Raw genomic sequence first — 113,409 nt, forward strand, 5'->3', positions numbered from 1 at the left:
GCGCGGCGTGACGCTGGCGCAATTCGCCACGGCGTGGGTGCTGGCGCACCGGGCCGTGTCGTCGGTGATCGCGGGGCCGCGCACGCTGGAGCAGTGGCAGGCCTACGCGCCTGCGGTCGAGTTCAAGGTGACGCCGCAGGACGAGGCGCTGGTCGACTCCCTGGTGGCGCCGGGCCACCCGTCGACCCCCGGCTACTCCGACCCGCAGTACCCGATCCCCGGACGCACCCTGTAGCGCAACCGGGCGGGGCGTTGCGATTCCCGACAGCCTGTTACGCCCGCCTCCTACACGCCCGATGGGCGGCCGCCGCCTACTCTCGCGCTACGAAAGCGCCGGATGGCGCGTGGGAGACGAGGAATGCAGGACGCTCAGCTCAGGCCGCGATCAGCCGAACGCTTCGGGCTGGCGCTGCCCATCACGATGGAGGGCGAGGAGTGCTCCACGCACGACATCAGCGCCACCGGCGTGCTGCTGGAGTCGCCGGCGGCGCCGCCGCTGGGCGCCCAGGTCTCCCTGATGCTGCAGTACCGCGCAGGCGGCCGTGATTTCAGCCTCGGCTGCACCGGCGAGGTGGTGCGGGTGGAACGCCACGGCGAGAACTTCAACATCGCGGTGCGGCTGGCCGAACCCCTGTTCCAGGACGCGGTGCCGCAGGAAGGCGGCACCGGCTGACGCCGGCGCCGCGGGAAAAGGGCAGGAACGCGCCGCGCGCGCGAGGAGAACGAGGATGGCGATGGTGGAACCCAGGGTGGTGGTGCCGCTGCGGCGGCGCCAGGAAAAACGCGGCGCGGAGCGCTTCGAGATGGAGATGCCGCTGTCGGTGGGCAACGGCGAGGGCGGCGTCACCCGCGACCTGAGCGTCAGCGGCCTGTCATTCACCTCCCGCCAGCCCTACGTGGTGGGCGAGGCGATCGACGTCACCGTGGAATACCTGTTGGATGGCCACAACTTCCCGTTGCGCTGCCGCGCCACGGTGGTGCGCTGCGACCCCTGCGCGGGCGGTTTCACCATCGGCGCCCGCCTGAACACCGCCTTCGTCGAGTAGCTCGGCTTCCCTCCGGGCCCGGGCGCGGGAATAATGCGTCCATGGGCCTGCTCAACAAGATCTTCCGGCCGGAACCCAAGGGTGGCGACACCGCTTCGGTTCCGCCGTCGGCCACGCGCTTCCAGGTCACCGACAGTGGCACCGAGGACGAGAAGGCCGAGGCGCGCCAGGCCGTGCGCCGCGAGCTGGTCCAGGTCACGCTGCGCGAAACCATGCGGCGCCACGCCGTACCGTCCGACTGGATGGAAGTGCGCATGCTCCCGGTCGTCACCAGCAAGGGCAAGAGCGGCATGCACGTGCAGCTGGTGGTCAAGCAGGGGCAGGGCAGCCTGCTGGGCTACATCCCGGCCTTCCAGAGCGGCTTCATGGCCGAGATCGAGAAGTTCGAGCCGCGCGCCTGGGATTGGCTGTTCAGCATCTCCTGGCAGTTCGCCGCCATCACCGCCAGCAACGGCGGCGAAGAGGCGGCGGGGTCCTGGCAGGCCGCCAGCCCCGTCACGGCGCCGGCGCCCGCCAGGCCGGAGCGGCAGGTCGAGGACGACGATGTCGCGCAGGACCTCAAGGCCCTGTTCGCCATCCGCGACGCCGCGATGAAGCCGCGAGCGGACGACACGCCGCCGGACTTCGAGCCGACCCGGCCGTTCAACAACTCCCAGGGCGGCGCGGGGCGCTAGACGCGCCGGCCGCTCACAGGAACTCCACCCGCTCGGCGATCAGCACGTCGTTCGCGACGCGCGAACCGGTCACCCGCACCCGCCGCCCGTTGCGCAGGTCGGCCGCCGTGCCGTCCTCGAACACCACGCCCGTGCCGCCGGCATCGATGTCCTGGCCCTGGATCCTGAACTCCGACGCCGAGCGGAACGAGCTGATGTTGCCGCGGGCGCTGTAGTCGTTGTCGCCGGAGCCGCTGCCGGAATTGCTGCCCGAGCCGCCGCCGTTTCCGTTGCCGTTCCCATTGCTGTTCCCGTTGCCGTTCCCCGGTTGGGGCTCGGGCGCGACGGGTTCGGGTTCGGGCGCATCGCGCAGCTTCAGCCGGGTGGCGGCCAGCACGCCGCCGGCCCAGGCGCCGGCCACTTCGACCCGCGCGCCGACGCCCAGGGTCGACAGGCGACCGGTCACCCGCGCCTTCGACGCATCGACCGCCACGCCGTCGACCTGCATGGCCGCCAGGCTGGTGTAGCGCGTGACCAGGCCTTCCACCGAGATCCGTTCGCCATCGGTCGGCCGCAGCGGGTACCAGGGCTCCACCTCGGCGCGCGACAGCGGGTCGGCGATCGCGTTGCCGCGGATGCGCACCAGCTGGCCTTCGAGCTGGTCCAGCCGCAGGCCTGCGGCCTCCAGCAGCGCCGCGATGATGCCGATGCGGCGTCCGCCGATCTGCAGGATCGCCTCGCCGATGTCCACGAATTGCACCGAGCCTGAGAGCACCGGCGTTCCCTCCGCCGCGAGCCGTTCGATGCGGGAGGCGCGCAGGCCGGGTCCGGATTCCGGCAGGCCGTAGACCTGCACCGGATCGCCCGGCTGCAGATCGTGCAGGGCCATCAGCCCGCCGGCGAAGACCGTGGTCGCGTCGATGTAGATCGGTGTGTTCCACACCTTCATGATGCCCAGGCCCGCGTCCACCCATTCGACCGTTCCGCGCACGTCGGCGGACGAGAAGACGGTGTTGGCCACGCCCGTCAGCAGGTCGTCGCTGACCAGGCCGCGCACCTGCACGGTCATGCCCAGCTTGAGGGTGTCCGCATCGACCAGCGTGAGCGCGGCGCGGTCGGTGTCGAAGTGCACGCCGTTGACCAGGATGCTGCCGAAGCCGGTGATCGATCCCACGGCCGCCGACGTGATGCCGGTGCCGCCCGATCCCACGCCCTCGCCCGAGATCCCGGTGCCGCCCGAGCCGATGCTGGCGACGTCGCCGAAATCGCCGCCGCCGCCACCGCCCCCGCCGCAACCGGCAACGACGACAGCCGCCGGCACGGCGGCGATGAGGGTGCGGCGCTTCATTGCTGCGCCTCCCTCTCCTCGTGGAAGAGATAGACACCCACGCGCAACCTGCGCGCGCCCTGGGCTCCGCTGCGCGTGATGGCCTCGCTCAGCTGGCTCACCAGCTCGCGGTGCAGCGTCGACCAGCGCTGGCGCATCAGCTGGTGCACCGCCTCGCAGTCGGCCTCGCTCAGGCCTTCGGCGAAGACCGCGCGCTCCAGCAGCAGCGGCGCTTCGCCCAGGGCGTTGGAGACTGCCGCCGCCGCGTGGTCACGCAGGTTGTCGCCGAGGAAGGCGAGGGTGCTCTGGAGGTCCGCCGTGGGCACGAAGCCTTCGGCCGTGAGTTCCACGTGCGTGGGGTCGACCTTGGAGCACATGCCCAGGCGCGTCAGCTCGTCGAGCACCGCGCGATGGTGCACGTCGCCGCGGCTGGCCTCGCGCGCCACGTCCTCGAACGAAGTGCCTTCGGCGCCGGCGGCGATCGGCAACCGCAGGAGTGCCGGGTCCTGGCTGGCCAGCTGCAGCCAGCGCGTGAACGTCTTGGCCGCCGCGGACAACTCGGTGTGCGGCAGCGGATCGGCGGGCCGGCGCACGCGTGCGGTCACGTCCTTGCGATTGAGGCCGGTCGTCACCGCCAGCTGGCTGATGTTCGGTGCCGCGACGCCCTGGCGTTGCCACAGGCGAGTCGCTTCCTCCAGCAGGAGGTCCCGCAGCATGCTTTCCAGGTGCGGGTGTTTCAGGCCCATCCCGAGGGCGAGCCGCACCAGCGGGCGCATGACGCGCGCGCAGGCGGCTTGGGCCCAGGTCAATCGGTCCTGCATCGTGTTCCGTTTCGCGTTTGCACCATTGTTCCGGGATGCGCAGGCGCCGTGAGCGTTTTTCCCATGCCGGTGACCCCGACGGGCCATCGAATAGTCCGAATGGGCCACGTGCCGCCGGGAACAGCCGAGCCAGGATTCAGGCGGATGGGTAGTCATGCAGTACCTCGTAGCCGCGCGCAGGCACGCTGCGCACGAGCACATAGCCCCGGTCCACCGGCCAGAGCGGCGACGGCGAGGGCGGATCGGCAGGGGGCTTCGCACCGGACGCGCGGCGAGCCAGCGTGATGTGCGGCCGGAACGGACGCGATTCCACCGGCCACTCCAGTGCGCGCAGCGCCTGCGCCAGCGCGGCATGCAGGCGTTGCAGCGGTGGCGGCGCCTGGAGCTCCAGCACCGCGAGGCCGCCGTGCCAGCAGGTGGCGCGGGCCGTCTCCAGTTCGAGGAAGTGAGGCTCGCAGGGGACGGTGAGCGCGGCGCGCAACTGCTCCACGCGGGCCTGCGGCACCTGGCCGAGGAAGTGCAGCGTGACATGGAGGCGCTCCGCGGCGACGAGGGCCGCGTGCTGTGGCCACAGCACGCGCGCCTGGATCGCCTGCAGGGCTTGCCGCACGCGCTCGGGCGGCCAGAGCGCCAGGAACAGGCGGACGCTGGGCGGCTTGCGGCTTTTCGCCGAAGTAAAGGCCGCCACGGATGAGTCCACAAGCTGAGCTCCCATTGGTAGAGTTCGCTCCTTCATGCCAGCCGAGCACGTTCCGAACCCCGATGCGGCCTGACCTGCCCCAGGACCTGCGGCGGTTCATCCTCACCAGCATCCCGTCGGTGCCTTACCTCGAGGCGGTTCTGCTGCTGCGCGCCGAACCGCAGCGCAGGTGGGGTCCGGCCGACGCGGCCCGGCGCCTGTACCTGCCCGAGCAGCGCACCGCCGAGCTGCTGGCCGAGCTGGTCAGCGCCGGGGTCGCCCGCACGGAGCCGGAGGGCGCCTGCTACGGTCCCACCGAAGAGCTGGCCGCGATCCTCGACCGCCTGGCCGCGCACTACGCCATCGACCTCGTGGGCGTCAGTGACCTCATCCATTCGCGCGTCGACAAGAAAGCGCAGCAGTTCGCGGACGCGTTCCGAATCCGAAAGGACACCTGAGATGGCCGCCGTCGTGTATTTCCTGTGCGCCCTCACCAGCCTCACCTGCTTCGTGCTGCTGTTCCGCGCCTGGCGCAGCAGCCGCGTGCGCCTGCTGTTCTGGAGCGCGCTGTGCTTTGCCGGCATGACGATCAACAACACGCTGCTGGTGCTGGACAAGGTGGTGTACCCGACCGAGGTCGACCTGAGCACCTGGCGCCTGGCGATGGCGTTGGTGGCGGTGGGGCTGCTCGTTTTCGGGCTGGTGTGGGAGGAGGAATAGCACATGAACCAGATGCTCATGGGAGGGATCGTCGTTGCATCCTTTGTCGCGGGGCTGTTCTTCTTCCGCTTCTGGCGCAGCACGCGGGACACGTTCTTCCTGTACTTCGCGCTGTCGTTCTGGATCGAGGCGGCCAACCGCATCGCGCTGGGCCTGACGGTGGCCAGCGAACTCGAGCCGGTCTTCTATCTCGTGCGCGTGATCGCCTATGGCTTGATCGTGGTGGCCATCCTCCAGAAGAACCGCAAGCGTTCCTGACGCTCAGAACTTGGGAATCCGCAGCGTCTTGCTGATCATCAGGCTGCCCGACAGCACGAACAGCAGTGCCATCGGGTGCAGCGTCCAGGGGCCCAGGGCCACCGCCCCGCCGTACAGCGCATCACCGATGCGGTCCTGCCAGGCGGCGAAGGCCAGCACGCCGGTGAGCAGCACGCTGGTCGGGATCGGCGTGCCCTCGAAATAGGCCACCTTGCCGGTGCCGGCCGCCAGGTTTTCGGCGGTGACGTTGAAGCGCGCCAGCCGGCTCACGCCGCAGCAGACGAAATAGATCAAGGCGGCGGCGTCCCAGCCGCCCTGCATCCCGGCGGCAAAGCCCAGCGCCGCCGGCGCCACGCCGAAGGAGATCACGTCGGAAAGCGAATCGAGCTCGCGGCCGAGGGCCGAATGCTGGTGCCGCGCGCGGGCGATGCGGCCATCCAGCACGTCGAAGGCGAAGGCCGCCGGGGCGAGGGCGGCGGAGTACATGAAATGCACCATGTCGCCGGAGGCCAGGTACAGCATCGCCAGGAACACGGCGCCCACGCCGCAGGCCGCGTTGCCCAGGGTGAAGAAGTCCGCGAGATGGAACTCTCGCAGCATCGAGAAATGGCGGGGGGCGGTCTGTTGCATGGCGGGGGCCCGGAGGATGTGCTGCATCTTGGGCCCGGCCATGGGAAAGCCCGGTCGTCCCCGGGCCCCGCGCGCTGTCGGCTGTGTCCGACGAGCCGCGGCTCTTCGGTTTACTGGCGGATCTTGCCGGCGCCGCTGATGATGGACAGCTCGACGAAGCGCGAACCGGTGCGCACGCCCGGCTTGAAGCCGACCATGTAGCCGCCCAGGTCGAAGCGCTCCATGCCTTCCAGCGCGGTGACGATGCCTTCGCGCGTGGGCCGCGCGCCCTGGCGGCGCACCGCCTCCACGATCACCTTGCCGGTGATGAAGCCTTCCATCATCGCGTAGCTGACCGGCACCTCCAGGTTGGCCGTCTTGGCCGTCGTCAGGTCGACGAACTCCTTGGCGATGCGGCTGGAGATCTTGTACGGGCTGGGCGTCACCTGCGCGATGGCCACGCCCTGCATCTGCTCCTCCGACAGGCGCTTGGACAGCTGCTCGATGTCGGCGCCGGAGTGCGCGAAGAGCTGGGCGCCGCCGCCGGAGCCGCGGTACTGCTCGATGAAGCCGGCCGCCGCCGCGCCGGTGGCCACCAGCAGGATGGCCTGGGGCTTGCTCTTCAGGAACGCGTCGACCGCCGGCGTGACGGACGCGGTGCCGGCCGCGTACGAGGCCTTGGATGCGATCCTGGCCTTGGCCTTGGTGGCGGCTTCCTCGGCGGCCGCGATCAGCGCCGGCGCGCCGGGGCCGTCTTCGTACAGCAGGCCCAGCTGGGTGATGCCGATGGTGGCCAGGTGTTCGGTGAGCTTGTTCAGCTCGTCGCGCAAACCAGCGCGCACGTTGTACATCCAGGGCGAGTCCGGCCGGATCTCCGCGGTGCGGTAGCCCACCAGCGGGATGCGGTCCTTCTCCAGCAGGCCCGACTGCACCAGGTCGCCGACGTTGCGGCTGCCGAAGTAGCCGGCCAGCACCATGGGCTTGTTCTCCGCCAGCAGCTGGCGGGTGGCCGCGAGCGTGTCCTCGGGCCGGCCGCCGTCGTCCTTGCGCACCAGGCTGAATGTGTGGCCGTTGACGCCGCCGGCCTTGTTGACGCTGTCGAAGACCAGCTGCATGCCGGTGGCGTAGGCGCGGCCCTGGCTGGCCTCCATGCCCGACATCGGTCCGACCTGGCCGACGACGACCTGGGCGGCGTGGGCGAGGGGGGTGGCCAGGGCAAGGGCCGTGGCGAGGGCGGGCAGGGTTCTCATCGTTCTCTCCATCGGTGACAGCGGACGCCACCATACCAAAGCTCAACAATTGAACATCGTGGAAAGTTCGTGGGTCACCAAGTTGGTGCGGATTTTGTCGCAACGGTGTCCAATCAGGCCCCATGACGCGCACCGCCATCCTGTCGGCACCCCGATCCCCCGCGCACGCCGTCGAATCGCCCTATGCCTGGATGCGCCTGGCGCTGTCGCTGCTGCTGATGACGATCGGCGGCTCCGGCATGTACGCGGTGGCCGTCGTGCTGCCGGCGATCCAGTCGGAGTTCGCCGTCGACCGCGGCGCGGCCTCGCTGCCCTACACGGCCACCATGATCGGCTTCGGTCTGGGTGGCGTGCTGATGGGGCGGCTGGCCGACCGCTTCGGCGTGATGGTGCCGGTGGCCCTGGGCGGCGCGGCGCTGGGCGCGGGTTTCATCGGCGCGGGGATGGCGCCGGACCTCTGGTCGTTCGGCCTGGTGCAGGGCCTGCTGATCGGCCTGCTGGGCACTTCGGCCACCTTCGCGCCGCTGGTGTCGGACACCTCGCAGTGGTTCGACCGTCGGCGCGGAACGGCGCTGGCCATCTGCATGAGCGGCAACTACGTGGCCGGCGCGCTGTGGCCGCCGGTGATGCAGCACTTCATCGACGCGGTGGGCTGGCGCCAGACCTACGTGGGCATCGGCGTGTTCTGCCTGGCCACCATCCTGCCGCTCGCCTGGTTCCTGCGGCCCCGGCCCCCCGTGCTCGCCGCGACGCCCGGGGCAGGCGCGGCAACGGGCATCACGCGCGACACCAGCCGGCCGATGGGCCTGAGCCCCGCGGCCGCCCAGGCCCTGCTGTGCGTGGCCGGCGTGGCCTGCTGCGTGGCCATGTCGATGCCGCAGGTGCACATCGTGGCGTACTGCTCGGACCTGGGCTTCGGCGCGGCGCGCGGCGCCGAGATGCTGGCGCTGATGCTGGGGCTGGGCATCGTGAGCCGGCTGGTCTCGGGCTGGATCTCCGACCGCATCGGCGGGCTGCGCACGCTGCTGCTCGGGTCCATCCTGCAGGGCGTGGCGCTGCTGATGTTCCTGCCCTCCGAGGGGCTGGTGTCGCTGTACCTGGTGTCGGCCATGTTCGGCCTGTTCCAGGGCGGCATCGTCCCGGCCTACGCGCTCATCGTGCGCGAGCACTTCTCGCCGGCCGAGGCCGGTGCGCGCGTGGGCACCGTGCTGATGGCCACGCTGTTCGGCATGGCGCTGGGCGGCTGGATGTCGGGCGCGGTGTTCGACCTCACGGGGTCCTACCGCGCGGCCTTCCTCAACGGCATCGCCTGGAACGCGCTCAACCTGGCGATCGTGCTGTACCTGCTCTACCGGGTGAGGTCCAGCTCCAGCAGCACGGGCTGATGGTCCGAGGCCTGCACCTGCAGGTCGACCTCCAGCCGGCGCACGCGGGGCGCGAGGTCCTCCGACACGAAGCAGAAATCGAAGGCGGACGACCGGTGGTGCCACTGCGCATGGTCGTACAGGCCGACGGTCTTGGCGTGCGGCTGGTTGGGGTGGGCGCAGGTCCACGCGTCCACCCAGCGCGGCGCGCCGCCCAGCGGCGCCTGCAGCCTGGCGATCTGCGGGTCCGAAGCATCGCAGTTGAAGTCCCCCGTGAGCACCGCCCGCGGGCCGCGCGGTCGCGGCTCGAAGGGACCGTCTTGCTTGCCCGGCCGCCCGGGGTGGGGATGCGCCGCCGCCTCCTCCTGCAGGTGGCGCAAGGCGTCCACCTGCGCCGCGCGCTGCAGGGCGGAGTAGTACTCCAGGTGGGTCGTCATGAGGCGCAGCGGGCCGCCGGGCGCGTCGACCACGACCTCCAGCGCCATCCTCGGCATGCTGTGGTGCTGCGGGTCGGGCGGGCCGGGCAGGCGGTGCCGCAGCACCTGCAGCGGCGGCTGCCGGCAAAGGACCATGTTGCCGAAGCGCTGGCGACCCAGCCCCGGCGTCCAGCGCTCCACGGCCACGCCGTCGACCGCATGGAAGTCCGGCAGCAGCCGGGCCAGCTCGGCGAACTGGTCGACGCCCGCGGGCAGGCCTTGCAGGCCGGGATAGTTGTCCGCGATCTCCTGCAGGCACAGGACGTCAAAAGGCGCCCAGCGCCTGGCAACGTCGACGATGCGGGCCAGGTCCACTCGGCCGTCGACGCCGCGGCCCCACTGGACGTTCCAGGTGATCACGATCATGGGCAGTTCCCCCGTGCGGCCAGTGTAGGCAGGCGCGGGTGACCGGAAGCGGGCCGCCCGCAAGGATGGGTTGCTATAGTGCCCCGCCCATGTCCGATGCCTTCGATCCGCACCGCCGCCAGCTGCTGAAAGCCGCTGCCGCCGCGGCCGGCATGCTGGGCCTGCCCGGCTGCGCCGGCAGCCAGGGGCGCTGGCGCTCCGACCCCTTCACGCTGGGCGTGGCCAGCGGCTCGCCGGCGGCCGACTCAGTGGTGCTCTGGACCCGCCTGTTCCCCGGGTCGGGCGAGCTGCCCGAAGGTGGCCAGGCTGCGGTGCCGGTGCGCTGGGAAATGGCGCACGACCAGGGCTTCGCCCGCATCGCACAGCGCGGCGAGACGCTGGCGCTGCCGCAGCTGGCCCACAGCGTGCATGTCGAAGCCGCCGGCCTGGAGCCGGACCGCTGGTACTTCTACCGTTTCCACGCCGGCGACGCGACCAGCCCCATCGGCCGCACCCGCACCTTGCCGGCAGCCGATTCGCAGCCTTCGCGCCTTCGCCTGTCGTACGCGTCCTGCCAGCGCTGGGAGCACGGCCATTACGCGGCCTGGCGCCACATGCGCGAGGAGCAGCTCGACCTGGTCATGTTCCTGGGCGACTACATCTACGAGTACCCCAACGCCACGGCGGCGGTGCGAAGCTTCCCCACGCTGGGCTGGGTGCAGACGCTGTCCGAGTACCGCGAGCGCCACGCGCTGCACCGCGGCGACGCCGACCTTCAGGCCATGCATGCGCAATGCCCCTGGCTGCTGACCTGGGACGACCACGAGGTCCAGAACGACTACGCCGGTACGGTGCAGGGCGATCCCTACCCCTGGGGCATGAACGCGTCGGTCGATTTCGCGGCGCGCCGGGCCGCGGCCTACCAGGCCTACTACGAGCACATGCCGGTGCGCGCGGCCGAGTTCGGCCGCGCCATCGCGCAGGGCGGCGCCGCGGCCGGGTTGCGCCTGCATTCGCGCTACCGCTGGGGCCGCCTTGCGGACGTGCTGCTGCTGGATACGCGGCAGTACCGCGACCCGCAGGTGTGCACGCCGCGCGCGCCGCGGCCGGCCGGCCTGGTGGCGCCGTCCACCTGCGCCGCGTGGACGGACCCGCGCCGCAGCCTGCTGGGCACGGCGCAGGAGCAGTGGCTGGACGGCATGCTGGCCGAGGCGGGCAGCGGCTGGACGGTGATGGGCCAGCAGACGCTGTTCGGCCGCCGCGACAACCAGCCCGGCCCCGGCGAACTGCTGTGGAACGACGGCTGGGACGGCTACGGCCCCGCTCGCACGCGCCTGACCGGGTCGCTGCGCCGGCATGCGGTGCGCAACCCGGTGATGCTGGGCGGCGACGTGCACGAGAACTGGGTGGGCCACATCAAGGCCGACTACACGCAACCCGACAGCCAAGCCTTGGGCGTGGAGTTCTGCGGCACCAGCATCACCTCGCAGTCGGGGGCGCCGGAGCTGGTGCCGGCCCGGCTGGCCGAGAACCCGCACTTCGTCTTCGCCGACGGCCGCCAGCGCGGCTACGGCGTCACCGAGTTCACCCCGGGCCGCCTGACCACCACGTTGCGCGTGCTGGACGACGCGCGGCGGGCCGATGCCAGCGTCGCCACCCAGGCGCGCTTCACCGTCGAGGACGGCCGCCCGCGGCTGGAACGGGCCTGATGCGCACCCTGCTGCGGCAGGTGGGCGTGCTGTGGCTGCTGTTCATGGCCGCGCTGCCGCTGCAGGCGGGCGAGGTGCGGCTGTCGCCGGCGCCCAGCTTCAATCTCGCGCGTGCGCTGGAGTACCTGGAGGATCCGGACGGGCGACTCGGGCTGGAGGACGTGCTGCAGCCGCGGCACCAGGAGCGCTTCCGGCGCGTGGCGCCGTTCGGACCCGGCGCCAACTTCGGTTTCTCCCGTTCTGCTTACTGGCTCAAGGTCACCCTGGAGGCGCCGCAGGGCGTGCCCACCCGCTGGCTGCTGGAGGTCGCGTACCCGCCCCTGGACCACGTCGAGGTGTTCGCGCCGGCCGCCCCGTCCGGCTGGTCGCGGCAGGTGGGCGGTGACGCCCTGCCGTTCGCCGGCCGGGCGATCTCGCACCGCAACCATGTCTTTCCCGTGGAGCTGGCGCCGGGCGGCAAGACCACCCTGTACCTGCGGCTGCAGTCGAACAGCACCCTGTCGGCCCCGGTTCACCTGTGGCAGCCGGCCGCGTTGTGGGAACAGGACCAGTTCGCCTACACCGCGCTCAGCCTGTACTTCGGCCTGATGCTGGGCCTGATGTTCTACAACCTGCTGCTGTTCGCCTCGGTGCGTGAGATCGGCTACCTGCTCTACGCGGCCTTCGTCGCCACCATGGGCCTGGCGCAGGCTGCGCTCAACGGCTTCGGCCCGCAGTTCCTGTGGCCGCAGTGGACCGCCTTCAATACCGTGTCCGTGGCGGCCGGCCTGACGATGACGGCGATCTTCGGCCTGATGTTCGCGCGCAACTTCCTGGCCAGCGCGGCCCGCACGCCGCGGCTGGACAAGCTGCTGCTGGCGCAGATGGCCGGATGGGGCGTGGCCCTGGTGGCCGCGCTGCTCGTGCACTACCACGTCGCCGCCTACATGATCGCGGGGCTGGCGGTGTTGAGCGCGGTCACCCTGGCGACCATCGGATATACCAGCATCCGCCGCGGCCATCCGGGCGCGCGCTGGTTCTTCACTGCCTGGACGCTGCTGCTGCTTGGCGTAGTCACCCTGTCGCTGCACAACATGGGCGTGCTGCCGTCCAACGCGCTCACCGCCAATTCGCTGCTGATCGGCTCGGCCCTGGAGATGGTGCTGCTGTCGTTCGCTCTGGGCGACCGCATCAACGTGGCCCGGCGCTTCAAGGAGCAGGCCCAGGCCCGCATCGCCGCCGAGCAGGCGATGGTGGAGGCGCTCAGCCAGTCGCAGGCGCGGCTGCGCGCGACCATGTCCGAGCGCGAGGCGATCCTCAACAACGCGGTGGTGGGCATCGTGCTGTCGATCAACCGCCGGCACGAGTGGGTCAACGAGAAGTTCGCCCAGATGCTGGGCTACCCGCCGCGTGTGCTGATCGGCCAGTCGTCCATGTACATCCACGCCGACGAAGCCAGCTGGCTGCGCTTCGGCGAGGAGGCGCGCGCGGCGCTCATCGCCACCAACGGCTACACCTGCGAGCGGCAGCTCAAGCGCCGCGACGGCGGGCTGTTCTGGGTCGAGATGGGCGGCAGCTGCGTGCGGCCGCACGACCCGGACTCGGGCGTGATCTGGACCTTCCTGGACATCACCGGCCGCAAGAAGTCCGAGGCCGAGATCCGCGAGGCGCTGGACCAGCAGCGCGCGCTCAACGAGCTGCGCACCCGCTTCGTCGCCATGACCAGCCACGAGTTCCGCACGCCGCTGGCCGCCATCCTCTCGGCCGAGGAAGTGCTGCGCCACTACGGCGACCGGCTGCCGCAGGCCGAGCGCATGGAGACGCTGGACAGCATCGCCGCCGGCGTGCAGCGCATGTCCCGGATGATGGACAGGGTGCTGCTGCTGGGCCGCGCGGACGCCGGCATGCTGGACTTCGTGCCGGGCCAGGTCGACCTGCCGGCGCTGTGCCGCCAAGTGGTCGAGGAGGCCCGCGCCCAGCATCCGGGTTCACGCTGCCAGGTGGTGGCGCGCTGGGGGCCGGGGGTGGGCAAGGGCCTCTTCGACGAGAAGCTGCTGCGCCACATCTTCGGCAACCTGCTGTCCAACGCGGTGAAGTATTCGCCCGGCGGCGGCGACGTGGGGTTCCATGTGCGCCGCGAGCCGGGCGAGATGGTGTTCGAGGTGGTGGACCACGGCATCGGGATCCCGCCGGACGAGGTGCCGCACCTGTTCGGCTCGTTCCACCGGGCCAGCAACGTCGGGCAGATCCAGGGCACCGGGCTGGGCCTGGCGATCGTCAAGAACGCGGTGGAGATGCACGGCGGCCGCATCGAAGTGGCCAGCCAAATGGGAAAGGGCAGCCGCTTCACGGTGCGGCTGCCCTTCCAGGTGGAGACGGTGGCGGCGTAGGCGCCACCCGGGAACGTCACCTCGACGTTCCCGCCGCCGAGGCGGTCAGTGCGCGGTGGCGTGCAGGGGGCGCAGGTCCATCGGGCCGAAGAGCGGCAGGTCCATGCCGGCGTGCCGGGAGCGGTACTCGGCCCAGGCCGTCAGCGCCAGCATGCCGATGAAGCCGCCGGCGACCATCACCGGGTAGGCGCCCAGGATCTCGGTCAGCGTGAACTTCCAGTTGAGCGGACGGGCGATGCCCAGCATGGCGGCGTAGAACCAGGACACGCCCGAGACCGCACCGGTGAACAGCGCGACCAGGCGGCGGCGGAACGAAAGGTCCAGCAGCGAACCGGTCTTCTTCAGCCAGGGCAGCACGAACTGCTGGAGCGCCAGGCCGTTGATGGTCAGCAGGACCACCATGGCGATCTTGGACTGCAGCTTCGGGTTGGCCAGGGTGCCGGCGCCCTTGAGGTAGACGTCCAGCGCGACCAGGGCGACGCCGGTGATCCAGAGAACGATCAGAGAGCGCGACACCACGGTGTGCAGGCTCTTGAAGTGCGACGGGTCGGTCCGCTCGTCGCTGGCCCGCAGTAGTTTGCGGACCATGTCGAGATCACCCATGAATACAGTGCCGATGGCAACGCAGCAGGCGATCAGGTGGAGGTAAACAATACCCATCCGAATGAAATCGGTTTCCATGTCGTCAATTCCTCTACAGATTGATGGCAGTTCCCTGACCATTGAGAGTTGCCAGCGAGGGCAATCGGTCAAGACTGAAACGGGTGCTTGCGTCCCGAGAGATGGACTGTGAGGGAAAACGGGCGAAGTAGAACGTTCAGTTGCAACTCGCTGTAGCGCTGAGGTTCGCCGTGACACGGCCGAGCATGCGGTTTACGGTTGAGCAGGATGTCACCGCATATGGTCGGTTGCGGCCGAGCGAAAAACCGGCGGCGTGGATGTTCGCCGACGAACATTGAAACATCCCGAAACTAATCCGGGGCCTTTTCAGGCCGTCGGAGGGGGCCTACGAGCTCATCGGAAGGCGATGACGCGCTCATCGGCAGCCGCTGACGCGACCCCCGGGCGAGCGCCTACAGGCTCATCACTTCCAGCAGACGGTCGAGCCCACCTTCGTTGATGGCGACCATCGCCTGTTCGCGGACCTTGGGCTTGGCTCGGTAGGCCACCGAGAGGCCGGCCTCGCCCATCATGGGCAGGTCATTGGCGCCGTCGCCCACCGCGATGGCCTGCTTCGGCGAGATGCCCAGTTGCGCGCAGGTCTCCAGCAGCATCTTGCGTTTCTCCGCGCCGTCGCAGATGTCGCCCCAGGGCTGGTCGACCAGGCGGCCCGTGAGCTGGCCGCAGTTGGGGCCGGACTCGATCTCCAGCACGTTGGAGCGCGTGAAGTCGATGCCCAGGCGGTCGCGCACGCGGTCGGCGAAGAAGGTGAAGCCGCCCGAGACCAGCAGCGTCTTCAGGCCCGCGGCCCGGCAGGCTTCCACCAGCGCCTGCGCACCGGGATTGAGCTGCAGGCGCGAGGTGTAGACCAGCTCCATGTCGGCCACCGTCACCCCGCGCAGGAGCGCGACGCGGCGGCGAAGGCTTTCCTTGAAGTCGGCGATCTCGCCGCGCATCGTGGCCTCGGTGATGGCCGCCACTTCGTCCTTCAGTCCCACCGCGTCCGCGATCTCGTCCACGCACTCGATGTTGATCAGCGTGGAATCCATGTCGAAGGCGATCAGCCCGAAGTCCTTCAGGCGCAGGGGCGGGGCGAAGCCCTGGACCTGCAGGCCGGGCGCGAAATCTTGGTGCGGCATGGCCAGGATTGTCTCACCGGCCTCGAGCGGTTCACGGCTCCGGCGCCCCCGTGAACCGGCGCACAAGCGGCCCCAGCATGTCCAGCGGCAGCGGGAAGACGATGGTGGAGTTCTTGTCCGCGGCGATCACCGTCAGCGTCTCCAGGTAGCGCAGTTGCAGCGCCTGCGGCTGGCGCGCCAGCACCTCGGCGGCCTCGGCCAGCTTGTGCGAGGCCTGCAGCTCGCCCTCGGCGTGGATCACCTTGGCGCGGCGTTCGCGCTCGGCCTCGGCCTGCCGGGCGATGGCGCGGACCATGGTGTCGTTCAGGTCCACGTGCTTGATCTCCACGTTGGTGACCTTGATGCCCCAGGTGTCGGTCTGCGCGTCCAGGATCTTCTGTACGTCCAGGTTGAGGCGCTCGCGCTCGGACAACAGGTCGTCCAGGTCGTGCTTGCCCAGCACCGCCCGCAGCGTGGTCTGCGCCAGCTGGCTGGTGGCCACCAGGAAGTGCTCGACCTGGATGATCGCGCGGGCCGGGTCCACCACCCGGAAGTACAGGACGGCGCTGACCTTCACCGACACGTTGTCGCGGGTGATCACGTCCTGGCTGGCGATGTCCATCACCACCACGCGCAGGTCCACCCGCACCAGCTGCTGGATGCCCGGGATCAGGATCACCAGGCCCGGCCCCTTGACCTTCCAGAAGCGCCCGAGCTGGAACACCACGCCCCGCTCGTACTCGCGCAGGATGCGCAGGGCGGCGGCGAAGAACACCGCCAGCAGGAGGACCACGACGCCGAAGCCGATGCCAGCCACCATCTCGTTCTCCTCGACGTGAGGGCCCGTTCAGGCCGCAACCACTTCCAGCACGCCGTCGTGCAGGCTGCTCACCCGCACCCGGTCCCCCGCGCGCAGCTGCGCCGGGCCGTGCACCTTCCAGTGCTCGCCCTGCACCAGGGCCCAGCCCTGGCCGCCCGAGAATTCCAGCAGCTCGCCGCCGGCGCCCACCAGGGTCTGCGCCCCGGTCACCACCGGCCGCCGCTGCGACCGCGCCGCCATGCCGGCCACCAGCAGGACGAAGGCGGCGGTGACCAGCGCCAGCCCGCCGATCAGCGGCAGCGGGATGCCCAAGCCCGGCGCGTCGCTGTCGATCAGCATCACGCAGCCGAACGCGAAGGCCGCGATGCCGCCGAACCCCAGCACGCCGAAACTCGGCAGGAAGGCCTCGGCCACCAGGAAGGCGATGCCCAGCAGGATGAGCGCCAGGCCCGCGTAGTTGACCGGCAGCATCTGCAGCGCGAACAGCGCCAGCACCAGGCAGATCCCGCCGATCACCCCGGGTGCCACCATGCCCGGATTGCCGAACTCGAACAGCAGCCCGTACACGCCGACCATCAGCAGCAGCAGGGCCAGGCTGGGGTTGGTGATCACCGACAGCAGGTGGCTGCGCCAGTCCTCGTCGAAGGCCACCAGCGGCGCGTCGCGGGTCTGCAGCCGCCGCACGCCGGCGGCCAGCTGCAGCTCGCGGCCGTCCAGCTGCCGCAGCAGGTCGGGCAGGTCGGTGGCGACCAGGTCCACCACCTTGAGCTTGAGCGCCTCCGGTGCCGACAGGCTCACGGCTTCGCGCACCGCCTTCTCGCCCCATTCGGCATTGCGCCCGCGCAGCTGCGCCAGGCTGCGGATGTAGGCGGCGGCGTCCGAGATGCGCTTGGCCGCCAGCACATCGCCCACACCGGTTGCCGGCGAGCTGGCGCCCGACGCCGGCCGGGCCGCAGGCGCGGGGTTGTCCGGCGGTGGCGCGCCGGGCATGCCGATGGCGACCGGGGTGGCGGCGCCCAGGGTGCTGGCCGGCGTCATCGCCGCGACGTGGCTGGCGTACAGCAGGAAGGTGCCGGCGCTGGCGGCGCGGGCGCCGCCCGGCGCGACGAAGGTGGCGACCGGCAGCGGCGAGGACAGGATGTCCTTGATCATCCCGCGCATCGCGCCTTCCAGGCCGCCGGGCGTGTCGATCCGCAGCACCAGCAACTGGGCCTGTTCGCGCGTGGCCCGCTCGAGGCCGCGCCGCAGGTAGTCGGCGCTGGCCGGCCCGATCGCGCCATCGAGCTGCAGCACCACGATGGGCGCCGGGGCAGCGCTGTCCGCCAGGGCCCAGGGCGCGGCGAGCCACAGGGCCAGGAGGCAGAGCAGGCGGAGGGCGCGGCTCATGCGACCAGTCTAGGTCGGCGCTGGCGCGCGTCAACGCGATCGCTGGCTCGGCCGTGCGTGGCACGGCCGAGCTGCAAGCCTAGGCCGGCTCCGCCACTTTCGGTTGCCCCAGCGAACGCAGCACGTCGCGCACCATCTGCGCGCGATCCTTGGGTTCCTTGAGCTCGCGCTCGATGCGCAGCTTCTCGTTGCCGGCCAGCTTGATGTGGCGGTTCTTCTGCACCAGCTCGATGATGCGCAGCGAATCCACCGGCGGGTTGGGCCGGAAAGTGATGTGGGTGACGCCCGGCGCGGCATCGACCTTGACCACGCCGTAGGGCCGCGCCAGCACGCGCAGGCGATGCACGTCCACCAGCGTCTGCCCCTGCGGCGGCAGCCTGCCGAAGCGGTCGACCAGCTCCTCCAGCAGCGAGTCGATCTGGTCGGTGCTTTTGGCGGTCGCCAGCTTCTTGTAGAACGAAAGCCGCAGGTGCACGTCGCCGCAGTAGTCGTCCGGCAGCAGGGCGGGCGAATGCAGGTTGATCTCGGTGGTGACCTGCAGGGGCGCCAGCAGGTCGGGCTCCTTGCCCGCCTTGAGCGACTTCACCGCCTCGGACAGCATCTCGTTGTACAGCTGGAAGCCCACCTCCAGCATGTTGCCGCTCTGGTTCTCGCCCAGCACCTCGCCGGCGCCGCGGATCTCCAGGTCGTGCATCGCCAGGTAGAAGCCCGAGCCCAGTTCCTCCATCTGCTGGATCGCGTCCAGCCGCTGGGACGCCTGCTTGGTCAGGCTCTCGATGTCCGGGACCATCAGGTACGCATAGGCCTGGTGGTGGCTGCGGCCCACGCGCCCGCGCAGCTGGTGCAGCTGCGCCAGGCCGAACTTGTCGGCGCGGCTCATGACGATGGTGTTGGCCGTCGGCACGTCGATGCCGGTCTCGATGATGGTGGAGCACAGCAGCACGTTGTAGCGCTGGGCCACGAAGTCGCGCATCACGCGCTCCAGGTCGCGCTCGGGCATCTGGCCGTGCGCCACCGCGATGCGCGCCTCGGGCAGCAGCTGCTCCAGCCGCTCGCGGCGGTTCTCGATGGTGTCCACCTCGTTGTGCAGGAAGTAGACCTGCCCGCCGCGCTTCAACTCGCGCAGCACGGCCTCGCGGATGACGCCGTTGCCTTCGTTGCGCACGAAGGTCTTGATCGCCAGCCGGCGTTGCGGCGCGGTGGCGATGACGGACAGGTCGCGCAGGCCTTCCAGCGCCATGCCCAGCGTGCGCGGGATCGGCGTGGCCGTGAGCGTGAGCACGTCCACCTCGGCGCGCATCGCCTTCATCGCCTCCTTGTGGCGCACGCCGAAGCGGTGCTCCTCGTCGATGATGAGCAGGCCCAGGTTCTTGAACTTGATGGTGTTGGACAGCAGCTTGTGGGTGCCCACCACGATGTCCACGCTGCCGTCCGCCAGGCCCTTGGCGGCGGCCGTGATCTCCTTGCCCGAGCGGAACCGGCTCATCTCCGCCACCTTCACCGGCCACTTGGAGAAGCGGTCCACCAGCGTCTGGTAGTGCTGCTCGGCCAGCAGCGTGGTGGGCGCGAGGAAGGCCACCTGCTTGCCGCCGGTGACGGCGATGAACGCGGCGCGCAGCGCCACCTCGGTCTTGCCGAAGCCCACGTCGCCGCACACCAGCCGGTCCATCGGCTGGGGCGAGACCATGTCCTGGATCACCGCGTGGATGGCGGCGTTCTGGTCGGCCGTCTCCTGGAAACCGAAGTCGTTGGCGAACACCTCGTAGTCCTGCGCCGAGAAGCGGAAGGCGTGGCCCTCGCGCGCGGCGCGGCGGGCGTAGATGTTCAGCAGCTCGGCGGCGGTGTCGCGCACCTGTTCGGCGGCCTTGCGCTTGGCCTTCTCCCACTGGCCGGAGCCCAGCTTGTGCAGCGGCGCCTCGTCGGCCGACACACCGGTGTAGCGGCTGATCTGGTGCAGCTGGCTGACCGGCACGTAGAGCGTGGCCTTGTCGGCGTATTCCAGGTGCAGGAACTCGGTGCTGCCCTGGCCCAGGTCCATGTTGACCAGGCCCCTGTAGCGGCCGATGCCGTGCTGCGTGTGCACGACCGGGTCGCCCACGTTCAGCTCCGACAGGTCCTTGATCAGGGCTTCGACGTCGCTGACCTGCTCCTGCTTCTTGCGCCGGCGCGCGGTGGGCCCGGTGGCGAAGAGCTCGGTCTCGGTGACGAAGTCGATCGCCTCTTCGGCCCAGCGGAAGCCCTCGGTGAGGGCGGCGGTGGCGATGCCCAGCTTCTCGTCGCTGGCCTGGAACTCCTGCAGCGAATCGAAGGCCGGTGGCGCCAGGTGGCTGGCGCGGAAGAAGTCCAGCAGGCTTTCGCGCCGGCCGGCGCTCTCGGCCAGCAGCAGCACGCGGCCCGTGGAGGCGGACAGGTGCTGCTTGAGGCGGGCCAGCGGCTCCTCGGCGCCGCGAACCACGGACAGCTCGGGCAACTTCTCGAACTCGGCCCAGTCGGACTCCTCGGTGCGCGTGCGCAGCGCAAGCTGCGCGTGCTCGTTGGCGCGCGCATAGAACTGCTCGATGGTGAGGAACAGCGCCTCGGGCGGCAGGATGGGCCGCTCGGGGTCGCCCTGCAGCAGCCGGTGGCGGTCCCTGGTGTCCTGCCAGAAGCGCTGGAAGGCCGGCTCCAGCTCGCCATGCAGCACCAGCGCGGCCTGGGGACCCAGGTAGTCGAACACCGTGGCCGTGTCGTCGAAGAAGAGGGGCAGGTAGTACTCGATGCCGGCCGTGGCCACGCCGTTGCCCATGTCCTTGTAGATGCGGCTCTTGGTCGGGTCGCCCTCCAGCAGCTCGCGCCAGCGGCTGCGGAACTTGGCCCGGGCCTCGTCGTCCATCGGGAACTCACGCCCGGGCAGCAGGCGCACCTCGGGCACGGGGTACAGGCTTCGCTGGCTGTCCGGGTCGAACGTGCGGATGGAGTCGATCTCGTCGTCGAACAGGTCGACCCGGTAGGGCACCAGCGAGCCCATGGGGAAGAGGTCGATCAGGCCGCCGCGCACCGCGTACTCGCCGGGGCTCACGACCTGGGTGACGTGGTTGTAGCCGGCCAGCGTGAGCTGGGCCTTGAGCTTCGATTCCTGCAGCTTCTGCTGGACCGCGAAGTGGAACGTGTAGCCGGCCAGGAAGGCGGGCGGCGCCACGCGGTACAGCGCCGTGGTGGCCGGCACGATCACCACGTCGGCTTCGCCCTGCGAGATGCGCCACAGCGTGGCCAGGCGCTCGCTGATCAGGTCCTGGTGCGGCGAGAAGGTGTCGTAGGGCAGCGTCTCCCAGTCGGGGAAGAGGCAGCAGCGCAGGTCGGGCGCGAAGAAGGCCAGTTCGTCGATCAGGCGCTGCGCGTCGGTCGCGCCGGCCGTGACGATGGCGGTCGGATGGCCCGCGGCCTTGCCGCGCTCGGCCAGGCGGGCGAGCAGCAGGGCGTCCGCCGAGCCGGGCGGGCGGGGCAGCGCGAACCGCTTGCCGGGTGTGAGCTTGGGCAGGTCCATTTGTTTTTCGTGCAGCAAATGCAAACACCCCTCACGGCGCAGGTGAGGGGTGACGGGCCGATTCTAGAATGCCCCTCATCTTGGCCGTTGCCCCTCCACCGAATGTCCACGTGCGGTATCACGCCCTGATCCCGTCGGCGGGCACCGGCACGCGTGCGGGCACGGCGGGCCCCAAGCAGTACGAAAAGCTGGCGGGGCGGCTGCTGGTCCAGCACACGCTGGAGGCCTTCACCCGGTTGGGGCGCATCGCTTCGGTGCTGGTGGTGGTGGCGCCCGGCGACGAGCGCATGCCCACGGGGCCCGGCTGGCGCGTGAGCGCGTGCGGCGGGGCCACCCGCGCCGCCTCGGTGGCCAACGGCCTGGCCGAGCTGAAGGCCCAGGGCGCCGGCGACGACGACTGGGTGCTGGTGCACGACGCGGCCCGCTGCCTCGTCACCCCCGGACAGATCGACCGGCTGATCGACGCCTGCGGAGCCGATGCGGTCGGCGGCCTGCTCGCGCAGCCGCTGGCCGACACGCTCAAGCAGGAGGAGGGCGGCCGGGTGGCGCAGACGCTGCCGCGCGAGCGCAAGTGGCTGGCGCAGACGCCCCAGATGTTCCGCCTGGCGCTGCTGCAACGCGCGCTGGCGCAAGCGGGCGATGCGGTGACCGACGAGGCGTCGGCCATCGAGGCGATCGGCCTCAAGCCCCTGCTGGTGGCGGGCAGCGCGCAGAACTTCAAGGTGACCTGGCCGGAGGATTTCGCCCTGGCCGAGGCGGTGATCAGGAGCAGGACGAGATGACGGGAATGCGGATCGGCGAGGGTTGGGATGTGCATGCGCTGGTGCCGGGGCGGCCGCTGGTGATCGGCGGCGTGGTGGTGCCTTTCGACCGCGGGCTGCTGGGGCACTCGGACGCCGACGTGCTGCTGCACGCGATCACGGACGCGATCCTAGGGGCGGCGGGGCTGGGCGACATCGGCCGGCATTTCCCGGACACCGACGTTCGCTTCAAGGGCGCCGATTCGATGCTGCTGCTGACCGAGGCCGCCCAGCGCGCCGCGGCCGCGGGCTGGGCGATCGCCAACGTGGACAGCACGGTGGTGGCGCAGGCCCCCAAGCTGTCGCCGCACATCGAGGCCATGCGCGAGCGCATCGCCAAGGGGCTGGGCGTGCCGACCGCGCAGGTGAACGTGAAGGCCAAGACGGCGGAGAAGCTGGGACCGGTGGGACAGGGCCAGAGCATCGAGGCCCGGGCGGTGGTGCTGTTGACCGGAACTGGATCCCCACGTACGCCTTAGCTCCTCACGCGGGGATGACGGCGAGGACGCGCCCCGCCGTCAGCTGACTTCTTCGGTCTTCGGGCTGGCGGCCGGCGCCTCGCCGCTGCTCAGGGGCGAGCGCGGACGCTGCAGCTTGATGTGCGCGGCCAGGCCGCCCGAGGTGGTGTTGGCCAGCGCGAAGATGCCGCCCATGCGCTGCACCGTCTTGTCGACGATCGCCAGGCCCAGGCCGGCGCCGGTGGCGGCGGTTCGAGCCGCGTCTCCCCGGAAGAACGGCTTGATCAGGTTGGGCAGCGCCTCGGGCGCCACGCCCATGCCGTGGTCGCGCACCTTGAGCAGCACCCATTCGTTGCGCTGCTTGGCGGCGATGTCCACCACGGCGATGCCCGTCTCGGGCGTCTTGCCGTAGCGGCGTGCGTTCTCCAGCAGGTTGGAGACCACGCGCGCCAGTTCGACCTCGTCGGCCAGCACGTAGAGCTGCCGGGGCACGTCGGTGTTGATCCGCATGTCGCCGTGGTCCTGCACCGCATAGACGCAGGCCTCGATGACGTCACGCAGGTTGACCGGCCGCAGCTCGGCGTGGTCGGGGCGTGCGTAGTCGAGGAACTTGTCGATGATGGCGTCGAGCTGGTCGATGTCCGAGGCCATGTGTTCGCGGGCCTCGCGATCGGCCACGCTCATCTCCGTTTCCAGCCGCAGGCGCGCCAGGGGCGTGCGCAGGTCGTGCGAGATGCCGGCCAGCATCACGGCGCGGTCCTGCTCGATCTTGGCCAGCTGCTGCGCCATGCGGTTGAAGCCGATGTTCACCTCGCGGATCTCGCTGGTGACGGCCTTCTCGTCCAGGCGACTGGCATCGAAGTCGCCATCGCGAACGCGGCTGGCGGCGAACGACAGCTGCTTGAGCGGCCGGTTGATCAGGCGCGCGATCAGCGCGGCGCCGGCCAGCGACAGGCCGGCCGCCGTGATCAGCCAGATGAGCCAGGTGCGGCCGCCCACCCGGGTGAAGCGATTGCGGTCCATCAGGAGCCAGTATGAATCCGCATCGATCTTGAAGCCGACCCAGAAGCCTTTTTCTGCGTTGACCGCGGAGGCCAGCACGGTGCCGGGGCCCAGCCTTGTGACCAGCTCTTCCGACACACGCTCATCCAGGGAGGCGGAGTCGAACACGACGTAAACGTCGGTAGGCTTGCTCGGAAGGATTCGCACACCTTCCTGCTCGGCCAGCGTCTTGATGAGGGAGACGCGCGCGATGGCGTCGGAGTAACGAAGCGCCGCGCGGCTGAGGTTGACCAGCGAGGCGATCTGCTGGGCCGTCTGCACCGCGCGCGGCTCGAACTCGAGCGCGCGGAAGGTCTGCAGCCAGGCGACGATGGAGCCGATCAGCAGCAGGGAAAGCAGGAAGAAGGTGCGCCAGAAGAGCGACAGCCCGACCCGGGGGCGCATCTCCAGCGGCGCGGGAGCTGTTTCCAGCGGCGCCGGGCCCGTGACATTCATGCTGGTCGCAACGCCTCGAATCACCTGTCCCCTCTAGGAATGCATCGCCCCGGACTCGGCCGGGGCGGGTGAGAGGGTTGGATCAGCCCGCGCCGTCCGGCACGAACACATAGCCCACACCCCACACGGTCTGAATATAACGTGGGGCCGAAGGATCGAGCTCGACCAGTTTGCGAAGACGCGACACCTGCACGTCCAGGCTGCGGTCGAAGGGCTCGAACTCGCGGCCGCGCGCCAGCTGAGCCAGCTTCTCGCGCGACAGCGGCTGGCGCGGGTGCCGCACCAGCGCCTTGAGCATGGCGAATTCGCCCGTGGTCAGCGGCAGCTCGTCACCGTTCTTGCGCAGCGTGCGGGCGCCCAGGTCGAAGGCGAAGGGGCCGAACGTGACCACCTCGTTCTCGCTGGAGGGCGCGCCGGGTGCTTCCTGGGCCGGGCGGCGGCGCAGCACGGCGTGGACGCGGGCCAGCAGCTCGCGCGGGTTGAAGGGCTTGCCCAGGTAGTCGTCGGCGCCGACTTCCAGGCCCACGATGCGGTCCACGTCCTCGCCCTTGGCGGTGAGCATGATGATCGGGGTGCGATCATTGGCGGCACGCAGTCGGCGGCAGATGGACAGGCCGTCCTCGCCGGGCATCATCAGGTCGAGCACGATCAGGTCGGCCGTTTCGCGCAACATCAACCGGTTGAGCGCCTTGCCGTCTTCGGCCAGGATGACCTCGAAGCCTTCCTGGGTGAGATAGCGCCTGAGCAGGTCGCGGATCCGGGCGTCATCGTCGACGACCAGGATCTTGTCGGTCCGGGCAGCGGCTTGTGTCATGATGCTCCAAAACGTATTTGTAACAGAGCCGATTCTGAGGGCCTCGCCCAGCGAAAAACGGGGTTCGCCGCCGACACTGACACACTGTTACACAAGTTGCGGCAAGTGGGACTGCTTCACTTTCCAGCCGTGAACTTTCCTTCCCCTGCTACGTTGAAGTCGAGATGAACTTCCCTCTTTTCCCCCACAAGACGTATCGAATGCTCATTGCGGCAACCATTGTTGCCGCCGCCGTCCCTCTGCAGGCGCAGACGCTGCCGGTGCCCGAGAACGTGGTCCAGCTCACGGCCAGCGCGACCGTGGAAGTGCCCCAGGACTTGCTTTCCTTCGTCATGACGGTCACGCGCGAGGGCAACGACCCCGCCCTCATCCAGACCCAGCTCAAGGCGGCGCTCGACCAGGCGCTGGCCGACGCGCGCAAGGCCGCCAAGCCCGGCGAGCTGGACGTGCGCACCGGCAACTTCAGCGTCGGCCCGCGCTACGGCCGGGAAGGGCGCATCACCGGCTGGGTCGGCACGGCCGAGCTGCTGCTGGAGGGCACCGACTTCACCCGCGTGAGCCAGGCGGCCGGCCGCGTGCCCAACATGACGGTGGCCGGCGCCTCGTTCCGCCTCAGCCGCGACAAGCGCGAGCAGGCCGAGCGCGAGGCCCAGTCGCAGGCCGTGGCGCGCTTTCGCACCCGCGCCGGCGAACTCGCCAAGGGCTTCGGCTTCAACGGCTACAGCCTGCGCGAGGTGTCGGTGCACGCGCAGGAGCCGGGCGTCCCGCCGCGGCCGCGCATGATGGCGATGGAGGCCAAGGCTGCCTCGGCCGATGCGCCCATGCCGGTCGAGGCCGGCAAGGCGGCCGTGATGGTTAACGTGTCGGGTTCCGTACAGCTTCGCTAGCCTGCGTCCGACAGGCCGGCGCCGCCGCCGGCCGCGACACTCGGCGACCATGCTGGCCGAGGTCACCGATGCAACCGTGAGCCCCGACGCGTCGAGCGCCGGGCCCGAACTGTTCGTCCTGATCAACCCCGGCTCCGGCGACACCGACGCGCAGGAGCGGCGCGCCGTCATCGCTCGCGTGTTCGGCGAAGCCGGCCGGCGCTTCCGCTTCGTCGAACTCGAAGGGCCCTGGGACCTGGCCAAGGCCAGCGAGGCCGCCTGTTCGCTGGCGCACCCGGATGGCGGCATCGTCGTGGCCGTGGGCGGCGACGGCACCCTCAACACCGTGGCACAGGCCGCATGGAAACGCGGCTGCGTGCTGGGCGTGCTGCCCCAGGGCACCTTCAACCTGTTCGGCCGGGAATGGGGCATCGCGCAGGACCTGGAGACCGCGGCGCGCGTGCTGCTCGACGCCCAGCCCCAGCCGGTGCAGGTGGGCCAGATCAACGACCGCATCTTCCTGGTCAATGCCAGCCTGGGCCTGTACCCGCAGCTGCTGCAGGACCGCGAGGCCTTCAAGAAGCAGCTGGGCCGCCACCGCTGGGTGGCCGCGCTGGCCGGGCTGACGACCATCTTGCAGTGGCGCTCGCAGCTGGCGCTGGAGATCGAGATGGATGGCCAGCGCACGCTGCTCAAGACGCCCACGCTGTTCGTGGGCAACAACCGGCTGCAGCTGGAGCGGGTGGGCATGGAGCCGCACGTCGCATCGCGGGTGGGCGAGGGCTGCCTGGCCGCCCTGATCGTCAAGCCGATCAGCACCTGGACCATGGTGTGGCTGATGCTGCGCGGCGCGTTCGGCCGGCTGGGCGACGCGGACGAGGTGCGCAGCTTCGCCTTCCGCACGGTCACCGTGCGTGCATTGCGCCGTCGGCGCATGAAGGTCGCGGCGGACGGCGAGGTGGGCGTGATGACGCCGCCGCTCATGTTCAAGGTGGCGGACCGGCCGCTGCTGCTCATGGTTCCGCGTCCGGAAGATCGGGCGCCGGTCGAATGAGCCTGCTGCTGCACATTTCCGATCCCCATTTCGGCACCGAGATGCCGCCGGTGGTCGAGGCCTTGCGACAGGTCGCGCGCGATCTGCGGCCCGACGTGGTGGTGCTGAGCGGCGACATCACGCAGCGCGCCCGCACGGCGCAGTTCGCCGTCGCCCGGCAGTTCTGCGATTCGCTGCACGTGCCCCATGTGCTGACCCTGCCCGGCAACCACGACATCCCGCTCTACAACCTGTGGGCGCGGGTGTTCAATCCCTACGGCGGCTACCGCGCGGCCTTCGGCGACGAACTCGAACCCGAGCTGGACCTCGATGACCTGCTCGTGCTGTGCGTCAACACGACCCGGCCCTCGCGCCACAAGGACGGCGAAGTCTCGAAGGCGCAGATCGAGCGGGTGGCCCGGCGCCTCGAGGGCGCGCGGCGCGAGCAGCTGCGCATCGTGGTCACCCACCAGCCGGCGTGCGTGATGCGCGAGGAAGACGAGAAGGATCGCCTGCATGGCGGCCACCGGGCCGTGCAGGCCTGGTCCAAGGCCGGGGCCGATCTGGTGCTGGGCGGCCACATCCACCTGCCGTACCTGAGCGACCTTTGCGCCCGCGTGAAGGGCACGCAGCGCACCATGTTCTGCCTGCAGGCGGGCACGGCGGTGTCGCACCGGGTGCGCTTCGGCACGCCGAACTCGATCAACGTGCTGAGGTGGTCAGCGCCGGCGGCGGAGCTGCCGCGCGAATGCACGGCGCAGCGCTGGGACTACGACCTGGCCGACCAGCGCTTCGAGCTCACGCACAACCACGACCTGAAGCTCGCGGAGTGAAGTTCGGGTAGCGCTACTGCGCGGCCCAGCCGCCATCCATGTTCCACGCCACGCCGCGAACGTTGTTGGCGGCGGGCGAGCAGAGGAACACCGCAAGTTCACCCAGCTCTTCCGGCGTGGTGAACTGCATCGAGGGCTCCTTCTCGCCCAGCAGGCGCTTGGTCGCTTCCTCGTTGGTCCAGCCGTTGGCCGCCGCCTTGGCGTCCACCTGCTTTTGCACCAGGGGCGTGAGCACCCAGCCCGGGCAGATCGCGTTGCAGGTGACGCCGGTGGTGGCCGTCTCCAGCGCGACCACCTTGGTCATGCCCACGATGCCGTGCTTGGCCGCGACGTAGGCGACCTTGTCGGACGAGGCCACCAGGCCGTGCACCGACGCGATGTTGATGATGCGGCCCCAGTTGGCCGCCTTCATCGCCGGCAGCGCCAGCCGCGAGGCGTGGAATGCGCTGGACAGGTTGATGGCGATCACCGCGTCCCAGCGCTCGGGCGGGAAGTCCTCCACCTTGGCCACGTGCTGGATGCCGGCGTTGTTGACCAGGATGTCGACGCGGCCGAACTGGCCGGCCGCGTACTTCATCATGTCCTCGATCTCGGCCGGCTTGCTCATGTCGGCGCCGTGGTAGCCCACCTTCACGCCCAGCTTCGCGACCTCGGCCTTGGGGCCTTCGACGTCGCCGAAACCGTTGAGCACGATGTTGGCGCCCTGTTTCGCGAGCGCCTTGGCGATGCCGAGGCCGATGCCGCTGGTCGAGCCCGTGACGAGGGCGGTCTTGCCGGTGAGCATGGAACTGTCTCCGTATTCGGTTGGTACGATCTGGCGCATGCGCCGGGTCCCCGTCCGGGGACGCGCGGAAGTATCGGACATTTGCCCCATGGTCACCCCTAAGCTGAACTACGTACCCTGTGCCGACGCTGACGGCGGCCACCGCATGGCGTACTGGAGCTGGGGCGACGACGAGGCGGCGCGCGTGGTCATCTGCGTGCACGGGCTGTCGCGACAGGGGCGCGATTTCGACGTGCTGTCGCAGCGGCTCATCGAGCGCAGCCGCGATCCCGTCCGCGTGGTCTGTCCCGACGTGGTGGGCCGCGGGCGCAGCGAGTGGCTGAAGAACCCGCAGGGCTACCAGCTGCCCACCTACGCCGGCGACATGCTGGCGCTGCTGGCCCAGCTCCAGGCGCAGGCGCCCATCGCCGATCTCTCGTGGTTCGGCACCAGCATGGGCGGCCTGATCGGCATGGGCATCGCGGGCTCGCCCAAGCTGCCCCTGCCCACGCCGATCCGCCGGCTGGTGCTCAACGACGTCGGGCCCGCGGTGCAGTGGGCGGCGATCCAGCGCATCAGCGGCTACCTGGGGCAGACCGGCCGCTTCGAGGACCTGCAGCAGGCGGCCGACGCCATGTGGAAGATTTCCACCTCCTTCGGCCCGCACACGCCGCAGCAGTGGCTGGCGCTGTCCGAGGCCATGGTCAAGCCGCTGGACGGCGGCGGTCTCACGCTGCACTACGACCCGGCCATCTCGGTGCCGGTCAAGGCCATGACCGAGGCCCAGGCCGCCGAGAGCGAAGCGGCGCTGTGGACCCTCTACGACGCGATCACGGCGCGCACGCTCATCACCCGGGGCGCGCAGTCCGACCTGCTGTCGCGCGAGACGGCGCTGCGCATGATGCAGCGCGGCCCGCGCGCCGAGCTGATGGAGTTCGAGGGCGTCGGCCACGCGCCGACCTTCGTCGCGCCGGAACAGGTCGAGGCCGCCGTCAGCTTCCTCCTGCGGCCATGAAGCGCCAGATGGCCGAACCCGCGCAGGGCGGCCCGGTCCCCGAGCTGATCGCGGTGACCGAGCAGGCCCTGCCGTACCAGACCGACGCGCTGGCGCGGGCCCGTGCTTTCGCCGAGCCCTTCATCGCGTCGGAGACGCTGGACACGGGCGAGAACACGCTCGAGCACGCCGATGCCGTGGCCGCCATCCTGAAATCCATGGGCGGCTCCGAGGCGATGCAGGCCGCCAGCTACCTGGTCTATGCGTCCACGCACCTGAACAAGCCGCACGAGGTCATCGCCAAGGCCTTCGGCGAAAGCTATGCCGCGCTGGCGCTGGAGACCACGGCCCTGGTGCGCGTGCAGCGCCAGGCGAGGGCGGCCGACGAGGCCCCGCGGCCGCTGGACGACACCAAGGCCCAGACCGAGAACGTGCGCAAGATGCTGCTGGCGTTCTCGCGCGACCTTCGCGTGGTGATGCTGCGGCTGGCCTCGCGCCTGCAGACGCTGCGCTGGCACGCCGCCCGCAAGGTCCCGGCGCCGCCCAGCGTGGCCCGCGAGTCGCTCAACGTGTTCGCGCCGCTGGCCAACCGCCTGGGCATCTGGCAGGTCAAGTGGGAGATGGAGGACCTGGCCTTCCGCTTCCTGGAGCCCGAGACCTACAAGCAGGTCGCGCGCCTGCTGGACGAGAAGCGGGTGGAGCGCGAGGCCTTCGTCGAGCAGTTGCGCCAGCGCCTGCAGGCCGAGCTGAAGGCCCAGGGCATCCGCGCGCAGGTGCAGGGCCGCCCCAAGCACATCTACAGCATCGTCAAGAAGATGCGCGGCAAGGCGCTGGACTTCGCCAAGGTGTTCGACGTGCGGGCGCTGCGCGTGATCGTGCCCGAGGTGCGCGACTGCTACGAAGCGCTGTCGTGGGTGCACGAGCAGTTCGAGCCGATCGCTTCGGAGTTCGACGACTACATCGCCCGGCCCAAGCCGAACGGCTACCAGTCGCTGCACACCGTGGTGCGGGACGAGGCCGACCGGCCGATCGAGATCCAGATCCGCACGCAGAAGATGCACGAGCACGCCGAGCACGGCGTGGCCGCGCACTGGGCCTACAAGGAGGCGGGCAGCAAGGGCTACTCGGGCGTGTCGGCCGCGGGCGAGTACGACGCCAAGATCGCCGTGCTTCGCCAGCTGCTCGCGTGGGAACGCGACCTGGCCGGCGCGAGCAAGGGGCTGTTCGAGGACAGCATCTACGTGCTGACCCCGAATGCCGCCATCGTGGAACTGCCGCAGGGCGCCACGCCGGTGGACTTCGCCTACACGGTGCACACCAGCCTGGGCCACCGCTGCCGCGGTGCGCGCGTCGATGGGGCCATGGTGCCGTTGAACACGCCGCTGCAGAACGGCCAGACCGTCGAGATCGTGGCCACCAAGGAGGGCGGGCCTTCGCGCGACTGGCTCAACGCCGACCTCGGCTTCCTGGCCAGCCACCGCGCCAAGGCCAAGGTGCGCGCCTGGTTCAACGAGCAGGTGCGCCACGAGACCATCGCCCGCGGTCGCGAGTCGGTGGAAAAGCTGCTGCAGCGCGAAGGCCGCACGTCGCTGAACCACGGCGACCTGGCCACGCAGCTGGGGTTCAAGACGCCCGACGACCTGTTCTTCGTGGTCGGCAAGGACGAGTTTTCGCTGCGCAACATCGAGACGCTGCTGCATCCGCCCGAGGCGCCGCTGCCGCAGGACGAGTACCTGCTGCTGAAGAAGGCGCGCCCCTCCGGCCGCTCGGCCAAGGGCGGCGTGCTGGTCGTGGGCGTCGATTCGCTGATGACGCAGCTGGCGCGCTGCTGCAAGCCGGCGCCGCCGGACGAGATCGCCGGATTCGTCACGCGCGGCAAGGGCGTGAGCATCCACCGCACCGACTGCAGCAACTTCCGCGAGATGGCCGCGCGCAACGGCGAGCGGGTGATCGAGGTGGAGTGGGGCCGGCCCAAGGCCGACGGCGGGGCGGTCTACCCGGTGGACGTCGCCGTCGAGGCGGCCGACCGCCAGGGGCTGCTGCGCGACATCTCCGAAGTGTTCGCCAAGGAGAAGATGAACGTGATCGGCGTGCAGACGCAGTCGGTGCGCGGCACGGCCTGGATGACTTTCACGGTGGAGATCGCCGATTCGGCGCGGCTCGGGCGCGTACTCGGCCTGGTGCGTGAGGTGTCGGGTGTGCGGCTCGCGCGCCGGCGCTGAAGGAGGCGCCTGATCGCTCTGCTACAATCTTGCCTCTCGAACGACATTCAGGCGCGTAGCTCAGCTGGTTAGAGCACCACCTTGACATGGTGGGGGTCGTTGGTTCGAGTCCAATCGCGCCTACCAATTTCCGTCCGCTGTAGCCAACCGTAGGGTAAACCTGCGGCGCTTCGCGCAGGCGGCCTTCCTAGAATCTTTTGCACCGCCGCATGAGCGTCTGCCGACGCGGCCGCGAAAGAACCCCAGGAGCTCCCCCTCGTGCAAAGCAAGAAAGCAGTCGCCTCTTCCACGCAGCCTGCGCAACCCGTGCAGCGCGTGATCAAGAAGTACCCGAACCGGCGGCTGTACGACACCGACACCTCGACCTACATCACGCTGGCCGAGGTCAAGCAGCTGGTGATGGACACCGAGTCGTTCACGGTGCGCGACGCCAAGACCAACGAGGACCTGACCCGCAGCATCCTGCTGCAGATCATCCTGGAGGAAGAGGCGGGCGGCGCCCCGATGTTCAGCGAGGCCGCGCTGGCCAACATCATCCGTTTCTACGGACACGCGGCGCAGGGCTTCATGGGCACCTACCTCGAGAAGAACGTGCAGGCGTTCAGCGACATCCAGGCCAAGCTGGCCGAGCAGTCCAAGCACCTCACGCCCGAGATGTGGGCCCAGTTCATGAACATGCAGAACCCGCTGATGCAGGGGATGATGGGCAGCTACGTCGAACAGTCCAAGACCATGTTCGACAAGATGCAGGAGCAGATGCAAAAGCAGACCGAGCAGATGCTCGGGGCCTTCATGGGCAAGCGCTGAGCGCGGGCCCATCGGTTTGCACCAAGGCCGGGCTTTCCGGCCTTTTCTCTTTTTCGGGCCGCCCCGCGGCCGGCAAATCGTCCCTTTGGGACAATACGAACCATGAGTGATTCCACTGTCGCCGAGGCCGCCCCGAAGGTGGGCTTCGTCAGCCTCGGCTGCCCCAAGGCGCTGACCGATTCCGAGCTGATCCTGACCCAGCTGTCCGCGGAAGGCTATCGCACGTCCAAGACCTTCGAGGGCGCGGACCTGGTGATCGTCAACACCTGCGGCTTCATCGACGACGCCGTCAAGGAAAGCCTGGACACCATCGGCGAGGCCCTGGCCGAGAACGGCAAGGTGATCGTCACCGGCTGCCTGGGCGCGCGCTCGGGCGAGGGCGGCGGCAACATGGTGCGCGAGATTCATCCTTCGGTGCTCGCCGTCACCGGCCCGCACGCCACGCAGGAGGTGATGGACGCGGTCCACACCCACCTGCCCAAGCCGCACGATCCCTTCGTGGACCTGGTGCCGGCGGCCGGCATCAAGCTCACGCCCCGGCACTACGCCTACCTGAAGATCAGCGAGGGCTGCAACCACCGCTGCACCTTCTGCATCATCCCCTCGATGCGCGGCGACCTGGTGAGCCGGCCGGTGGGCGACGTGCTCAAGGAGGCGCGGGCGCTGTTCGAGAGCGGCGTGAAGGAGCTGCTGGTGGTCAGCCAGGACACGTCGGCCTACGGCGTGGACACGAAGTACCGCACCGGCTTCTTCGACGGCCGTCCGGTCAAGACCCGCATGCTGGAGCTGGTGCAGGCGCTGGGCGAACTCGCGCAGCCGCACGGCGCCTGGGTGCGGCTGCACTACGTCTATCCCTATCCCTCGGTCGACGAGGTGATCCCGCTGATGGCCACGGGCGCGGTGCTGCCGTACCTGGACGTGCCGTTCCAGCACAGCCACCCCGACGTGCTGCGCCGGATGAAGCGTCCGGCCAGCGGCGAACGCAACCTGGAGCGGCTGCAGAAATGGCGCGAGGCCTGCCCCGAGCTGGTGGTGCGCAGCACCTTCATCGCGGGCTTCCCGGGCGAGACGGAAGAGGAGTTCCAGCACCTGCTGGACTTCGTGCGCGAGGCGCAGATCGACCGGGCCGGCTGCTTCGCCTACAGCCCGGTGGAGGGCGCGGCCGCCAACGAGTTGCCCGGCATGCTGCCGGCGCAGGTTCGCGAGGAGCGCCGGGCCCGCTTCATGGCGGTGGCCGAGGAGGTCTCGGCCCAGCGCCTGCAGCGGCGCGTCGGCGCCACGATGCAGGTGCTGGTGGATTCCGCGCCCGGGCTCGGACGCAAGGGCGGCGTGGGCCGCAGCTACGCGGACGCCCCGGAGATCGACGGCACGGTTCGGCTGCTGCCCCCCGAGAAGCTGAGCAAGCAGCTGAAGGTGGGCGAGTTCACCCGCGCGCGCATCGTGGCCACCGAAGGCCACGACCTGGTCGGGCTTCCGGTCTGAACCGGATGCCCAAACGAATAAAGCCGGCTTGCGCCGGCTTTATGATTTGTCTTGGTGCCCAGGAAGGGACTCGAACCCCCACGATGTTACTCGCTAGTACCTGAAACTAGTGCGTCTACCAATTCCGCCACCTGGGCATTTCAGGAAAGAAAAGGATTCTATATCAAAAACATCGGACCTCAACACGTGAGCGGCCTCCTCGATGAAGTCGAGGGAGTGATCCAGGGGCATCGCGACGGTCACGGCTACGTCGTGCGCGACGACGGCGAAACCGACATCTACCTTCCCCCCAACGAGATGCGCGCGGTGCTGCACAAGGACCGCGTGCGCGCACGCATCGTGCGCCACGACCGCAAGGGCCGGCCCGAAGGCCGCGTGGTCGAGATCGTGGAGCGCCCGCCCCAGCCGATCATCGGCCGGCTGCTGCACGAGAGCGGCGTCTGGCTGGTCGCGCCGGAGGACAAGCGCTACGGGCAGGACGTCCTGATCCCCAAGGGCGCCACCGGCACGGCCAAGCCGGGCCAGGTGGTGGTGGTGGAGCTCACCGAGCCGCCCAGCCTCTATGGCCAGCCGGTCGGCCGGGTCAAGGAAGTGCTGGGCGAGATCGACGACCCCGGCATGGAGATCGAGATCGCGGTGCGCAAGTACGGCGTGCCGCACGAGTTCTCCGAGCCCTGCATCGCGCAGGCGCGGGTGCTGGCGGACAAGGTCCAGCCCAAGGACCGCAAGCACCGCGTGGACCTCACCGACATCCCGCTGGTCACCATCGACGGCGAGGACGCGCGCGACTTCGACGATGCCGTCTACTGCGAGCCGGCCAAGGTCGGCCGCGGCAAGGGCTGGCGCCTGCTGGTCGCCATCGCCGACGTCAGCCACTACGTGGAGACCGGCGCGGCGATCGACGTCGACGCCTACGACCGCGCGACCAGCGTGTACTTCCCGCGGCGGGTGATCCCCATGCTGCCGGAGAAGCTGTCCAACGGGCTGTGCTCGCTCAATCCCGAGGTGGATCGCCTGTGCATGGTCTGCGACATGCTGATCGCGGCCACCGGCGAGATCCAGGCCTACCAGTTCTACCCGGCCGTGATGTGGAGCCATGCCCGCTTCACCTACACCGAGGTGGCGGCCATCCTGGGCAACACGCGCGGTCCGGAGGCGCAGCGGCGCAAGGAGCGGGTGGGCGACCTGATGAACCTGCACGACGCGTACCGGGCGCTGCTCAAGTCGCGCCAGGCGCGCGGCGCGGTGGACTTCGAGACCACCGAGACGCAGATCGTCTGCGACGAGAACGGCCGCATCGAGAAGATCGTGCCGCGCACGCGCAACGAGGCGCACCGCCTGATCGAGGAGTCCATGCTGGCCGCCAACGTGTGCGCCGCCGACTTCATCCAGAGCGGCAAGCACCCGGGCCTGTACCGGGTGCACGAAGGCCCGACGCCGGAGAAGAAGGAGATCCTGCGCAACTACCTCAAGGCCATGGGCGTGGGGCTGTCGATCAGCGACGAGCCCATGCCCGGCGAGTTCCAGAAGATCGCCGAGGCCACCAAGGACCGCCCGGACGCGCAGCAGATCCACACCATGCTGCTGCGCTCCATGCAGCAGGCCATCTACACGCCGATCAACAGCGGCCACTTCGGCCTGGCCTACGACGCCTACACGCACTTCACCAGCCCGATCCGGCGCTACCCGGACCTGCTGGTGCACCGCGTGATCAAGGCCATCCTGGCCAGCGGCCACTACACGCTGCCCACGCTGCCCACGCCGGGCGAGGCGCACGAGAAGCTGGCGCGCCGCCTGGCCAGCCGGGTCGCGCCGCCCAGCCACAAGCTGAAGAAGGTGGCGCCCCCCACCAAGGAGACGCAGGCCTGGGAAGCCGCTGGCCTGCACTGCAGCGCCAACGAGCGCCGGGCCGACGAGGCCAGCCGCGACGTCGAGGCCTGGCTCAAGTGCAAGTACATGCGCGAGCACCTGGGCGAGGAATACGGCGGCGTGGTCAGCGCGGCCACCACCTTCGGCATCTTCGTCACGCTGGACGCGCTCTATGTCGAGGGCCTGGTGCACATCACCGAGCTCGGCGGCGAATACTTCAAGTTCGACGAGGCGCGCCAGGAACTGCGCGGCGAGCGCACCGGCATCCGCTACGCCATCGGCTCGCGCGTGCGGGTGCAGGTCAGCCGGGTCGACCTGGACGGCCGCAAGATCGACTTCCGCCTGGTGCGCGAAGGCGAGGAACTCGAGTCGCGCGCGATGCGCGACAAGGGCGCCTCGTCCGGTCCGTCCGGCAAGGCCGCCGGCAAGCGCGCCGCGGCCCGCAGCAAGACGGCCAAGGCCGGCGAGCACTCGCCGATCCAGAACCTGAAGGCGGCCGTCAAGAAGGCCGCCGCTTCCGCCAAGAGCAAGGGCCGCAAAGGGCGGCGCTGAGGAGACCGCATGGACAGCAAGACCCAACCCGGCCGCGTGGCCATCGTCACCGGCGCCGGCAGCGGCATCGGCAAGGCCGCCGCACTCGCCCTGCTGGCCGACGGCTGGCGCGTGGCGCTGGCCGGCCGCCGGCAGGACGCGCTGGCCGCGGTCAGGGAGCAGTCGGGGGCCGGCGAGCGAGCGCTCGCGGTGCCCACCGACGTCACCGACCCGGCGTCGGTGGCGGCCCTGTTCGAGGGCGTCGTGAAGGCCTGGGGTCGCGTGGACCTGCTGTTCAACAACGCGGGGGTCGGCGCGCAAGGCGTGCCGCTGGACGAACTGCCGCTGGACGCCTGGAAGAGGGTGGTCGACACCAACCTGAACGGGATGTTCTACACCATCCAGCAGGCCTTCCGCGTGATGAAGGCGCAGTCGCCGCGCGGCGGCCGCATCATCAACAACGGCTCGATCTCGGCCCATGCGCCGCGGCCCAACTCCATCGCCTACACGGCGACCAAGCACGCGGTCACCGGCCTGACCAAGGCGGCGTCGCTCGACGGCCGCAAGCACGACATCGCGGTGGGCCAGATCGACATCGGCAACGCGCACACCGAAATGGCGGCGCGCATGGCCAACGGCGTTCCGCAGGCCAATGGCGAGATCGCGCCCGAGCCGCTGATGGACGTGGCCGTGGTCGGCCAGTCGGTGCTCTACATGGCCAACCTGCCGCTGGAGGCCAACGTGCTGTTCCACACGGTGATGGCCACCAAGATGCCTTTCGTCGGGCGCGGCTGATCAGAGTGCGCGGGCCAGTGCGCCGGCGGTGAGCGCGGGACCTGCGGGCCAGCGGTCGGCGACCGCTCCGTGGCGCCAGGCGGCCGCTGCGGCGGCATTGGCCGGGGCCGCTCCGGCCGCCATCAGCGCGGCGATGAATCCCGCAAGGACGTCGCCCGTGCCGGCGGTGGCGAGGCGGGCATTGCCGGTCGGATTGATCCGCGGCAGGCGCATCCCTTCTCCGGGCAGGCTCGACCCATCCCCGTCATTCCCGCGGAGGCGGGAATCCAGTCCCGGCGCCGCGATCACCGACCCGGATCCCTTGAGCAGCACCGCGCAGCCGTAGCGCGCCGCCAGCGTCGTCGCGCTGCGGATCCGGTCGGCCTGCACCTCGCCCGTCGTGCAACCAAGCAGTCGCCCGGCCTCCAGCGGATGCGGCGTCATCACCGTCGCCTGGCCGCGCTCGGTCCTGCGCAACAGTGCGTGTTGCAGCGCAGGCTCGGCGGCGATCGCGTTCAGCGCATCCGCATCCAGCACCAGCGACTTCGCGCGGCGCAGCACGTCGGGCAGCACGCCGGCCACGTCGGCGCCGCCGCCGCACCCGCAGGCCACGGCCATCGTCTCCAGGGGCAGCCCGGCGGCTTGCCGCACCATCAGTTCGGGCTGGCCCGGCACCAGCGCGCCGGCCAAAGGCGCGAGCGGGCACAGGTACACGCGACCGGCACCGGCCTGCAAGGCGGCGGAGGCCGCGAGGACCGCGGCGCCCACCATGCCGGCTGCGCCCCCCACCACCGCCACATCGCCATAGCTGCCCTTGTGGCTGGCATGGAGCCGCGCCGCAGGAGGTGGTGGTCCCGCGAGCCAGGCCGATGCCCGTTCGTCCTGCGCGGCCAGCGCCAGGTCGTCGAACCACACCTGCCCGCACCGATCGCGCCCGAACGCCGTGAACAGCCCCGGCTTGAGCGTGAGAAGGCTGAGCGTGTGCGTGGCGCGGACCGACTCGCCCGTGCCGGTGTCCGCCGAGAGGCCGCTGGGCACGTCGACCGCGAGGACGGTGCCGGGGCCGGCATTGATCGCATGCACCACGGCGGCGAGCTCGCCCTCCAGGGCCCGGGCGTTGCCGATGCCGAGCAGCGCGTCGATGCACAGGTCCCAGTCGCGTGGCGGCTGCTCGGCGCGCGCCAAGCCGGCCGCCTGGCACCTGGCCCAGGAAGCCGCCGCATCGGGCGGAAGCCGGGCCGGGTCGCCCGACAAGGTCAGCACCACCGGCTTGCCCCATCGGTGCAGGTGCACGGCGGCCTCCAGCCCGTCGCCGCCGTTGTTGCCGGGGCCGCAGGCGATCCAGGCCGTCTTCGCGTGGGGCGCAATGGCCAGCGCGAGCCGCGCCGTGGCCAGGCCGGCCCGCTGCATCAGCGTGTGGAAGGGCAGGGCGGCCGCGGCCTCGCGCTCGAGCGCGCGCGTGGTCGCGACGTCGAAGAGGGGCCAGGGGCGGTCCGCGGTGACCTGGAGCATGGCGCGGATTGTGCGCCGCGCCTGCGCCGGCTCAGCCGGCCAGGCGCTCGATGCCCAGGCCTTCGATGTCCAGCAGCGGGTCGTGGCCGGACATCAGGTCGGCCACCACGCGGGCGCTGCCGCAGGCCAGGGCCCAGCCGCTGGAGCCGTGCCCCAGGTTGAGCCACACGCCCGGGATGCCGGAGGCGCCCAGCACCGGCGGGCCGTCGGGCAGCATGGGCCGCGCGCCCTTCCACTCCTGCACGGCCGCGCCCTTGTTGGAGAGTTGCGCGGCCCCCGGGAACCAGTCGTGCAGCACCTTGTAGAGCGTCTGCAGCGCGGCCGGGTTGCGGCGCTTGAGGGTGCCGCCGATCTCGGCGCTGCCCGCCACGCGCACGCGCTGGCCCAGGCGCGTGATCGCGACCTTGTAGCGCTCGTCCATCAGCGCGCTGCGCGGCGCGTTGAGGGCCTCGCGCAGCGGCGCGCTGATCGAGTAACCGTAGACCGGGGCCATCGGCACCTGCAGGCCGAGCGGCCGCAGCAGCGCCACCGACTCCAGGCCGCCGCACACGACCACGGCCTGGAACTGCAGCGCGACCGGCGGGTCCTCGCCCTGCTGCACGGTCAGCCGGGCCGGCGAGGCCCGGTCCAGCGGCAGCACGTTGGTGTTGAAGTTGAACCGGGCCCCCGCCGTCTTGGCGGCGTCCTTGAGCAGCAGGGCGAACTGGCGGCAGTTGCCGGCCTCGTCCTCGGGCAGGTGGATCGCGCCGAGGAAGGGCGTGTCGGGATTGAGCGCCGGCTCGACCTGCCGCGTGGTCGCGGCGTCGATCTCGTGGAAGCTCACCCCGGCTTCGCGCAGCACCTGCAGGCCCGGCTGCACCATGCGCTGGTCCTTCTCGGAGCGCAGCAGCACCAGGTAGCCGGGGCTGCGGTCGTAGTCCAGCTGCAGCGAGTCGACCAGCCAGTGCAGGCGTTCGCGGCTGTAGAAGGCCAGACGCTGCAGCCGCGCGCGGTTGGCCATGTAGGCGTCGAGCTTGCAGGCGCGCCACCACTGCACCATCCAGCCGAGCTCGGCGGCCGACAGCGGCAGGGTGAGCTTGACCGGGGCGTGGCGGCTGAACAGGTAGCGCAGCACCTTGGCCGGCATCCCCGGCGCGGCCCAGGGCGTGACGTAGCCCGGCGCCACTACGCCGGCGTTGGCGAAGCTGGTCTCCTCGGCCACGGCGCCGCGGCGTTCGAAGACGGTGACCTGGTGCCCGTCGGCGGCCAGTTCGTACGCGGTGGTGACGCCGACGATGCCGGCGCCGATGACGGCGACTTTCAAGCGGATGCGCTCCCTGCCTTCGGCACGTCAGGAGCGCCGGCCGGCGGCCAGCGCGGCCTCGACCGCCAGGCCGGCGTCGAGCACCGCGTCGTCGTGCATCGCGCCGTGCCACAGCATCAGCCCGACGGGCAGGCTGCCCGGCGCCTGGCAGGGCAGGGACAGGGCGCAGCCGTCGAGCATGTTCACCACGCTGGTGTTGCGCAGCAGCAGGCCATTGACCCGGAAGAAGGCCTCGTCGCGTTCGGCGCCGGGCGCCACCTCCGCCACCGGCGGGGCGACGATCGGCACGGTGGGCGAGAGCACGGCGTCGAAGCCGGCCAGCGCGGCTTCGACTCGGGCGACCCAATCGACCCGCGCGCGCACCAGGTCCAGGTACTCCCAGGCCTTCATGTTCGCGCCGCGCTCGATTCGGGTGCGCACGCGTGGGTCGTAGCCGGCGCCGGCGCGATCCAGCAGCGGCCGGTGCCAGGAGTAGCTCTCGGCGGCGGTGAAGCCGCCGGTCGACTGGATGGAGCCGAGGTCGCGGATGTCTTCCAGCGCGATCTCCTCGATGCGCGCGCCGGCGTCGCGCAGCGTGCGCAGCGCGGCCTCGAACGCCTGCGCCACCGGCAGGTCGAGGCCGTCGAGCATCTGGGTGCGGGCCACGGCGAAGCGGCGCGCCGACAGGGGCCGGTGCTCCAGCGCCACGGCGCGGGCGGCCAGCACCTCGTGCGCCAGCACCGCATCGCGCACCGATCGCGTCATCGCGCACACCGTGTCCAGCGTCGTGGACAGCGGCAGCGCGCCGTCGAGCGGCGCCAGGCGGGCGGTGTTCTTGAAGCCGACGATGCCGCACAGGGCGGCGGGGATGCGGATGGAGCCGCCGGTGTCCGAGCCCAGGCCGATGAAGGCGGCGCCGGTGGCCACCGACACGGCCGCGCCCGACGACGACCCGCCCGGGATGCGCGGCGTGGCCGCGTCGGCCGGGTTCACCGGCGTGCCGTGGTGCGGGTTCACGCCCACGCCCGAGAAGGCGAACTCGGTCATGTTGGTGCGGCCGACCAGGCTGGCGCCGGCCGCCCGCAGGCGCGCGACCGCCGCGCTGTCGGCCGCGGCCGGCGGCGCATCGGCCAGCACCACGGAACCCGCGGCGGTGACCTGGCCCTGCACGTCGAACAGGTCCTTGACCGAGACCGGCAGGCCGGCCAGCGGCAGGCCCGCGGCGGCCGCCGAGCCGGCCACGCGGGCCTCGTGCGGCAGCGTGCGAAGGAACGCCTTGTCGCAGGCGGGAGACTGGGCGATGGCGAGCGCGCGGCGGAACTCTTCTGCGGCGTCGGTGCGGCCGAGCCCGAGCTGCTCCCGGGTGGCGATGAGGTCCTGCATGAGGGGAATGGCGTCGAGGGCCTGTGTTAGAATCTTGCGGTTTTGCTGGGTGGCGGCGCACGGTGCGCCACCGCAGGACAGCGAAACAAATCCCGAATCCGTCCCAACCAGGTGTCGCGAGGGCTACTCAAGGCCCGGCGATTGCGGGCCGGATTCTAGACCCAACCTAGGAAGAATTCCCCATGGCAGTCTCCATGCGCGAAATGCTGGAAGCCGGCGTCCATTTCGGACACCAGACCCGCTTCTGGAACCCCAAGATGGCCCCGTTCATCTTCGGCCATCGCAACAAGATCCACATCATCAACCTGGAAAAGTCGCTTCCGATGTTCCAGGACGCGACCAAGTTCGTGAAGCAGCTGACCGCCAACCGCGGCACCGTGCTGATGGTGGGCACCAAGCGCCAGGCCCGCGACATCGTCGCCACCGAGGCCCGCCGCGCCGGCGTGCCCTTCGTCGACCAGCGCTGGCTGGGCGGCATGCTGACCAACTTCAAGACGGTCAAGACCTCCATCAAGCGCCTGAAGGACATGAAGGCCCAGCAGGAAGGCGGCCTGGAGGCGATGAGCAAGAAGGAACAGCTGATGTTCCAGCGCGAGATGGAAAAGCTCGAGAAGGACATCGGCGGCATCCAGGACATGAACGGCCTGCCCGACGCCATCTTCGTGATCGACGTGGGCTTCCACAAGATCGCCGTGTCCGAGGCCAAGAAGCTCGGCATCCCGCTGGTGGGCGTGGTCGACTCCAACCACTCGCCCGAGGGCATCGACTACGTGATCCCCGGCAACGATGACTCGGCCAAGGCCGTCGCGCTGTACGCCCGCGGCATCGCCGACGCGGTGCTGGAAGGCCGCAACAGCGCCACCACCGACGTGGTGCGCGCCGTCTCCGAAGGCAGCGACGAATTCGTCGAAGTCCAGGAAGGCGCCGGCGCCTGATCGCGCGACCCCCGCTTCAAGGAAGGGGCTCTAGGGCCCCTTTTTACCGTCCGAATCACTGAAAGGATCGAAATGGCAGCTATCACTGCAAGCATGGTCGCCGAACTGCGCGCCAAGACCGACGCCCCGATGATGGAGTGCAAGAAGGCGCTCACCGAGGCCGAGGGCAACCTGGACAAGGCCGAGGAGATCCTGCGCGTCAAGCTGGGCAACAAGGCCGGCAAGGCCGCCGCCCGCATCACCGCCGAAGGCGTGGTGGCCGCGAGCATCCAGGGCACCACGGGCGCGCTGCTCGAGGTCAACTGCGAGACCGACTTCGTCACCAAGAACGAGAGCTTCCTGGCCCTGGCCAAGGCGGCGGCCGACCTGGTCGCCAAGGGCAACCCGGCCGACGTGGCCGCGCTGGGCGCGCTGCCCTACAGCCAGGACGGCTTCGGCCCCACGCTGGAAGACGTGCGCAAGGGCCTGATCGGCAAGATCGGCGAGAACATGAGCTTCCGCCGCTTCAAGCGCTTCTCCGGCGACACCAAGCTGGCCTCGTACCTGCACGGCACCCGCATCGGCGTGGTCGTCGAGTACCAGGGCGACGACGCGGCCGCCAAGGACGTGGCCATGCACATCGCCGCCATGAAGCCGGTGGCGCTGGCCAGCAGCGACGTGCCGGCCGAGCTCATCGAGAAGGAGCGCAACGTCGCCACGGCCAAGGCCGCGGAAGACCGCAAGGTCGCCGAGGCCGCCGGCAAGCCGGTGCAGTCGGACGAGATCGTGAACAAGCGCATCGAAGGCGGCGTGCAGAAGTACCTCAAGGAGGTCTCGCTGTTCAACCAGCCGTTCGTCAAGAACGACAAGCAGACCGTGGAGCAGATGCTCAAGGCCGCCAACACCACGGTGAAGGGCTTCACCCTGTACGTGGTGGGCGAGGGCATCGAGAAGAAGGTCGACGACTTCGCCGCCGAGGTCGCCGCCCAGGTCGCCGCCGCCAAGGGCGCCTGACCCCCGCCGGGCCCGCGGCACCCGCCGCGCGGCCCGCGCCGCTAAACTCGTCCACCACCGAACCCGGAGCCTCGTCCAATGCCTGCTTCCCCCGCGCACAAGCGCATCCTGCTCAAGCTGTCCGGAGAGGCGCTGATGGGGGACGACCCGTTCGGCATCAACCGCTCGACCATCGTGCGGATGGTGGAAGAGGTGGCCGACGTGGTGCACAGCGGCGTGCAGCTGGCCGTGGTCATCGGTGGCGGCAACATCTTCCGCGGCGTGGCCGGCGGCTCGGTCGGCATGGACCGGGCGACGGCCGACTACATGGGCATGCTGGCCACGGTGATGAACGCGCTGGCGCTGGCCGACACCATGAACAAGCAGGGCCTGGTGGCCCGGGTGATGTCGGCCATCGCCATCGAGCAGGTGGTCGAGCCCTACGTGCGGCCCAAGGCGCTGCAGTACCTCGAGGAAGGCAAGGTGGTGATCTTCGCCGCCGGCACCGGCAACCCCTTCTTCACCACGGACACTGCGGCCGCCCTGCGCGGCGCCGAGATCGGCGCGGAGATGGTGCTCAAGGCCACCAAGGTGGACGGCGTCTATTCGGCCGACCCCAAGAAGGACCCCTCGGCCACCCGCTACAGCAAGATCACGTTCGACGAGGCGATGGCGAAGAACCTGGGCATCATGGATGCCACGGCCTTCGCGCTGTGCCGCGACCAGAAGCTGCCGATCAAGGTCTTCTCCATCGTCAAGCACGGCGCCCTCAAGCGCGTGGTGATGGGCGAGGACGAAGGCACGCTGGTGTACGCCTGAGAGATTTGGAGAGGAAGGAGACCCCATGGCCACGATCGCCGAGATCAGGAAATCCACCGAGGGCCGGATGGACCAGTCCATCGCCGCCTTCAAGCACAACCTGACCAAGATTCGCACGGGTCGCGCCAACCCCGGCCTGCTGGACACGGTGCATGTCGACTACTACGGCTCGTCGGTGCCGATCAGCCAGGTCGCCAACGTGTCCCTGCTGGACTCGCGCACGATCAGCGTGCAGCCCTGGGAAAAGGGCATGGGCCCCAAGATCGAGAAGGCCATCCGCGAGAGCGACCTGGGCCTCAATCCCGCCTCCATGGGCGACCTGATCCGCGTGCCGATGCCCCCCATGAGCGAGGAGCGCCGCAAGGAGATGACCAAGCTGGTGCGCCACGAGGGCGAGAGCGCCAAGATCGCCGTGCGCAACATGCGCCGCGACGGCAACGAGGCGGTCAAGAAGCTGGTCAAGGACAAGCTCGCCTCCGAGGACGAGCAGAAGCGCGCCGAGTCGGACATCCAGAAGGTGACCGACCGGCACATCGCCGAGATCGACAAGATGGTCGAGGCCAAGGAACAGGAGATCATGGCCGTCTGAGCGCCCCGCGCCCGACGTCCGTCCTCCCACCAAGGCCAAAGTGACCGTACCCCACCATATCGCGATCGTCATGGACGGCAACGGGCGCTGGGCGACCCGTCGCTACCTGCCCCGCGTCGCCGGCCACAAGAAGGGCGTCGACGCGCTGCGGGCGTGCGTGCGCCATTGCGGCGAACGCGGCGTCAAGGTCCTCACCGTTTTCGCGTTCTCGTCCGAGAACTGGAACCGCCCGCCCGAGGAAGTCTCCGGCCTGATGGAGCTGCTGGCCGTGGCGCTCTCGCGCGAGGTGCCCCACCTCAAGGCCGAAGGCGTCCGCATCCACTTCGTGGGCGACCGCTCGGCGCTGTCCGAGAAGGTGCGCAACGGCCTGGCCCAGGCCGAGGCCGCCACCGCTTCCAACACCCGGCTGGTCTTCAACGTCTGCTTCAACTACGGCGGGCGCTGGGACATCGCCCAGGCCGCCGCCCGCCTGGCCGCCCGCGGCGAGGCCATCACCGAGCAGTCGCTGGACGAGGCCATGGCGCTGGCCCACGTGCCCGATCCCGACCTGCTGATCCGCACCGGCGGCGAGCAGCGCATCAGCAACTTCCTGCTCTGGCAGGCGGCCTACTCCGAGCTGTACTTCAGCGACAAGCTCTGGCCCGAGTTCGACGATGCGGCGCTGGATGCGGCCATCGCCGACTACGCGCGCCGCGAGCGCCGCTTCGGCCGAACCTCCCAGCAGGTCCAGGAACCGGTGGCCAAGAAGGCTGCCTGAGCCCATGCTCAAGCAGCGAATCATCACGGCCGTCGTCCTGCTGGCCATCCTGCTGCCGGCGCTCTTCTGGCCTTCGCCCTGGCCCTTCGCGGCCATCACCCTGGTGCTGATCGCCGCCGCGGCCTGGGAGTTCGGACGCCTCAACGGCTGCAGCGAGGCCGCGGCCGTGTCGCTGGGCGTGCTCTGCGTGGCCCTCTGCGCCGCGGCCTGGGGCGCCGGCTGGCTGGAGCGCCCGCTGCCGCTGCTGTGGATAGCGGCCGGCGGCGCCTGGGTGCTGGCCGGCGCCGTGCTGCTGCGCGGCTCGGTCGCGGGCTGGCCGCGCATCCCGCGCGGCGTGCGCCTGGCCGGCGGCCTGCTGGCCTTGTGGCTGGCCTGGATCGCCGTCGCGCAGGCGCGCGTGGCGGGCATCAACTTCCTGATGTCCGTGCTGCTGCTGGTGTGGGTGGCGGACATCGCCGCGTATTTCGCGGGCCGCACCTTCGGTCTGAAATTCACCCGCCAGAAGCTGGCGCCCTCCATCAGCCCCGGCAAGAGCTGGGAAGGCGTGTGGGGCGGCATGCTGGGCGTGCTGGTCCTGGCCTTCGCCTGGGTCGCGGCCGACACCCACTGGCGCGCCGAGGTGCCCAGCCTCTACACGCGGCTGGCGGGCACCGGCTGGTGGCTGGTCGTGCTGGGGGCCATCTTCCTGGCCGCGATGAGCGTGGTGGGCGACCTGGCCGAATCGCTGGTCAAGCGCAGCGCCGGCGCCAAGGATTCCAGCGGCCTGCTGCCGGGCCACGGTGGCGTGCTCGACCGGGTCGACGCCTTGCTGCCCACGCTGCCGCTGGCGATGATGCTGGCAACCCTGTCTTCCCGATGATCCGCCAGCGCGTCGCCATCCTCGGCTCCACCGGTTCGGTGGGCGCCAACACCCTGGACGTCCTCGCGCGCCATCCCGGGCGCTACGAGGTGACGGTCCTCTGCGCCGGCTCGCGCGTCGAGCCGCTGCTGGCGCAGTGCGCGCGCTGGAAGCCCCGCTATGCCGTGATGGCCGACGAGGCCGCCGCGCGCCAACTGGCCGGGCGCATCGAGGCCGAGCGCCTGCCGGTCAAGGTTCTGGCCGGCGATGCGGCCCTCGAAGACCTGGTCGTGAGCGAGCACGTCGACACGGTCATGGCCGCCATCGTCGGCGCGGCCGGCCTGGCGTCCTGCCTGGCGGCGGCGCGCGCGGGCAAGCGGCTGCTACTGGCCAACAAGGAAGCCCTGGTGGTCGGCGGCGAGCTGTTCATGGCGGCCGTCCGGCAGGGTGGGGCGACCCTGCTGCCGATCGACAGCGAGCACTCGGCCATCTTCCAGTCCCTGCCCGAGGACCCGGCGTCGTGGGACCAGCGGGTCGACAAGATCATCCTCACCGCGTCGGGCGGGCCGTTCCGCACGCGCGCGCCGGCGAGCCTGCGCGACGTCACGCCCGAGCAGGCCTGCGCCCACCCCAACTGGGTGATGGGGCGCAAGATCTCGGTGGATTCGGCGACCATGATGAACAAGGCGCTGGAGGTGATCGAGGCGCGCTACCTGTTCGGCCTGCCGCCGCAGCGGCTGGAGGTGGTCATCCATCCGCAGAGCGTGATCCACTCCATGGTGCAGTACCGGGACCATTCGGTGGTCGCCCAGCTGGGCACGCCCGACATGCGCGTGCCCATCGCCGTCGGCCTGGCCTGGCCCGAGCGCATCGCCTCGGGCGCCGAGCCGCTGGACTTCACCTCGCTGGCCGACATGACGTTCGAATCGCTCGACCGCCACGGCCACCGCGAGCGCTTCCCCGGGCTGGCATTGGCCTGGGAGTCGCTGCAGGCGCCGGCCGGCACCACCGCCGTGCTGAACGCCGCCAACGAGGAGGCCGTGGCCGCCTTCCTGGACCGCCGCATCCGCTTCGACCAGATCCATTCGGTCAACCTTGCAACTTTGGAGCGCGTCGTGCCCTCCAAACCCCAGGCGCTGGCGGACCTGCTGGCGCTGGACGAGCGCAGCCGGCAGGCTGCGCGCGCCTACATCGCCGCCAGCGGCTGAGCCGGGAGAACCATGCTGACCACCCTCGTCGCCTTCCTCGTCGCTCTGGGCCTGCTCGTGGCCGTGCATGAATGGGGGCACTACCGGGTGGCCGTGGCCTGCGGCGTCAAGGTGCTGCGCTTCTCGGTCGGCTTCGGCAAGACGCTGTACCGCTGGAAGCCGCGCCGCCAGCGCCCCGGCCAGGACACCGAATTCGTCATCGCCGCCTTCCCGCTGGGCGGCTACGTGAAGATGCTGGACGAGCGCGAGGGGCCGGTCGCGCCCGAAGAGCGCCACCTGGCCTTCAACACCCAGCCGCTGCGCTCGCGGGCGCTGATCGTCGCGGCCGGTCCGGCGGCCAACCTGCTGCTGGCGGTGCTTCTCTACGCCGGCGTCAACTGGTGGGGCGTGCAGGAGCCGCGCCCGGTGCTGGCGTCGCCGGTCGCGGGCTCGCTCGCCCAGCAGGCCGGGCTGCGCGGCGGCGAAACCGTCACGACGGCCGGCTTCGAGGGCCAGGAGCAGGCCCCGGTGCGGTCGTTCGAGGAAGTGCGGTGGATGCTCACGCGCGGCGCGCTCGACGCGATGGACCTGCGCCTGACGGTCACCGACGGCCGCCAGCAGCGCGAGGTGCTGCTGCCCCTGAGCCGGATCGAATCGCCCGACGCCGATGCGCAGCTGTTCCGCCGCATCGGCCTCCTGGGCCCGCTCACCCAGCCGGTGCTGGGCGAGGTGGTCGAGGGCGGCGCCGCCCAGCGCGCGGGCCTGCGCAAGGACGACCGCGTGCTGCGCGTGGGCGGGGTCGACGTGGTCGACGGCCAGCAGCTGCGCGAATGGATCCGGGCCCAGGTGCGCAACGGCCAGGCGGTGGCTTCCCCCTGGCGCGTGGAACGCGAAGGCCGCGTGATCGAAATCGAAGTGCGGCCCGACGTGGCGCAGGACGGCAGCGGCGCCATCGGTCGCATAGGCGCCTACGTCGGCGCGCCGCCGCAGATGGTGGAGGTGCGCTACGGCCCGATCGATGGCCTGTGGCGCGGCGCGGTCAAGACCTGGGAGGTGTCGCTGCTCACGGTGCGCATGCTCGGTCGCATGGTCATCGGCGAGGCGTCGCTGAAGAACCTGAGCGGCCCGCTCACCATCGCCGACTACGCCGGCAAGTCCGCCAGCATGGGGCTGCTGCAGTACGTGGTGTTCCTGGCGATGATCAGCGTGAGCCTGGGCGTGCTGAACCTGCTTCCTCTGCCTGTCTTGGACGGAGGTCACCTGATGTATTATCTTTGGGAGGCGGTCACGGGGCGAAGCGTCCCGGACGCGTGGTTGGAGAGGCTGCAGCGGGGCGGGGTGGCGGTGCTTCTGGTGATGATGACCATCGCACTGTTCAACGACGTCACGCGTCTCTTCGGTTGATACAACAACACGGCTCGCAGCGGCCAGCCCCGATGACGGCGGGGCCACCCAGGACTCGATGAAGAACCATTTCAAGCGCATTCGCGCGCGCACCGTCTCGGGCATGGTGGCCGCCGCGTTTGCGGTCAATGCGTGGGCGGTCGATCCGTTCACGGTCCGCGACATCCGGGTCGAAGGCCTGCAGCGTGTCGAGCCCGGCACCGTCTTCGCCTCGCTGCCGTTCCGCGTCGGCGACCAGTACAACGACGAGAAGGGCTCGGCCGCGATCCGCGCGCTGTTCGGCCTGGGCCTGTTCAAGGACGTGCGCCTGGAGGTCGCGGGCGACGTGCTGGTGGTCATCGTCGAGGAAAGGCCCACCGTGGCCGCCGTCGACTTCGCCGGCACCCGCGAGTTCGACAAGGAAGCCCTGACCAAGGCGCTGCGCGAGATCGGGCTGACCGAGGGCCGGCCCTACGACCAGGCCCTGGCCGACCGCGCCGAGCAGGAGCTGCGCCGCCAGTACATCAACCGCAGCCTCTACGGCGCCGAGGTGGTCACCACCGTCACGCCGATCGAGCGCAACCGCGTCAACCTGACCTTCACCGTCACCGAAGGCGAGCCGGCCCGCATCCGCGACATCCGCATCGTGGGCAACCGCAGCTTCAGCGAAGGCACGCTCAAGGGCCTGTTCGACCTGGACACGGGCGGCTGGCTGTCCTGGTACACCAAGTCCGACCGCTACTCGCGCGCCAAGCTCAACGCCGACCTGGAGACGCTGCGGTCCTACTACCTCAGCCGCGGCTTCCTGGAGTTCACGATCGACTCCACCCAGGTCGCGATCTCGCCGAACAAGCAGGACATCAGCATCACGGTGAACGTCACCGAGGGCGAGCGCTTCGTCGTCAGCGGCGTCAAGCTCGAGGGCAATTACCTCGGCAAGGAAGAAGAGTTCAAGAGCCTGGTGCGCATCCGCGCCGGCGAGCCCTACAACGCCGACCAGGTGGCCGAGACGACCAAGGCCTTCACCGACTACTTCGGCAGCTTCGGCTACGCCTTCGCCAACGTCGAGGCCCGCCCCGACATCGACCGCACCCGCAACCTGGTGTCCTTCACGATCGCGGCCGAGCCTTCGCGCCGCGCCTACGTGCGCCGGGTCAACATCGCGGGCAACAACCGCACCCGCGACGAAGTCGTCCGCCGCGAGTTCCGCCAGTTCGAATCGAGCTGGTACGACGGCGACAAGATCAAGCTCTCGCGCGACCGCATCGACCGCCTGGGGTACTTCCGCGACGTCAACATCGAGACCGTCGACGTGCCCGGCGCGCCCGACCAGGTCGACCTGAACGTCGCCGTGGTCGAGAAGCCCACCGGCAGCCTGCAGCTGTCGGCCGGCTTCTCCAGCGCCGAGCGCCTGGGCCTGGGCTTCTCCATCAAGCAGGAGAACGCTTTCGGCACCGGCCAGTACCTCAGCGCCGAGCTGAACACCAGCAAGTACAACCGCAGCCTGGCGCTGACCTCGGTGGACCCGTACTTCACCCAGGACGGCATCTCCCGCGCGGTGGACGTCTACTACCGCAACTCGCGTCCGTACGAGGAGCAGGGCGGCAACTACTCGCTGGCAACGACCGGCGCTTCGCTGCGCTTCGGCATCCCCTTCAGCGAGTTCGACACCGTCTACTTCGGCGCCGGCCTGGAGCGCACCGAGGTGCGCCCCGGCACCAACATCCCGGCCGCCTACCTCGCGTATGCCAACGAGGCCGGCTTCACCAGCGTCAACGTCCCCTTCACCATCGGCTGGACGCGCGACGACCGCGACAGCGCCATCGCACCCACCAGCGGCCGGCTGCAGCGCCTGGGCGCCGAGGCGAGCATGCTGGGCGACGGCCGCTACGTGCGGGCCAACTACCAGTACCAGCACTACGTTCCGCTGAACAAGCAGTTCACCATCGCCTTCAACGGCGAGCTGGGCCTGGGCAAGCCGCTGGGCGGGCGCCTGTTCCCGGTGTTCAAGAACTTCTATTCCGGCGGCCTGGGCTCGGTGCGCGGCTTCGAGCAGGGCACGCTGGGCCCGCGCGACGTCACCGGCGCCAGCATCGGCGGCACGCGCAAGATCACGCTCAATGGCGAGCTGTTCACGCCGTTCCCCGGCGCCGGCAACGACCGCTCGCTGCGCCTTTTCGGTTTCGTCGACGTCGGCAACGTCTACGGCGAGAACGAGAAGGTGGATTTCGGCCAGCTGCGCGCTTCCACCGGCGTCGGCGTGTCCTGGCTGTCCCCCATCGGCCCGCTGCGGCTGGCGATCGCCCAACCGGTGCGCAAGTTCGCTGGCGATAGAATCCAGCGACTCCAATTCCAGATCGGAACCGCTTTCTGATGAAGTATCTGAGCCTTCGCCTTCCCTCGCTGTGGGCCCTGGTCGGCGCCCTGGCGCTCGCCGCCGCTCCTGCGATGGCGCAGGAATTCCGCGTGGGCTTCGTCAGCCTCGATCGCATCCTGCGCGAGGCCGGCGCGGCCAAGACCGCCCAGGCCAAGCTGGAGCAGGAGTTCTCGCGTCGCGAGAAGGAACTCAATGACCTGGGTGCCTCGCTCAAGACGCAGTCCGAGCGCTACGAGCGCGAGGCGCCCACGCTGTCCGAGAGCCAGCGCCAGCAGCGCCAGAAGGCGCTGATCGACCAGGACCGCGAATTCCAGCGCAAGCGCCGCGAGATCCAGGAAGACATGACGTCGCGCAAGAACGAGGAACTGCAGCAGGTCCTCGAGCGGGCCAACCGCGTCGTGCGCCAGGTCGCCGAGCAGGAGAAGTACGACCTGATCCTGCAGGAAGCGGTCTACATCAACCCCAAGCACGACATCACCGAGAAGGTGATCAAGGCGCTCAACAACGCCCGGTGAGGCCCTCGTGCAGCTCCGCCTGGGCGACATCGTGGACTCGCTCGGCGGGCAACTGCATGGCGAGCGGGAAGCGGCGATCGACGGCCTGGCGCCGCTCGAATCCGCCGGCCCCGGACAGCTCAGCTTCCTGAGCAACCCCAAGTACCAGTCGCAGCTGGCCGCCACCCGGGCCGGCTGCGTCATCGTCGGCCCCGCCATGCGCGATGCGGCGCTGGCCCGCGGCGCGGCCATCGTCGCCGACGATCCCTACCTTTATTTCGCGCGCGTCACCCAGCTGTGGAAGGCGCGCAGGGCGCCCGCCGCCGGACCGGCCGTGCATCCGAGCGCGGTGGTGGACCCGCAGGCCGTGGTCGATCCCTCCGCCCGCATCGGACCGCTTTGCGTGGTGGAGCGCGGCGCGCGCATCGGCGCCGGCACCGTGCTCACCTCGCGCGTCAGCGTGGGCGAGGACTGCGTGCTGGGCGAGCGCTGCCTGGTGCATCCGGGCGTGGTGATCGGCGCCGACGGCTTCGGCTTCGCGCCGCGCCAGGGCGAGTGGGAAAAGATCGAGCAGCTGGGCGCCGTGCGCATCGGCAACGACGTGGAGATCGGCGCCAACACCTGCATCGACCGCGGGGCGCTGGCCGACACGGTGATCGAGGACGGCGTGAAGCTCGACAACCTGATCCAGGTCGGCCACAACGTGCGCATCGGCCGGCACACGGCCATCGCGGGCTGCGCGGGCATCGCCGGCAGCGCCACCATCGGCGCCCACTGCACCATCGGCGGCAGCGCCGGCATCCTGGGCCACCTCACCATCGCCGACCACGTTCACATCTCGTCGTTCTCGCTGGTGACGCGTTCCCTCCTCAAGCCCGGCCATTACACGGGCGTGTTCCCCATCGACGAAAATGCCGCCTGGGAGAAGAACGCCGCCTCGCTCAAGCAGTTGCATTCGCTGCGCGACCGTGTTCGCGCACTAGAGAAAAAATGACCACGTTAGACATCCACCAGATCCTCAAGCAGCTGCCGCACCGCTACCCCATCCTGCTGGTGGACCGGGTGCTCGACCTCGAACTGGGCAAGAGCATCCGGGCGATCAAGAACGTCACGATCAACGAGCCGTTCTTCACCGGCCACTTCCCGCACCGCCCGGTGATGCCGGGCGTGCTGATGCTGGAGGCGATGGCCCAGGCGGCGGCGCTGCTGTCGTTCGCCACGCAGGGCGTGACGCCGGACGACAAGACGGTCTACTACTTCGCCGGCATCGACGCGGCCCGCTTCAAGCGGCCGGTGGAACCGGGCGACCAACTGGTGATGGACGTGACGCTCGAGCGGGCCAAGGCCGGCATCTACAAGTTCAAGGGCATCACCCGCGTCGGCGAAGAGATCGCCTGCGAGGCCGAGCTGATGTGCACCATGAGGAAGGTGGGCTGAAGGTGGCCATCCACCCGACCGCCGTCGTCGACCCCAAGGCCGAGATCGACAGCACGGCCAGCATCGGGCCGTACTCGGTGATCGGGCCGGACGTGAGGATCGGGGCGCGCACGACGGTCGGGGCGCACACGGTCATCGAGGGCCGCACCACCATCGGCCAGGACAACCGGATCTTCCATTTCGCCGCGCTGGGCGGCATCCCGCAGGACAAGAAGTACGCGGGCGAGCCCTGCGAGCTGGTCATCGGCGACCGCAACACCATCCGCGAGTTCAGCAGCTTCCACATCGGCTCGCCCGGTGGCGGCGGCGTCACCCGGGTGGGCAACGACAACTGGCTGATGGCCTACGTGCACCTGGCGCACGACTGCGTGGTGGGCAACCACACCATCTTCGCCAACAACTCCCAGCTGGCCGGCCACGTCGAGGTGGGCGACTGGGTCATCCTGGGCGGCTTCACGGTCGTGCACCAGTTCGTGCGGATCGGCGCGCATGGCATGACCGCCATGTGCTCGCTGCTGTTCGCCGACCAGCCGCCCTTCGTGATGAGCCAGGGCCAGCCCGCGCAGGCACGGTCGATGAACTTCGAGGGCCTGCGCCGGCGCGGCTTCTCGCCCGAGCGCATCTCGGCCGTCAAGGCCATGCACAAGGCGCTGTACCGCGACGGACTCACGCTCGAGGCGGCGCGCGCGCGCATCGAGCAGCTGGCCGCCGCCACCCCGCAGGCGCAGCCGGACGTGCGCCTGATGTCCGACTTCCTGGCCGGCGTGTCGCCGCAGCGCGGCATCGTGCGATGACCGGTCCCGGCCGGGCCGAACCGGTCTGGATCCCCGACCACGCGCGGGACGACCCCACCCACCCCCCGGGCGCCAGCCCCAGGATCGCGATGGTCGCGGGCGAAGCCTCGGGCGATCTCCTGGCCGGCCTGCTGCTGGGCGGGCTGCGGCGCCGCTGGCCGGCCCTGCAGGCCGTGGGCATCGGCGGCCCGCGGATGCAGGCCCAGGGGTTCCAGGCCTGGTGGCCGCACGAGAAGCTGGCCGTGCGCGGCTATGTCGAGGTGCTGCGCCACTACCGCGAGATCGTGGGCATCCGCCGCCAGCTCAAGGACCGCCTGCTGCGCGAGCCGCCCCGGCTGTTCGTCGGCGTGGACGCGCCCGACTTCAACCTCGACCTGGAGGCGGACCTGCGCGCCGCCGGCCTCAAGACCGTCCACTTCGTCTGCCCGTCGATCTGGGCCTGGCGCCCCGAGCGCATCGCCAGGATCCGCTCCGCCTGCGACCACGTGCTGTGCATCTTCCCGTTCGAGCCGCAGCTGCTGGCCCGCAACGGCGTGCGCGCCACCTACGTCGGGCATCCGCTCGCGGGCGTGATCCCGCTGCAGCCCGACCGCGCGGCCGCGCGCCAGGCGCTGGGCCTGCCCGAGCAGGGCGAGGTGCTGGCGATCCTGCCGGGCAGCCGCGCGTCCGAGGTCCAGTACCTGGCGCGGCCGTTCTTCGATGCCGCGGTGCTGCTGCAGCGGTCCCGGCCGGGCCTGCGCTTCGTGGTGCCGGCGCTGCCCAGCCTGCGCCGCGCGATCGAAACCGCCGCGCACCGCGCCGGCCTGCGCGACGGTCTGCACATCGTCGATGGCCAGTCGCACGAAGTGCTCGCGGCCTGCGACCTGACGCTGATCGCCAGCGGCACGGCCACGCTCGAGGCGGCCCTCTTCAAGCGGCCGATGGTGATCGCCTACCGGATGAACGCGATCAGCTGGCAGATCATGCGCAGGAAGCAGCTGCAGCCCTGGGTCGGCCTGCCCAACATCCTCGCCGAGGACTTTGTAGTGCCCGAGTTGCTGCAGCACGACGCGAACCCCCGCGCCCTCGCGCGCGCCGTCTTGGAATGGCTCGAGGCTCCTGCCAGAATGGCGGCCGTTCAGGAAAAGTTCACCGTGCTGCACCACCAGCTGCGGCGCGATACGGCAACGTTGGCCACCGATGCGATTGAAAAAGTTATCCAAGGGTGAACAAGCCCGACTGGCGTGGGACCCGGTGGGCCTGCAGGCCGGCGTCGACGAGGCGGGCCGCGGGCCGCTGGCCGGCCCGGTGGTCGCCGCCGCCGTCATCCTCGACGACGCCAAGCGCATCCGGGGCCTGGCCGACTCCAAGGAGCTCACGCCCCTGCAGCGCGACCGCCTCTACGACCAGATCATGGACCGGGCGCTGTGCTGCTCGGTGGCGCAGGCCAGCGTCGGGGAGATCGACACGCTCAACATCTACCACGCGACGATGCTGGCGATGAAGCGCGCGGTCGAGGGCCTGCGCCTGAAGCCGGCCCGGGTGCTGGTCGACGGCAACGCGCTGCCGCGCATCGACGTGCTGGCCGAGGCCATCGTCGGTGGCGACGCCAAGATCAGGTCGATCTCCGCGGCCTCCATCCTGGCCAAGGTGCACCGCGACCGCCTGCTCACCACGCTGCACGAGGAATTCCCGCAGTACGGCTTCGCCTCGCACAAGGGCTACAGCACGCCCGAGCACCTGCAGGCCCTGCGCGTGCACGGCGCCTGCCCCCACCACCGCCGCTTCTTCAGCCCGGTGGCCGCCACGTTCACGGTCACCGAGGGCGGCGGCGTCGCCGCCGCGGTGCAGTGAGCGAGGCCGAACCCGCGGTCATCCGCTCGGCGTCCAACGCGCAGTTCAAGGCCTTGCGCCTGCTGGCCCACGACAGCACGGCCTGGCGCAAGCAGGGCCGCATATGGCTCGAAGGCGACCACCTCTGCCGCGCGGCGCTCGCGCGCGGCGTCCAGCCCGAATCCGCCGTGTACGCCGAGTGCTGCCCGGCCGACCAGCGCCTGCCCGCGCCCAGGTCCCTGGTGCTCGCCGATCCGCTGTTCGCGGCGGTCAGCGCACTGGAGTCGCCCGCCCGCATGGCGTTCGTCATCGCCTTGCCGGCCGCTCCGGCGCTCGATCCGCAGGCGTCCACCGTGGTGCTGGACCGCCTGCAGGACGCCGGCAACGTGGGCTCCGTCCTGCGCAGCGCCGCGGCCTTCGGCTTTCGCCAGGTGGTGGCGCTCAAGGGCACGGCCGCGCTGTGGTCGCCCAAGGTGCTGCGCGCTGGCATGGGGGCGCACTTCGGTTTGACGCTGTTCGATGCCGCCGAAGCCGACGTGCTGGACCAGCTGGCCGTGCCGCTGCTCGTTACCAGCTCGCATGGCGGCGAGGCCCTGGGACGGGCGCGCCTGCCCTGGCCGTGTGCCTGGGTCCTGGGCCACGAAGGGCAGGGCGTCTCGCCTGAAATGGAGGCGCGGGCCGACCTGAAAGTGCGCATCGAGCAGCCCGGCGGCGAGGAGTCGCTCAACGTCGCGGCGGCGGCGGCGATCTGCCTGCACGCCAGCGCGGCCGCACGCCCGGACTGACAGCCTCACGCAAGAGCCGGGCGCTGCCGGCGGGCTATAATCAAGGGCTTTCCCGCAAACCCGTACGCCTAGCGCCGCCGAAGCTCCTCCCCTGAACAAAAGCAACACCGGAAGTGCCGCTTCCGGCTGTGTTTTGGGCGTACCGCACCTCACGGAGACCCCAGTGCTTTTGTCCCAGCAGCGAGCCCTTCCCCCCGCCCTCCTGGCGCTCGCAGACGGCACGGTCTTTCCTGGCACCTCGATCGGCGCTTCCGGCGCCACCACCGGCGAAGTCGTCTTCAACACGGCCATCACCGGGTACCAGGAAATCCTCACCGACCCCAGCTACGCGCGCCAGATCGTCACCCTGACGTACCCGCACATCGGCAACTACGGCGTCAACGAAGAAGACGTCGAAGCGTCGAAGGTCCATGCCGCCGGCCTGATCATCCGCGACCTGCCGCTGATCGCGTCCAACTTCCGCACCAGCCTCACGCTGGCGGATTACCTCAAGCGCGAGAACACGGTCGGCATCGCCGACATCGACACGCGCAAGCTCACTCGCATCCTGCGGACCAAGGGCGCGCAGAACGGCTGCATCCTGGCGCTCAAGCCCGGCGAGGAGATCACCCCCGAGCTGGTGGATCGCGCCGTGGCCGAGGCCCGCAAGGCGCCGGCCATGAACGGCCTGGACCTGGCCAAGGAAGTCTCCTCCGACAAGTCCTACCCCTGGGACCAGACCGAGTGGCAGCTGGGCAGCGGCTACGGCCGCCTCGACCAGCCGAAGTACCACGTGGTCGCCTTCGACTACGGCGTGAAGAAGAACATCCTTCGCATGCTGGCCGAGCGCGGCTGCAAGGTCACCGTGGTCCCGGCCAAGACGCCGGCGGCCGAAGTGAGGAAGCTCAAGCCCGATGGCGTTTTCCTCTCCAACGGCCCCGGCGACCCGGAGCCCTGCGACTACGCCATCGCCGCCACGCGCGAGCTGGTCGAGGACGGCTATCCCACCTTCGGCATCTGCCTGGGCCACCAGATCCTGGCGCTGGCCTCGGGGGCCAAGACCTTCAAGATGAAGTTCGGCCACCACGGCGCCAACCACCCGGTCAAGGACCTGGACAACGGCCGCGTCTCCATCACCAGCCAGAACCACGGCTTCGCGGTGGACGAGAAGACGCTGCCCGCCAACCTGCGGCCCACCCACGTGTCGCTGTTCGACGGCACGCTCCAGGGCCTGGCCCGCACCGACAAGCCCGCGTTCTGCTTCCAGGGCCACCCGGAAGCCTCGCCCGGCCCCCACGACATCGGCTACCTGTTCGACAAGTTCACGGGGTTGATGGACGAGAAGAAGAGGGACTAGGGGCTGGGGGCTAGGGACTAGGGATGGAGATTCGAAGCTACAAGGACCTGATCGTCTGGCAGCGGGCGATGGATCTCACGTATCGCCTTTACCGGTTCTCCTCCCTGCTTCCTGCCGATGAGCGATTCGGACTGACCTCTCAGTTGCGCCGGGCAGCGGTATCCGTGCCTGCGAACATTGCCGAAGGCCGCCAGCGGACCACAACCAAGGATTTTTTGCGTTTTTTGTCGATTGCAGCGGGCTCACTCGCCGAACTCGAAACTCTGATCGAGTTGGCGGGCCGCTTGTACCAACATCAATCTGCCCAGGTCGACGAACTGGCTCGGGAGGCCGATGAGGTGGGAAAGATGCTCCGGTCGCTCCAGCAGCGCCTGGAAGCAAAGCTCCCTAGCCCCTAGCCCCCAGCCCCTAGTCCCTCAAAACAAATGCCCAAGCGCACAGACATCAAGAGCATCCTGATCATCGGGGCCGGCCCCATCATCATCGGCCAGGCCTGCGAGTTCGACTACTCCGGCGTGCAGGCCTGCAAGGCGTTGCGGGAGGAGGGCTACAAGGTCATCCTGATCAACAGCAACCCCGCGACGATCATGACCGACCCGGCCACGGCCGACGTCACCTACATCGAGCCGATCACCTGGCAGACGGTCGAGAAGATCATCGCCAAGGAAAAGCCCGACGCCATCCTGCCCACCATGGGCGGCCAGACCGCGCTCAACTGCGCGCTGGACCTCTGGCACAACGGCGTGCTGGACAAGCACGGCGTCGAGCTGATCGGCGCCACGCCGCACGCCATCGACAAGGCGGAAGACCGCCAGAAGTTCAAGGAGGCGATGACCAAGATCGGCCTCGGTTCGGCGCGCTCGGGCATCGCCCACTCGATGGACGAGGCCTGGGAGGTGCAAAAGCGCGTGGGCTTCCCCACCGTCATCCGCCCCAGCTTCACGCTGGGCGGCACCGGCGGCGGCATCGCCTACAACCCCGAGGAATTCGAGGTCATCTGCAAGCGCGGCCTGGAGGCCTCGCCCACCAACGAACTGCTGATCGAGGAATCGCTGGTCGGGTGGAAGGAGTACGAGATGGAAGTGGTCCGCGACAAGGCGGACAACTGCATCATCGTCTGCTCCATCGAGAACCTGGACCCGATGGGCGTGCACACCGGCGACTCGATCACGGTCGCTCCGGCCCAGACGCTGACCGACAAGGAATACCAGATCATGCGCAACGCCTCGCTGGCGGTGCTGCGCGAGATCGGCGTGGACACGGGCGGCTCCAACGTGCAGTTCTCGATCAACCCCGAGGACGGGCGGATGATCGTGATCGAGATGAACCCGCGCGTGTCGCGCTCCTCGGCGCTCGCGTCCAAGGCCACGGGCTTCCCGATCGCCAAGGTGGCGGCCAAGCTGGCGGTGGGCTACACGCTGGACGAGCTGCGCAACGAGATCACCGGCGGCGCCACCCCGGCCAGCTTCGAGCCCTCGATCGACTACGTCGTCACCAAGATCCCGCGCTTCGCGTTCGAGAAGTTCCCGCAGGCCGATTCGCGCCTGACCACCCAGATGAAGTCGGTGGGCGAAGTGATGGCCATGGGCCGCACCTTCCAGGAATCGTTCCAGAAGGCCCTGCGTGGCCTGGAGGTCGGCGTCGACGGCATGAACGAGAAGACCCAGGACCGCGAGGTGCTGGAGCGTGAGCTGGGCGAGCCCGGCCCCGAGCGCATCTGGTACGTGGGCGACGCCTTCGCCTCCGGCTGGAGCGTGGACGAGGTCTATGCCCTGACCAAGATCGACAAGTGGTTCCTGGTGCAGATCGAGGAGATCGTGAAGATCGAGCTCGAGCTGGACCGCATCGCGGCCCAGAAGGCCGACCAGGCCCTGGCCTCGCTGGACGAGCGCCAGCTGCGCCTGCTCAAGCGCAAGGGCTTTTCCGACCGGCGCCTGGCCAAGCTGCTCAAGACCACCGACAAGGCGGTGCGCGAGCGCCGCAAGGCGCTGAACGTGCGCCCGGTCTACAAGCGGGTGGACACCTGCGCGGCCGAGTTCGCCACCAACACCGCCTACATGTACTCGACCTACGAGGACGAGTGCGAGGCGCAGCCCACCGACAAGAAGAAGATCATGGTGCTGGGCGGCGGGCCCAACCGCATCGGCCAGGGCATCGAGTTCGACTACTGCTGCGTGCACGCCGCGCTCGCCCTGCGCGAGGACGGCTACGAGACCATCATGGTCAACTGCAACCCGGAGACCGTGTCGACCGACTACGACACCTCCGACCGCCTGTACTTCGAGCCGCTCACGCTCGAGGACGTGCTGGAGATCGTCGACAAGGAAAAGCCCACCGGCGTGATCGTGCAGTACGGCGGGCAGACGCCGCTCAAGCTCGCCCTGGGCCTGGAGGCGGAAGGCGTGCCGATCATCGGCACCAGCCCGGACATGATCGATGCCGCCGAGGACCGCGAGCGCTTCCAGAAGCTGCTGCACGAACTCGGCCTGCGCCAGCCGCCCAACGCCACCGCCCGCACCGAGCCCGAGGCGCTGGAAAAGGCCGCCGCCCTGGGCTACCCGCTGGTCGTTCGCCCCAGCTACGTGCTGGGCGGCCGCGCGATGGAGATCGTGCACGAGCAGCGCGACCTGGAGCGCTACATGCGCGAGGCGGTGAAGGTCTCCAACGACTCGCCGGTGCTGCTGGACCGCTTCCTGAACGACGCCGTCGAATGCGACGTCGACTGCATCGCCGACAGCGCCGGCGGCGTCTTCATCGGCGGCGTGATGGAGCACATCGAGCAGGCCGGCGTGCACTCGGGCGACTCGGCCTGCTCGCTGCCGCCGTACTCGCTGTCCAAGGCGACGATCGACGAGCTCAAGCGCCAGACCGCCGCCATGGCCAAGGCGCTGAACGTGGTCGGCCTGATGAACGTGCAGTTCGCCATCCAGGAGAAGGACGGCCAGGACGTGATCTTCGTGCTGGAGGTCAACCCGCGCGCCTCGCGCACCGTGCCCTACGTCAGCAAGGCCACCGGCATCCAGCTGGCCAAGGTGGCGGCACGCTGCATGGTCGGCCAGTCACTGGAAGAGCAGGGCATCCGCGACGAGGTGACGCCGCCTTACTTCAGCGTCAAGGAAGCCGTGTTCCCCTTCGTCAAGTTCCCGGGCGTGGACACCATCCTGGGCCCGGAGATGAAGTCCACGGGCGAGGTGATGGGCGTGGGCAAGACCTTCGGCGAGGCCTTCGTCAAGAGCCAGCTGGGCGCCGGCACCAAGCTGCCGCGCCCCACCGATGCGGTGAAGAAAGTGTTCCTGACAGTGAAGAACAGCGACAAGCCGCGCGCGGTCGACGTCGCGCGCCAGCTGGCGGGCCAGGGCTTCGAGCTGATCGCCACCAAGGGCACGGCCGCGGCCATCTCGGCCGCCGGCATCGCCTGCGAGACCGTCAACAAGGTCACCGAGGGCCGCCCGCACGTGGTGGACATGCTCAAGAACAACGAGATCTGCATGGTGATCAACACGGTCGAGGAGCGCCGCAACGCGATCGCCGACTCGCGCGCCATCCGCACCTCGTCGCTGCTGGCCCGCGTCACCACCTTCACCACCATCGCCGGCGCCGAAGCCGCGGTGGAGGGCATGAAGTACGTGGACGACCTGGACGTGTACTCGCTGCAGGAACTGCACGCACGGCTGGCCTAGGCGCCGGGCCGGCCTTGGCGCCGGCCCTGATTCGGTATCATCACGCCCACGAAACACCGCCGGCCGGCAACGTCCGGCGGTTTTCATTTGACAGACCAAATACAGGTAGACGAGACATGGCGACCATCCCCATCACCAAACGCGGCGCGGAGAAACTCAAGGCCGAGCTGCACGAACTCAAGACCAAGCAGCGGCCCTGGGTGATCAACGCCATCGCCGAGGCCCGGGCCCAGGGCGACCTGTCGGAGAACGCCGAGTACGACGCCGCCAAGGACCGCCAGGGCTTCATCGAGGGCCGCATCCGCGAGCTCGAGAGCAAGCTCGCGGCCGCGCAGATCATCGACCCCACCGCGCTGGACGCGGGCGGCAAGGTGGTGTTCGGCGCCACGGTCGAGCTGGAGGAAGAGGAGTCCGGCGACAAGGTCAAGTACCAGATCGTCGGCGAGGACGAGGCCGACCTGAAGGAAGGCCTGGTCAACATCTCCAGCCCGATCGCCCGCGCGCTGATCGGCAAGGAGGAGGGCGACACCGCCGAAGTGCAGGCGCCCGCCGGCATCAAGCGCTACGAGATCGTCGCGGTCGACTACGTCTGAGCGAGCCGATGGCCTGGCGCGAGCGGGTGGCGGTGCTGGCGGCCGCCCTGTGGTGGGGCAGCCTGAGCGCCATCGGCTTCCTGGCCGTGCCGCTGCTTTTCGCGAACCTGCCCACGCCCGCGCTGGCCGGCCAGACCGCCGCCCGGCTGTTCACCGCCCAGAGCTGGGTGGGGCTGGGCTGTGGCGTGCTGCTCCTGCTGGCGTCGCACCGCAGGGGCGAATCGGCCCGGATGGGCGGCTCGGGTGGGGCGCTCGCCTTCGTCCTGGCCGGGATGCTGTTGGCGCTGCTGGGAGAGTTCGCGGTGGCGCCGCGGATCATGGCGCGCGAGAACCTGCGCCTGTGGCACTCGGTCGGCAGCGGGATGTGCCTGCTGCAGTGGGGGTGTGCGCTGGTGGTGCTGCTGAAAGCCACTCGCCGCACGTAAGTTCTTGCTCCTTCCCCCTCTGGGGGAAGGTCGGGATGGGGGCGCACCGGCAGCTCACCAGTGCCCGGCGCGCCCCCACCCCAGCCCTCCCCCGGAGGGGGAGGGAGCAAGTCAGTCCAGCCGCCCCTTCTTCACCGACTTCTGCTTGGGCTTGGCGCGCTTCACCTTGCCGCCGGGCGTCAGCCGCTGGTTGCCCAGCACGCGCAGCGTCTTCACCTCGGGCCGTTGCCCGCCGCGCTTGCTGTACTTGAGCACCTTGAAGTCGCGCGGACCGGGCTTGCGGTCTTCGTCGACCGCCTTTTCCTTCTCGGCCTTGGGCCGCCACAGCACCAGCAATTTGCCGATGTGCTGGATGGGCGCGGCGTTCAGCCGGTCGGCCAGCTGCTGGTAGATCTCCTCGCGCTGGGCGCGGTCGTCGCCGAGCACGCGGACCTTGATCAGGCCGTGGGCGTCCAGGGCGGCTTCGGTTTCCCGCACGATGGCCGGCGTCAGCCCGTCGTTGCCGATCATCACCACGGGGTCGAGGTGGTGGGCTTCGGCGCGGTGCGCCTTGCGTTCGGCGATGGTCAATTGGAGAGCGGGCATGGGGCGATTATCCCCGCGGCGACAATGGACCCCAATGAAGGTGAAAACAAAGAGCCGCAAGGTCAACAAGGCCTGGCTGAACGACCACGTCAACGACCCCTACGTGAAGCTGGCGGCCCGGGAGGGCTACCGCGCCCGCGCGGCGTACAAGCTCAAGGAGATCGACGAGCAGCTCGGCCTGATCCGCCCCGGTTCGCTGGTGGTCGACCTGGGATCCACGCCCGGCGCCTGGAGCCAGTACGTGCGCCGCAAGCTGTCGCCCGGCGGTGCGGCCGTGGGCCAGCTGGACGGCGTCATCGTGGCGCTGGACCTCCTGCCGATGGACCCGGTCGAGGGCGTCACTTTCCTGCAGGGCGACTTCCGGGAGCCCGAGGTCGTGGCCCGGCTGGAGGAGGCCGTGGGCGGCCGCAAGGTCGATACCGTGGTCTCGGACATGGCGCCCAACCTGTCGGGCATCGAGTCGGCCGACGCGGCCCGCATCAGCCACCTGGTCGAGCTGGCCGTGGACTTCGCCCAGGCCCACCTCAAGCCCGAGGGGGCGCTGGTGGCCAAGGTGTTCCACGGCAGCGGCTACAGCCAGCTGGTCAAGCTCTTCAAGGAGAACTTCCGGGTAGTCAAGCCGCTCAAGCCCAAGGCCTCCCGCGACAAGTCGTCCGAGACCTTCCTGGTCGGGATCGGCCTCAAGAAACCGGCCTGAACGAGGCCTTCTCCCGCCTGCGGACGGCACTTCGGCCGGCTACCGGCTGTCACCGTTTTGCCTATGGTGTCCTTTGGCACTTTGCATCGTCGCGCTTGTTGAAACCTCTAGAATGGGCCGCATCTGCCTGGCGTGCCGCCCAGGCTCGCTTCCCCGGAGTTCGATTTGAACAATCAGTGGTTCTCGAAAATTGCCGTCTGGCTCGTCATCGCGCTCGTGCTTTTCACGGTGTTCAAGCAATTCGACACCCGTGGCGCCGCCGGCGCCAGCGTGATGGGCTATTCGGACTTCCTGGAGGAAGTGCGGGCCAAGCGCATCAAGAACGCCGTCATCCAGGAAGGCCAGGGCGGCACCGAGATCGTCGCCATCACCACCGATGACCGCAAGATCCGCTCCACGGCCACCTACCTCGACCGCGGCCTGGTCGGCGACCTCATCAACAACGGCGTCAAGTTCGACGTCAAGCCGCGCGAGGAAAGCTCGCTGCTGATGACGCTGCTGGTCAGCTGGGGCCCCATGCTCCTGCTCATCGGCGTGTGGATCTACTTCATGCGCCAGATGCAGGGCGGCGGCAAGGGCGGCGCATTCTCCTTCGGCAAGAGCAAGGCTCGCATGCTGGACGAGAACAACAACCAGGTCACGTTCGCGGACGTTGCCGGCTGTGACGAAGCGAAAGAAGAGGTCAAGGAAGTCGTCGACTTCCTGAAGGACCCGCAGAAGTTCCAGAAGCTGGGCGGGCGCATCCCGCGCGGCCTGCTGCTGGTCGGGCCCCCCGGCACCGGCAAGACGCTGCTGGCCAAGGGCATCGCCGGCGAGGCCAAGGTGCCGTTCTTCTCCATCTCCGGCTCCGACTTCGTCGAGATGTTCGTCGGCGTGGGCGCGGCCCGCGTGCGCGACATGTTCGAGAACGCCAAGAAGAACGCCCCCTGCATCATCTTCATCGACGAGATCGACGCGGTCGGCCGCCAGCGCGGCGCCGGCCTGGGCGGCGGCAACGACGAGCGCGAGCAGACCTTGAACCAGATGCTGGTCGAGATGGACGGCTTCGAGACCAACCTGGGCGTGATCGTCATCGCGGCCACCAACCGCCCCGACATCCTGGACGCCGCCCTGCTGCGCCCGGGCCGCTTCGACCGCCAGGTGTACGTGCAGCTGCCCGACATCCGGGGCCGCGAGCAGATCCTCAACGTGCACATGCGCAAGATCCCGATCGGCCAGGACGTCCGGGCCGAGATCATCGCGCGCGGCACCCCGGGCATGTCGGGCGCCGACCTGGCCAACCTGTGCAACGAGGCCGCCCTGATGGCCGCGCGCCGCAACGCCCGCGTGGTCGAGATGCAGGACTTCGAGAAGGCCAAGGACAAGATCCTGATGGGCCCGGAGCGCAAGAGCATGGTCATGCCCGAGGAAGAGCGCCGCAACACGGCCTACCACGAGTCCGGCCACGCGCTCATCGGCAAGCTGCTGCCCAAGTGCGACCCGGTCCACAAGGTCACCATCATCCCGCGCGGCCGCGCGCTGGGCGTGACGATGAGCCTGCCCTCGCAGGACCGCTACAGCTACGACCGCGAGTACATGCTGCACCAGATCAGCATGCTGTTCGGCGGCCGCATCGCGGAAGAGGTGTTCATGAACCAGATGACCACCGGGGCTTCCAACGACTTCGAGCGGGCCACGCACCTGGCGCGCGACATGGTGATGCGCTACGGCATGTCAGACGCGCTGGGCCCGATGGTCTACGCCGAGAACGAGGGCGAGGTGTTCCTGGGCCGCTCGGTCACCAAGACCACCAACATCTCCGAGCAGACCATGCAGAAGGTCGACGGCGAGGTGCGCCGCATCATCGACGAGCAGTACGCCCTGGCGCGCAAGCTCATCGAGGACAACCGGGACAAGATGCACGCCATGGCCAAGGCCCTGCTGGAGTGGGAAACCATCGACTCCGAGCAGCTGGACGACATCATGGCCGGCAAGGATCCGCGTCCGCCCAAGGACTTCACGCCCCGCTCGCCGTCCTCCGGCGGCGGCTCCGGCGGCAGCGCCGTGGGCGCCGACAACCCCGCTCCGACGGCGGCCTGAGGGCGCTCGCACGGCTTCGCGCAGGGACTAGGGGCTGGGGGCTAGGGGCTAGGGAAACCTGGCCCTTTGTCTTTCTGTCCATCCCCAGCCCCCAGCCCCCAGCCCCCAGCCCCTAGCCCCTGAGCCAAAATCCCCCAATGCACTGGCAGACCGCCCGGTACCGCATCGACCTCGCGCAGCCGCGGGTGATGGGCATCGTCAACGTCACGCCCGATTCGTTCTCCGACGGCGGCCGCTGGGACAACACCGGCGCGGCGCTCGCGCATTGCGAGCAGCTGCTGGCCGAAGGCGCGGACCTGCTGGACATCGGGGGCGAATCCACCCGGCCCGGCATCGCGCCGGTGACGCTGGAGGAAGAGCTCGCCCGCGTGCTGCCGGTGGTGCGCGAGGCGGTGCGCCTGGACGTGCCGGTCTCCGTCGACACCTACAAGCCGCAGGTGATGCGCGAGGTGCTGGACGCTGGCGCGGACATCGTCAACGACGTCTGGGCGCTGCGCCAGCCCGGCGCCGCCGACGTGGTGGCACGTCACCCCACCTGCGGCGTCTGCCTGATGCACATGCACGGCGAGCCGCAGACCATGCAGCGCTCGCCCATGGCCGGCGATGCCGTGCCGCAGGTGCTCGCGTTCCTGCAGGAGCACACGCGGTCGCTGCTGGCGCTGGGCGTCGCGGCCGACCGCATCGCCTGGGACCCGGGCATCGGCTTCGGCAAGTCGCCCGAGCAGAACTTCGCGCTCCTGGCCCGCCAGGAGGAGTTGCTGGCCGACGGCCATCCGCTGCTGGTGGGCTGGTCGCGCAAGTCCTCGCTGGGACAGGTCACGGGCCTGGGCGTGGACGAGCGGGCCGTGCCCAGCGTGGCGGCCGCGTTGCTGGCCGTGGAGCGCGGCGCGACCATCGTGCGCGTCCACGACGTCAAGGAAACGGTGGCGGCCCTGAAGGTCCGGGCCGCCGCGATCAGGATGAATCCGAGGCAAGGAAGCCCCACACCATGAGCAGAAAACATTTCGGCACCGACGGCATCCGGGGCACGGTCGGGCAGGCGCCCATCACCCCCGACTTCGTGCTGCGCCTGGCGCACGCCGTGGGCCGGGTGCTCAAGCGCACCGAAGAGCGCCCCACCGTGCTGATCGGCAAGGACACGCGCATCTCCGGCTACATGCTGGAGAGCGCGCTGGAGTCGGGCTTCAACTCCGCCGGCGCCGACGTGGTGCTGCTCGGCCCGCTGCCCACGCCGGGCGTGGCCTACCTCACCCGCGCGCAGCGCGCCAGCCTGGGCGTGGTGATCAGCGCCAGCCACAACCCGTTCGCCGACAACGGCATCAAGTTCTTCAGCGCCCAGGGCACCAAGCTGTCCGACGCCTGGGAGCGCGACGTCGAGGCCGCGCTGGAGGAGCCGCCGGTCTGGGCCGACTCCGCCAGCCTGGGCAAGGCGCGCCGGCTCGACGACGCGGCCGGCCGCTACATCGAGTTCTGCAAGAGCACGTTCTCCAACGACCTCACGCTCAAGGGCCTGAACATCGTGGTCGATGCGGCCAACGGCGCGGCCTACCACATCGCTCCCAAGGTGTTCCACGAGCTGGGCGCCGAGGTGCACTGCATCGGCTGCTCGCCGGACGGCCTGAACATCAACCGCGAGTGCGGTGCCACGCACCCCGACGCGCTGGTGCAGACCGTGCGCGAGCGCCGCGCCGACTTCGGCATCGCGCTGGACGGCGACGCCGACCGCCTGCAGGTGGTGGACGGCGCCGGGCGCCTGTACAACGGCGACGAGCTGCTGTACCTGATGGTGATGGACCGCCTGGCCAACGGCGAGCGCGTGCCCGGCGCGGTCGGCACGCTGATGACCAACATGGCCGTGGAAGTGGCCCTGCGCGCGCGCGACGTGGAGTTCGTGCGGGCCAAGGTCGGCGACCGCTACGTGCTGGAGGAGCTGGATAAGCGCGGCTGGCTGCTGGGCGGCGAAGGCTCGGGCCACCTGCTGGCGCTGGACAAGCACACCACCGGCGACGGCCTGATCAGCGCCCTGCAGGTGCTCAAGGCCTGCGCCCGCAGCGGCAAGAAGCTGGACCGCCTGCTCGAGGGCGTGAAGCTCTATCCGCAGACCCTCATCAATGTGCGCCTGGCCCCCGGCCAGGACTGGAAGCAAAGCCGCCAGCTGCCCCAGGCGCAGGAAGCGCTGGAAAAGCGCCTGGACGGCCGCGGCCGCATCCTGATCCGACCCAGCGGCACCGAGCCTGTGGTGCGCGTGATGGTCGAAGCCCAGGACGAGACGCTGGCCCGCCAGGGCGCGCAGGACCTCGCCCAGGCCCTCCAGGCGGGGTGATGGCCCCGGCGCGGGTCGAGGCGGTCCACCGCAGCAGCGTCCACGGCTTCAGCAAGCACGCGGAGGACGCCATCGCGCTGGTGGCCGGCCTCGGCGTGGAGGGTGATGCGCACGCCGGCGCCACGGTCAAGCACCGCTCGCGCGTGCGCCGCGACCCGACCCAGCCCAACCTGCGCCAGGTGCACCTGATGCACGCCGAGCTGTTCGAGGAGCTGATGGCCGCGGGCTTTCCCGTCTGGCCGGGCGAGCTGGGCGAGAACGTCACGACCCGCGGGCTCGACCTGCTGGGGCTGTCCACCGGCACGCGGCTGCGGCTCGGCACGCAGGCGCTGGTCGAAGTGACGGGCCTGCGCAATCCCTGTTCGCAACTGGACAAGTTCCAGCCGGGCCTGATGCAGGCGGTGCTGGAACGGCGCGACGACGGCACGCTGGTGCGCAAGGCCGGCGTGATGGCCGTGGTCGTGCAGGGCGGCGAGGTTCGCCCCGGCGACGCGATCGAGGTGCTACCGCCCGAAGGCGCGCACCGGCCGCTGGAGCCGGTCTAGCGCCTGGCCGCGCTGGCCGTGCCGCGCCACGAGGCCCGGCTGCGCGCGCGGCTCTTCCATGGCTTCCTGGTGCCCGCGCGGCCGGCGCCCTCGGCGCGCCCGATTGTCACGACAATGTCATCCAGGCCGTGAACACTCGTCACGATCCCGTCACACGTGCCCACCGATGACAGGCAAGGCCTCGCTCGATAGCGAGATCCCGTTCCTCGACCGCGACCACAGCATCCTCTCCTTCAACGAGCGGGTGCTCGACTGGGCGCGGCGCCCCGACGTGCCGCTGCTGGAGCGGCTGCGCTACCTTTGCATCGTCTCGTCCAACCTGGATGAGTTCTTCGAGGTGCGGATGGCGCCGCACCTCACGGCGCTGGGCAACGGCGGTGCCAAGGGCCCGTCCACGGCCGAGAGCTTCCAGGCGCTCTCCGCCGCGGTGCACCGGCTGGTGGCGCAGCAGTACGCGCTCTTCAACGACGCGCTCACGCCCGCGTTCGAGGCCGAGAACCTCGCCATCGTCTCGCACGGCGACCGCAACCCGGCGCAGCGGCGCTGGGTCGACGAGTACTTCGAGCGCGAAGTCAAGCCGCTGCTGATCCCGGTCGGGCTGGACCCGGCCCACCCGTTCCCGCAGGTGGCCAACAAGTCGCTCAACTTCATCGTGCGGCTGGGCGGCGCCGACGCCTTCGGCCGCGAGAACGAGATCGCCATCGTCAAGGTGCCGCGCGTGCTGCCGCGCGTGATCCGCATGCCGGCCCGGGTGGCGGGCAGGAAGGCGCTGTTCGTCTCGCTTTCCAGCGTGATCCGCGCGCACCTGCAGGACCTGTTCCCCGGCCGCGAGGTGGGGCAGTTCTCGCAGTTCCGCGTGACCCGCCACTCCGACCTGGCGGTGGACGAGGACGAGGTGCGCAACCTGCGCACCGCCCTGCGCCTGGGGCTGCAGCACCGTCACTACGGCCAGGCGGTGCGGCTGGAGGTGTCGTCGGGCTGCTCGGAGTTCCTGGCGAACTTCCTGCTGCAGCAGTTCGGCCTGCCGGCGGGCGCGCTGTACCGCGTGCCGGGGCCGGTGAACCTGGTGCGCTTCCAGCAGCTGATCGACCTGGTCGATGCGCCGCACCTGCTGTTCCCTCCGTACCACCCGAGCTTTCCCCTGGGCCTGGTGCCAGGGCAGTCGGTGTTCGAGCAGCTGCGCCAGCGCGACATGCTAATCCACCAGCCCTTCGAGAGCTTCGATGGCGTGCTGGCCTTCCTGCGCGAGGCGGTGCACGACCCGGCGGTGCTGGCCATCAAGCAGACCATCTACCGCACCGGCTCGGACCCGGTGCTGATGGACCTGCTGCGCGAGGCGGTGCGCCAGGGCAAGGAGGTCACCGCGGTCGTCGAACTCAAGGCCCGTTTCGACGAGGAGACCAACATCAACTGGGCCGAGCAGCTGGAGTCGGTGGGCGCCCAGGTGGTGTACGGCGTGGTGGGGCTCAAGACCCACGCCAAGATGCTGCTGGTGACACGTCGCGAGGGGCGCCAGCTGGTGCGCTATGCCCACCTCTCCACCGGCAACTACAACCCGCGCACGGCGCGGCTCTACACCGACCTGAGCCAGCTCACCTCCAACCCACAGCTGACCGCCGACGTGGACGCGATCTTCGTGCACCTGGCCAGCCAGACCCGGCTGCCGCGGCTGAACCAGGCGCTGATGGCGCCGTTCCACCTGCACCGGCGGATGATCGAGAAGATCGACGTGCTGGGCGAGGCGGCGGCGCGCGGCCTGGAGGCGCGCATCGTGCTGAAGATGAATTCGCTCACCGACGAGCCGCTGATGCTGGCGCTGGTGCGGGCGGCGCGGCGCGGCGCCAGGGTCGACCTGATCGTACGCGGCGCCTGCCTGCTGCCGGCCGGCCTGCCGGGGGCCGCCGAGAACATCCGGGTGCGGTCCATCATCGGGCGCTTCCTCGAGCATTCGCGCGTGTTCTATTTCCGCGCCGGCGCCGAGGAGGAGCTCTACCTGTCCAGCGCCGACTGGATGAACCGCAACATGCTCCGGCGCATCGAACTGGCCTGGCCGGTCCTCGATCCGGCGCTGCGCCAGCGGGTGATCGACGAGTGCCTGGTCGCCTACTTGCATGACGACCGCGACGCCTGGGACCTGATGGCAGACGGGACCTACCGCCGCGTCAAGGGCGCCGGGGAGCCCCGGGGCCACGGGGCCCAGGCGGCGCTGATGGCGCGCCACGGCGCGCGCGACCGAGTATCGGAGGAACTGCTGTGGACCTGATCCTGTGGCGGCATGCCGAAGCCGAGGAGGCCCGCGAGGGCCAGGACGACCTGGACCGGGCGCTCACCGCGCGCGGCGAGAAGCAGGCGGCCCGCGTGGCCGGTTGGCTGGACCGGGTGCTGCCGGAAGGCACGCGCATCCTGGCCAGCCCGGCCCGGCGCTGCGAGCAGACCGTGCTGGCGCTGGGGCGCAAGTACAAGCTCAAGCCGGAGATCGCGCCCGGCGCCACCGTGGAGCAGCTGCTGCAGGCCGCGCAGTGGCCCGATGCGCGCCAGCCCGTGCTGCTGGTGGGCCACCAGCCGGTGCTGGGCGAGGCGCTGGCGCACCTGCTGGGCATCTCGAGCGACTGCCCGGTGCGCAAGGGCGCCGCCTGGTGGCTGCGCTGCCGCGAGCGGGATGGCGCGAGGCAGACGGTGATCGTCGCGGTGCAGGCGCCGGATTCGGCTTGATTTCCGCCTTCGATCCGTCGTCCTCGCGAAGGCGGGGACCCAGCGCAGCGCGCTGACGAGGCCGGGTATGAAAGCGGAAGCCCTGGATTCCCGCCTTCGCGGGAATGACGCGAGTCGTCGTCCCCGCGAAGGCGGGGACCCAGCGCGGCGCGCCGACGTGGGCCGGGTATGAAAGCGGAGGCCCTGGATTCCCGCCTTCGCGGGAATGATGGGAATTTTTGTGGTCCTCGCCGGGGCCGCCCGGGGGCGGGCGAATGCCGCTCAGGCCAGCGCGAGCGACCAGGCCGTCTTCTGCCAGGCGATGCGTTCTTCGCGCAGCAGGTGGGCCGATTGCGGGAAGTGGCGCGCCCAGTCGGGCGGCACGGTTAGGCGAAAGCCGGCGCCCTTGCCGGCGAGCACCAGCCCCTCCAGCTCGGGATCGCGGCGGGCGTGGCACAGGATGACGGCCAGCCGCAGGCACAGCAGCTGCTGCACGAAGCGCTCGTCGCCCAGCTGGCCCTCCAGCTTGCGCAGCTTGCCGCGGTGGCCCAGGACCAGCATGCCCAGGCGGTGCAGCTCGGGCTGCGCGAAGCCCGGCGCATCGGCGTTGTCCAGGATGTAGGCGCCGTGCTTGTGGGCGTCGCTGTGGGAGATCAGGCTGCCGATCTCGTGCAGCATAGCGGCCCAGCGCAGCTTGCGCTCGTGGCGCGCGAGCCGGTCGCGGTCGTCGGCCGCGCCGCGCAGCTGGCGCAGCAAGTGCGCGGCGACGTCGCCCACGCGCCCGGCCTGGGCCAGGTCCACGCCGAAGCGGGTGGCCAGGCGCTGCACGGTGGTCGAGCGCACGTCGCCGCTGGCCTGCTCGCGGTCGAGCAGGTCATACAGCACGCCGTGCCGCAGGGCGCCGTCGGCCGGCTGCATGTGCTGGATGTCCAGCAGGTCGAACACCGCCAGCAGCACCGACAGCCCGCCGCCGATCACCGGGCGGCGGTCGTCCTTCAGGCCTTCGAGCCGCACCCGGTCGGCGTGGCCGGCGGCCAGCAACCGCTCCATCAGCCAGGCGAGGCCCCGGCGCGAGATGCCGGGCCCCTGGCCCGCGGCGGCCAGGATGTCGCCGATCGCGCCTATGGTCCCGGAGGAGCCGTAGGCCAGGTTCCAGTGGCCGCGCGCGTAGCGGCCCTCGGCGTCGTCCAGGATGGCCTGCGCCGCGACCTCGGCGCGCTCGAACGCGGCCTCGCTGAACTCGCCCTCGGGGAAGTAGCGCATCGACCAGGCCACGCTGCCCACGCGGTAGCTCTCGGTCACCTCGGCCTCGTACTGGTGGCCCAGGATGAGTTCGGTGGAGCGCCCGCCGATGTCCACCACCAGGCGGCGCTCGTCGGACTGGGGCAGCAGGTGGGCCACGCCCTGGTAGATCAGGCGCGCTTCCTCGCGCCCGGAGATGACCTCGATGGGAAAGCCCAGCACGCGGTGCGCGCGGGCCAGGAACTCGTCGCGGTTGCGCGCCTCGCGCAGCGTCTGCGTGGCGACCGCGCGCACCTGGGAGCGCTGGAAGCCCGCCAGCCGCTCGGCGAAGCGGGCCAGGCAGTCCAGGCCGCGCGCCATGGCCTCGGGCGTCAGGTTGCGCGCCTCGTCCAGCCCCGCGCCCTGGCGCACCGTCTCCTTCAGGTACTCGACCCGCTGGATCTGCCCATGGTCGTGGCGGCCGATCTCCAGCCGGAAACTGTTGGAGCCGAGGTCCACCGCGGCCAGGAGTGTTCCGTTCTGCATGCGAAATCCAGCATAGCAAACGGGTTGCTCTTCGATGGGGTGCTTTTCAGCCGACGACGCGGCCGTCCTGAGTGAGCAGGGTCTGGGTGACGAAGCCGCCGCTGCGCCGGCGCGCGTCGAAGCTCACGCGAAAGCCCCCCACGTCCAGCGTCGTGCGGCGCTGGAAGGCGGCCAGCGCGACCTGGCGGGTAAGCGGGCCCTCGATCTCGGACAGCACCTCGTGCGTGTAGCGGGCCGCGATGAAGCCGGCCAGCGACAGCGGGGCCGGTGGCTCGTCGAACAGCCTCGCGAGCGTCTCGCGGTAGGCGCGCACCACCGGCAGGGCGGCCGTCACCATCGGCACGGCCTGCGTGGCGATGACGGGCGTGCTGCGGGTGCCGCCCACCTGCGTGAGGGTCTGCAGGTTCACGTCGGCCAGCGCGACCAGGTAGCGCTGGCGCTGCTGCCGGTCCAGGCCCTGGGTGAACTGCACCAGCTCCGGCGTTCCGCCGACGAACAGCAGGATGGCCGGCGTGCCGGGCGTCAGGCGCTGGCCCATGCGGTCGAGGTCGCCGTCGGCCCGGAAGGTCTGCAGGCGCAGCTTCAGCTCGGCGGCGACCCGCTCCACGTCCTCGCGGTACTGGCGGAAATCGGCCGGCGTGGCGTAGACCGCGCCGATGTCCTGCACACCCACCGCCGTCAGCGAGCGCAGCGCATGGCCGATCTGCTCCTGGCGGGCGGCGAAGATGGGGAAGGTGCGGTCGTCCACCGCGAGGCTGGAGTTCTGCAGCCAGGGCGCGGCGTGGGCGATGGCGAGGTTGTCCTCGCGCAGCAGCCGCGCCACTTCGCTGGCCACGGGGTCGCCCGCGCTGCCGGAGAGCACCACGCCGGCAGGGTTGTCGCGCACCGCCGCCAGGGCGGCGCGCACGCCGGCCGTGCTGCCGTCCACCTCCAGCGCGAGGTGCGTGACCGGCCGGCCGCGCAGGCCGCCGCGGGCGTTGATGTCCTGCCAGGCCGCGCGCGAGCCGACCAGGAAGTCCTTGGAGACGTCCTGCTGGGCCGCCGAAGTGTCGATGATCTGCGCCACCGTGACGGGCTTGCCGGCGGCGCGGCCCGGCTGGGCGAAGGCGGCGGGCGCCGCCAGGGTGGCGGCGGTGGACAGCAGCAGCGCGCGGCGCCGCGGCGCGATCGGAGCGCGCGAGTTCATGGGTAGGGTCCTTTGTTGTTGTTGTTGTTCGCAGGCGCGGGGCAGGCCCCGCCGGGGGTCAGCGGCGGGCGGGCGCCGGCGGCGTCAGCACGCGGTCGACCGTGTGCACCACGCCGTTGGTGGCGGCGATGTCCGACGTCTGCACCATGGCTTCCTCCACGATCAGGAAGGTGCCGGCCTTCGACAGGGCCACGCTGGCGCCCTGGGCGGTCCTGGCGTTGCCGACCTTGGCATCGGCGGCCGTCACGCGGGCGGGGAGCACGTGGTAGCTCAGCACTTCCTTCAGGCGGGCGGGGTTCTGGCCCAGCTCCTCCAGCGTCCTGGCCGGCATCTTGGCGAAGGCCTCGTTGGTCGGCGCGAACACGGTGTAGGGGCCGGCGGCGTCGAGCGTCTCCTTCAGGCCCGCCTTTTGGACCAGGCCGTTGAGCGTGGACAGCTCGGGATCGCGGGCGATGGTGTCGGCCACGGTGGCGGGGCCGGACAGGCTGGCGCAGGCGGAGAGCAAGGCGGCGCTGGAGAGCGCGAGGATGAGGCGACGGGTGGACATGAAACTCCTCCGGAAAGTGTTGTTGGAAACGGCCGCGAGCGTAGGCAGGGGCCGTGACGGGACAGTGACGGGTCCATGACGCATCGATGACGCCAAGGCCGGGCTGGCGGCCGGGCGGGGATCTGTCACGCGCCTGTCACGAAGCCTTCCTACAGTTCCCGTCATCCCCAACCGGATCAGGAACTCAACCATGATGAACTTCTACCGCGTCGCCGGCCTTGGCCTGGTCTCCCTGTCGTTCGCCGGCCTGGCCTCGGCCCAGGACGTCACCGGCGCCGGCGCCAGCTTCCCGGCGCCGCTGTACGCCAAGTGGGCGGCCGACTACAACAAGGCCACCGGCGTGAAGATCAACTACCAGTCGGTCGGCTCCGGCGCCGGCATGCGGCAGATCGAGGCCAAGACGGTCGACTTCGGCGCCTCGGACGCGCCCCTGAAGGACGAGGAACTGGCCAAGAAGGGCCTGATCCAGTTCCCGACGGTCGTCGGCGGCGTGATCCCGGTGGTGAACATCAAGGGCGTCGGCCCCGGCCAGCTGCGCCTGAACGGCCAGGTGCTGGGCGACATCTACCTGGGCAAGGTCACCAAGTGGAACGACGCCGCCATCAAGGCGCTGAACCCGTCGCTGAACCTGCCCGACGCGGCGATCGCCGTGGTGCGCCGCGCCGATGGCTCGGGCACCAGTTTCGCCTTCACCAACTACCTGAGCCAGGTGAACCCCGAGTGGAAGTCCAAGGTGGGCGAGGGCACGGCGGTCAACTGGCCGACCGGCGCGGGTGGCAAGGGCAACGAAGGCGTGGCCGCCTTCGTGGGCCGCCTGCCCAACGCGATCGGCTACGTGGAGTACGCGTACGTCAAGCAGAACAAGATGACGTACGCGCTGATGCAGAACGCGGCCGGCCAGTTCGTCGCCCCCGACGACAGCGCCTTTGCCGCGGCGGCCGCGAACGCGGACTGGAGCAAGACCTTCCACCAGATCCTGAACAACAAGCCGGGTGCCCAGGCATGGCCGATCACCACGGCCACCTACATCATGATGCACAAGGTGCAGGACAAGCCGGCGCAGGCCGCCGCCACGCTGAAGTTCTTCGAGTGGGCCTACAAGAGCGGCGACAAGACAGCCCAGGACCTGGACTACGTGCCGATGCCGGCCAACGTGAAGGCCCAGATCGAGAAGCTGTGGGCCACCGAGCTGAAGGACGGTTCGGGCAAGGCCGTCGCCACCCGCTGAACCCACCAGGGCGGCCCCGCGCCGCCCGTTTTCGACAAAGGGAAGGACCGACGTGTCCTCTACACTGCCGGCCCATGAGGCCGTCCTCGAGATTCCGCGCGATGGCTCCCGCGGGGAGCGCACGATGAGTTCGCCTCCCCCCCGGCGGCCGGCCTTCGGCGGCGCGTGGGTCGACACGCTGTTCGGCTGGGCCGCGCGGGGCGCGGCCCTCGTCACGCTGGCCCTGCTCGGCGGCATCATGGTCTCGCTCTTCATCGGCGCCTGGCCGGCGATCGAGGCCTACGGGCTCGGCTTCCTGTTCAGCACCACCTGGGACCCGGTCGCCAACGAGTACGGCGGCCTGGTCATGATCTACGGCACGGTGGCCACCTCGCTGATCGCGCTGGTGATCGCGGTGCCGGTCAGCTTCGGCATCGCGGTGTTCCTCACCGAGCTGTCGCCGGCCTGGCTCAAGCGCCCGCTGGGCACCGCCATCGAGCTGCTGGCGGCCGTGCCCTCCATCGTCTACGGCATGTGGGGCCTGCTGGTGTTCGGCCCCATCCTCGCGCAGTTCGTGCAGCAGCCGCTGCAGTCGCTGCTGGCGGGCGTGCCCTGGCTGGGCGCGCTGGTGTCGGGGCCGCCGGTGGGCATCGGCATCCTGTCGGCCGGGATCATCCTGGCCATCATGATCATCCCGTTCATCGCCGCCGTGATGCGCGACGTCTTCGAGGTCACGCCGCCGATGCTCAAGGAATCGGCCTATGCGCTGGGCTCGACCACCTGGGAGGTGGTGTCGCGCGTCGTGCTGCCCTACACCAAGGCAGGCGTGGTGGGCGGCATCATGCTGGGCCTGGGCCGCGCGCTGGGCGAGACCATGGCGGTCACCTTCGTCATCGGCAACTTCAACCAGCTCAACTCGCTGTCGCTGTTCGAGCCGGCCAACAGCATCACCTCGGCGCTGGCCAACGAGTTCGCCGAGGCGGCCAGCGGCCTGCACCAGTCGGCCCTGATCTACCTGGGACTGGTGCTGTTCTTCATCACCTTCGTGGTGCTGGCCCTGTCCAAGCTGCTGCTGTCGCGGCTGCGCAAGGGCGAGGGGACCAAGTCATGAGCGGCGGCACGGGAACGGGCGAGCGCCTGATCGCCGCGCACGATGCGGCCACCGCGCGCGAGCGCCGGTACGCGTCGCGCAAGCGCCTGAACCGCGTGGCGCTGGCGCTGTCGCTGGCGGCGATGGCCTTCGGCGTGTTCTGGCTGCTGTGGATCCTCTGGGAGACCGTGCGGCTGGGCATCGGCGGCCTGGCCTGGGCGACGCTGACCCAGATGACGCCGCCGCCCAACGAGGCGGGCGGCATCGCCAACGCCATCTACGGCTCCTTCCTGATGGTGATGATCGCGACCTTCGTGGCCACGCCCATCGGCATCCTGGCCGGCATCTACCTGGCCGAGTACGACCCCAGGGGCTGGCTGGGCTCGACCACGCGCTTCGTCAACGACATCCTGCTGTCGGCGCCGTCCATCGTGATCGGCCTGTTCATCTACGCGGTGGTGGTGGCGCGCTTCAAGCAGTTCTCCGGCTGGGCCGGCGCGATGGCGCTGGCGCTGATCGTGATCCCGGTGGTGATCCGCACCACCGAGAACATGCTGACGCTGGTGCCGTCCGGGCTGCGCGAGGCGGCCTACGCGCTGGGCGCGCCCAAGTGGAAGGTCATCACCAGCATCACGCTGCGCGCCGCCCGCGCCGGCGTGGTCACCGGCATCCTGCTGGCGGTGGCCCGCATCTCCGGCGAGACCGCGCCGCTGCTGTTCACGGCGCTCAACAACCAGTTCTGGACCTCGGACCTGTCCGAGCCCATGGCCAGCCTGCCGGTGACCATCTTCAAGTTCGCGATGAGCCCCTACGAGAACTGGCAGCAGCTGGCCTGGGCCGGCGTGTTCCTCATCACCGCGGCGGTGCTCGGCCTGAACATCCTGGCCCGCGTGCTGACCCGCAACAAGCTCTGACCTTCTCCAAGAGGCAAGCAAAGACATGAATCCCATCGTCCCCGCGCCCGCCAAGATCTCGGTGCGGAACCTGAACTTCTTCTACGGCCGCTTCCACGCGCTCAAGGGCATCAACCTGGAGATCCCGGAGAAGAAGGTGACGGCCTTCATCGGCCCCTCGGGCTGCGGCAAGTCCACGCTGCTGCGCACCTTCAACCGCATGTACGAGCTCTACCCCGAGCAGCGCGCCGAGGGCGAGATCGTGCTGGACGGCGAGAACCTGCTGACCTCGCGCAAGGACGTGGCCCTGATCCGGGCCAAGATCGGCATGGTCTTCCAGAAGCCCACGCCGTTCCCGATGTCGATCTACGAGAACATCGCCTTCGGCGTGCGCCTGTTCGAGAGCCTGAGCGCGACCGACATGGACGAGCGGGTCGAATGGGCGCTGCGCAAGGCGGCGCTGTGGAACGAGGTGCGGGACAAGCTGGAGCAGAGCGGCGCCGGCCTCTCGGGCGGCCAGCAACAGCGCCTGTGCATCGCCCGCGGCATCGCCATCCGGCCGGAGGTGCTGCTGCTGGACGAGCCCTGCTCGGCGCTGGACCCGATCTCCACCGCCAAGATCGAGGAGCTGATCGCGGAGCTGAAGGACGACTACACCGTGGTCATCGTCACGCACAACATGCAGCAGGCGGCCCGCTGCAGCGACTACACCGCCTACATGTACCTGGGCGACCTGGTGGAGGTGGGCGAGACCGAACAGATCTTCTTCAAGCCCAAGCGCAAGGAGACCGAGGACTACATCACCGGCCGTTTCGGCTGACGGAGAGCCACATGCCCGACAAGCACCTTTCCACCCAGTTCGACAGCGAGCTCAACGGCGTCTCCTCCCGCGTGATGGAGCTCGGCGGGCTGGTCGAGGCGCAGATCCGCCAGGCGATCTACGCGCTGGCGCAGTTCAACGCCGAGGCCGCCTCGCAGGTGCTGAAGACCGAGAACCGCGTCAACGCGATGGAGGTGGACATCGACCGCGAGCTGTCGTCCATCATCGCGCGGCGCCAGCCCACCGCGCGCGACCTGCGCCTTTTGATGGCGATCTCCAAGACCACCGCCAACCTGGAGCGGGTGGGCGACGAGGCCGCCAAGATCGCGCGCATGGTGCGCTCCATCATCGACAGCGGCTCGGCCCGCGCGCTGCCCGCCTCCGAGCTGCGCGTCGCCGCCGACCTGGCCTCGGGCCTCCTGCGAAAGGCGCTCGACGCCTTCGCCCGGCTGGACACCGCGACCGCGGTGGCCATCCTCAAGGAGGACGACCTGATCGACAAGGAGTTCGACGGCTTCGTGCGCAAGCTGATCACCTACATGATGGAAGACCCGCGCACCATCTCGGCCAGCCTGGACCTGCTGTTCCTGGCCAAGGCGATCGAGCGCATCGGCGACCACGCCAAGAACATCGCGGAATTCATCATCTACGTGGTCAAGGGCGCCGACGTGCGCCACACCTCGCTGGAGCAGATCGAGTCCGCCCTGAAGTAGAAGGCCGATGAAGAACATCCCCCGCGTGCTGCTGGTCGAGGACGAGCCCGCCATCGCCGAACTGGTGGCCGTGAACCTGCGCCACAACGGCTTCCAGCCGATCTGGGCCGAGGACGGCGATGCCGCGCAGCGCGAGCTCGACGCCGTGCTGCCCGACGTGATCCTGCTCGACTGGATGCTGCCCGGCCAGAGCGGCCTGGCGCTGGCGCGCAAGTGGCGCTCCTCGGCCCGCACCAAGGCCATTCCCATCCTGATGCTGACCGCGCGTGGCGACGAGCCGGACAAGGTGGCGGGCCTGGACGCCGGCGCCGACGACTACATCACCAAGCCGTTCTCCACCCAGGAGCTGCTGGCGCGCATCCGCGCGGTGCTGCGCCGCCGTGCCCCCGAGCAGGACGCGGAGGCGGTGGCCATCGGCGAGCTGGCGCTGGACGCGGCCACGCACCGGGTCAGCTGGCGCGGCCACCCGCTCAAGGTGGGCCCGACCGAGTTCAAGCTGCTCAACTACCTGATGAAGCATCCGGAGCGGGTGCACAGCCGCTCGCAGCTGCTGGACAAGGTGTGGGGCGACCACGTCTTCATCGAGGAGCGCACGGTGGACGTGCACGTCAAGCGCCTGCGCGAGGCGCTGGGCACGGCCGGCGCGATGGTGGAGACGGTGCGCGGCGCCGGCTACCGCCTGACGGCGCAGCCGCAGGCCGTGGCGCGGGCCGGCTGACGCCGCCGGTCCCTGCACGATGCTCTGGCGAATCTCCAGCTTCCTGCTCTGCCAGGTCGCGGGCGGGCTGGGCGGCTGGCTCCTGGCGCGCGAGCGCGGCGCCATCGCCGGCCTGGTGGCCGGCGGCCTGGTGTGGCTGCTGCTGGACCTGGCGCGCGGCGGGCGCTTCGTGCGCTGGCTGCGCCAGGGCGCCGAGTCGGACCCGCCGGTGGGCGTGGGCCTGTGGGGCGAGGCGGCCGACCGCGTGCGGCGGGCGCTGCGGGCGCGCGAGCGCAGCGCCGAGGAGGCCACCGACAGGTTGCAGGCCTTCCTGGCCGCCATCCAGGCCTCGCCCAACGGCGTGGTGCTGCTCGACCCGGACGGCCGCATCGAGTGGTCCAACCAGACGGCCGCCCACCACCTGGGCATCGATCCGCAGCGCGACCTGATGCAGGCCATCGGCAACCTGCTGCGCGAGCCCGCCTTCAGCGCCTACAACGCCCAGAACGACTACTCGCACGACGTGGTGATCCCGGGCCGCGACACCGCGCCGGGGCGGCCGCTGCGCCTGTCGGTGCAGCTGCACCCCTACGGCCAGGGCCGCAAGCTGCTGCTCTCGCGCGACGTGACCGGCGTGGAGCAGGCCGAGACCATGCGGCGGGACTTCGTGGCCAACGTTTCGCACGAGATCCGCACGCCGCTGACCGTGCTGGGCGGCTTCATCGAGACGCTGCAGAACCTGCCCTTGTCGCCGGCCGAGCAGACGCGCTATCTGGCGCTGATGGCGCAGCAGGCCGGCCGCATGCAGACGCTGGTGAGCGACCTGCTCACGCTGTCGCGGCTGGAGGGCAGCCCGCCGCCGGGCGCCGGCGAGTGGACGCCGGTGGCGGCGCTGCTGGCGCAGTGCGAACAGGACGCCCGCGCGCTGTCGGCGGTGCTGGGCAAGTCCTCGCACGAATTCGCCTTCGACGCGCCGCAGGCGATGGAGGTGGCCGGCGCCGGGCCCGAACTGCTCAGCGCCATGTCCAACCTGGTGAGCAACGCGGTGCGCTACACGCCGGTGGGCGGGCGCATCCAGGTGCAGTGGCGCCCGCTGTCCGAGGGGCGGGCCGAGTTCTCGGTGCGCGACACCGGCCCGGGCATCGCCCCCGAGCACCTGCCGCGCCTGACCGAGCGCTTCTACCGCGTGGACCGCAGCCGCTCGCGCGAGACCGGCGGCACCGGCCTGGGCCTGGCGATCGTCAAGCACGTGGTGCAGCGCCATGGCGGCGAGCTGCGCATCGACAGCGCGCCGGGCGCCGGGTCGACCTTCTCGCTGGTGTTTCCGGCCAGCCGGGTGAGGACGCTCAGGCGGTCGCCGGGCGCCGCAGACGCACGACCCGCGACAGCAACGCCATGAAGACCGCCGCGGTGAGCGCCAGGGCCAGCGCCGCCGCGCTCCAGAAAGCCCCCGGCGCCTGCAGCGCCGGCCATGGCCCCAGGCCCCGGTAGGCCAGCAGGTAGCCGCCGCCCAGGCCCACGCCCCACAGCAGCACGCAGTAGACGAGGAGCGGCCGCGCGGCCACGCCGTAGCTGCGCAGCAGGAAGAAGCACATGCCCTGGGTGGCGTCGGCCAGGTGGTACAGCGCCACCCACAGCAGCAGCGTGCCGGCCAGTGCCACCACCTGCGGGTTGTCGCCGGCGTACAGGCGCGCGATCCCCTGGTGCGACAGCGCGATCAGCAGCGCGGAGCCGCCGGCCAGCAGCACCGCGAGCTTGAGCCCGGTGCGCAGCGCCGCGCGGGCGCCGCGCTCGTCGCGCGCGCCCAGCCACCAGCTCACCCGCGCGCTGGTGGCCAGGCCCAGCGACAGCGGCATCATGTAGAGCACCGCCGCGAGGTTGCTCGCGATCTGGTGGCTGGCGGCGGCCACCGTGCCCTGGCGCGCGATGAAGAGGGCCATCAGCGTGAACGATGTGACTTCCACGATCACCGCCAGCGCCGTCGGGATGCCCAGCCGGGCGAAGGCGCGCAGGGTCGGCCCGTGCGGCGGCTCGATGCGCCGCCAGATGGCGTAGGGGGTGTAGAGCGGGTGGGTGCGCAGCAGCCCCGCCGCGAGCACCACCAGCAGCCAGTAGACGATGACCGTGGCCCAGGCGCAGCCGGCCAGTCCGAGGGCGGGGACGCCCAGGCCGCCGAACGTGAGCCAGATCGACAGCGGCACCTTGAGCGCGAGCGAGCCGATCTGCAGCCAGGTCACCAGCGTGGGCCGGCCGAGCGCCTGGTTCAGCGTCGACCAGGCCCGGAACAGCAGGGCGGGCGGCAGCGCGAGCGCCAGCACGCCCAGGTAGGCCTTGACCTGCTGCTGCAGCTCGGGCGGCACGTCGGCCCAGCGCAGGAGCGGGTCGGGATGGAGCAGGGCGGCCAGGCCCGCCACCATGGCGATCGCGCACAGGTAGCCGGCCTGGCGCACCGAGCGCCCGACCTCCGCGTGGCGGCCGGCGCCGCGCAGCTCCGCCCACACCGGCAGCTGCGCCTGCACCAGGGCCTGCAGGCCGACGAAGATGCTGATGAAGACCGCCGAGCCGACCGACAGCGTGGCCAGCGCCTGCGGTGCGTAGCGGCCGGCGATGGCCGTGTCGGCCACGCCGAAGGCCATGGTGGCCAGCTGGCCCACGAGCACGGTGCCCGCATGGCGGGCGATCACGCGCAGCTCCGACATCAGCCGCCGCGCTTCTGGTGGCGGTAGAGCAGGACGTTGTCGCGCGCGTCGGTAGGGCGGCGCACGGTGGCCTGCAGCCGCCACTGCTTCATGTCCATCGCCATCGAGGCGGACGCCTGGTACTCGGAGCCGACGATCAGCCAGGGGCACTGGCTGCGCGGCCCGGCCGAGCGCAGCTCCAGGCCGCCGTGGAAGCTCAGGGCCGCGATCTGGCCGCGGCTGAGGCCGAACACCTCGGCGCAGCCGGGCTGGTCCATGGACTGGCGGATGCCCTGCACCACGGGGCGGTGGCTGCGGGCGTAGTCGAGCACTGGCAGCCACAGCGTCATCATCAGCAGCCAGCACAGGGCGGCGCCGGCGGCGGGCAGCACGAAGCTCTTCCACAGCGCGGCCTGGTGGCGCCCGGCGCGCCAGCGCACCAGCCAGCCCCAGGCGACCGTGCCGCCCAGCGCCGCCGCGAAGGCGATCAGCGAGAAGGTCGGCTCGAAGCCGGCCGCCAGCCGCGCGACGTTGGCCGCCGGCTTGGCCGGCACGCCGGTCTGCAGCGAGACCCACACGACCCAGATCACCACCGCGCAGCCGCTGAAGAACAGCAGGGTGAACCAGTCGATCAGCGACGACACGCTGCGCCTCAGGGTGGGCAGTGCGAACACGGCCAGCGTGGCCAGCGCCGGCAGGCCCAGCAGCAGGGAGCGGTCGGACGAGTGCGTCAGCAGCGTGGAGACGATGGCCACCATCGTGAACCACAGCGGCAGCGCGACGTGGCGCGCGCCGAGCTGGCGGCGCCAGCGCCACACGGTCCAGGCGGCCAGCGGACCGGCCGGCCAGGTGAACCACAGCAGCAGGCGCAGCGGCGCCTTCAGCTCGCGCTCGGCCGGCGAGTCGATGCGCCAGCGCCAGAGGTCCAGGGCGCTGGCCAGGGCGGCCGCGGCGATCGACGCGGCCACCAGCAGCGCCACCCACAGCCACTGGCTGCGGCGCGAGCGCCCCTCGGGCGGTTCGTCCAGCAGGGTGGCGGCGGCGCTGCCCAGCCCCAGCAGGACGGCGGTGGAAGGCGCCCCGGAGAGCGCCAGCCCGACCAGGCCGACCACCGAGGCCGCCAGCGGGGCCGCGATGCGGTACGGCAGTGCCGCCGCGCCGAAGAAGGCCAGGGCCGAGAACCCCAGCTGCGCCAGCGCGGGCGTGGTCTCGTGCGAGAGCTGCGCCAGCCCCAGGCAGGCGATCAGCGCCAGCACGCCGCCGTCGGCGATGGCGCGGGCGTAGTCGGTGGGATGGGCCTCGCCGCCGAAGGCGAAGGGCACGGGCTGGGCGCGCGGCGTGCGGGCCAGGTAGTAGATCGCGTACCAGGTGGCCAGCAGCGTCAGGGCCAGCAGGCCGGCGAAGGGCAGGCGGGCGGCGAAGTCCGGCGCCAGCCAGCCCGGCGCCAGCTTCATCGCCCAGGCGCCCAGCCAGTAGGGCAGCAGCGCGTCGAACTCGGGCGGCTGGCCCAGCAGCGTGGGGGCCAGCCAGCCGGCGCGGCCCACGGCCAGCTCGTACATGTAGCCGAACGCGGTGACGTCGGCGTTCTTCCAGGGGTCGCGGCCGACGAAGCCGGGGATGACGTAGGCCGCGCAGAACAGCAGCAGGGCCAGGCGCGGCAGCCGCCGCACGGCGCTCTGGGCGACGATCGCGGGGGTCGGCTGGTTCACGCGGGCGGGGGGTTCATGGGCCGGGGTGCCGCTCTTGGGGCACCAAGAAAAAGGGCAGCGCGGTCACCCGTGCTGCCCCTCTCGCGCTTGGCGTAGCCGGCTTACTTGACCGCCGTCTTGCCGAAGCGGTTGCGGAACTTCTCGACCCGGCCGCCCATGTTGTCCACCGACTTCTGGGTGCCGGTGTAGAAGGGGTGCGACTCGCTGGAGGTGTCCAGCTTGAAGAGCGGCAGCTCGCGGCCGTCTTCGGTCTTGCCCATCTCCTTGGTGCTCACGCAGGAGCGGGTGACGAACTTGAAGCCGTTGGACAGGTCCACGAACAGCACGTCGCGGTAGTTCGGGTGAATGCCTTCTTTGGCCATTTGATGATCCTTCCAGGTCGGTGCGGGAGCCGGTCCAGAAAAAGTCTGGGCTACTTGCCGCAAAAGCCCACGATTATAGCCGGCCGCAGGCTCAGCCGCCGCGGCGCATCATGTCGAAGAACTCGACGTTGGTCTTGGTGGCCTTCATGGACTTGAGGACCATCTCCATCGCCTCGATCTCGTCCATGTTGTACATGAACTGGCGCAGGATGCGGGTCTTCTGCAGGATCTCGGGGGCCAGCAGCAGCTCTTCGCGGCGCGTGCCCGAGCGATTGAGCTGGATGGAGGGGAACACGCGCTTTTCGTACAGGCGGCGGTCCAGGTGGATCTCGCTGTTGCCGGTGCCCTTGAACTCCTCGAAGATCACTTCGTCCATGCGCGAGCCGGTGTCGATCAGCGCGGTGGCGATGATGGTCAGCGAGCCGCCTTCCTCCACGTTGCGCGCCGCGCCCAGGAAGCGCTTGGGCCGCTGCAGGGCGTTGGCGTCCACGCCGCCGGTGAGCACCTTGCCCGAGGAGGGCACGACGTTGTTGTAGGCGCGGGCCAGGCGGGTGATGGAGTCCAGCAGGATCACCACGTCCTTCTTCAGCTCCACCAGGCGCTTGGCGCGCTCGATGACCATCTCGGCCACGTGCACATGGCGGGCGGCCGGCTCGTCGAAGGTGGAGGCGATGACCTCGCCCTTCACCGAGCGCTGCATCTCGGTCACTTCCTCGGGCCGCTCGTCCACCAGCAGCACCATCATGTGGCTGTCCGGGTAGTTGGCCGCGATGGCGTGGGCCATGTGCTGCATCATCACCGTCTTGCCGCTCTTGGGCGGGGCCACCAGCAGGGCGCGCTGGCCTTTGCCGATGGGCGCGATGATGTCGATGATGCGGCCGGTGACGTTCTCCTCGCCCTTGAAGTTGTCCCGCTCCAGTTTCATCTGCAGCTTGGGGAACAGGGGCGTGAGGTTCTCGAACATCACCTTGTGCTTGTTCTGCTCCGGCGGGCCGTCGTTGACCTTGTCCAGCTTGGTCAGCGCGAAGTAGCGCTCGCCGTCCTTGGGCGTGCGCACCTCGCCTTCGATCATGTCGCCGGTGTGCAGGTTGAAGCGGCGCACCTGCGAGGGCGAGATGTAGATGTCGTCGGTGCTGGCGGTGAAGCTGGTGTCCGGGCTGCGCAGGAAGCCGAACCCGTCCGGCAGGATCTCCAGCACGCCGTCGGCGAACACCTGCTCGCCGGCCCGCGCGCGCTTCTTGATGATCGCGAACATCAGCTCCTGCTTGCGCATGCGGCCGGTGTTCTCGATTTCCAGTTCCTCGGCTTGCTTGAGGACTTCGGAGACGTGGAGCGCCTTGAGTTCGTTCAGATGCATGGCTGCGGCTGCGGTGGGTGCACCCCGGCGGGGCTTGTTGTGGGAGTTCTTGGGGGGAAGGTCTCTCGCGAGGCTAGAGGCGCCCTGCAGACCGGAAGCTTGAGCTGACGCGCCGCGCGCGGCAGGTCAGCGTTGGGGGGGATTATAGGGGAAGGGGCTAGGGGCTAGGGGCTAGGGGCTAGGGGCTAGGGGCTAGGGGCTAGGGGCTAGGGGCTAGGGGCTAGGGTTTTCGGGGGGCTTGGCTGTTCCCTAGCCCCCAGCCCCTAGTCCCTAGCCCCTCTGATCAGCAACTCGCTACGCGAGTTGCTGATCGAGGAACGCCGTCAGCTGCGCCTTGCTCAGGGCGCCCACCTTGGTGGCCGCCAGCTGGCCGCCCTTGAACAGCATGAGCGTGGGGATGCCGCGGATGCCGAACTTGGCCGGGATGTCGCGGTTCTCGTCCACGTTCATCTTGGCGATCTGCAGCTTGTCCTTGTAGGTGGCGGACACCTCGTCGAGGATGGGCGCGATCATCTTGCAGGGGCCGCACCACTCGGCCCAGTAGTCCACCAGCACCGGCTTGTCGGCTTTGAGGACGTCGGCTTCGAAGCTCGCGTCGGAGATGTGCTTGATGAGATCGCTGGCCATGGGAAGGTTCCTTTCTTGTGGGCGGACGTCTGGCTCGCTCCAGTTCGATGCATTTTCACAGAATCCAAGGGCCCGCACCGGCGGCGGGGCCGGGGCGCAGGCTATGGACGAGATAGCGAAGACCCGCGTGCGGCGAGCCGGCACAATCCCGGCTCCGATGACAGCGTTCCAGCCCTCATGAAAGCGGCGCAGCCGCGCCCGCCCCGCAGCCTGGGCGCCTACCTGGCGATTTCCTTCTCCCTGATGTCGGTGCTGCTGGCAGTCGTCCTGAGCGCCGTCGGCGCGAACACCGGCAGCCGGCAGGTGCGCATCGACATCGGCAACCGCCTGTCGGACCTGGCGCACCAGACCGCCAGCCGCCTCGACCGCGCGATCTACGAACGCTATCGCGAGGTCCAGCTGATGGCCGGGCGCATCGGGCGCATGGACGACCGGGCCCAGGTCGCGCGCGAGATCGAGGCCCTGCGGGCGAGCTACCGGCACTACGCCTGGCTGGGCCTGACCGATGTCTCGGGCGTGGTGCGCGTCGCCACCCAGGGCATGCTGGAAGGCGTGGACGTCTCCGGGCGGCCCTGGTTCAAGGAGGCGTTGGCCGGCCGGCACCTGGGCGACGTGCACGAGGCCGTGTTGCTGGCCAGGCTGCTGGCCCCCGAGGGCGGCGGCGAGCCGCCGCGTTTCTTCGACGTGGCCTTCCCCGTGCACGACGCCAGCGGCGCGCTGGTGGGCGTGCTGGCCGCCCACGTGTCCTGGAACTGGGCGCGCGATGCGCGCGCGACCATCTTCACGCCCGTCGACCGGCACAGCACGGTGGAGCCGCTGATCGTCTCCAGCGGCGGCACGGTGCTGCTCGGGCCGGAGGCGCTGCAGGACCGGCGCCTGGAGCTTTCCACCCTCGCGCGCGCCGCCAGCGGCGACAACGGCCACGACGTGGAACGCTGGCCCGACGGCAACGACTACCTGGTCGGCTACGCCCGCACGCGCGGCTTCGAGCAGTCGCCCGGCATGGGCTGGTCGATCCTGGTGCGGCAGGAATTGCGGCAGGCCCACGAACCGGTGCAGCAGCTGCGGCTGCACCTGATCGTCTGGGGCGTGGTGATCGCGCTGCTCTTCAGCCTGGTGGGCTGGCTGGCCGCCCGCAACATCACCCGGCCATTGCTGCAGCTGGCCCGCGGCGCGCGGGCCATCGAGGAGGGCGGCGCGCCCTCGCTGGTCGTGCCGCCTTCGGCCTACCGCGAGGTGCACGTGCTGGGCGGCGCCCTGCAGTCCCTCATGCAGAAGCTGCGGCACAACGAGGCCGAGCTGCGCGAGCTGAACGCGGGCCTGGAGCGGCGCGTGGAGGAGCGCACCGCCAAGCTGCGCCTGGCCTTCGAGCGCGTGCGCGCCAACGAGAGGCGGGTGCAGGTGATCCTGGAGTCGGCGCAGGACCCGTTCTTCGCGGTCGACCTGCAGGGCCGGGTCATCGAGTGGAACAGCCGGGCCGAAAGCCTGTTCGGCTGGACCCGCGAGGAGATCGTCGGCAGGCAGCTGGCCGACACGCTGGTGCCGCCGCGCTACGCCGGGACGGTGCACAAGGCGCTGCAGCAGTTCCACCAGGGCGACCGGTCGGCGCTGGTGCACGAGGCCTTCGAACGCATCATGGTCGACCGCTACGGGCGCGAGATCTCGGTGGAGACCAAGGTCGGCCTGGTGGACACCGGGCCCGACCGCTTCTTCGCCGCCTTCGTGCACGACATCTCGCAGCGCAAGGAGGTGGAGCGGCTCAAGAGCGAATTCGTCTCCACCGTCTCGCACGAGCTGCGCACGCCGCTGACGGCGATCCACGGCTCGCTGCACCTGCTGCAGCTGGGCATGGCGGGCGAGCTGCCCGACGACGCCAAGGAACTGGTGACGCTGTCGGTCCAGAGCTGCGACCGCCTGGTGCGGCTGGTCAACGACATGCTGGACCAGGAGAAGATCGCCTCGGGGCGCATGCAGTACATGATGGAGCCGTGCGAGCTGCGGCTGATCGCGCGGCAGGCGCTGCGCGACGTGCAGCCGGTGGCCGATGCGGCCGGCGTCCAGCTGGTGCTGGAGGAGGGCCCCGAGGCCACGGTGCTGGGCGATCCCGACCGGCTGCTGCAGGTGGCGATCAACCTGGTGGCCAACGCGGTCAAGTTCTCGACGCGCGGCGGCACGGTGCACGTGGGCGTCGCCCTGGTCGACGGGACCGCCCGGTTCAGCGTGGTCGACCAGGGCTCCGGCGTGCCCGAGAGCTTCCGCTCGCGCGTGTTCGAGCGCTTCGCGCAGGCCGACGCCTCCGACCGCCGCCAGCGCGGCGGCACCGGCCTGGGCCTGAGCATCTGCCGCGCCATCGTCGAGGCCCACCACGGCCGCATCGACTTCACCAGCGAGCCGGGCGTGCGAACCGAGTTCTTCTTCGAGATCGCGGCGTCGTCGCCGGCCTGATCGATCAGCCGCCCAGGCCGCGGCGCTTCATGGCGCCCCATTGCGACTCGCGCTGCGCGGCCCAGCGGTACAGGCCGACCAGGCGCCACCAGCTGTTGAGCTGGCGGTAGCCGAAGTTCTCCAGCACGACCACCAGCGCCAGCACCACCAGGTGGCGCGTGCGCGGATAGACGTGGAACGCGATCTCCTCCAGCAGCAGGCCGGAGGCCGACAGCAGGATGCCCAGCCCGATGGCCAGGAACAGGAAGACGGCGAAGGCCTGCCAGGAGACCAGGCCCGAGGCGAACGCGAAGGCCATGAAGACGTAGCCGCCCAGTTCCACCAGCGGGCCCAGCCACTCGAAGAGGACCATGAACGGAAAGGCCAGCCAGCCGGGCGTGCCGCCCCGCGGGCTGGCCATCAGCCGCCAGTGCGCGACCAGGCTCTCGGCCAGGCCGCGCTGCCAGCGGATGCGCTGGTTGGCCAGGGTGCGGCGGTCCTCCGGCACCTCGGTCCAGCACACCGGGTCGGGCACGAACTCGATGCGGTAGTCCACGCGGCGCTCGCGCAGCAGGCGGTGCAGGCGCACCACCAGCTCCATGTCCTCGCCGATGGTCTGGGGCCGGTAGCCGCCCACGTCGACCACGGTGCTGGTGCGGAACACGCCGAAGGCGCCGGAGATGATCAGCATGCCGCCGATCTCCGACCAGCCCAGGCGCCCGAACAGGAAGGCGCGCAGGTACTCCACCACCTGCAGCAGCGCCCAGCCGTTGCGGGGCAGTTCCACCTTCGTCAGCAGCCCGGCCTGAACCTCGCAGCCGTTGGCCACGCGCACCGTGCCGCCGCTGGCCACCATGCGCGGGTCGCGCAGGAAGGGGCGCACCACCCGCCGCAGGCTGTCGCGCGCCAGCAGCGAATCGGCATCGACGCCGCAGAACAGCGGGTGCCGCGCCAGGTTGATGCCGGCGTTGAGCGAATCGGCCTTGCCGCCGTTCTCCTTGTCGATCACGCGCAGGTTGGGGTGCGAGCGCGAGCGCCACACGCCGCGCACCGGCCTGGTGGGCAGGCGCGGGTTGACCGCCTCGGGGAACAGGTAGAGGTCGAACTCCGCGCGCAGCACGTCCAGCGTGGCATCGCGCGAGCCGTCGTTGATGACGACGATCTCGAACTCCGGGTAGGACAGCTGCAGCATCGAGCGCAGCGACGCCGCGATGGTGGCCTCCTCGTTGTAGGCCGGCACCAGCAGGCTGATGGCCGGCTCCAGCCCGGTGAAGGGCTGCGGCAGCTCGTCCAGCACCTTCTGCTGCAGGTTGCGCCGCAGGCTGGCCAGGGCCAGCAGGTTGAGCGACAGGTAGCCCAGGTTGAGCAGGACGAAGTAGCCCAGCACGAACCAGGTGACGAAGTCGACCAGCAGATGCCCGCTCATGCTTCGCTCCGCTCGGCGATCACCTGCGCCAGCACCGGGGCGCCGGTGCCGCCGGCCTCTTCGAGTTCGACGAGGTGGTCGGTTTCGACGAAAGGCAGCGCGGACAGGGTGCGCGCTGCCGCCAGGCGCACTTCGAAGCGCGGGTCCTCCAGCCGCCGCTCCAGCGCCGGCTGGTCGCCGGGCAGGGCCAGCCCCTCCATCGCGCGAATGGCCGCCTCGCGCACCGGCCAGGCGGGATGGTCCAGGAGTTCGGCCACCCGGGTCGTCATGGTCCTGCTGGTGGCCAGCGGCAGGGCGGCGCAGATCACGGCCGGCGCCTGGTCCGGGCGCAGCATCGGCAGCAGCGCGGTGTCGGGCAGCACCAGGCGCAGCGCCCGCGCGAGCTGCAGGCCGCGCATCGCCTGGAAGGGCGGCGCGCCGGGCAGGGCCCGCACCAGCAGCAGCCAGAACGCCTGCCGAGCGCCCGAGAGGAAGTCGCCGACCCGGCTCACGTCCCAGTCGGCGCGCCCGAGCAGCAGCGGCAGCAGCTGCCGCGCCGCCTCCAGCGGATCGAGCTGCACCAGCGCGCGGGCCGCCGTCACGGACAGGAGAGCGTCGCGGCTGCGCGAGGCCCGCAGCAGCGGCACCCAGGCGGGTTGCCACTGCAGCCGGCCGAGCGCGAGAGCCGCCATCACCCGCTCGGTGCCCGAGCCGCGCTCCAGCAGCCGCCCGGCCCAGCGCGGGGCTTGCACCGCGAGGGCGGCGTCGTTCAGCCGCTTCGAGGCGTCTCCCCGCAGCGATTCGTGCAGGTACAGCCACAGGCGAAGGAACGACTGGCGGTCGCGCCGGCGCAGCCGCGGCAGGGCCGGCGCATCGGCGGCGTCTTCGGCCGTGACGGCGGCCAGCAGGGCGGGGCGCCACTGCTGCACGAAGGCGCGCCACCGGGCTTCGCCCCGCCGGGTGGCGGTGCGCAGCGACAGGATCAGGGCGGCCAGCACGGCCACCATGACGCCGGAGATGACGCCGGCCCAGGCCGCCAGGATCAGGTGGGGATCAGAAAGCCAGTTGAAGTCCAAGCGTCGCGCCCGAGCGGGTGTAGAAGTCGCCCTGCCGGGTCCGGTTGACGCCCCACACCAGCCAGCGGCCGGGCGCCAGCCCGTGGCGCCCGGTGAGCGCCAGCGACCGCACGTCGGCCAGCACCACCCGGCCCGCGCCCAGCTGCGTGGCTTCGTCCCCGCGCGAGGCGATCACGCCGACCGAGCTGTCCTCGCCGTAGTACCAGTGCCCGCGCAGTTCGACCGTGTCGGCGCCCTGGCCCAGCGCACGCGCGGGGCTCCAGGCCGCCAGCACGCTGAAAGGGCCGGTGTAGTGCTCCAGGGCCAGCCGCAGCTGGTTCACCCGGGCGTTGTCATAGCGCGTGTGGCGCGCGCCTGCGTGCGCCAGCCAGCGGTCGGCGAATTCGTACTGCAGGTTGCCGCCCAGGGCGTAGCGCGCCAGCACGTGGTGGCTGGGGCTGGCATTGCCCTGCACGGCGCCGGTGAGGCGCGGGCCGAGCGCCGCGCTGTAGCCGGCCTGCAGCTGGGTGTCGTCCTGGCCGAAGCGGCGGGTGCGCAGCAAGCCGATTTCGGCGACCTCGCGCACGCTCCAGTGGCGGCTGAGCTGCACGCCCGCCTCGTTCCAGTCGGCCAGGCCCCGGTCCAGCCGGTGGTGGTCGGCCAGCAGCAGGATGCGGTCCTGCGGTGGCTGGGAGGGCGCCTGGGCGCCCGCGGCGGACGCCAGGACCAGCAGGCCCAGGGGCAGCGCGGCGCGGATCACGCCGGCGACCGCACCAGGCGCCGCAGGCGGGCCAGCAGTTCGTTGGGCTGGAAGGGCTTGACCACGTAGTCGTCGGCGCCGGCCTCCAGGCCGCGGACCACGTCCTTCTCCTGCGTCTTGGCCGTCAGCATGATGACCGGCACCCTTTCCCAGCCCGGCTGGGCGCGCAGCAGGCGCACCAGCTGGAAGCCGTCGTGGAAGGGCAGCATCACGTCCAGCAGTGCGCACGCCGGCGGCGGCATGGTCTCGATCAGCTCCTTGCCCTGGCGGCCGTCGGTGGCGAGGTGGACCTCGAAGCCGTTGCGCGCCAGCATGAACTGCAACAGGTGGGCCACGTGCTCGTCGTCCTCGACGACAAGCACGGGCAGGCGGGGGATCGGTTTGTCGTCGGCCATGGCTGCTGTCGCGCGAAAAGTGGACGGCACTCTAGCATCCCGGGCCGTCACCGCCGGCCGTTCGCACGGGTGCGGCGGTGGGGGTTTTTTCCTAAGGGCGCCGCCTTCAGAACTGCTGGCGGTAGTAGAGGGTCGGGTTGCCGTCCTTGCGGCGCAGCATGATGCGGGCCCCGTTGTCCAGTTGCAGGCCGATGGCCCGCAGCTCGGTGGCGAAGCTCTTGCGGTTGGCGATGCGCATCTCCAGGCGGGCGCCGAACAGCGGCTCGCGGTCCTGGATCATCCTCAGGGCGTCGGGCTCCGGCGGCGCGACACGCTTCCAGGCCGAGATGTCGATGGTGCGGTCACCGCCCAGCGGCTGGCGCCACTGCAGGGCGACGTCCTGCCCGGCGGGTGCGGGCCGTTGCGAAGCGATGGGAGCCACCAGGGTCAGGGACAGCTGCGGAAGCGGCGGATCGCCCGGCGACTGCGCCAGGCAGCCGCCGGCGACAAAGCCCAGGACCATCGCCCCCCAGCGAACGGGCGACAGCCTTCCACGGTGCGAGCAGTCCATTCGGCGCATCGCTTTCGACCTCCCTGATCTGCCAGGAAGTGTCGAGATGGCCACGGCCGAGCCTTGTGGGACGCGTCGGTCAGACGCTGTCAGCCTCAGCCACCGCCCCGTGAGCGCCGGGCACCAATGGCCGCGTCAGGAACGCTGCGCCCTCGGCGGCCGCACTCGCGCCGCCACCTCCTCCACCAGCGGGCCCAGCACCTGCGGGTCGATCGGCTTGACCAGGTGGCGGTCGAAACCGGCGTCCTGCGAGCGCTGCAGGTCCTGCGGCTGGCCCCAGCCGGTCACCGCCACCATCAGGCGGCGGTCGCCGCCCGGCTGGCGCCGGATCTGGGCGCAGGCCTCGTAGCCGGTCAGCTTGGGCATGCCGATGTCCAGCAGCACCAGGTGCGGATCGAACGCCGCGGCCGCCTGCACCGCCGCCTCGCCGTCGTTCACCTCGCGGACCTCGTGGCCCATCTCGGACAGCAGCGCGGCCAGCGTCTCGGCGGCATCGACGTTGTCGTCGGCCACCACGATGCGCAGCGCCGCGGTGGCGGACGCGGGCGCTGCCGTGGCGACCGGCGCCGCGACCGGCAGGTCGGCCTTGGACAGCGGCAGGTGCACCAGGAAGCGGCTGCCGCGGCCGGTGCCTTCGCTCTGCGCCTTGATGTGGCCGCCGTGCATCTGCACCAGGCGCTGGGTGAGCGACAGGCCGATGCCCAGCCCGCCGCGCGAGCGCGAGATCGCAGATTCCACCTGCGAGAACATCTCGAACACGTCCTCCAGCCGCTCGGGCGGGATGCCGATGCCGGTGTCGCGCACGGTCACCACCGCCTGGTCCTTCTCCACCAGCACGCCCAGCTCGATGCGGCCGCCGGTGTCGGTGTACTTGATCGCGTTGTTCAGCAGGTTGGTGAAGGCCTGCGCGAGGCGGGTGCGGTCGGCGTCGACCAGCAGCTTGCGATCGGGCAGCAGCACGGCCAGCTCGTGGCCGCTTTCCTGCGCCAGCGGGCGGATCGCCTCCAGCGCGTCGGCCAGCACGTCGTTCAGCGCGATCACCTCGCGCCGCAGCTCGATGCGGCCGCGGCTGATGCGGCTGACGTCCATCAGGTCGTCGATCAGGCGGCTGAGCGAGCGCACCTGGCGGTCGATCAGCTCGGACGCCCAGCCCACGCGCTTGGCGTCGCCCGGCGCGCGCTTGAGCAGCTCCACCGCGTTGCGCACGGGCGCCAGCGGGTTGCGCAGCTCGTGCGCCAGGGTGGCCAGGAATTCGTCCTTGCGGCGGTGCGCGTCCAGCAGGCGCGCCTCGCTCTGCTCCAGGTCGCGGGTGCGCTCCATCACCCGGCGGTCGAGCGATTCGTTCAGCTCCGAAAGCCGCGTCTCGGCGCGCCGGCGCTCGGCCACCTCGCCCAGCAGCAGGCGGTTGGCGGCTTCCAGCGCGCGGCCGCGCCGGTGCAGCTCGGCGAACACCGCCACCTTGGAGCGCAGCACGGAAGGATTGACCGGCTTGTGCAGGTAGTCGACCGCGCCGGTGCCGTAGCCCTCCAGGATGTGCTGGTCCTCGTTGTAGTACGCGGTCAGGAAGATGATGGGGATGCGCGCAGTCTTCCTGCGCTCCTTCACCAGCTGGGCGACCTCGAAGCCGTTCATGCCCGGCATGCGCACGTCCAGCACGAGGACGGCGAATTCCTCCGCCATCAGGGCGAGCAGGGCCTCCTCGCCGGAGGTGGCCCGCACCAGGCGGTAGCCGGGGTCGTCCAGCACCGTCTCGAGCACCGCCAGGTTGCGCGGCTCGTCGTCGACGATCAGGATGTTGACGGTGGGCGAAGGCGACTCGGCCCCGTCGAAGAACTGCGAGGCGGAAAACTGGGAGGCGGGAAACTGGGAGTCGCTGGGGGTGTTCACTTCGGATGCCTCTTCAACGGAACAGCCACACGCGCATGAGCGAGAGCAGCTGGTTGGTGTTGACCGGCTTGGAGATGTAGTCGCTGGCACCGGCGTCCAGGCATTTCTCCCGGTCGCCCTTCATCGCCTTGGCGGTCAGCGCCAGGATCGGCAGCGTGCGCAGCGCCGGGTCCTTGCGGATCTCGCGCATGGTCTCGTAGCCGTCCATCTCCGGCATCATGATGTCCATCAGGACCATGGCCAGGTCCGGCGAGCCCTTGATGATGTCGATCGCCTGCCGCCCGTTGGTGGCACTGACCACCTCGACGTCGTGGTTCTCCAGCACCGAGGTCAGCGCGAAGATGTTGCGCGCGTCGTCGTCCACCACCAGCACCTTGCGGCCGTGCAGCACCTCCGAGGAGTTGTGCAGCCGCTCCAGCATCGCCTGCTTCTCGCGCGGCAACTGGGTCACCACGCGGTGCAGGAAGAGGGCGGTCTCGTCCAGCAGCCGCTCGGGCGAGCGAACGTCCTTGAGGACGATGCTCTTGGCCATCACGTTGAGCCGCGACTGCTCGTCGGCATTGAGGTCCTTGCCGGTGAACACGACCACCGGCACGGTGGCCAGGGCGGGCTCGCGCTGCACCTGCTCGAGCAGCTCGAAGCCGGTCATGTCGGGCAGGCGCAGGTCCAGCACCACGCAGTCGAAGCGCTGGCTGCGCAGCAACTCCAGGGCGCCCTCGCCACTGCCGGCCGAGACGATGTCGATGTCGTCGTAGCCCAGCAGCTCGATGACGGCATCGCGCTCGATGGCGTTGTCCTCCACCACCAGCAGGCGCTTGGTGCGCGGCAGGGTGAACTCCTTGAGCCGGTCGAACGCCACCTCCAGGTTGGCCGTGGTCGGCTCCTTCAGGAGATAGGCGAAGGCGCCGTGCGACAGGCCGTGCTGGCGCTCTTCTTCCAGGGTGATGATCTGCACCGGGATGTGGCGCAGCTGCGGGTCGAGCTTGAGCTGGTTGAGCACCGTCCAGCCCAGCATGTCGGGCAGGAAGATGTCCAGCGAGATCGCCGCCGGCTGGTACTGGCGCGCCAGCGACAGGCCCATCGTGCCCTTGGTGGCCACCAGGCCCTTGAAGCCCTTGTCGCGCGCCAGGCCGAGCAGGATGCGCGCGTAGTGCGGGTCGTCCTCGACGATCAGCACCACCGCGTCGCCCGGGTCGATGTGGTCGCGGTCGTCGGCGATGTGCTCCTCGCGCGCCACCGGCAGCGCCAGCATCGGCATCGTCGACTCCGGCGGCGCCTTGACGTTGCGCATCACCGTCTTGGGGTCCGGGCCGGCGTAGTGCAGCGGCAGGTAGAGCGTGAAGGTGCTGCCCTTGCCGTGCACGCTCTGCAGCCTGATCTCGCCGCCCAGCAGCACCGCCAGCTCCCGGCTGATCGCCAGGCCCAGGCCGGTGCCGCCGTACTTGCGCGAGGTCCCCGCGTCGGCCTGCTGGAAGGCTTCGAAGATCAGGCGCTGCTTGTCCGGCGGCACGCCGATGCCCGTGTCCTCCACCGCGAAGGCGACGACGTACTGGGCCTGGCTGAGCACCGGGTGGTCGGCCGACCAGCCGCCGGTGGCCAGGCCGACCCGCACTTCCACGTGGCCGTGCGAGGTGAACTTGACCGCGTTGGACAGCAGGTTCTTCAGGATCTGCTGCAGGCGCTTGGGATCGCTGTCCATCGAGCGCGGCAGGTCCTCGGCGAAGCGCACGTGCAGCGGCAGGCTCTTGGCCTCGGCCACGTGGCGGAAGTTGCGGTCGATGCTGTCGCGCAGCCAGAAGAAGGCGATCTCCTCCACGTCCACCGTGACCGTGCCCGACTCGATCTTGGACAGGTCCAGGATGTCGTTGATCAGGTTGAGCAGGTCGCTGCCCGAGGAGTTGATGTTGCGCGAGAACTCGATCTGCTTGTTGTTCAGGTTGCCCGCGGCGTTCTCGGCCAGCTGCTGCGACAGGATCAGGATGGAGTTGAGCGGCGTGCGCAGCTCGTGCGACATGTTGGCCAGGAACTCCGACTTGTACTTGGAGGTGAGGGCCAGCTCGGAGGCCTTCTCCTCCAGCGCGCGGCGGGCCTGTTCCACCTCGGCGTTCTTGCGCTCGACCTCCTCGTTCTGCTGCGCCAGCAGGCGGGCCTTGGTGCCCAGCTCCTCGTTGGTCTGCTGCAGCTCGATCTGGCGGGCCTGCAGTTCCGCGGTGAGCTGCTGCGACTGCGTCAGCAGGCCCTCGGTGCGCATGGTGGCCTCGATGGTGTTGAACACCGCGCCGATGCCCAGCGCCAGCTGGTCCAGGAAGTTGAGGTTGACCGCGGTGAAGGGGTGCAGCGAGGCCAGCTCGATCACCGCCTTGGTCTGGTTCTCGAACAGCACCGGCAGCACCACCACGCTGAGCTGCCGGGCCTGGCCCAGGCTGGAGCTGATGGTGACGAAGTCGGACGGCACGTCCGTCATCAGGATGCGGCGGTTCTCCAGCGCGCACTGGCCGACCAGGCCTTCGCCCAGGGCCAGCGTCGGGGCCAGCTCCACGCTGCCGGCCTGCGCGTAGCTGGACAGCAGCACCAGCTGCCGGTCCATGCCGTCGTCGACCTGGCTGTTGTGGTAGATGCTGCCCTGGTGGGCGTTGATCAGCGGCGCCAGCTCGGACAGCAGCATCTTGCCCACGGTGGACAGCTCGCGCTGCCCCTGCAGCATGCCGGTGAAGCGGGCCAGGTTGGTCTTGAGCCAGTCCTGCTCGCGGTTGGATTCGGTGGTCTCGCGCAGGTTCGAGATCATCGTGTTGATGTTGTCCTTCAGCTCGGACACCTCGCCGCGCGCATCCACCTGGATCGACCGGGTCAGGTCGCCCTTGGTCACCGCGGTGGCCACTTCGGCGATGGCCCGCACCTGCGTGGTCAGGTTGGCCGCCAGCAGGTTCACGTTGCCGGTCAGGTCCTTCCAGGTGCCGGCCGCGCCGGGCACGTGGGCCTGGCCGCCCAGCCGGCCTTCCACGCCCACCTCGCGCGCCACGTTGGTCACCTGGTCGGCGAACGTGGCCAGCGTGTCGGTCATGCCGTTGATGGTGTCGGCCAGCGCCGCCACCTCGCCCTTGGCCTGCACCGTCAGGCGCTGCGTCAGGTTGCCGTTGGCCACGGCCGTCACCACCTTCACGATGCCTCGCACCTGTTCGGTCAGGTTGGAGGCCATGAAGTTCACGTTGTCGGTCAGGTCCTTCCAGGTGCCGCCCACGCCGGCCACCTGCGCCTGTCCGCCCAGCTTGCCTTCGGTGCCCACCTCGCGCGCCACGCGCGTCACCTCGCCGGCGAAGGAGTTGAGCTGGTCCACCATGGTGTTGATGGTGTTCTTCAGCTCCAGGATCTCGCCCTTCACGTCCACCGTGATCTTGCGGTTGAGGTCGCCGCGGGCCACCGCGGTGGTCACCTCGGCGATGTTGCGCACCTGCGAGGTGAGGTTGGCGCCCATGGTGTTGACCGAGTCGGTCAGGTCCTTCCAGGTGCCGGCCACGCCGGGCACCACGGCCTGCACGCCCAGGCGGCCTTCGGTGCCCACCTCGCGCGCCACTCGCGTCACTTCCGAGGCGAAGGAGCGCAGCTGCTCCACCATGGTGTTGATGGTTTCCTTCAGCTGCAGGATCTCGCCGCGCACGTCCACGGTGATCTTCTTGGACAGGTCGCCGTTGGCCACCGCGATCGTCACTTCCGCGATGTTGCGCACCTGGTTGGTCAGGTTGGACGCCATCGAGTTGACGTTATCGGTCAGGTCCTTCCAGGTGCCGGCCACGCCGGGCACCGCGGCCTGGCCGCCCAGCTTGCCTTCGGAGCCCACCTCGCGCGCCACCCGCGTCACTTCCGAGGCGAAGGCCGAGAGCTGGTCCACCATGGTGTTGATGGTTTCCTTCAGCTGAAGGATCTCGCCCTTCACGTCCACCGTGATCTTGCGGCCCAGGTCGCCGCGGGCGATGGCCGTGGCCACGTCCGCGATGTTTCGCACCTGGCCGGTGAGGTTGTTGGCCATGGAGTTGACGTTGTCCGTCAGGTCCTTCCACGTGCCGGCGACGCCCGGCACCACGGCCTGGCCGCCCAGCTTGCCCTCGGTGCCCACCTCGCGCGCCACCCGGGATACTTCGGCCGCGAACGAGCGCAGCTGGTCCACCATGGTGTTGATGGTTTCCTTCAGCTCCAGGATCTCGCCGCGCACGTCCACGGTGATCTTCTTGGACAGGTCGCCGTTGGCCACCGCGATCGTCACTTCGGCGATGTTGCGAACCTGGCCGGTGAGGTTGGACGCCATCGAGTTGACGTTGTCGGTCAGGTCCTTCCAGGTGCCGGCCACGCCGGGCACCTGCGCCTGTCCGCCCAGCTTGCCTTCGGTGCCCACCTCGCGCGCCACGCGCGTCACTTCGGACGCGAAGCCGTTGAGCTGGTCCACCATCGTGTTGATGGTTTCCTTCAGGGCCAGGATCTCGCCCTTGACCTCCACCGTGATCTTGCGCGAGAGGTCGCCGCGCGCGATGGCCGTGGCCACGTCGGCGATGTTGCGCACCTGGCCCGTCAGGTTGGACGCCATGAAGTTGACGTTGTCGGTCAGGTCCTTCCAGGTGCCGGCCACGCCGGGCACCTGCGCCTGTCCGCCCAGCTTGCCTTCGGTGCCCACCTCGCGGGCCACGCGCGTCACTTCGGAAGCGAAGCCGTTCAGCTGGTCGACCATCGTGTTGATGGTGTTCTTCAGCTCCAGGATCTCGCCCTTGACCTCCACGGTGATCTTGCGCGAGAGGTCGCCCTTGGCCACGGCGGTCGTCACTTCGGCGATGTTGCGCACCTGGCCGGTCAGGTTGTTGGCCATGGAGTTGACGTTGTCGGTCAGGTCCTTCCAGGTGCCGGCCACGCCCCGCACCTGGGCCTGGCCGCCCAGCTTGCCTTCCGAGCCCACCTCGCGCGCCACGCGCGTCACTTCCGAAGCGAAGCCGTTGAGCTGGTCCACCATGGTGTTCAGGGTGTTCTTCAGCTCCAGGATCTCGCCCTTCACGTCCACCGTGATCTTCTTGGAGAGGTCGCCGTTGGCCACCGCGGTGGCCACGTCGGCGATGTTGCGCACCTGGGCCGTGAGGTTGGACGCCATCGAGTTGACGTTGTCCGTCAAATCCTTCCAGGTGCCCGCCACGCCCAGCACCTGGGCCTGGCCGCCCAGCTTGCCCTCGGTGCCCACCTCCCGCGCCACCCGCGACACCTCGCCGGCGAAGCCGTTGAGCTGGTCGACCATGGTGTTGATGGTGTTCTTCAGCTCCAGGATCTCGCCGCGCACGTCCACGGTGATCTTCTTTGAGAGGTCGCCCCGCGCCACGGCGGTCGTCACTTCCGCGATGTTGCGGACCTGGCCCGTGAGGTTGGAGGCCATGAAGTTGACCGAGTCGGTCAGGTCCTTCCACGTGCCGGCCACGCCGGGCACCTGGGCCTGGCCGCCCAGCTTGCCTTCGGTGCCCACCTCGCGCGCCACGCGCGTCACTTCGGACGCGAAGCCGTTCAGCTGGTCGACCATCGTGTTGATAGTGTTCTTCAGTTCCAGCACCTCGCCGCGCACGTCCACCGTGATCTTCTTGGAGAGGTCGCCGTTGGCCACGGCGGTCGTCACCTCCGCGATGTTGCGCACCTGGCCGGTGAGGTTGGACGCCATGAAGTTCACGTTGTCCGTCAGATCCTTCCAGGTGCCGGCCACGCCTTCCACGGCCGCCTGTCCGCCCAGCTTGCCTTCGGTGCCCACCTCGCGCGCCACCCGCGACACCTCGCCGGCGAACGCGTTGAGCTGGTCCACCATGGTGTTGATGGTCTGCTTGAGTTGCAGGATCTCGCCCTTGACCTCCACCGTGATCTTGCGGGAGAGGTCGCCCCGCGCGATGGCGGTGGCCACGTCGGCGATGTTTCGCACCTGGCCGGTAAGGTTGGACGCCATCGAGTTCACCGAGTCGGTCAGGTCCTTCCAGGTGCCGGCGATGCCCGGCACCACGGCCTGTCCGCCCAGCTTGCCTTCGGTCCCCACCTCGCGCGCCACGCGCGTCACCTCGGAGGAGAAGCCGTTGAGCTGGTCCACCATGGTGTTGATGGTTTCCTTCAGCTCCAGGATCTCGCCCTTCACGTCCACCGTGATCTTGCGCGAGAGGTCCCCGCGGGCCACGGCCGTCGTCACGTTGGCGATGTTGCGCACCTGGGAGGTCAGGTTGTTCGCCATCGAGTTGACCGAGTCGGTCAGGTCCTTCCAGGTGCCGGCCACGCCGGGCACCACCGCCTGGCCGCCCAGGCGGCCGTCGGTGCCCACCTCGCGGGCCACGCGCGTCACTTCCGAAGCGAACGAGCGCAGCTGGTCCACCATGGTGTTGGTGGCTTCCTTGAGCTGGAGGATCTCGCCGCGCACGTCCACCGTGATCTTCTTGGACAGGTCGCCGTTGGCCACCGCGATGGTCACCTCGGCGATGTTGCGCACCTGAGCCGTCAGGTTGCCGGCCATCTGGTTCACCGAGTCGGTGAGGTCCTTCCACACACCCGACACGCCCTTGACCTGGGCCTGGCCGCCCAGCTTGCCCTCGGTGCCCACCTCGCGCGCCACCCGGGTCACCTCGCTGGTGAACACCGAGAGCTGCTCGATCATGGTGTTGACCAGCTTGGCCGATCGGAGGAACTCGCCCTTGAGCGCGCGGCCGTCCACCTGCAACTCCATCTGCTGGCCCAGGTCGCCCTTGGCCACGGCGCCGATGGTGCGGGCGATGTCCGTCGTCGGCCGCACCAGGTCGTCGATCAGGGTGTTGAGCGAGTCGACCTGCGCCGCCCAGCCGCCCACCGCGCCGGGCGTGGCGATCCGCTGCGTCAGCCGGCCTTCCTTGCCCACCGTGGTGGACAGGCGCGCCGCTTCCTGCGTGATCCGCTGGGCGTTGGCGATGCTCTGGTTGAACGCTTCCGCGATGCGGCCGTCGGTGCCGGTCCAGGTGGCCGGCAGCCGCGTCTGGAAGTCGCCCTGCGAGAACGCCATCAGCGCGGCCAGGATCTGGCGCGACTGCGCCTGCGCGACCGCTTCCGGATCACGCGTCCGGATGCGGGCAGGGGAGGCGGGGGTTTTGGTGGACGGGGCGGCGACCTTGGCAGGTTTCTTCTTGGTGCTGTTCAGGGCTTGGTCCATGGATGCTTACTGCGAATGCTCCTCTTTGACGAGGAGTCTGATGCTCGATGTCCGGCCCTTGCCGGTACGCCTGTCTCCAGCTCAGCAGCTGAGCCATTGCCCCGTAGTGTCTGGAGGGCGTCCGACAGGCGGTGTAGGACGGGGCCGACAGATGCGCATGAGGTCGTTGCGTTCGGAAAAACTCGTGATAGGTGCACGCTCGGCAGTTGCAGGCCAGCCACGCAAACGTGGATGTCGGTTGGCCCGCGCCTAAGCAGCATGCCGCCGCCATGGCGACAGCCCGGCGCTCGTTGCGCACGCGCGAGTAGGGAAAAGGGGAAGTTGACGAGCCTTACCCCCGGCACTGGCTCCACAGTTAGGGCTGCTTGGTTCCCCACCTGACCCGGTTGGCCGCTTCACCATGCGGGGAGGCCCGTCACCACCGATTGTAGGCGCAGTGGCCGGAAGAGCTCGCAGGACACCGACCTTTAGAATCGAGCCGATGTCCTATCTCGTGCTCGCCCGCAAGTACCGGCCGAAGACCTTCGGTCAGATGGTCGGCCAGGAGCACGTGGTGCAGGCACTCTCCAACGCGCTCGAACAGCAAAGGCTCCACCACGCCTACCTGTTCACCGGCACGCGCGGCGTGGGCAAGACCACGGTGTCGCGCATCCTGGCCAAGTCGCTCAACTGCCAGGGCCCGGACGGGCAGGGCGGCATCACCGCCACGCCCTGCGGCGTGTGCCAGGCCTGCACCGACATCGACGCCGGCCGCTTCGTCGACTACACCGAGCTGGACGCCGCCTCCAACCGCGGCGTGGACGAGGTGCAGTCGCTGCTCGAGCAGGCGGTCTACAAGCCGGTGCAGGGGCGCTTCAAGGTCTTCATGATCGACGAGGTCCACATGCTGACCGGGCACGCGTTCAATGCGATGCTCAAGACGCTGGAGGAGCCGCCCGAGTACCTCAAGTTCGTGCTGGCCACGACCGACCCGCAGAAGGTGCCGGTCACGGTGCTGTCGCGCTGCCTGCAGTTCAACCTGCGGCCGATGGCGCCGCAGACGGTGCAGGAGCACCTGGCCGGCGTGCTGCAGTCCGAGGCCGTGGAGGCCGAGCCGCAGGCGCTGCGCCTGCTGGCCCGCGCCGCGCGCGGCTCGATGCGAGACGCGCTCTCCCTCACCGACCAGGCCATCGCCTTCGGCGGCGGCGCGCTGCAGGAAGCCGCGGTGCGCCAGATGCTGGGCAGCGTGGACCGCACGCACGTCTTCCGCCTGATCGAGGCGCTGGCCGCGGGCGAAGGCCGCGCGGTGGTCGAGATCTCCGAGACCCTGCGCCTGAACGGGCTGTCGGCCGCCGGCGCGCTGGAGGAGATGACGGCCGTGCTGCAACGCATGGCGGTGGCCCAGGCCGTGCCCGGCCACGGCGACGCTGGCGATCCGGACCATGCCGAGGTCGCGCGGCTGGCGGCGCTGCTGCCGGCCGACGAGACCCAGCTGCTCTACACCATGTGCCTGCACGGCCGCGCCGAGCTGGGCCTGGCGCCCGACGAATACGCGGCGCTGACCATGGTGCTCTTGCGCCTGCTGGCGTTCCGGCCCGCTGCCGCGACGGCAGAGGCGGAAAAAAAAACTCTGAACGCAGCCAGGCCTTCGCCTGAGCCCGCCGCGCAGCCGGTCCGTGCCCCGCAGGCGACCGCCGCACCGGTGACGCCGCCGGCGGTTTCGCGGCCCGCCGTCGTGGCTTCCTCCGTCGTGTCCGCAGCAGTCGCTCCCGTTGCCCCGCCCGCACCCGCGCGCCCTCCAGGCCAGGTGCTGCCGGTGGTCGATCCGCCCGCGCGCGCGGGTGCGACCGCGCAGTCGCCTCGGCCGCAACCCGCTGGCGACGGCGCCGTGGTGGGCGTGCCGGTGCGCCAGCAGCCCGAGTCGCGGCGCGACGCCTCCGCCATGCCCACCAGCTTCGTGCCCAGCGAAGAGGGCGACTTCTGGTACGCCACCGTGCAGGCCCTGGTGGCCGCCGAGGCGATCACGGCGCTGGTGCGCGAGCTGGCGCTGCAGTCGCAGCTGGTGGCGCGCGACGAAGGCCACTGGCTGCTGCGGGTCGAGCGCGAAACGCTCAACCAGCCGGCCTCGCGCGAGCGCCTGCAGGCCGCCCTCAAGGCCGCGGGCCACGAGGTGGCCATCACCATCGAACTCGGCCCGGTGAACGACAGCCCGGCGCGCCGCAATGCGGCCGCGGCCGCGCAGCGCCAGAAAGAGGCCGAGGACATCATCCAGAACGACCCGTTCGTGCAGCAGATGATGCGGGACTTTGGCGCGAAAATCGTGCCTGGAAGCATCAAGCCCATCTAAGGAATCGACATGTTCAACAAGGGACAGCTGGCCGGCCTCATGAAGCAGGCCCAGGCCATGCAGGAGAACCTGAAGAAGGCGCAGGACGAACTCGCCACGATCGAGGTGTCGGGGGAGTCCGGCGCCGGCCTCGTCAAGGTCACCATGACCTGCAAACACGACGTCAAGCGCGTGGAGATCGATCCCAGCCTGCTGGCCGACGACAAGGACATGCTGGAGGACCTGGTGGCCGCGGCCTTCAATGCCGCCGTGCGCAAGGCCGAGGAGACCTCGCAGGAGAAGATGGGCAAGCTCACCGCCGGCATGCCTGGTTTGCCGGGCGGGATGAAGTTTCCGTTCTGAGAAAACCAGGGGCCAGGGGCCAGGGGCTGGGGGCTAGGGACTAGGGACTAGGGGAACAGCCGGTCCGGGCCCTGTTTTCCCCTAGCCCCTAGCCCCTAGCCCCTAGCCCCTAGCCCCTAGCCCCTTGTCCAACACCCTCAACGCCCTCGTCGAAGCGCTGCGGCGCCTGCCCGGCGTGGGCGTGAAGTCGGCCTCGCGCATGGCCTTCCACCTGCTGCAGCACGACCGCGAGGGCGCGCAGCTGCTCGCGCAGGCCTTGCAGCAGGCGACCACCCGCGTGCGCCACTGCAGCCTGTGCCACACCTTCACCGAAGGCGAGGTCTGCGCCACCTGCCAGGACCCGCAGCGCGACGCCACCAAGCTGTGCGTGGTGGAGACGCCGGCCGACCAGGCCGCGGTGGAGCGCACCGGGGCCTTCCGCGGCCGCTACTTCGTGCTGATGGGCAAGCTCAGCCCGCTGGACGGTATCGGCCCGCGCGACATCGGGCTGGCCAAGCTGTTCGAGCGCGCCACCGACGGCGTGGTGCAGGAGGTGATTCTGGCGACCAACTTCACCGCCGAGGGGGAGGCCACCGCGCACGTGATCGGAGAGGCGCTCAAGCAGCGCGGCCTGCGGGTCACGCGGCTGGCGCGCGGCGTGCCGGCCGGCAGCGAACTCGAATACGTGGACCTGGGGACCATCGCGCACGCGCTGGTCGACCGCCGTTGAGGAGAACAACAAGGAATGGGACCGACACGTTTCACCGTCGCCTACTGGTGCGTGCTGGCCGCCGCGCTGCTGCCCTACGTTTGCGCCTACCTGGCGAAGTCGGGCGGCTTGCGCAAGCCGCGCAGCCAGGGCGGCTACGACAACCACGATCCGCGCGCCTGGCTGGCCCGGCAGACCGACTGGCACGCGCGCGCCAACGCGGCGCAGGCCAACAGCTTCGAGGCGCTGCCGCTCTTCATCGGCGCGGTGATCATTGCCCACCAGCTGGGCGCGCCGCAGACCAGGCTGGACATCCTGGCGCTGCTCTTCGTCACGCTGCGCGGCATCTACATCGCGATGTACGTGGCGGGCCTGCCGACGGTGCGTTCGGCGGTGTGGGCGGCCGCGCTGCTGGTCAACATCGCCATCCTGCTTTCAGGGCTGCGCTAGCGCGTTTTCCTGTTTACGTGGAAACCCGCACGGGATGGTCCTGATGCGGTGCACAAGAGCTCTGGCTAACCTCGCAAGCGCGTGCCAGAGAGGAAATCCCGAAGAATGAGAAACGCACCGATCACCCGCCGCGGGTTCGCGCTCGCGGGTGCCTGCGCTGCCTTGCTGGGCGCGCCGGCCCTGCGCGCGCAAGCCCGTCCGGAGAGGACGAGGGTGACCATCGCGGTGGGGGGCAAGGGAGCGTTCTACTACCTGCCGCTCACCATTGCCGAGCAGCTGGGCTACTTCAAGGCGGAAGGCGTGGACGTCGAGATCACCGACCACGTCGGCGGTCCTCGCGCCCTGCAGGCGCTTACCACGGGCGGCGCCGACGTGGTCAACGGCGCGTACGAGCACACCATCCAGCTGCAGAGCCGCAACCAGTTCATCCAGTCGTTCGTGCTCATGGGCCGCGCGCCGCAGATCGCGGTGGGCGTGTCCACCAAGGCGGTGCCGCACTACAAGGCGCCCGACGACCTGCGCGGCCGCAAGATCGGCGTCTCGGCGCCGGGCTCGTCCACCAACATGGTGGCCAACATGGTGCTCACGCGCGCGGGCGTCCGCGCCAACGAAGTGAGCTACGTGGGCGTGGGCACCTCGATGGGCGCGCTGTCGGCGCTGCGCTCCGGCCAGATCGACGCGATGAGCAACACCGACCCGGTGATGACCATGCTGGAGCAGCGCGGCGAGGTGAAGATCATCAGCGACACCCGCACGCTCAAGGGCACCCAGGACGTCTTCGGCGGCCCGATGCCGGCGGCCTGCTTCTACGCGGCCAACGAGTTCGTGCAGAAGAACCCCAACACCTGCCAGGCGATGGCCAACGCGGTGGTGCACGCCCTCAAGTGGCTGCAGACCGCCGGCCCCAGCGACATCATCAAGACCGTGCCCGACGCCTACCTGCTGGGCGATCGCGCGTTGTACCTGGCGTCCTTCAGCAAGGTGCGCGAAGCCATCTCGCTGGACGGCATGCTGCCCGACGAAGGGCCGCGCACCGCGCTGCGGGCGATGGCCAGCTTCGAGAGCGGCATCCGGCCCGAGAAGATCGACCTGGCGCGCACCTACACCAACGACTTCGCCCGCCGCGCGAAGGAGAAGTTCAAGACCTGAGCCGCGGTCCCAAGCGCCCACGACAAGCCCCGCCGATGCGGGGCTTCGTTCTTCTTGCGGCGCGGTCCTGCGCGGGCCGGCGCGCCGTGGCGGTAGGCTCCGCGGCCATGCCTTCTTCCCCGCAGCCCGACAGCGGCGCCAGGACCGCCGGTTTCGGCGCGCTGTTCAGCGCCGTGATGCTCCCGATGTTCATGGCCGCCGTCGACCAGACGCTGCTGGCCTCGGCCACGCCGCGCATCGCCAGCGACCTGGGCGGCCTGTCCGACACCTCCTGGATCGCGGTGGGCTACCTGCTGTCCGCGACCATCGCGGCGCCGCTCTACGGCCGCATGGGCGACCGCTACGGCCGGCGCAACGTGCTGTTGGTGGCGCTGGCGGTGTTCGCCGCCGGCTCGCTGGCCTGCGGGCTCGCCTCGACGATGTACGGGCTGATCGGCGCGCGCGTGCTGCAGGGCCTGGGCGGCGGCGGGCTGATGGTGCTGTCGCAGTCGCTGATCGGCGAGCTGGTCGCGCCGTCGGAGCGGCCGCGCTACCAGGGCTACTTCGCGGCGGTGTTCACCGTCTCCAGCGTGGGCGGGCCGGTGGTCGGCGGCTTCGTCGTCAACCACGGCGACTGGCGCTGGCTCTTCCTGGCCAACCTGCCGCTCGCGGCGCTGGCGGCCTGGCGCGTGGCGAGCCTGCCGCGACCAGGACGCTCGGCGATGCGCGACGCGCCCTACGACCCGGCCGGCGTGGTGATGTTCGCGCTGTGCGCCGTCTGCGCGATGCTGTGGCTCAGCCTGGCCGGGCACCGCTTCCCGCTGTTCTCGCCGACCAGCGCGGCACTGGCCGTCACCGCGGTGCTGGCGGGCGTGCTGCTGGCCGCCCAGCAGCGCCGGCATCCCTTTCCCTTCCTGCCGCTGGACGTGCTTCGCATCCCGGGCGTGGGGTGGGTGTGCCTGTCCATCATCGGCTTCTCGGGGACGATGTTCGCGCTGGTCTTCCTGCTGCCGATCTACCTGCAGGTGGCGCAGAACGCCAGCGCGGCCGGCGCCGGCCTGCAGCTGCTGCCGCTGACGATCGGGATGGTGGTCGGCTCCACCTTCAATGCGCGCTTCAGCGCGAAGACTCAGCGCAGCGGCGTGCTGCCGCCGTGGGGGCTGGGGATGGCGTCGCTGGCCCTGGGCGCGCTGGCGCTGCTGCCGCCTTCACCGCTGTCGATCGGCATCGCGTCGGCGGCGTGCGGGATCGGCTTCGGCACCGTGATGCCGAGCGCGCAGATCGCCACCCAGATGCTGGCCGGCCGCGAGCGGCTGGGCGCGGCGGCGGCGCTGATGTCGCTGACGCGCTCGACCGGCGCGGCCTTGGGCACGGCGGCCTTCGGCGGCCTGGCCTTCGCGCTGCTGAACGTGCAAGCCGGCGGCGGGGCAGGGGCCGGCCTGCGGCTGGAAGGGTTGTCGCCCGAGCGGGTCACGCAGGCCTTCCACCTGGTGTTCGCCGCCCTGGCGGTCTACGCCGCGGCAGGGGCCTTCGCCGCGGCGCGGGCGCCGCGGATGGACCTGGTCCAGCGCGCCCGCGCCGACGGGCCCGCCGCCGGCCGCCCGGTCAGCGACGCCGGCTCTTGACGACCGGCTTGGCGCGCGCGGCGGGCGCCACGCGGCCCTTGGCCGTGGCGCGAGGTGCGGCCTTGGCCCGCACCGGCACGTAGACGATCACCTGCTGGCCGGCCTTGAAGGCGGCCGAGGTGCCCACGTCGTTCCAGTCCGCCAGCTGGGCCGGCGTGACGCGGTAGCGGCGGGCGATGGTGGCGACGGTGTCCTTGCGGCCGGCCTTGACGGTCGTGCGGCGCAGGGTCTGCTCGGGCGCCAGCGCGAGCTGGCCGTTGTCGGCCAGGTGGCTGGCCACGTCCTCCTGCCGGTTGGACGGGCGCGGCACCACCAGCACCGAGCCGGCCTTGATCAGCATGCGCGGCGGGATGGTGTTGACGCTGCGCAGCTCGGCCTCGTTCATGCCGACCCGGCGAGCGACCTCGGCCACGCTCATCGTGCCCGGCACGGTCCAGGCGGTCCAGGTGGCGAAGCGGCCCTGGCTGTACTCGGCGAGGTTGCGCTGGAACACCTTGGCGTTGTCCCAGGGCAGCAGGATCTGCGGCGTGCCGGCCGCCAGGATCACGGGGCGATTGAGCTGCGGGTTGAGCGCCTTGAAGTCGTCCAGCGCCACGTCGGCCAGCTTGGCGGCCAGGGCGGTGTCGATGTCGCGGTCGACCGTCACCACGTCGAAGTACGGGTGGTTCTCGATCACCGGCAGGTCGGCGCGGAACTGCTCGGGGTTGCCGATGATGTTCTTGACCGCCTGCAGCTTGGGGACGTAGTTGCGCGTCTCGTCCGGCATGTTCAGGTCGAGGTAGCCGGTGCCCAGGCCGCGGCGCTTGTTGGCCGCGATGGCGCGCCCGACGCTGCCTTCGCCCCAGTTGTAGGCGGCCAGCGCCAGGTGCCAGTCGCCGAACATGCCGTGCAGGCGCTGCAGGTAGTCCAGCGCGGCGCGGGTGGAGGCCAGCACGTTGCGGCGGTCGTCGCGGAAGAAGTTCTGCTTCAGGTCGTAGTCGCGGCCGGTGCCGGGCATGAACTGCCACATGCCCGCGGCGCGCGCGCTGGACACCGCCTGCGGGTTGAACGCGCTTTCGATGAAGGGCAGGAGGGCCAGTTCGCTGGGCATGCGGCGGCGCTCCAGTTCCTCGACGATGTGGAACAGGTACTTGCGCGAGCGGTCCGTCATGCGCTGCATGTAGTCGGGCCGGGTGGCGTACCACTGCTCCTGGCGGCGCACCAGGTCGGACTGCAGGTCGGGCATGGCGTAGCCGCCGCGGATGCGCTCCCACAGGTCGGCCGGCGGCTGCATCGAGGCCACGTTGCGCGACGGCGCGTCGGCCGGCGTGATCGGGCTGAGCGGGCCGCTGGGCACCATCGCCGGCAGCCCGGGCGCCGGCGAAGCGGTGGCCGCCGATTCCGGAGGCGGCGGGGGAAGGGAGGACGTGGGGGAGGAAGGGGACGGCGCCGTGGCGCAACCGGCCAGCCACAGCGAAAGGGACAGACCGGCGGCCTGCAGCAGTTTCTTCATCTGTATTCGTTCTTCCATTGGCGGATGGCGGCGAAGACCGCCACTTCATCCCCGGCGTCGGCGCCGTTGAAGGCCTGCGCGGCGCGCACCACCGAGGGCTGGCGCGTGCGCAGGAAGGGATTGATCCGCCTCTCCTGGCCGATGGTGGCGGGCAGTGTCGGCTGGTCGCGGCGCCGCAGCTCTTCGCAGTGCTGCTGGTAGCGTGCCAGTTCCTCGTTGTCCGGCTCGACCGCGCGTGCGAAGCGCAGGTTGGCCAGCGTGTATTCGTGCGTACAGCACACCCGTGTGCGGGCGGGCAGGGCGGCCAGCGCGTCGAGCGAGGCCAGCATCTGCGCCGGCGTGCCTTCGAAGAGGCGCCCGCAGCCGCCGGAAAACAGCGTGTCGCCGCAGAACAGGAGCGGGGCGCCGTCCACTTCGGGCGTGAAGTAGGCGATGTGCCCGGCCGTGTGGCCGGGGACGTCCAGCACCTCGAAGGGCAGGCCGAGCGCCTCGATCCGGTCGCCTTGCGCGAGGGAGCGCAGGGGGCCGGGGATGGCTTCGCGCGCCGGGCCGAACACCTGCGCGCCGGTGGCGTCGCGCACCGCGGCCAGGCCGCCGATGTGGTCCTGGTGGTGGTGCGTGACTAGAATCGCCTCCAGTTGCAAGCCGGACTCGCGAAGGAACGCGAGCACCGGCTGCGCGTCGCCCGGGTCGACCACCAGAGCCCGTTGCCCGTCATGCAACACCCAAAGGTAGTTGTCCTGGAACGCGGGCAGAGGAACTAACTTCATGAGCGATGCGATTATAGGAATGCACGAGTGGTTCGAGACCCCGCCCGGGCGTTACCTGCTCGCCTGGGAGAAGGCCGAATTCGACCGCGCCGTAAGCGACATCTTCGGTTACCACGCGCTGCAACTGGGCCTGCCCGAACTCGACACGCTGGAAGCCAATCGCATCTCGCACAAGTGGCTGGGACTGCGCCAGCGCCATGCGCTGGAAGGCGACCGCCGGCCCGCATTGATGACGGATTACTCGGCGCTGCCGTTCGAGGCCAACAGCCTGGACCTGGTCGTGCTGCCGCATTCGCTGGAACTGAACACCGATCCGCATGCCACCCTGCGTGAAGTCGAACGCGTGCTGGTGCCCGAGGGCAAGGTGGTGATCTGCTGCCTCAATCCGGCCAGCCTCTGGGGGCTGAGGCAGCGCCGCGCGCACCTCTATCGGCGCCTGGGCTTCGGCCAGCTGTACCTGCCCGACGCGGGCGAGTTCATCGGCTACCGGCGCCTGCGCGATTGGCTGCGGCTGCTCAATTTCGAGGTGGAGACCGGCAACTTCGGCTGCTACCGGCCCGCGCTGGCCACCGACCACTGGCTGGATCGCTTCGACTGGATGGACGGGGTGGGCGAGCGCTGGTGGCCGATCTTCGGCGCCGTGTACTTCGTGGTGGCGACCAAGCGGGTGCGCGGCATGAAGCTGCTGGGCAAGCTGTGGAAGCCGGCCAAGGCGATCGCCACCGCGCCGGTGCCGCTGGCCAACCGGCGCCCGCAGCTGGAGACCACGGCCACGGCCGACCGCGGGGCGGGCCAGCCATGAACCAGGTCGTGATCCACACCGACGGCGCCTGCAAGGGCAACCCCGGCCCGGGCGGCTGGGGCGTGCTGCTGCAGTCGGGCAGCACCCGCAAGGAGCTGTTCGGCGGCGAGCTGGGCACCACCAACAACCGCATGGAGCTGATGGCGGTGATCCAGGCGCTGACGGCGCTCAAGCGCCCCTGCGCGGTGACGCTCTACCTCGACAGCCAGTACGTGCTCAAGGGCATCACCGAGTGGCTGCCGGGCTGGAAGGCCAAGGGGTGGCGCACCGCCGGCAAGACGCCGGTCAAGAATGTCGAGCTGTGGCAGCGGCTGGACGACCTGGTGCTCAACGGCGGCCACACCATCGACTGGCGCTGGGTGCGCGGCCACAACGGCGACCCCGGCAACGAGCGCGCCGACGCCCTGGCCAACATGGGCGTGGAGCTGGCGTTGGGCCAGCGCAAGCCGGCCGTGTAAACCTGCGGTAAATCCTTCCGCTCCAGGGGCGCCGGCCCCGGAACTGCGGGCATGTGCGAATGATCGGCCTTGTAACGGCTGCTACATTGACATGTTTGCCTGCAAACGGCGTTCCCTCTCCCCCTCGAAGAAGTTCATGGCATCCAAGCCCCTCTACATGGTGATCGCCGTAGCCGGCATCGCGGCAGCCTCTGGCGCTGCCTGGTGGTTCCAGAACAAGCAGCGGCCCGCGCCCGCGACCCAGGAATCGGCGGTGGTCGCACCCGCCCCGGCAGGGGCCGCCAGCGGCGCGGCCCGCCCGCCCGCCGTCGAGATCGCCCGGGTCGAGGTGATGCGCCTGACCGACGACGCCCAGGCGGTGGGCAGCCTGCGTTCGCGCCAGAGCGTCGTGCTGCGGCCCGAGGTGAGCGGCCGCGTGACGCAGCTCAATTTCCGTGACGGCCAGCGCGTGCGCAAGGGCCAGCTGCTGGTGCAGCTGGACGACCAGCTGCCGCGCGCCCAGGTGCAGCAGGCCCGCGCCGAGCTGTCGATCGCCAACGCCAACCACAAGCGCAACCAGGACCTGGTGGCGCAGAGCTTCATCAGCCAGCGCCAGGTGGAGGAGAGCGCCGCCAACCTGCAGGTGGCCCAGGCCAAGCTGTCGCTGGCCGAAGCCACCGCCGCGCGCCTGCGCATCGTGGCCCCGTTCGACGGCATCGCCGGCATCCGCACCGTGAACCTGGGCGACTACCTCAAGGACGGCGCCGACATCGTCAACATCGAAGACCTGGACGCGGTGTTCGTGGACTTCCGCCTGCCCGAGCGCTTCCAGACCAAGCTGAAGCCCGGCCAGGTGGCGG

The 113,409-nt window shown here is 70.1% G+C and carries 101 protein-coding genes, 2 tRNA genes and 1 other RNA gene (2 of these 104 running past the window's edge); 67 read left to right on the forward strand and 37 right to left on the reverse strand.

What is annotated here, in order from left to right; translation table 11 throughout:
• From ASG30_RS21350 to ASG30_RS21365, 4 genes are all read left to right on the forward strand, one after another.
• Window positions 1–235, forward strand: the 3' end of a protein-coding gene (locus tag ASG30_RS21350) for an aldo/keto reductase (protein WP_055901955.1). It extends 767 nt beyond the left edge of the window; only the last 235 of its 1,002 coding nucleotides appear in the window; its start codon lies off the left edge, out of view; the stop codon is at window positions 233–235.
• A 123-nt stretch (window positions 236–358) separates the two neighbouring features.
• On the forward strand, window positions 359–673 hold the full coding sequence (locus tag ASG30_RS21355) for a PilZ domain-containing protein (protein ID WP_055901958.1): 315 nt from the start codon (window positions 359–361) through the stop codon (window positions 671–673).
• A gap of 55 nt (window positions 674–728) precedes the next feature.
• Complete coding sequence (locus ASG30_RS21360; RefSeq protein WP_055901961.1) at window positions 729–1,046, forward strand: PilZ domain-containing protein; 318 nt, start codon at window positions 729–731, stop codon at window positions 1,044–1,046.
• Window positions 1,047–1,087: 41 nt separating this feature from the next.
• Window positions 1,088–1,720 (forward strand): hypothetical protein, encoded by a 633-nt coding sequence (locus ASG30_RS21365; RefSeq protein WP_055901963.1) that lies wholly within the window; start codon window positions 1,088–1,090, stop codon window positions 1,718–1,720.
• A 13-nt stretch (window positions 1,721–1,733) separates the two neighbouring features.
• On the opposite strand, the gene ASG30_RS21370 is transcribed toward ASG30_RS21365, so the two are convergent.
• The 3 genes from ASG30_RS21370 to thpR form a co-directional block, all read right to left on the reverse strand.
• Complete coding sequence (locus tag ASG30_RS21370; RefSeq protein ID WP_055901966.1) at window positions 1,734–3,047, reverse strand: DUF5666 domain-containing protein; 1,314 nt, start codon at window positions 3,045–3,047, stop codon at window positions 1,734–1,736.
• Window positions 3,044–3,847, reverse strand: a complete 804-nt coding sequence (locus tag ASG30_RS21375) for a DUF6502 family protein (protein WP_055901969.1) — start codon at window positions 3,845–3,847, stop codon at window positions 3,044–3,046. Before ASG30_RS21375 ends, ASG30_RS21370 begins: the two co-directional genes overlap by 4 nt.
• A gap of 136 nt (window positions 3,848–3,983) precedes the next feature.
• A complete protein-coding gene (gene thpR, locus ASG30_RS21380; RefSeq protein WP_162243759.1) occupies window positions 3,984–4,562 on the reverse strand; it encodes an RNA 2',3'-cyclic phosphodiesterase in 579 nt (192 codons plus the stop codon).
• 47 nt (window positions 4,563–4,609) lie between these two features.
• Between thpR and ASG30_RS21385 the strand changes: the two genes are divergently transcribed.
• Genes ASG30_RS21385 through ASG30_RS21395 form a run of 3 tightly spaced genes read left to right on the forward strand, consistent with a single transcriptional unit; the run spans window position 4,610 to window position 5,504 of the window.
• Complete coding sequence (locus tag ASG30_RS21385; protein WP_055901973.1) at window positions 4,610–4,984, forward strand: hypothetical protein; 375 nt, start codon at window positions 4,610–4,612, stop codon at window positions 4,982–4,984.
• Between the two features lies 1 nt (window position 4,985).
• Window positions 4,986–5,246, forward strand: coding sequence for a DUF5985 family protein (locus ASG30_RS21390; RefSeq protein WP_055901976.1), 261 nt, complete (start codon window positions 4,986–4,988; stop codon window positions 5,244–5,246).
• A gap of 3 nt (window positions 5,247–5,249) precedes the next feature.
• On the forward strand, window positions 5,250–5,504 hold the full coding sequence (locus ASG30_RS21395) for a DUF5985 family protein (RefSeq protein ID WP_055901980.1): 255 nt from the start codon (window positions 5,250–5,252) through the stop codon (window positions 5,502–5,504).
• Between the two features lie 3 nt (window positions 5,505–5,507).
• Here ASG30_RS21395 and ASG30_RS21400 read toward each other — a convergent pair whose 3' ends face one another.
• Together ASG30_RS21400 and ASG30_RS21405 are read right to left on the reverse strand one after the other, a co-directional pair.
• A complete protein-coding gene (locus ASG30_RS21400) occupies window positions 5,508–6,134 on the reverse strand; it encodes a CDP-alcohol phosphatidyltransferase family protein (RefSeq protein ID WP_055902333.1) in 627 nt (208 codons plus the stop codon).
• 110 nt (window positions 6,135–6,244) lie between these two features.
• Window positions 6,245–7,363 carry an ABC transporter substrate-binding protein gene (locus ASG30_RS21405; RefSeq protein WP_055901983.1) on the reverse strand — a complete coding sequence of 373 codons (1,119 nt, stop codon included), beginning with the start codon at window positions 7,361–7,363 and terminating at the stop codon, window positions 6,245–6,247.
• Between the two features lie 122 nt (window positions 7,364–7,485).
• On the opposite strand from ASG30_RS21405, the gene ASG30_RS21410 reads away from it, so the two are divergent.
• Entirely contained in the window at window positions 7,486–8,748 is a 1,263-nt protein-coding gene (locus tag ASG30_RS21410) for an MFS transporter (RefSeq protein WP_055901989.1), read from the forward strand.
• Here the strand turns inward: ASG30_RS21410 and ASG30_RS21415 are convergent.
• On the reverse strand, window positions 8,712–9,569 hold the full coding sequence (locus ASG30_RS21415) for an endonuclease/exonuclease/phosphatase family protein (protein WP_055901992.1): 858 nt from the start codon (window positions 9,567–9,569) through the stop codon (window positions 8,712–8,714). The two genes, ASG30_RS21410 and ASG30_RS21415, sit on opposite strands and share 37 nt — an antisense overlap.
• An 89-nt stretch (window positions 9,570–9,658) precedes the next feature.
• Between ASG30_RS21415 and ASG30_RS21420 the strand changes: the two genes are divergently transcribed.
• Window positions 9,659–11,257 (forward strand): alkaline phosphatase D family protein, encoded by a 1,599-nt coding sequence (locus tag ASG30_RS21420; protein WP_055901994.1) that lies wholly within the window; start codon window positions 9,659–9,661, stop codon window positions 11,255–11,257.
• Window positions 11,257–13,626, forward strand: a complete 2,370-nt coding sequence (locus tag ASG30_RS21425; protein WP_055901998.1) for a sensor histidine kinase — start codon at window positions 11,257–11,259, stop codon at window positions 13,624–13,626. The genes ASG30_RS21420 and ASG30_RS21425 overlap by 1 nt, the downstream gene beginning before the upstream one ends.
• Before the next feature lie 45 nt (window positions 13,627–13,671).
• Here the strand turns inward: ASG30_RS21425 and ASG30_RS21430 are convergent, their stop codons facing one another.
• The 5 genes from ASG30_RS21430 to mfd form a co-directional block, all read right to left on the reverse strand.
• The gene (locus ASG30_RS21430; RefSeq protein WP_200947337.1) at window positions 13,672–14,214 is read right to left on the reverse strand and encodes a hypothetical protein; all 543 of its coding nucleotides are present in this window, start codon (window positions 14,212–14,214) and stop codon (window positions 13,672–13,674) included.
• Window positions 14,215–14,699: 485 nt separating this feature from the next.
• Entirely contained in the window at window positions 14,700–15,425 is a 726-nt protein-coding gene (serB, locus tag ASG30_RS21435; protein ID WP_055902004.1) for a phosphoserine phosphatase SerB, read from the reverse strand.
• A gap of 31 nt (window positions 15,426–15,456) precedes the next feature.
• Window positions 15,457–16,224: a slipin family protein gene (locus ASG30_RS21440; protein WP_055902006.1), complete on the reverse strand. Its 768-nt coding sequence runs from the start codon at window positions 16,222–16,224 to the stop codon at window positions 15,457–15,459.
• Between the two features lie 27 nt (window positions 16,225–16,251).
• Complete coding sequence (locus tag ASG30_RS21445; RefSeq protein ID WP_055902009.1) at window positions 16,252–17,610, reverse strand: NfeD family protein; 1,359 nt, start codon at window positions 17,608–17,610, stop codon at window positions 16,252–16,254.
• Window positions 17,611–17,689: 79 nt separating this feature from the next.
• Complete coding sequence (gene mfd, locus ASG30_RS21450) at window positions 17,690–21,133, reverse strand: transcription-repair coupling factor (RefSeq protein WP_055902017.1); 3,444 nt, start codon at window positions 21,131–21,133, stop codon at window positions 17,690–17,692.
• 68 nt (window positions 21,134–21,201) lie between these two features.
• On the opposite strand from mfd, the gene ispD reads away from it, so the two are divergent.
• Both ispD and ispF read left to right on the forward strand, forming a co-directional pair.
• Window positions 21,202–21,915, forward strand: coding sequence for a 2-C-methyl-D-erythritol 4-phosphate cytidylyltransferase (ispD, locus tag ASG30_RS21455; protein WP_055902020.1), 714 nt, complete (start codon window positions 21,202–21,204; stop codon window positions 21,913–21,915).
• Window positions 21,916–21,920: 5 nt separating this feature from the next.
• Window positions 21,921–22,412, forward strand: coding sequence for a 2-C-methyl-D-erythritol 2,4-cyclodiphosphate synthase (ispF, locus tag ASG30_RS21460; RefSeq protein ID WP_200947339.1), 492 nt, complete (start codon window positions 21,921–21,923; stop codon window positions 22,410–22,412).
• 39 nt (window positions 22,413–22,451) lie between these two features.
• Here ispF and ASG30_RS21465 read toward each other — a convergent pair whose 3' ends face one another.
• The gene (locus ASG30_RS21465) at window positions 22,452–23,888 is read right to left on the reverse strand and encodes a sensor histidine kinase (RefSeq protein ID WP_055902029.1); all 1,437 of its coding nucleotides are present in this window, start codon (window positions 23,886–23,888) and stop codon (window positions 22,452–22,454) included.
• An 82-nt stretch (window positions 23,889–23,970) separates the two neighbouring features.
• Window positions 23,971–24,702: an osmolarity response regulator transcription factor OmpR gene (gene ompR / locus ASG30_RS21470; protein ID WP_055902032.1), complete on the reverse strand. Its 732-nt coding sequence runs from the start codon at window positions 24,700–24,702 to the stop codon at window positions 23,971–23,973.
• Between the two features lie 200 nt (window positions 24,703–24,902).
• Here ompR and ASG30_RS21475 point away from each other — a divergent pair, with 200 nt between their 5' ends.
• The 3 genes from ASG30_RS21475 to ASG30_RS21485 are packed head-to-tail and all read left to right on the forward strand — an operon-like array spanning window position 24,903 to window position 27,434.
• Window positions 24,903–25,589, forward strand: coding sequence for an SIMPL domain-containing protein (locus tag ASG30_RS21475; RefSeq protein WP_235579867.1), 687 nt, complete (start codon window positions 24,903–24,905; stop codon window positions 25,587–25,589).
• A gap of 49 nt (window positions 25,590–25,638) precedes the next feature.
• Window positions 25,639–26,622, forward strand: a complete 984-nt coding sequence (locus tag ASG30_RS21480) for a diacylglycerol/lipid kinase family protein (protein ID WP_055902038.1) — start codon at window positions 25,639–25,641, stop codon at window positions 26,620–26,622.
• Entirely contained in the window at window positions 26,619–27,434 is an 816-nt protein-coding gene (locus tag ASG30_RS21485) for a metallophosphoesterase family protein (RefSeq protein WP_055902040.1), read from the forward strand. The genes ASG30_RS21480 and ASG30_RS21485 overlap by 4 nt, the downstream gene beginning before the upstream one ends.
• 13 nt (window positions 27,435–27,447) lie before the next feature.
• Here ASG30_RS21485 and ASG30_RS21490 read toward each other — a convergent pair whose 3' ends face one another.
• Window positions 27,448–28,218, reverse strand: coding sequence for a 3-hydroxybutyrate dehydrogenase (locus ASG30_RS21490; protein WP_055902041.1), 771 nt, complete (start codon window positions 28,216–28,218; stop codon window positions 27,448–27,450).
• 88 nt (window positions 28,219–28,306) lie between these two features.
• Here ASG30_RS21490 and ASG30_RS21495 point away from each other — a divergent pair, with 88 nt between their 5' ends.
• The 5 genes from ASG30_RS21495 to rimO all read left to right on the forward strand — a co-directional run bounded on the left by ASG30_RS21495 (window position 28,307) and on the right by rimO (window position 33,702).
• The gene (locus ASG30_RS21495; RefSeq protein WP_055902043.1) at window positions 28,307–29,212 is read left to right on the forward strand and encodes an alpha/beta fold hydrolase; all 906 of its coding nucleotides are present in this window, start codon (window positions 28,307–28,309) and stop codon (window positions 29,210–29,212) included.
• Window positions 29,209–31,413: a RelA/SpoT family protein gene (locus ASG30_RS21500; protein WP_055902046.1), complete on the forward strand. Its 2,205-nt coding sequence runs from the start codon at window positions 29,209–29,211 to the stop codon at window positions 31,411–31,413. Before ASG30_RS21495 ends, ASG30_RS21500 begins: the two co-directional genes overlap by 4 nt.
• Before the next feature lie 49 nt (window positions 31,414–31,462).
• Window positions 31,463–31,539: transfer RNA gene (locus ASG30_RS21505), tRNA-Val, on the forward strand.
• Window positions 31,540–31,671: 132 nt separating this feature from the next.
• A complete protein-coding gene (gene phaR, locus ASG30_RS21510) occupies window positions 31,672–32,220 on the forward strand; it encodes a polyhydroxyalkanoate synthesis repressor PhaR (protein ID WP_055902050.1) in 549 nt (182 codons plus the stop codon).
• A 102-nt stretch (window positions 32,221–32,322) separates the two neighbouring features.
• Window positions 32,323–33,702 (forward strand): 30S ribosomal protein S12 methylthiotransferase RimO, encoded by a 1,380-nt coding sequence (rimO, locus tag ASG30_RS21515; RefSeq protein WP_055902053.1) that lies wholly within the window; start codon window positions 32,323–32,325, stop codon window positions 33,700–33,702.
• A 52-nt stretch (window positions 33,703–33,754) separates the two neighbouring features.
• Here the strand turns inward: rimO and ASG30_RS21520 are convergent.
• A tRNA-Leu gene (locus ASG30_RS21520) sits at window positions 33,755–33,839 on the reverse strand.
• 49 nt (window positions 33,840–33,888) lie between these two features.
• Here ASG30_RS21520 and rnr point away from each other — a divergent pair.
• Both rnr and ASG30_RS21530 read left to right on the forward strand, forming a co-directional pair.
• A complete protein-coding gene (gene rnr / locus ASG30_RS21525) occupies window positions 33,889–36,123 on the forward strand; it encodes a ribonuclease R (RefSeq protein WP_235579868.1) in 2,235 nt (744 codons plus the stop codon).
• Window positions 36,124–36,132: 9 nt separating this feature from the next.
• Complete coding sequence (locus ASG30_RS21530) at window positions 36,133–36,897, forward strand: SDR family oxidoreductase (protein ID WP_055902058.1); 765 nt, start codon at window positions 36,133–36,135, stop codon at window positions 36,895–36,897.
• On the opposite strand, the gene ASG30_RS21535 is transcribed toward ASG30_RS21530, so the two are convergent.
• Genes ASG30_RS21535 through ASG30_RS21545 form a run of 3 tightly spaced genes read right to left on the reverse strand, consistent with a single transcriptional unit; the run spans window position 36,898 to window position 41,053 of the window.
• Window positions 36,898–38,388 (reverse strand): bifunctional ADP-dependent NAD(P)H-hydrate dehydratase/NAD(P)H-hydrate epimerase, encoded by a 1,491-nt coding sequence (locus ASG30_RS21535; RefSeq protein ID WP_055902060.1) that lies wholly within the window; start codon window positions 38,386–38,388, stop codon window positions 36,898–36,900. It abuts the gene before it with no gap.
• Window positions 38,389–38,419: 31 nt separating this feature from the next.
• A complete protein-coding gene (locus tag ASG30_RS21540) occupies window positions 38,420–39,691 on the reverse strand; it encodes a D-amino acid dehydrogenase (RefSeq protein WP_055902064.1) in 1,272 nt (423 codons plus the stop codon).
• A gap of 27 nt (window positions 39,692–39,718) precedes the next feature.
• Window positions 39,719–41,053, reverse strand: a complete 1,335-nt coding sequence (locus tag ASG30_RS21545) for an amidase (protein ID WP_055902068.1) — start codon at window positions 41,051–41,053, stop codon at window positions 39,719–39,721.
• Window positions 41,054–41,235: 182 nt separating this feature from the next.
• Here ASG30_RS21545 and rpsB point away from each other — a divergent pair, with 182 nt between their 5' ends.
• The 21 genes from rpsB to ASG30_RS21650 all read left to right on the forward strand — a co-directional run bounded on the left by rpsB (window position 41,236) and on the right by ASG30_RS21650 (window position 62,266).
• A complete protein-coding gene (gene rpsB, locus ASG30_RS21550; protein WP_055902073.1) occupies window positions 41,236–41,988 on the forward strand; it encodes a 30S ribosomal protein S2 in 753 nt (250 codons plus the stop codon).
• Window positions 41,989–42,060: 72 nt separating this feature from the next.
• On the forward strand, window positions 42,061–42,981 hold the full coding sequence (gene tsf, locus ASG30_RS21555; RefSeq protein ID WP_055902076.1) for a translation elongation factor Ts: 921 nt from the start codon (window positions 42,061–42,063) through the stop codon (window positions 42,979–42,981).
• A gap of 78 nt (window positions 42,982–43,059) precedes the next feature.
• Window positions 43,060–43,779 (forward strand): UMP kinase, encoded by a 720-nt coding sequence (gene pyrH / locus ASG30_RS21560; protein ID WP_055902079.1) that lies wholly within the window; start codon window positions 43,060–43,062, stop codon window positions 43,777–43,779.
• A gap of 25 nt (window positions 43,780–43,804) precedes the next feature.
• Entirely contained in the window at window positions 43,805–44,368 is a 564-nt protein-coding gene (gene frr, locus ASG30_RS21565) for a ribosome recycling factor (protein WP_055902084.1), read from the forward strand.
• A 40-nt stretch (window positions 44,369–44,408) separates the two neighbouring features.
• Window positions 44,409–45,125 (forward strand): polyprenyl diphosphate synthase, encoded by a 717-nt coding sequence (uppS, locus tag ASG30_RS21570; RefSeq protein ID WP_268793601.1) that lies wholly within the window; start codon window positions 44,409–44,411, stop codon window positions 45,123–45,125.
• Between the two features lie 4 nt (window positions 45,126–45,129).
• Window positions 45,130–45,984 (forward strand): phosphatidate cytidylyltransferase, encoded by an 855-nt coding sequence (locus ASG30_RS21575; RefSeq protein ID WP_055902090.1) that lies wholly within the window; start codon window positions 45,130–45,132, stop codon window positions 45,982–45,984.
• On the forward strand, window positions 45,981–47,171 hold the full coding sequence (gene dxr, locus ASG30_RS21580; protein WP_055902093.1) for a 1-deoxy-D-xylulose-5-phosphate reductoisomerase: 1,191 nt from the start codon (window positions 45,981–45,983) through the stop codon (window positions 47,169–47,171). Before ASG30_RS21575 ends, dxr begins: the two co-directional genes overlap by 4 nt.
• A 12-nt stretch (window positions 47,172–47,183) precedes the next feature.
• The gene (gene rseP, locus ASG30_RS21585) at window positions 47,184–48,554 is read left to right on the forward strand and encodes an RIP metalloprotease RseP (RefSeq protein ID WP_055902096.1); all 1,371 of its coding nucleotides are present in this window, start codon (window positions 47,184–47,186) and stop codon (window positions 48,552–48,554) included.
• A gap of 58 nt (window positions 48,555–48,612) precedes the next feature.
• The gene (gene bamA, locus ASG30_RS21590) at window positions 48,613–50,907 is read left to right on the forward strand and encodes an outer membrane protein assembly factor BamA (RefSeq protein WP_055902099.1); all 2,295 of its coding nucleotides are present in this window, start codon (window positions 48,613–48,615) and stop codon (window positions 50,905–50,907) included.
• Entirely contained in the window at window positions 50,907–51,425 is a 519-nt protein-coding gene (locus ASG30_RS21595; protein ID WP_055902102.1) for an OmpH family outer membrane protein, read from the forward strand. Before bamA ends, ASG30_RS21595 begins: the two co-directional genes overlap by 1 nt.
• 7 nt (window positions 51,426–51,432) lie before the next feature.
• Complete coding sequence (gene lpxD / locus ASG30_RS21600) at window positions 51,433–52,398, forward strand: UDP-3-O-(3-hydroxymyristoyl)glucosamine N-acyltransferase (protein ID WP_055902105.1); 966 nt, start codon at window positions 51,433–51,435, stop codon at window positions 52,396–52,398.
• Window positions 52,395–52,841, forward strand: a complete 447-nt coding sequence (fabZ, locus tag ASG30_RS21605) for a 3-hydroxyacyl-ACP dehydratase FabZ (protein WP_055902107.1) — start codon at window positions 52,395–52,397, stop codon at window positions 52,839–52,841. The genes lpxD and fabZ overlap by 4 nt, the downstream gene beginning before the upstream one ends.
• 2 nt (window positions 52,842–52,843) lie before the next feature.
• Window positions 52,844–53,635 carry an acyl-ACP--UDP-N-acetylglucosamine O-acyltransferase gene (gene lpxA, locus ASG30_RS21610; RefSeq protein WP_442965699.1) on the forward strand — a complete coding sequence of 264 codons (792 nt, stop codon included), beginning with the start codon at window positions 52,844–52,846 and terminating at the stop codon, window positions 53,633–53,635.
• A gap of 89 nt (window positions 53,636–53,724) precedes the next feature.
• Window positions 53,725–54,843, forward strand: a complete 1,119-nt coding sequence (gene lpxB, locus ASG30_RS21615) for a lipid-A-disaccharide synthase (RefSeq protein ID WP_055902110.1) — start codon at window positions 53,725–53,727, stop codon at window positions 54,841–54,843.
• Window positions 54,815–55,468, forward strand: coding sequence for a ribonuclease HII (gene rnhB, locus ASG30_RS21620; RefSeq protein WP_055902344.1), 654 nt, complete (start codon window positions 54,815–54,817; stop codon window positions 55,466–55,468). Before lpxB ends, rnhB begins: the two co-directional genes overlap by 29 nt.
• Complete coding sequence (locus ASG30_RS21625; protein ID WP_055902113.1) at window positions 55,465–56,232, forward strand: TrmH family RNA methyltransferase; 768 nt, start codon at window positions 55,465–55,467, stop codon at window positions 56,230–56,232. The genes rnhB and ASG30_RS21625 overlap by 4 nt, the downstream gene beginning before the upstream one ends.
• 163 nt (window positions 56,233–56,395) lie before the next feature.
• Entirely contained in the window at window positions 56,396–57,568 is a 1,173-nt protein-coding gene (carA, locus tag ASG30_RS21630; RefSeq protein ID WP_055902115.1) for a glutamine-hydrolyzing carbamoyl-phosphate synthase small subunit, read from the forward strand.
• Between the two features lie 23 nt (window positions 57,569–57,591).
• Window positions 57,592–57,966, forward strand: coding sequence for a four helix bundle protein (locus ASG30_RS21635; protein ID WP_055902118.1), 375 nt, complete (start codon window positions 57,592–57,594; stop codon window positions 57,964–57,966).
• 27 nt (window positions 57,967–57,993) lie between these two features.
• Complete coding sequence (gene carB / locus ASG30_RS21640) at window positions 57,994–61,248, forward strand: carbamoyl-phosphate synthase large subunit (protein WP_055902123.1); 3,255 nt, start codon at window positions 57,994–57,996, stop codon at window positions 61,246–61,248.
• A gap of 116 nt (window positions 61,249–61,364) precedes the next feature.
• Window positions 61,365–61,841, forward strand: coding sequence for a transcription elongation factor GreA (gene greA, locus ASG30_RS21645; RefSeq protein WP_055902127.1), 477 nt, complete (start codon window positions 61,365–61,367; stop codon window positions 61,839–61,841).
• An 8-nt stretch (window positions 61,842–61,849) separates the two neighbouring features.
• On the forward strand, window positions 61,850–62,266 hold the full coding sequence (locus tag ASG30_RS21650) for a DUF4149 domain-containing protein (protein WP_055902132.1): 417 nt from the start codon (window positions 61,850–61,852) through the stop codon (window positions 62,264–62,266).
• Window positions 62,267–62,377: 111 nt separating this feature from the next.
• Here the strand turns inward: ASG30_RS21650 and ASG30_RS21655 are convergent, their stop codons facing one another.
• Window positions 62,378–62,851 (reverse strand): YhbY family RNA-binding protein, encoded by a 474-nt coding sequence (locus tag ASG30_RS21655; protein WP_055902135.1) that lies wholly within the window; start codon window positions 62,849–62,851, stop codon window positions 62,378–62,380.
• 34 nt (window positions 62,852–62,885) lie between these two features.
• Here ASG30_RS21655 and ASG30_RS21660 point away from each other — a divergent pair, with 34 nt between their 5' ends.
• The 7 genes from ASG30_RS21660 to ASG30_RS21690 all read left to right on the forward strand — a co-directional run bounded on the left by ASG30_RS21660 (window position 62,886) and on the right by ASG30_RS21690 (window position 71,207).
• Window positions 62,886–63,548 carry an RlmE family RNA methyltransferase gene (locus ASG30_RS21660; RefSeq protein ID WP_055902138.1) on the forward strand — a complete coding sequence of 221 codons (663 nt, stop codon included), beginning with the start codon at window positions 62,886–62,888 and terminating at the stop codon, window positions 63,546–63,548.
• Between the two features lie 165 nt (window positions 63,549–63,713).
• Entirely contained in the window at window positions 63,714–65,627 is a 1,914-nt protein-coding gene (gene ftsH, locus ASG30_RS21665; protein WP_055902141.1) for an ATP-dependent zinc metalloprotease FtsH, read from the forward strand.
• A gap of 137 nt (window positions 65,628–65,764) precedes the next feature.
• A complete protein-coding gene (gene folP / locus ASG30_RS21670; protein WP_055902144.1) occupies window positions 65,765–66,619 on the forward strand; it encodes a dihydropteroate synthase in 855 nt (284 codons plus the stop codon).
• Window positions 66,616–67,950 (forward strand): phosphoglucosamine mutase, encoded by a 1,335-nt coding sequence (glmM, locus tag ASG30_RS21675; RefSeq protein WP_055902147.1) that lies wholly within the window; start codon window positions 66,616–66,618, stop codon window positions 67,948–67,950. Before folP ends, glmM begins: the two co-directional genes overlap by 4 nt.
• Window positions 67,950–68,495, forward strand: a complete 546-nt coding sequence (locus ASG30_RS21680) for an MOSC domain-containing protein (RefSeq protein WP_055902149.1) — start codon at window positions 67,950–67,952, stop codon at window positions 68,493–68,495. Before glmM ends, ASG30_RS21680 begins: the two co-directional genes overlap by 1 nt.
• A gap of 166 nt (window positions 68,496–68,661) precedes the next feature.
• On the forward strand, window positions 68,662–70,758 hold the full coding sequence (ppk1, locus tag ASG30_RS21685) for a polyphosphate kinase 1 (protein WP_055902153.1): 2,097 nt from the start codon (window positions 68,662–68,664) through the stop codon (window positions 70,756–70,758).
• Entirely contained in the window at window positions 70,749–71,207 is a 459-nt protein-coding gene (locus tag ASG30_RS21690; RefSeq protein WP_055902156.1) for a SixA phosphatase family protein, read from the forward strand. Before ppk1 ends, ASG30_RS21690 begins: the two co-directional genes overlap by 10 nt.
• 261 nt (window positions 71,208–71,468) lie before the next feature.
• Here ASG30_RS21690 and ppx read toward each other — a convergent pair whose 3' ends face one another.
• The 3 genes from ppx to ASG30_RS21705 are packed head-to-tail and all read right to left on the reverse strand — an operon-like array spanning window position 71,469 to window position 74,686.
• Window positions 71,469–72,953 carry an exopolyphosphatase gene (gene ppx, locus ASG30_RS21695; RefSeq protein ID WP_055902160.1) on the reverse strand — a complete coding sequence of 495 codons (1,485 nt, stop codon included), beginning with the start codon at window positions 72,951–72,953 and terminating at the stop codon, window positions 71,469–71,471.
• Between the two features lie 46 nt (window positions 72,954–72,999).
• Window positions 73,000–74,139: an ABC transporter substrate-binding protein gene (locus tag ASG30_RS21700; protein ID WP_055902163.1), complete on the reverse strand. Its 1,140-nt coding sequence runs from the start codon at window positions 74,137–74,139 to the stop codon at window positions 73,000–73,002.
• Window positions 74,140–74,197: 58 nt separating this feature from the next.
• Entirely contained in the window at window positions 74,198–74,686 is a 489-nt protein-coding gene (locus tag ASG30_RS21705) for a fasciclin domain-containing protein (RefSeq protein ID WP_055902164.1), read from the reverse strand.
• A gap of 190 nt (window positions 74,687–74,876) precedes the next feature.
• Here ASG30_RS21705 and pstS point away from each other — a divergent pair, with 190 nt between their 5' ends.
• The 7 genes from pstS to phoR all read left to right on the forward strand — a co-directional run bounded on the left by pstS (window position 74,877) and on the right by phoR (window position 81,505).
• Window positions 74,877–75,914, forward strand: a complete 1,038-nt coding sequence (gene pstS, locus ASG30_RS21710; protein ID WP_055902167.1) for a phosphate ABC transporter substrate-binding protein PstS — start codon at window positions 74,877–74,879, stop codon at window positions 75,912–75,914.
• Window positions 75,915–76,038: 124 nt separating this feature from the next.
• Entirely contained in the window at window positions 76,039–77,004 is a 966-nt protein-coding gene (pstC, locus tag ASG30_RS21715; protein WP_156385653.1) for a phosphate ABC transporter permease subunit PstC, read from the forward strand.
• Window positions 77,001–77,897, forward strand: a complete 897-nt coding sequence (gene pstA, locus ASG30_RS21720; protein ID WP_055902171.1) for a phosphate ABC transporter permease PstA — start codon at window positions 77,001–77,003, stop codon at window positions 77,895–77,897. Before pstC ends, pstA begins: the two co-directional genes overlap by 4 nt.
• Before the next feature lie 25 nt (window positions 77,898–77,922).
• Complete coding sequence (gene pstB, locus ASG30_RS21725; RefSeq protein WP_055902175.1) at window positions 77,923–78,696, forward strand: phosphate ABC transporter ATP-binding protein PstB; 774 nt, start codon at window positions 77,923–77,925, stop codon at window positions 78,694–78,696.
• Between the two features lie 11 nt (window positions 78,697–78,707).
• Window positions 78,708–79,409: a phosphate signaling complex protein PhoU gene (gene phoU, locus ASG30_RS21730; protein ID WP_055902179.1), complete on the forward strand. Its 702-nt coding sequence runs from the start codon at window positions 78,708–78,710 to the stop codon at window positions 79,407–79,409.
• Window positions 79,410–79,416: 7 nt separating this feature from the next.
• Window positions 79,417–80,127: a phosphate regulon transcriptional regulator PhoB gene (gene phoB, locus ASG30_RS21735; protein WP_055902182.1), complete on the forward strand. Its 711-nt coding sequence runs from the start codon at window positions 79,417–79,419 to the stop codon at window positions 80,125–80,127.
• Window positions 80,128–80,146: 19 nt separating this feature from the next.
• Window positions 80,147–81,505 carry a phosphate regulon sensor histidine kinase PhoR gene (gene phoR / locus ASG30_RS21740; RefSeq protein ID WP_055902185.1) on the forward strand — a complete coding sequence of 453 codons (1,359 nt, stop codon included), beginning with the start codon at window positions 80,147–80,149 and terminating at the stop codon, window positions 81,503–81,505.
• Here the strand turns inward: phoR and ASG30_RS21745 are convergent.
• From ASG30_RS21745 to trxA, 5 genes are all read right to left on the reverse strand, one after another.
• Entirely contained in the window at window positions 81,453–82,805 is a 1,353-nt protein-coding gene (locus tag ASG30_RS21745; RefSeq protein WP_055902189.1) for an MATE family efflux transporter, read from the reverse strand. The genes phoR and ASG30_RS21745 overlap by 53 nt on opposite strands.
• Entirely contained in the window at window positions 82,805–84,493 is a 1,689-nt protein-coding gene (locus ASG30_RS21750; RefSeq protein WP_055902192.1) for a hypothetical protein, read from the reverse strand. Before ASG30_RS21750 ends, ASG30_RS21745 begins: the two co-directional genes overlap by 1 nt.
• 101 nt (window positions 84,494–84,594) lie before the next feature.
• Window positions 84,595–84,855, reverse strand: coding sequence for a type B 50S ribosomal protein L31 (locus tag ASG30_RS21755; RefSeq protein ID WP_055902195.1), 261 nt, complete (start codon window positions 84,853–84,855; stop codon window positions 84,595–84,597).
• 91 nt (window positions 84,856–84,946) lie between these two features.
• Window positions 84,947–86,212, reverse strand: coding sequence for a transcription termination factor Rho (gene rho / locus ASG30_RS21760; protein WP_055902198.1), 1,266 nt, complete (start codon window positions 86,210–86,212; stop codon window positions 84,947–84,949).
• Between the two features lie 294 nt (window positions 86,213–86,506).
• Window positions 86,507–86,839: a thioredoxin TrxA gene (trxA, locus tag ASG30_RS21765; RefSeq protein WP_055902201.1), complete on the reverse strand. Its 333-nt coding sequence runs from the start codon at window positions 86,837–86,839 to the stop codon at window positions 86,507–86,509.
• A gap of 177 nt (window positions 86,840–87,016) precedes the next feature.
• Between trxA and ASG30_RS21770 the strand changes: the two genes are divergently transcribed.
• Window positions 87,017–89,284: a HAMP domain-containing histidine kinase gene (locus ASG30_RS21770; RefSeq protein WP_055902205.1), complete on the forward strand. Its 2,268-nt coding sequence runs from the start codon at window positions 87,017–87,019 to the stop codon at window positions 89,282–89,284.
• Window positions 89,285–89,288: 4 nt separating this feature from the next.
• Here the strand turns inward: ASG30_RS21770 and ASG30_RS21775 are convergent, their stop codons facing one another.
• From ASG30_RS21775 to ffs, 8 genes are all read right to left on the reverse strand, one after another.
• The gene (locus ASG30_RS21775; protein ID WP_200947338.1) at window positions 89,289–90,689 is read right to left on the reverse strand and encodes a glycosyltransferase family 2 protein; all 1,401 of its coding nucleotides are present in this window, start codon (window positions 90,687–90,689) and stop codon (window positions 89,289–89,291) included.
• The gene (locus ASG30_RS21780; RefSeq protein WP_055902208.1) at window positions 90,686–91,744 is read right to left on the reverse strand and encodes a HEAT repeat domain-containing protein; all 1,059 of its coding nucleotides are present in this window, start codon (window positions 91,742–91,744) and stop codon (window positions 90,686–90,688) included. The genes ASG30_RS21775 and ASG30_RS21780 overlap by 4 nt, the downstream gene beginning before the upstream one ends.
• Complete coding sequence (locus tag ASG30_RS21785) at window positions 91,722–92,483, reverse strand: YaiO family outer membrane beta-barrel protein (RefSeq protein WP_055902211.1); 762 nt, start codon at window positions 92,481–92,483, stop codon at window positions 91,722–91,724. The genes ASG30_RS21780 and ASG30_RS21785 overlap by 23 nt, the downstream gene beginning before the upstream one ends.
• Window positions 92,480–92,878, reverse strand: coding sequence for a response regulator (locus ASG30_RS21790; protein ID WP_055902214.1), 399 nt, complete (start codon window positions 92,876–92,878; stop codon window positions 92,480–92,482). Before ASG30_RS21790 ends, ASG30_RS21785 begins: the two co-directional genes overlap by 4 nt.
• 106 nt (window positions 92,879–92,984) lie before the next feature.
• Window positions 92,985–93,437, reverse strand: a complete 453-nt coding sequence (locus tag ASG30_RS21795) for a hypothetical protein (RefSeq protein WP_235579869.1) — start codon at window positions 93,435–93,437, stop codon at window positions 92,985–92,987.
• 126 nt (window positions 93,438–93,563) lie between these two features.
• On the reverse strand, window positions 93,564–95,315 hold the full coding sequence (locus ASG30_RS21800) for an ATP-binding response regulator (RefSeq protein WP_055902220.1): 1,752 nt from the start codon (window positions 95,313–95,315) through the stop codon (window positions 93,564–93,566).
• Window positions 95,316–95,328: 13 nt separating this feature from the next.
• Complete coding sequence (locus tag ASG30_RS21805; protein ID WP_055902222.1) at window positions 95,329–102,489, reverse strand: HAMP domain-containing protein; 7,161 nt, start codon at window positions 102,487–102,489, stop codon at window positions 95,329–95,331.
• A gap of 320 nt (window positions 102,490–102,809) precedes the next feature.
• Window positions 102,810–102,906, reverse strand: an RNA gene (gene ffs, locus ASG30_RS22295) — signal recognition particle sRNA small type.
• Between the two features lie 64 nt (window positions 102,907–102,970).
• Between ffs and dnaX the strand changes: the two genes are divergently transcribed.
• From dnaX to ASG30_RS21835, 6 genes are all read left to right on the forward strand, one after another.
• Window positions 102,971–104,815, forward strand: a complete 1,845-nt coding sequence (dnaX, locus tag ASG30_RS21810) for a DNA polymerase III subunit gamma/tau (RefSeq protein WP_055902227.1) — start codon at window positions 102,971–102,973, stop codon at window positions 104,813–104,815.
• 9 nt (window positions 104,816–104,824) lie between these two features.
• Window positions 104,825–105,157, forward strand: coding sequence for a YbaB/EbfC family nucleoid-associated protein (locus ASG30_RS21815; RefSeq protein ID WP_055902231.1), 333 nt, complete (start codon window positions 104,825–104,827; stop codon window positions 105,155–105,157).
• 124 nt (window positions 105,158–105,281) lie between these two features.
• Complete coding sequence (gene recR, locus ASG30_RS21820; protein ID WP_055902234.1) at window positions 105,282–105,866, forward strand: recombination mediator RecR; 585 nt, start codon at window positions 105,282–105,284, stop codon at window positions 105,864–105,866.
• 15 nt (window positions 105,867–105,881) lie between these two features.
• On the forward strand, window positions 105,882–106,295 hold the full coding sequence (locus ASG30_RS21825) for an MAPEG family protein (protein WP_055902238.1): 414 nt from the start codon (window positions 105,882–105,884) through the stop codon (window positions 106,293–106,295).
• 105 nt (window positions 106,296–106,400) lie between these two features.
• The gene (locus ASG30_RS21830) at window positions 106,401–107,444 is read left to right on the forward strand and encodes an ABC transporter substrate-binding protein (RefSeq protein WP_055902242.1); all 1,044 of its coding nucleotides are present in this window, start codon (window positions 106,401–106,403) and stop codon (window positions 107,442–107,444) included.
• 107 nt (window positions 107,445–107,551) lie between these two features.
• Window positions 107,552–109,048: an MFS transporter gene (locus ASG30_RS21835; protein ID WP_162243760.1), complete on the forward strand. Its 1,497-nt coding sequence runs from the start codon at window positions 107,552–107,554 to the stop codon at window positions 109,046–109,048.
• Here the strand turns inward: ASG30_RS21835 and ASG30_RS21840 are convergent.
• Both ASG30_RS21840 and gloB read right to left on the reverse strand, forming a co-directional pair.
• Window positions 109,029–110,540, reverse strand: a complete 1,512-nt coding sequence (locus ASG30_RS21840) for a transglycosylase SLT domain-containing protein (protein ID WP_055902244.1) — start codon at window positions 110,538–110,540, stop codon at window positions 109,029–109,031. The two genes, ASG30_RS21835 and ASG30_RS21840, sit on opposite strands and share 20 nt — an antisense overlap.
• Window positions 110,537–111,310, reverse strand: a complete 774-nt coding sequence (gloB, locus tag ASG30_RS21845; RefSeq protein ID WP_055902250.1) for a hydroxyacylglutathione hydrolase — start codon at window positions 111,308–111,310, stop codon at window positions 110,537–110,539. The genes ASG30_RS21840 and gloB overlap by 4 nt, the downstream gene beginning before the upstream one ends.
• Here gloB and ASG30_RS21850 point away from each other — a divergent pair.
• The 3 genes from ASG30_RS21850 to ASG30_RS21860 all read left to right on the forward strand — a co-directional run.
• A complete protein-coding gene (locus ASG30_RS21850) occupies window positions 111,309–112,112 on the forward strand; it encodes a class I SAM-dependent methyltransferase (RefSeq protein ID WP_235579870.1) in 804 nt (267 codons plus the stop codon). The genes gloB and ASG30_RS21850 overlap by 2 nt on opposite strands.
• Complete coding sequence (gene rnhA, locus ASG30_RS21855) at window positions 112,109–112,570, forward strand: ribonuclease HI (RefSeq protein WP_055902255.1); 462 nt, start codon at window positions 112,109–112,111, stop codon at window positions 112,568–112,570. The genes ASG30_RS21850 and rnhA overlap by 4 nt, the downstream gene beginning before the upstream one ends.
• Window positions 112,571–112,706: 136 nt before the next feature.
• Window positions 112,707–113,409: the 5' portion of an efflux RND transporter periplasmic adaptor subunit gene (locus ASG30_RS21860; RefSeq protein WP_055902258.1), read on the forward strand. It continues 650 nt past the right edge of the window; 703 of the gene's 1,353 nt are visible here — the first part of the coding sequence; it begins with the start codon at window positions 112,707–112,709; its stop codon lies off the right edge, out of view.

Origin of the sequence: Ramlibacter sp. Leaf400 (genome assembly GCF_001424545.1) — a bacterium.
Taxonomy (GTDB): Bacteria; Pseudomonadota; Gammaproteobacteria; order Burkholderiales; family Burkholderiaceae_C; genus Ramlibacter.

Bases quoted from the DNA above. Each gene is read 5' to 3' on its own strand.
- ASG30_RS21775 (WP_200947338.1), bottom strand. From the start codon at position 90,689: ATGAGCGGGCATCTGCTGGTCGACTTCGTCACCTGGTTCGTGCTGGGC.
- ASG30_RS21420 (WP_055901994.1), top strand. From the start codon at position 9,659: ATGTCCGATGCCTTCGATCCGCACCGCCGCCAGCTGCTGAAAGCCGCT.
- pstS (WP_055902167.1), top strand. From the start codon at position 74,877: ATGATGAACTTCTACCGCGTCGCCGGCCTTGGCCTGGTCTCCCTGTCG.
- ASG30_RS21830 (WP_055902242.1), top strand. From the start codon at position 106,401: ATGAGAAACGCACCGATCACCCGCCGCGGGTTCGCGCTCGCGGGTGCC.
- thpR (WP_162243759.1), bottom strand. From the start codon at position 4,562: ATGGGAGCTCAGCTTGTGGACTCATCCGTGGCGGCCTTTACTTCGGCG.
- ASG30_RS21795 (WP_235579869.1), bottom strand. From the start codon at position 93,437: ATGCGCCGAATGGACTGCTCGCACCGTGGAAGGCTGTCGCCCGTTCGC.
- ASG30_RS21375 (WP_055901969.1), bottom strand. From the start codon at position 3,847: ATGCAGGACCGATTGACCTGGGCCCAAGCCGCCTGCGCGCGCGTCATG.
- gloB (WP_055902250.1), bottom strand. From the start codon at position 111,310: ATGAAGTTAGTTCCTCTGCCCGCGTTCCAGGACAACTACCTTTGGGTG.
- ASG30_RS21440 (WP_055902006.1), bottom strand. From the start codon at position 16,224: ATGGTGGCTGGCATCGGCTTCGGCGTCGTGGTCCTCCTGCTGGCGGTG.
- ASG30_RS21545 (WP_055902068.1), bottom strand. From the start codon at position 41,053: ATGCAGGACCTCATCGCCACCCGGGAGCAGCTCGGGCTCGGCCGCACC.
- carB (WP_055902123.1), top strand. From the start codon at position 57,994: ATGCCCAAGCGCACAGACATCAAGAGCATCCTGATCATCGGGGCCGGC.
- ASG30_RS21815 (WP_055902231.1), top strand. From the start codon at position 104,825: ATGTTCAACAAGGGACAGCTGGCCGGCCTCATGAAGCAGGCCCAGGCC.
- ppk1 (WP_055902153.1), top strand. From the start codon at position 68,662: ATGACAGGCAAGGCCTCGCTCGATAGCGAGATCCCGTTCCTCGACCGC.
- rpsB (WP_055902073.1), top strand. From the start codon at position 41,236: ATGGCAGTCTCCATGCGCGAAATGCTGGAAGCCGGCGTCCATTTCGGA.
- ASG30_RS21655 (WP_055902135.1), bottom strand. From the start codon at position 62,851: ATGCCCGCTCTCCAATTGACCATCGCCGAACGCAAGGCGCACCGCGCC.
- ppx (WP_055902160.1), bottom strand. From the start codon at position 72,953: ATGCAGAACGGAACACTCCTGGCCGCGGTGGACCTCGGCTCCAACAGT.
- phoR (WP_055902185.1), top strand. From the start codon at position 80,147: ATGCTCTGGCGAATCTCCAGCTTCCTGCTCTGCCAGGTCGCGGGCGGG.
- ASG30_RS21400 (WP_055902333.1), bottom strand. From the start codon at position 6,134: ATGCAACAGACCGCCCCCCGCCATTTCTCGATGCTGCGAGAGTTCCAT.
- ASG30_RS21365 (WP_055901963.1), top strand. From the start codon at position 1,088: ATGGGCCTGCTCAACAAGATCTTCCGGCCGGAACCCAAGGGTGGCGAC.
- ASG30_RS21370 (WP_055901966.1), bottom strand. From the start codon at position 3,047: ATGAAGCGCCGCACCCTCATCGCCGCCGTGCCGGCGGCTGTCGTCGTT.
- ASG30_RS21360 (WP_055901961.1), top strand. From the start codon at position 729: ATGGCGATGGTGGAACCCAGGGTGGTGGTGCCGCTGCGGCGGCGCCAG.
- pstA (WP_055902171.1), top strand. From the start codon at position 77,001: ATGAGCGGCGGCACGGGAACGGGCGAGCGCCTGATCGCCGCGCACGAT.
- ASG30_RS21635 (WP_055902118.1), top strand. From the start codon at position 57,592: ATGGAGATTCGAAGCTACAAGGACCTGATCGTCTGGCAGCGGGCGATG.
- ASG30_RS21805 (WP_055902222.1), bottom strand. From the start codon at position 102,489: ATGGACCAAGCCCTGAACAGCACCAAGAAGAAACCTGCCAAGGTCGCC.
- ASG30_RS21535 (WP_055902060.1), bottom strand. From the start codon at position 38,388: ATGCTCCAGGTCACCGCGGACCGCCCCTGGCCCCTCTTCGACGTCGCG.
- lpxB (WP_055902110.1), top strand. From the start codon at position 53,725: ATGGTCGCGGGCGAAGCCTCGGGCGATCTCCTGGCCGGCCTGCTGCTG.
- ompR (WP_055902032.1), bottom strand. From the start codon at position 24,702: ATGACACAAGCCGCTGCCCGGACCGACAAGATCCTGGTCGTCGACGAT.
- ASG30_RS21495 (WP_055902043.1), top strand. From the start codon at position 28,307: ATGGTCACCCCTAAGCTGAACTACGTACCCTGTGCCGACGCTGACGGC.
- ASG30_RS21705 (WP_055902164.1), bottom strand. From the start codon at position 74,686: ATGTCCACCCGTCGCCTCATCCTCGCGCTCTCCAGCGCCGCCTTGCTC.
- dxr (WP_055902093.1), top strand. From the start codon at position 45,981: ATGATCCGCCAGCGCGTCGCCATCCTCGGCTCCACCGGTTCGGTGGGC.
- ASG30_RS21390 (WP_055901976.1), top strand. From the start codon at position 4,986: ATGGCCGCCGTCGTGTATTTCCTGTGCGCCCTCACCAGCCTCACCTGC.
- ASG30_RS21530 (WP_055902058.1), top strand. From the start codon at position 36,133: ATGGACAGCAAGACCCAACCCGGCCGCGTGGCCATCGTCACCGGCGCC.
- ASG30_RS21825 (WP_055902238.1), top strand. From the start codon at position 105,882: ATGGGACCGACACGTTTCACCGTCGCCTACTGGTGCGTGCTGGCCGCC.
- folP (WP_055902144.1), top strand. From the start codon at position 65,765: ATGCACTGGCAGACCGCCCGGTACCGCATCGACCTCGCGCAGCCGCGG.
- ASG30_RS21840 (WP_055902244.1), bottom strand. From the start codon at position 110,540: ATGAAGAAACTGCTGCAGGCCGCCGGTCTGTCCCTTTCGCTGTGGCTG.
- ASG30_RS21500 (WP_055902046.1), top strand. From the start codon at position 29,209: ATGAAGCGCCAGATGGCCGAACCCGCGCAGGGCGGCCCGGTCCCCGAG.
- ASG30_RS21425 (WP_055901998.1), top strand. From the start codon at position 11,257: ATGCGCACCCTGCTGCGGCAGGTGGGCGTGCTGTGGCTGCTGTTCATG.
- mfd (WP_055902017.1), bottom strand. From the start codon at position 21,133: ATGGACCTGCCCAAGCTCACACCCGGCAAGCGGTTCGCGCTGCCCCGC.
- ASG30_RS21385 (WP_055901973.1), top strand. From the start codon at position 4,610: ATGCGGCCTGACCTGCCCCAGGACCTGCGGCGGTTCATCCTCACCAGC.
- ASG30_RS21355 (WP_055901958.1), top strand. From the start codon at position 359: ATGCAGGACGCTCAGCTCAGGCCGCGATCAGCCGAACGCTTCGGGCTG.
- ASG30_RS21700 (WP_055902163.1), bottom strand. From the start codon at position 74,139: ATGAACTCGCGCGCTCCGATCGCGCCGCGGCGCCGCGCGCTGCTGCTG.
- dnaX (WP_055902227.1), top strand. From the start codon at position 102,971: ATGTCCTATCTCGTGCTCGCCCGCAAGTACCGGCCGAAGACCTTCGGT.
- ASG30_RS21430 (WP_200947337.1), bottom strand. From the start codon at position 14,214: ATGGTCCGCAAACTACTGCGGGCCAGCGACGAGCGGACCGACCCGTCG.
- pstC (WP_156385653.1), top strand. From the start codon at position 76,039: ATGAGTTCGCCTCCCCCCCGGCGGCCGGCCTTCGGCGGCGCGTGGGTC.
- rimO (WP_055902053.1), top strand. From the start codon at position 32,323: ATGAGTGATTCCACTGTCGCCGAGGCCGCCCCGAAGGTGGGCTTCGTC.
- rho (WP_055902198.1), bottom strand. From the start codon at position 86,212: ATGCATCTGAACGAACTCAAGGCGCTCCACGTCTCCGAAGTCCTCAAG.
- ASG30_RS21850 (WP_235579870.1), top strand. From the start codon at position 111,309: ATGAGCGATGCGATTATAGGAATGCACGAGTGGTTCGAGACCCCGCCC.
- rseP (WP_055902096.1), top strand. From the start codon at position 47,184: ATGCTGACCACCCTCGTCGCCTTCCTCGTCGCTCTGGGCCTGCTCGTG.
- serB (WP_055902004.1), bottom strand. From the start codon at position 15,425: ATGCCGCACCAAGATTTCGCGCCCGGCCTGCAGGTCCAGGGCTTCGCC.
- greA (WP_055902127.1), top strand. From the start codon at position 61,365: ATGGCGACCATCCCCATCACCAAACGCGGCGCGGAGAAACTCAAGGCC.
- ASG30_RS21790 (WP_055902214.1), bottom strand. From the start codon at position 92,878: ATGGCCGACGACAAACCGATCCCCCGCCTGCCCGTGCTTGTCGTCGAG.
- tsf (WP_055902076.1), top strand. From the start codon at position 42,061: ATGGCAGCTATCACTGCAAGCATGGTCGCCGAACTGCGCGCCAAGACC.
- frr (WP_055902084.1), top strand. From the start codon at position 43,805: ATGGCCACGATCGCCGAGATCAGGAAATCCACCGAGGGCCGGATGGAC.
- ASG30_RS21575 (WP_055902090.1), top strand. From the start codon at position 45,130: ATGCTCAAGCAGCGAATCATCACGGCCGTCGTCCTGCTGGCCATCCTG.
- rnhB (WP_055902344.1), top strand. From the start codon at position 54,815: ATGCGATTGAAAAAGTTATCCAAGGGTGAACAAGCCCGACTGGCGTGG.
- ASG30_RS21445 (WP_055902009.1), bottom strand. From the start codon at position 17,610: ATGAGCCGCGCCCTCCGCCTGCTCTGCCTCCTGGCCCTGTGGCTCGCC.
- glmM (WP_055902147.1), top strand. From the start codon at position 66,616: ATGAGCAGAAAACATTTCGGCACCGACGGCATCCGGGGCACGGTCGGG.
- phoB (WP_055902182.1), top strand. From the start codon at position 79,417: ATGAAGAACATCCCCCGCGTGCTGCTGGTCGAGGACGAGCCCGCCATC.
- ASG30_RS21755 (WP_055902195.1), bottom strand. From the start codon at position 84,855: ATGGCCAAAGAAGGCATTCACCCGAACTACCGCGACGTGCTGTTCGTG.
- ASG30_RS21835 (WP_162243760.1), top strand. From the start codon at position 107,552: ATGCCTTCTTCCCCGCAGCCCGACAGCGGCGCCAGGACCGCCGGTTTC.
- ASG30_RS21395 (WP_055901980.1), top strand. From the start codon at position 5,250: ATGAACCAGATGCTCATGGGAGGGATCGTCGTTGCATCCTTTGTCGCG.
- ASG30_RS21465 (WP_055902029.1), bottom strand. From the start codon at position 23,888: ATGAATGTCACGGGCCCGGCGCCGCTGGAAACAGCTCCCGCGCCGCTG.
- fabZ (WP_055902107.1), top strand. From the start codon at position 52,395: ATGACCACGTTAGACATCCACCAGATCCTCAAGCAGCTGCCGCACCGC.
- ASG30_RS21490 (WP_055902041.1), bottom strand. From the start codon at position 28,218: ATGCTCACCGGCAAGACCGCCCTCGTCACGGGCTCGACCAGCGGCATC.
- ASG30_RS21650 (WP_055902132.1), top strand. From the start codon at position 61,850: ATGGCCTGGCGCGAGCGGGTGGCGGTGCTGGCGGCCGCCCTGTGGTGG.
- phoU (WP_055902179.1), top strand. From the start codon at position 78,708: ATGCCCGACAAGCACCTTTCCACCCAGTTCGACAGCGAGCTCAACGGC.
- rnhA (WP_055902255.1), top strand. From the start codon at position 112,109: ATGAACCAGGTCGTGATCCACACCGACGGCGCCTGCAAGGGCAACCCC.
- ASG30_RS21680 (WP_055902149.1), top strand. From the start codon at position 67,950: ATGGCCCCGGCGCGGGTCGAGGCGGTCCACCGCAGCAGCGTCCACGGC.
- ASG30_RS21475 (WP_235579867.1), top strand. From the start codon at position 24,903: ATGCTCATTGCGGCAACCATTGTTGCCGCCGCCGTCCCTCTGCAGGCG.
- bamA (WP_055902099.1), top strand. From the start codon at position 48,613: ATGAAGAACCATTTCAAGCGCATTCGCGCGCGCACCGTCTCGGGCATG.
- pstB (WP_055902175.1), top strand. From the start codon at position 77,923: ATGAATCCCATCGTCCCCGCGCCCGCCAAGATCTCGGTGCGGAACCTG.
- ispD (WP_055902020.1), top strand. From the start codon at position 21,202: ATGCCCCTCATCTTGGCCGTTGCCCCTCCACCGAATGTCCACGTGCGG.
- ASG30_RS21660 (WP_055902138.1), top strand. From the start codon at position 62,886: ATGAAGGTGAAAACAAAGAGCCGCAAGGTCAACAAGGCCTGGCTGAAC.
- ASG30_RS21415 (WP_055901992.1), bottom strand. From the start codon at position 9,569: ATGATCGTGATCACCTGGAACGTCCAGTGGGGCCGCGGCGTCGACGGC.
- pyrH (WP_055902079.1), top strand. From the start codon at position 43,060: ATGCCTGCTTCCCCCGCGCACAAGCGCATCCTGCTCAAGCTGTCCGGA.
- trxA (WP_055902201.1), bottom strand. From the start codon at position 86,839: ATGGCCAGCGATCTCATCAAGCACATCTCCGACGCGAGCTTCGAAGCC.
- ASG30_RS21410 (WP_055901989.1), top strand. From the start codon at position 7,486: ATGACGCGCACCGCCATCCTGTCGGCACCCCGATCCCCCGCGCACGCC.
- ASG30_RS21485 (WP_055902040.1), top strand. From the start codon at position 26,619: ATGAGCCTGCTGCTGCACATTTCCGATCCCCATTTCGGCACCGAGATG.
- ispF (WP_200947339.1), top strand. From the start codon at position 21,921: ATGCGGATCGGCGAGGGTTGGGATGTGCATGCGCTGGTGCCGGGGCGG.
- ASG30_RS21405 (WP_055901983.1), bottom strand. From the start codon at position 7,363: ATGAGAACCCTGCCCGCCCTCGCCACGGCCCTTGCCCTGGCCACCCCC.
- ASG30_RS21595 (WP_055902102.1), top strand. From the start codon at position 50,907: ATGAAGTATCTGAGCCTTCGCCTTCCCTCGCTGTGGGCCCTGGTCGGC.
- ASG30_RS21745 (WP_055902189.1), bottom strand. From the start codon at position 82,805: ATGTCGGAGCTGCGCGTGATCGCCCGCCATGCGGGCACCGTGCTCGTG.
- ASG30_RS21770 (WP_055902205.1), top strand. From the start codon at position 87,017: ATGAAAGCGGCGCAGCCGCGCCCGCCCCGCAGCCTGGGCGCCTACCTG.
- ASG30_RS21480 (WP_055902038.1), top strand. From the start codon at position 25,639: ATGCTGGCCGAGGTCACCGATGCAACCGTGAGCCCCGACGCGTCGAGC.